Annotated in this window: 111 protein-coding genes, 1 tRNA gene and 1 pseudogene (1 of these 113 running past the window's edge); 61 read left to right on the forward strand and 52 right to left on the reverse strand. The window is 32.1% G+C overall.

The features are described from left to right. From DM444_RS23985 to DM444_RS04025, 5 genes are all read right to left on the reverse strand, one after another. Nucleotides 1-3,538, reverse strand: a 3,538-nt coding sequence (locus DM444_RS23985; RefSeq protein WP_111284230.1) for a PorP/SprF family type IX secretion system membrane protein, incomplete at its 3' end; no start/stop codon positions are given. 1 nt (nucleotide 3,539) lies between these two features. Beyond that, on the reverse strand, nucleotides 3,540-4,973 hold the full coding sequence (gene sprC / locus DM444_RS04010) for a gliding motility protein SprC (RefSeq protein WP_111284232.1): 1,434 nt from the start codon (nucleotides 4,971-4,973) through the stop codon (nucleotides 3,540-3,542). After that, nucleotides 4,970-5,377: a hypothetical protein gene (locus DM444_RS04015; protein ID WP_239455579.1), complete on the reverse strand. Its 408-nt coding sequence runs from the start codon at nucleotides 5,375-5,377 to the stop codon at nucleotides 4,970-4,972. The genes sprC and DM444_RS04015 overlap by 4 nt, the downstream gene beginning before the upstream one ends. Before the next feature lie 104 nt (nucleotides 5,378-5,481). Further along, entirely contained in the window at nucleotides 5,482-6,774 is a 1,293-nt protein-coding gene (locus DM444_RS04020; protein ID WP_111284236.1) for a hypothetical protein, read from the reverse strand. A gap of 188 nt (nucleotides 6,775-6,962) precedes the next feature. Continuing rightward, nucleotides 6,963-7,415: a hypothetical protein gene (locus DM444_RS04025; protein WP_111284238.1), complete on the reverse strand. Its 453-nt coding sequence runs from the start codon at nucleotides 7,413-7,415 to the stop codon at nucleotides 6,963-6,965. A gap of 435 nt (nucleotides 7,416-7,850) precedes the next feature. Between DM444_RS04025 and DM444_RS04030 the strand changes: the two genes are divergently transcribed. From DM444_RS04030 to recA, 4 genes are all read left to right on the forward strand, one after another. Further along, a complete protein-coding gene (locus tag DM444_RS04030; RefSeq protein ID WP_111284239.1) occupies nucleotides 7,851-8,999 on the forward strand; it encodes a DNA polymerase III subunit in 1,149 nt (382 codons plus the stop codon). Nucleotides 9,000-9,005: 6 nt separating this feature from the next. Further along, nucleotides 9,006-9,389: a DoxX family protein gene (locus tag DM444_RS04035; protein ID WP_111284241.1), complete on the forward strand. Its 384-nt coding sequence runs from the start codon at nucleotides 9,006-9,008 to the stop codon at nucleotides 9,387-9,389. 33 nt (nucleotides 9,390-9,422) lie between these two features. After that, entirely contained in the window at nucleotides 9,423-9,932 is a 510-nt protein-coding gene (locus tag DM444_RS04040; RefSeq protein WP_111284243.1) for an acyl-CoA thioesterase, read from the forward strand. Between the two features lie 143 nt (nucleotides 9,933-10,075). Continuing rightward, nucleotides 10,076-11,083, forward strand: coding sequence for a recombinase RecA (gene recA / locus DM444_RS04045; protein WP_111284245.1), 1,008 nt, complete (start codon nucleotides 10,076-10,078; stop codon nucleotides 11,081-11,083). Between the two features lie 576 nt (nucleotides 11,084-11,659). Here recA and DM444_RS04050 read toward each other — a convergent pair. Further along, a complete protein-coding gene (locus DM444_RS04050) occupies nucleotides 11,660-12,400 on the reverse strand; it encodes a lysophospholipid acyltransferase family protein (protein ID WP_111284247.1) in 741 nt (246 codons plus the stop codon). Nucleotides 12,401-12,653: 253 nt separating this feature from the next. On the opposite strand from DM444_RS04050, the gene DM444_RS04055 reads away from it, so the two are divergent. Continuing rightward, on the forward strand, nucleotides 12,654-13,031 hold the full coding sequence (locus DM444_RS04055; RefSeq protein ID WP_111284249.1) for a GxxExxY protein: 378 nt from the start codon (nucleotides 12,654-12,656) through the stop codon (nucleotides 13,029-13,031). Between the two features lie 123 nt (nucleotides 13,032-13,154). Continuing rightward, nucleotides 13,155-14,129 (forward strand): tryptophan--tRNA ligase, encoded by a 975-nt coding sequence (trpS, locus tag DM444_RS04060; protein WP_111284251.1) that lies wholly within the window; start codon nucleotides 13,155-13,157, stop codon nucleotides 14,127-14,129. A gap of 253 nt (nucleotides 14,130-14,382) precedes the next feature. Here the strand turns inward: trpS and dprA are convergent, their stop codons facing one another. Beyond that, nucleotides 14,383-15,483 carry a DNA-processing protein DprA gene (dprA, locus tag DM444_RS04065; protein ID WP_111284253.1) on the reverse strand — a complete coding sequence of 367 codons (1,101 nt, stop codon included), beginning with the start codon at nucleotides 15,481-15,483 and terminating at the stop codon, nucleotides 14,383-14,385. A gap of 237 nt (nucleotides 15,484-15,720) precedes the next feature. Here dprA and DM444_RS04070 point away from each other — a divergent pair, with 237 nt between their 5' ends. Both DM444_RS04070 and DM444_RS04075 read left to right on the forward strand, forming a co-directional pair. Beyond that, the gene (locus DM444_RS04070) at nucleotides 15,721-16,692 is read left to right on the forward strand and encodes an HU domain-containing protein (RefSeq protein ID WP_111284255.1); all 972 of its coding nucleotides are present in this window, start codon (nucleotides 15,721-15,723) and stop codon (nucleotides 16,690-16,692) included. 122 nt (nucleotides 16,693-16,814) lie between these two features. After that, nucleotides 16,815-17,252: a hypothetical protein gene (locus DM444_RS04075; protein WP_111284257.1), complete on the forward strand. Its 438-nt coding sequence runs from the start codon at nucleotides 16,815-16,817 to the stop codon at nucleotides 17,250-17,252. 264 nt (nucleotides 17,253-17,516) lie between these two features. On the opposite strand, the gene DM444_RS04080 is transcribed toward DM444_RS04075, so the two are convergent. The 5 genes from DM444_RS04080 to mnmG form a co-directional block, all read right to left on the reverse strand. Continuing rightward, nucleotides 17,517-18,278, reverse strand: a complete 762-nt coding sequence (locus DM444_RS04080; RefSeq protein ID WP_111284259.1) for a hypothetical protein — start codon at nucleotides 18,276-18,278, stop codon at nucleotides 17,517-17,519. 78 nt (nucleotides 18,279-18,356) lie between these two features. Then, entirely contained in the window at nucleotides 18,357-20,636 is a 2,280-nt protein-coding gene (locus DM444_RS04085; protein WP_111284261.1) for a helix-turn-helix domain-containing protein, read from the reverse strand. A gap of 101 nt (nucleotides 20,637-20,737) precedes the next feature. Next, the gene (locus DM444_RS04090; protein ID WP_095930173.1) at nucleotides 20,738-21,322 is read right to left on the reverse strand and encodes an OmpH family outer membrane protein; all 585 of its coding nucleotides are present in this window, start codon (nucleotides 21,320-21,322) and stop codon (nucleotides 20,738-20,740) included. A gap of 236 nt (nucleotides 21,323-21,558) precedes the next feature. Further along, nucleotides 21,559-22,407 (reverse strand): class I SAM-dependent methyltransferase, encoded by an 849-nt coding sequence (locus tag DM444_RS04095; protein WP_111284263.1) that lies wholly within the window; start codon nucleotides 22,405-22,407, stop codon nucleotides 21,559-21,561. A gap of 359 nt (nucleotides 22,408-22,766) precedes the next feature. Further along, a complete protein-coding gene (gene mnmG / locus DM444_RS04100; RefSeq protein ID WP_111284265.1) occupies nucleotides 22,767-24,638 on the reverse strand; it encodes a tRNA uridine-5-carboxymethylaminomethyl(34) synthesis enzyme MnmG in 1,872 nt (623 codons plus the stop codon). Between the two features lie 177 nt (nucleotides 24,639-24,815). Here mnmG and DM444_RS04105 point away from each other — a divergent pair, with 177 nt between their 5' ends. After that, nucleotides 24,816-25,331 carry a hypothetical protein gene (locus tag DM444_RS04105; RefSeq protein WP_162614913.1) on the forward strand — a complete coding sequence of 172 codons (516 nt, stop codon included), beginning with the start codon at nucleotides 24,816-24,818 and terminating at the stop codon, nucleotides 25,329-25,331. 221 nt (nucleotides 25,332-25,552) lie between these two features. Here DM444_RS04105 and ybeY read toward each other — a convergent pair whose 3' ends face one another. After that, nucleotides 25,553-25,972, reverse strand: coding sequence for an rRNA maturation RNase YbeY (gene ybeY / locus DM444_RS04110; RefSeq protein ID WP_111284269.1), 420 nt, complete (start codon nucleotides 25,970-25,972; stop codon nucleotides 25,553-25,555). Beyond that, a complete protein-coding gene (locus DM444_RS04115) occupies nucleotides 25,969-29,370 on the reverse strand; it encodes a DUF4175 family protein (protein ID WP_111284271.1) in 3,402 nt (1,133 codons plus the stop codon). Before DM444_RS04115 ends, ybeY begins: the two co-directional genes overlap by 4 nt. 163 nt (nucleotides 29,371-29,533) lie before the next feature. On the opposite strand from DM444_RS04115, the gene gltX reads away from it, so the two are divergent. Together gltX and DM444_RS04125 are read left to right on the forward strand one after the other, a co-directional pair. Next, nucleotides 29,534-31,039, forward strand: coding sequence for a glutamate--tRNA ligase (gltX, locus tag DM444_RS04120; RefSeq protein ID WP_111284273.1), 1,506 nt, complete (start codon nucleotides 29,534-29,536; stop codon nucleotides 31,037-31,039). Nucleotides 31,040-31,295: 256 nt separating this feature from the next. Further along, a complete protein-coding gene (locus DM444_RS04125; protein ID WP_111284275.1) occupies nucleotides 31,296-32,279 on the forward strand; it encodes an SPFH domain-containing protein in 984 nt (327 codons plus the stop codon). A 21-nt stretch (nucleotides 32,280-32,300) separates the two neighbouring features. On the opposite strand, the gene DM444_RS04130 is transcribed toward DM444_RS04125, so the two are convergent. The 5 genes from DM444_RS04130 to DM444_RS04150 form a co-directional block, all read right to left on the reverse strand. Further along, nucleotides 32,301-32,555, reverse strand: coding sequence for a DUF6327 family protein (locus tag DM444_RS04130; RefSeq protein ID WP_111284277.1), 255 nt, complete (start codon nucleotides 32,553-32,555; stop codon nucleotides 32,301-32,303). Nucleotides 32,556-32,557: 2 nt separating this feature from the next. Continuing rightward, nucleotides 32,558-32,908 (reverse strand): competence protein, encoded by a 351-nt coding sequence (locus DM444_RS04135; protein WP_111284279.1) that lies wholly within the window; start codon nucleotides 32,906-32,908, stop codon nucleotides 32,558-32,560. A 73-nt stretch (nucleotides 32,909-32,981) separates the two neighbouring features. Next, nucleotides 32,982-33,308: a YtxH domain-containing protein gene (locus DM444_RS04140; protein WP_111284281.1), complete on the reverse strand. Its 327-nt coding sequence runs from the start codon at nucleotides 33,306-33,308 to the stop codon at nucleotides 32,982-32,984. A 93-nt stretch (nucleotides 33,309-33,401) separates the two neighbouring features. Further along, complete coding sequence (locus DM444_RS04145) at nucleotides 33,402-33,878, reverse strand: hypothetical protein (RefSeq protein ID WP_111284283.1); 477 nt, start codon at nucleotides 33,876-33,878, stop codon at nucleotides 33,402-33,404. A gap of 1,326 nt (nucleotides 33,879-35,204) precedes the next feature. Then, nucleotides 35,205-37,322 (reverse strand): glutamine--tRNA ligase/YqeY domain fusion protein, encoded by a 2,118-nt coding sequence (locus DM444_RS04150; RefSeq protein WP_111284285.1) that lies wholly within the window; start codon nucleotides 37,320-37,322, stop codon nucleotides 35,205-35,207. Between the two features lie 142 nt (nucleotides 37,323-37,464). Between DM444_RS04150 and DM444_RS04155 the strand changes: the two genes are divergently transcribed. The 4 genes from DM444_RS04155 (at nucleotide 37,465) to DM444_RS23575 (ending at nucleotide 38,509) form a co-directional block, all read left to right on the forward strand. Then, entirely contained in the window at nucleotides 37,465-37,686 is a 222-nt protein-coding gene (locus DM444_RS04155; RefSeq protein WP_109191193.1) for a hypothetical protein, read from the forward strand. Continuing rightward, complete coding sequence (locus DM444_RS04160; RefSeq protein WP_111284287.1) at nucleotides 37,686-37,982, forward strand: hypothetical protein; 297 nt, start codon at nucleotides 37,686-37,688, stop codon at nucleotides 37,980-37,982. Before DM444_RS04155 ends, DM444_RS04160 begins: the two co-directional genes overlap by 1 nt. Nucleotides 37,983-37,984: 2 nt before the next feature. Next, a complete protein-coding gene (gene folB, locus DM444_RS04165) occupies nucleotides 37,985-38,344 on the forward strand; it encodes a dihydroneopterin aldolase (RefSeq protein ID WP_095930566.1) in 360 nt (119 codons plus the stop codon). A 94-nt stretch (nucleotides 38,345-38,438) separates the two neighbouring features. Next, nucleotides 38,439-38,509 (forward strand) — tRNA-Cys (locus tag DM444_RS23575). A 295-nt stretch (nucleotides 38,510-38,804) separates the two neighbouring features. Here DM444_RS23575 and DM444_RS04170 read toward each other — a convergent pair. Genes DM444_RS04170 through rnr form a run of 3 tightly spaced genes read right to left on the reverse strand, consistent with a single transcriptional unit; the run spans nucleotide 38,805 to nucleotide 42,370 of the window. Continuing rightward, the gene (locus tag DM444_RS04170; protein ID WP_111284514.1) at nucleotides 38,805-39,485 is read right to left on the reverse strand and encodes a LysE family translocator; all 681 of its coding nucleotides are present in this window, start codon (nucleotides 39,483-39,485) and stop codon (nucleotides 38,805-38,807) included. A 13-nt stretch (nucleotides 39,486-39,498) separates the two neighbouring features. Next, entirely contained in the window at nucleotides 39,499-40,167 is a 669-nt protein-coding gene (locus DM444_RS04175) for a head GIN domain-containing protein (protein WP_111284289.1), read from the reverse strand. Between the two features lie 22 nt (nucleotides 40,168-40,189). Beyond that, entirely contained in the window at nucleotides 40,190-42,370 is a 2,181-nt protein-coding gene (rnr, locus tag DM444_RS04180) for a ribonuclease R (RefSeq protein WP_111284291.1), read from the reverse strand. Between the two features lie 110 nt (nucleotides 42,371-42,480). Here rnr and DM444_RS04185 point away from each other — a divergent pair, with 110 nt between their 5' ends. Then, complete coding sequence (locus DM444_RS04185; protein ID WP_111284293.1) at nucleotides 42,481-42,714, forward strand: putative signal transducing protein; 234 nt, start codon at nucleotides 42,481-42,483, stop codon at nucleotides 42,712-42,714. 801 nt (nucleotides 42,715-43,515) lie between these two features. Beyond that, nucleotides 43,516-43,947 carry a ribose 5-phosphate isomerase B gene (rpiB, locus tag DM444_RS04190; RefSeq protein WP_111284295.1) on the forward strand — a complete coding sequence of 144 codons (432 nt, stop codon included), beginning with the start codon at nucleotides 43,516-43,518 and terminating at the stop codon, nucleotides 43,945-43,947. A 153-nt stretch (nucleotides 43,948-44,100) separates the two neighbouring features. On the opposite strand, the gene DM444_RS04195 is transcribed toward rpiB, so the two are convergent. Further along, nucleotides 44,101-44,370 (reverse strand): DUF1294 domain-containing protein, encoded by a 270-nt coding sequence (locus DM444_RS04195; protein ID WP_111284296.1) that lies wholly within the window; start codon nucleotides 44,368-44,370, stop codon nucleotides 44,101-44,103. A 117-nt stretch (nucleotides 44,371-44,487) separates the two neighbouring features. Here DM444_RS04195 and DM444_RS04200 point away from each other — a divergent pair, with 117 nt between their 5' ends. Next, on the forward strand, nucleotides 44,488-46,611 hold the full coding sequence (locus DM444_RS04200) for a Tex family protein (protein ID WP_111284297.1): 2,124 nt from the start codon (nucleotides 44,488-44,490) through the stop codon (nucleotides 46,609-46,611). Between the two features lie 79 nt (nucleotides 46,612-46,690). On the opposite strand, the gene DM444_RS24080 is transcribed toward DM444_RS04200, so the two are convergent. From DM444_RS24080 to DM444_RS04210, 3 genes and pseudogenes are all read right to left on the reverse strand, one after another. Further along, a complete protein-coding gene (locus DM444_RS24080) occupies nucleotides 46,691-46,927 on the reverse strand; it encodes a T9SS type A sorting domain-containing protein (protein ID WP_394364515.1) in 237 nt (78 codons plus the stop codon). Nucleotides 46,928-47,008: 81 nt separating this feature from the next. Beyond that, nucleotides 47,009-48,019 (reverse strand): annotated as a pseudogene (locus DM444_RS04205) (glycosyl hydrolase family 8); the annotation flags it as partial. Between the two features lie 173 nt (nucleotides 48,020-48,192). Then, on the reverse strand, nucleotides 48,193-48,372 hold the full coding sequence (locus tag DM444_RS04210) for a Sec-independent protein translocase subunit TatA/TatB (RefSeq protein ID WP_111284299.1): 180 nt from the start codon (nucleotides 48,370-48,372) through the stop codon (nucleotides 48,193-48,195). A 212-nt stretch (nucleotides 48,373-48,584) separates the two neighbouring features. On the opposite strand from DM444_RS04210, the gene DM444_RS04215 reads away from it, so the two are divergent. The 14 genes from DM444_RS04215 to DM444_RS04280 all read left to right on the forward strand — a co-directional run bounded on the left by DM444_RS04215 (nucleotide 48,585) and on the right by DM444_RS04280 (nucleotide 63,569). After that, the gene (locus DM444_RS04215) at nucleotides 48,585-49,091 is read left to right on the forward strand and encodes a peptidase (protein ID WP_111284301.1); all 507 of its coding nucleotides are present in this window, start codon (nucleotides 48,585-48,587) and stop codon (nucleotides 49,089-49,091) included. 11 nt (nucleotides 49,092-49,102) lie between these two features. After that, nucleotides 49,103-50,590: a GH3 auxin-responsive promoter family protein gene (locus DM444_RS04220; RefSeq protein ID WP_111284303.1), complete on the forward strand. Its 1,488-nt coding sequence runs from the start codon at nucleotides 49,103-49,105 to the stop codon at nucleotides 50,588-50,590. A 67-nt stretch (nucleotides 50,591-50,657) separates the two neighbouring features. Continuing rightward, nucleotides 50,658-51,257 carry a transposase gene (locus DM444_RS04225; RefSeq protein ID WP_111284516.1) on the forward strand — a complete coding sequence of 200 codons (600 nt, stop codon included), beginning with the start codon at nucleotides 50,658-50,660 and terminating at the stop codon, nucleotides 51,255-51,257. Nucleotides 51,258-51,385: 128 nt separating this feature from the next. Beyond that, a complete protein-coding gene (locus tag DM444_RS04230) occupies nucleotides 51,386-53,065 on the forward strand; it encodes a DUF6909 family protein (RefSeq protein WP_111284305.1) in 1,680 nt (559 codons plus the stop codon). A gap of 8 nt (nucleotides 53,066-53,073) precedes the next feature. Continuing rightward, nucleotides 53,074-54,057: a hypothetical protein gene (locus tag DM444_RS04235; protein WP_111284307.1), complete on the forward strand. Its 984-nt coding sequence runs from the start codon at nucleotides 53,074-53,076 to the stop codon at nucleotides 54,055-54,057. 87 nt (nucleotides 54,058-54,144) lie between these two features. Then, nucleotides 54,145-54,654: a hypothetical protein gene (locus DM444_RS04240; RefSeq protein ID WP_111284309.1), complete on the forward strand. Its 510-nt coding sequence runs from the start codon at nucleotides 54,145-54,147 to the stop codon at nucleotides 54,652-54,654. A 68-nt stretch (nucleotides 54,655-54,722) separates the two neighbouring features. Next, the gene (locus DM444_RS04245; RefSeq protein WP_162614914.1) at nucleotides 54,723-55,958 is read left to right on the forward strand and encodes an oligosaccharide flippase family protein; all 1,236 of its coding nucleotides are present in this window, start codon (nucleotides 54,723-54,725) and stop codon (nucleotides 55,956-55,958) included. After that, on the forward strand, nucleotides 55,955-56,944 hold the full coding sequence (locus tag DM444_RS04250) for a glycosyltransferase family 2 protein (RefSeq protein WP_111284313.1): 990 nt from the start codon (nucleotides 55,955-55,957) through the stop codon (nucleotides 56,942-56,944). Before DM444_RS04245 ends, DM444_RS04250 begins: the two co-directional genes overlap by 4 nt. A 122-nt stretch (nucleotides 56,945-57,066) precedes the next feature. After that, complete coding sequence (locus DM444_RS04255) at nucleotides 57,067-58,266, forward strand: oligosaccharide repeat unit polymerase (protein WP_162614915.1); 1,200 nt, start codon at nucleotides 57,067-57,069, stop codon at nucleotides 58,264-58,266. Beyond that, the gene (locus DM444_RS04260) at nucleotides 58,244-59,377 is read left to right on the forward strand and encodes a glycosyltransferase (protein ID WP_111284317.1); all 1,134 of its coding nucleotides are present in this window, start codon (nucleotides 58,244-58,246) and stop codon (nucleotides 59,375-59,377) included. The genes DM444_RS04255 and DM444_RS04260 overlap by 23 nt, the downstream gene beginning before the upstream one ends. Further along, nucleotides 59,374-60,618, forward strand: coding sequence for an O-antigen ligase family protein (locus tag DM444_RS04265; protein WP_111284319.1), 1,245 nt, complete (start codon nucleotides 59,374-59,376; stop codon nucleotides 60,616-60,618). The genes DM444_RS04260 and DM444_RS04265 overlap by 4 nt, the downstream gene beginning before the upstream one ends. Beyond that, nucleotides 60,599-61,723 carry a glycosyltransferase gene (locus DM444_RS04270; protein ID WP_111284321.1) on the forward strand — a complete coding sequence of 375 codons (1,125 nt, stop codon included), beginning with the start codon at nucleotides 60,599-60,601 and terminating at the stop codon, nucleotides 61,721-61,723. Before DM444_RS04265 ends, DM444_RS04270 begins: the two co-directional genes overlap by 20 nt. A 64-nt stretch (nucleotides 61,724-61,787) precedes the next feature. Further along, nucleotides 61,788-62,771, forward strand: coding sequence for a UDP-glucuronic acid decarboxylase family protein (locus tag DM444_RS04275; protein WP_111284323.1), 984 nt, complete (start codon nucleotides 61,788-61,790; stop codon nucleotides 62,769-62,771). Nucleotides 62,772-62,801: 30 nt separating this feature from the next. After that, complete coding sequence (locus tag DM444_RS04280; protein WP_111284325.1) at nucleotides 62,802-63,569, forward strand: glycosyltransferase family 2 protein; 768 nt, start codon at nucleotides 62,802-62,804, stop codon at nucleotides 63,567-63,569. A 35-nt stretch (nucleotides 63,570-63,604) separates the two neighbouring features. On the opposite strand, the gene DM444_RS04285 is transcribed toward DM444_RS04280, so the two are convergent. Together DM444_RS04285 and DM444_RS04290 are read right to left on the reverse strand one after the other, a co-directional pair. Next, complete coding sequence (locus tag DM444_RS04285) at nucleotides 63,605-64,135, reverse strand: ORF6N domain-containing protein (RefSeq protein WP_111284327.1); 531 nt, start codon at nucleotides 64,133-64,135, stop codon at nucleotides 63,605-63,607. 42 nt (nucleotides 64,136-64,177) lie between these two features. Further along, nucleotides 64,178-65,488, reverse strand: a complete 1,311-nt coding sequence (locus DM444_RS04290; protein ID WP_111284329.1) for a phenylacetate--CoA ligase family protein — start codon at nucleotides 65,486-65,488, stop codon at nucleotides 64,178-64,180. Nucleotides 65,489-65,621: 133 nt separating this feature from the next. On the opposite strand from DM444_RS04290, the gene purD reads away from it, so the two are divergent. Further along, nucleotides 65,622-66,896, forward strand: coding sequence for a phosphoribosylamine--glycine ligase (purD, locus tag DM444_RS04295; RefSeq protein ID WP_111284331.1), 1,275 nt, complete (start codon nucleotides 65,622-65,624; stop codon nucleotides 66,894-66,896). 41 nt (nucleotides 66,897-66,937) lie between these two features. Here the strand turns inward: purD and DM444_RS04300 are convergent, their stop codons facing one another. After that, the gene (locus DM444_RS04300; RefSeq protein ID WP_029271378.1) at nucleotides 66,938-67,168 is read right to left on the reverse strand and encodes a DUF6341 family protein; all 231 of its coding nucleotides are present in this window, start codon (nucleotides 67,166-67,168) and stop codon (nucleotides 66,938-66,940) included. A gap of 141 nt (nucleotides 67,169-67,309) precedes the next feature. Between DM444_RS04300 and DM444_RS04305 the strand changes: the two genes are divergently transcribed. Further along, nucleotides 67,310-68,239 (forward strand): DUF6427 family protein, encoded by a 930-nt coding sequence (locus DM444_RS04305; RefSeq protein WP_111284333.1) that lies wholly within the window; start codon nucleotides 67,310-67,312, stop codon nucleotides 68,237-68,239. Here DM444_RS04305 and upp read toward each other — a convergent pair. Continuing rightward, a complete protein-coding gene (gene upp, locus DM444_RS04310; protein ID WP_111284335.1) occupies nucleotides 68,234-68,887 on the reverse strand; it encodes a uracil phosphoribosyltransferase in 654 nt (217 codons plus the stop codon). The two genes, DM444_RS04305 and upp, sit on opposite strands and share 6 nt — an antisense overlap. 110 nt (nucleotides 68,888-68,997) lie before the next feature. On the opposite strand from upp, the gene DM444_RS04315 reads away from it, so the two are divergent. Continuing rightward, nucleotides 68,998-69,603 (forward strand): DUF4254 domain-containing protein, encoded by a 606-nt coding sequence (locus DM444_RS04315; protein WP_111284337.1) that lies wholly within the window; start codon nucleotides 68,998-69,000, stop codon nucleotides 69,601-69,603. 44 nt (nucleotides 69,604-69,647) lie between these two features. Then, nucleotides 69,648-70,658 carry a glycosyltransferase family 9 protein gene (locus DM444_RS04320; protein ID WP_111284339.1) on the forward strand — a complete coding sequence of 337 codons (1,011 nt, stop codon included), beginning with the start codon at nucleotides 69,648-69,650 and terminating at the stop codon, nucleotides 70,656-70,658. Nucleotides 70,659-70,859: 201 nt separating this feature from the next. On the opposite strand, the gene DM444_RS04325 is transcribed toward DM444_RS04320, so the two are convergent. The 3 genes from DM444_RS04325 to DM444_RS04335 form a co-directional block, all read right to left on the reverse strand. Continuing rightward, complete coding sequence (locus tag DM444_RS04325; RefSeq protein ID WP_239455581.1) at nucleotides 70,860-71,204, reverse strand: hypothetical protein; 345 nt, start codon at nucleotides 71,202-71,204, stop codon at nucleotides 70,860-70,862. Nucleotides 71,205-71,433: 229 nt separating this feature from the next. Then, nucleotides 71,434-71,808 (reverse strand): hypothetical protein, encoded by a 375-nt coding sequence (locus DM444_RS04330; protein ID WP_239455582.1) that lies wholly within the window; start codon nucleotides 71,806-71,808, stop codon nucleotides 71,434-71,436. A gap of 109 nt (nucleotides 71,809-71,917) precedes the next feature. Beyond that, nucleotides 71,918-72,970, reverse strand: coding sequence for a 2Fe-2S iron-sulfur cluster-binding protein (locus DM444_RS04335; protein WP_111284343.1), 1,053 nt, complete (start codon nucleotides 72,968-72,970; stop codon nucleotides 71,918-71,920). 128 nt (nucleotides 72,971-73,098) lie between these two features. Between DM444_RS04335 and DM444_RS04340 the strand changes: the two genes are divergently transcribed. The 19 genes from DM444_RS04340 to DM444_RS04430 all read left to right on the forward strand — a co-directional run bounded on the left by DM444_RS04340 (nucleotide 73,099) and on the right by DM444_RS04430 (nucleotide 91,959). Continuing rightward, entirely contained in the window at nucleotides 73,099-74,559 is a 1,461-nt protein-coding gene (locus DM444_RS04340) for a DUF5687 family protein (protein ID WP_111284345.1), read from the forward strand. A 61-nt stretch (nucleotides 74,560-74,620) separates the two neighbouring features. Further along, nucleotides 74,621-75,316, forward strand: coding sequence for an ABC transporter ATP-binding protein (locus DM444_RS04345; RefSeq protein WP_111284347.1), 696 nt, complete (start codon nucleotides 74,621-74,623; stop codon nucleotides 75,314-75,316). 138 nt (nucleotides 75,317-75,454) lie between these two features. Next, on the forward strand, nucleotides 75,455-78,016 hold the full coding sequence (gene porW, locus DM444_RS04350; protein ID WP_455423260.1) for a type IX secretion system periplasmic lipoprotein PorW/SprE: 2,562 nt from the start codon (nucleotides 75,455-75,457) through the stop codon (nucleotides 78,014-78,016). Between the two features lie 5 nt (nucleotides 78,017-78,021). After that, nucleotides 78,022-78,420, forward strand: coding sequence for a bactofilin family protein (locus DM444_RS04355; protein WP_111284351.1), 399 nt, complete (start codon nucleotides 78,022-78,024; stop codon nucleotides 78,418-78,420). Beyond that, nucleotides 78,401-78,628, forward strand: coding sequence for an AtpZ/AtpI family protein (locus tag DM444_RS04360; RefSeq protein WP_111284353.1), 228 nt, complete (start codon nucleotides 78,401-78,403; stop codon nucleotides 78,626-78,628). The genes DM444_RS04355 and DM444_RS04360 overlap by 20 nt, the downstream gene beginning before the upstream one ends. Before the next feature lie 58 nt (nucleotides 78,629-78,686). Beyond that, nucleotides 78,687-79,079, forward strand: a complete 393-nt coding sequence (locus DM444_RS04365; protein ID WP_111284355.1) for a hypothetical protein — start codon at nucleotides 78,687-78,689, stop codon at nucleotides 79,077-79,079. 118 nt (nucleotides 79,080-79,197) lie between these two features. Next, nucleotides 79,198-80,373 carry a F0F1 ATP synthase subunit A gene (atpB, locus tag DM444_RS04370; protein ID WP_111284357.1) on the forward strand — a complete coding sequence of 392 codons (1,176 nt, stop codon included), beginning with the start codon at nucleotides 79,198-79,200 and terminating at the stop codon, nucleotides 80,371-80,373. 35 nt (nucleotides 80,374-80,408) lie between these two features. After that, nucleotides 80,409-80,606 carry an ATP synthase F0 subunit C gene (gene atpE / locus DM444_RS04375; protein WP_008465835.1) on the forward strand — a complete coding sequence of 66 codons (198 nt, stop codon included), beginning with the start codon at nucleotides 80,409-80,411 and terminating at the stop codon, nucleotides 80,604-80,606. Nucleotides 80,607-80,695: 89 nt separating this feature from the next. Continuing rightward, nucleotides 80,696-81,196, forward strand: a complete 501-nt coding sequence (locus DM444_RS04380) for a F0F1 ATP synthase subunit B (RefSeq protein WP_111284369.1) — start codon at nucleotides 80,696-80,698, stop codon at nucleotides 81,194-81,196. Nucleotides 81,197-81,200: 4 nt separating this feature from the next. Further along, a complete protein-coding gene (gene atpH / locus DM444_RS04385; protein ID WP_111284372.1) occupies nucleotides 81,201-81,734 on the forward strand; it encodes an ATP synthase F1 subunit delta in 534 nt (177 codons plus the stop codon). 37 nt (nucleotides 81,735-81,771) lie between these two features. Next, nucleotides 81,772-83,349, forward strand: a complete 1,578-nt coding sequence (gene atpA, locus DM444_RS04390) for a F0F1 ATP synthase subunit alpha (RefSeq protein ID WP_111284374.1) — start codon at nucleotides 81,772-81,774, stop codon at nucleotides 83,347-83,349. An 89-nt stretch (nucleotides 83,350-83,438) separates the two neighbouring features. Further along, nucleotides 83,439-84,299, forward strand: a complete 861-nt coding sequence (gene atpG, locus DM444_RS04395) for an ATP synthase F1 subunit gamma (protein ID WP_111284376.1) — start codon at nucleotides 83,439-83,441, stop codon at nucleotides 84,297-84,299. Between the two features lie 573 nt (nucleotides 84,300-84,872). Then, nucleotides 84,873-85,319 carry a GNAT family N-acetyltransferase gene (locus tag DM444_RS04400; protein ID WP_111284378.1) on the forward strand — a complete coding sequence of 149 codons (447 nt, stop codon included), beginning with the start codon at nucleotides 84,873-84,875 and terminating at the stop codon, nucleotides 85,317-85,319. Nucleotides 85,320-85,414: 95 nt separating this feature from the next. Further along, nucleotides 85,415-86,875, forward strand: coding sequence for a lipopolysaccharide biosynthesis protein (locus DM444_RS04405; RefSeq protein WP_111284380.1), 1,461 nt, complete (start codon nucleotides 85,415-85,417; stop codon nucleotides 86,873-86,875). Between the two features lie 28 nt (nucleotides 86,876-86,903). Beyond that, a complete protein-coding gene (gene dut / locus DM444_RS04410; RefSeq protein WP_111284382.1) occupies nucleotides 86,904-87,338 on the forward strand; it encodes a dUTP diphosphatase in 435 nt (144 codons plus the stop codon). Between the two features lie 84 nt (nucleotides 87,339-87,422). Beyond that, entirely contained in the window at nucleotides 87,423-88,439 is a 1,017-nt protein-coding gene (locus DM444_RS04415; RefSeq protein ID WP_111284384.1) for a sugar phosphate nucleotidyltransferase, read from the forward strand. Between the two features lie 48 nt (nucleotides 88,440-88,487). Further along, on the forward strand, nucleotides 88,488-89,840 hold the full coding sequence (locus DM444_RS04420; RefSeq protein ID WP_111284386.1) for a tetratricopeptide repeat protein: 1,353 nt from the start codon (nucleotides 88,488-88,490) through the stop codon (nucleotides 89,838-89,840). 13 nt (nucleotides 89,841-89,853) lie between these two features. Further along, nucleotides 89,854-90,633 (forward strand): DUF4292 domain-containing protein, encoded by a 780-nt coding sequence (locus tag DM444_RS04425; RefSeq protein WP_111284520.1) that lies wholly within the window; start codon nucleotides 89,854-89,856, stop codon nucleotides 90,631-90,633. 24 nt (nucleotides 90,634-90,657) lie between these two features. Then, a complete protein-coding gene (locus DM444_RS04430) occupies nucleotides 90,658-91,959 on the forward strand; it encodes a murein hydrolase activator EnvC family protein (RefSeq protein WP_111284388.1) in 1,302 nt (433 codons plus the stop codon). Between the two features lie 44 nt (nucleotides 91,960-92,003). On the opposite strand, the gene DM444_RS04435 is transcribed toward DM444_RS04430, so the two are convergent. Further along, on the reverse strand, nucleotides 92,004-92,423 hold the full coding sequence (locus DM444_RS04435) for a CBS domain-containing protein (RefSeq protein ID WP_111284391.1): 420 nt from the start codon (nucleotides 92,421-92,423) through the stop codon (nucleotides 92,004-92,006). A 228-nt stretch (nucleotides 92,424-92,651) separates the two neighbouring features. Here DM444_RS04435 and rbfA point away from each other — a divergent pair, with 228 nt between their 5' ends. The 5 genes from rbfA to DM444_RS04460 all read left to right on the forward strand — a co-directional run bounded on the left by rbfA (nucleotide 92,652) and on the right by DM444_RS04460 (nucleotide 96,507). Beyond that, nucleotides 92,652-93,044: a 30S ribosome-binding factor RbfA gene (rbfA, locus tag DM444_RS04440; RefSeq protein ID WP_111284393.1), complete on the forward strand. Its 393-nt coding sequence runs from the start codon at nucleotides 92,652-92,654 to the stop codon at nucleotides 93,042-93,044. A 1-nt stretch (nucleotide 93,045) separates the two neighbouring features. Then, complete coding sequence (locus tag DM444_RS04445; RefSeq protein WP_111284395.1) at nucleotides 93,046-94,245, forward strand: ABC transporter permease; 1,200 nt, start codon at nucleotides 93,046-93,048, stop codon at nucleotides 94,243-94,245. A 171-nt stretch (nucleotides 94,246-94,416) separates the two neighbouring features. Beyond that, complete coding sequence (locus tag DM444_RS04450) at nucleotides 94,417-95,844, forward strand: MATE family efflux transporter (RefSeq protein WP_111284397.1); 1,428 nt, start codon at nucleotides 94,417-94,419, stop codon at nucleotides 95,842-95,844. A gap of 123 nt (nucleotides 95,845-95,967) precedes the next feature. Beyond that, a complete protein-coding gene (locus DM444_RS04455) occupies nucleotides 95,968-96,225 on the forward strand; it encodes a type II toxin-antitoxin system Phd/YefM family antitoxin (RefSeq protein ID WP_162614916.1) in 258 nt (85 codons plus the stop codon). A 6-nt stretch (nucleotides 96,226-96,231) separates the two neighbouring features. Then, complete coding sequence (locus tag DM444_RS04460; protein WP_109191262.1) at nucleotides 96,232-96,507, forward strand: Txe/YoeB family addiction module toxin; 276 nt, start codon at nucleotides 96,232-96,234, stop codon at nucleotides 96,505-96,507. Nucleotides 96,508-96,568: 61 nt separating this feature from the next. Here the strand turns inward: DM444_RS04460 and dusB are convergent, their stop codons facing one another. The 17 genes from dusB to DM444_RS04545 all read right to left on the reverse strand — a co-directional run bounded on the left by dusB (nucleotide 96,569) and on the right by DM444_RS04545 (nucleotide 114,606). Continuing rightward, nucleotides 96,569-97,561, reverse strand: coding sequence for a tRNA dihydrouridine synthase DusB (gene dusB, locus DM444_RS04465; RefSeq protein WP_111284401.1), 993 nt, complete (start codon nucleotides 97,559-97,561; stop codon nucleotides 96,569-96,571). Nucleotides 97,562-97,703: 142 nt separating this feature from the next. Further along, the gene (locus DM444_RS04470; RefSeq protein WP_111284403.1) at nucleotides 97,704-98,990 is read right to left on the reverse strand and encodes a phenylacetate--CoA ligase family protein; all 1,287 of its coding nucleotides are present in this window, start codon (nucleotides 98,988-98,990) and stop codon (nucleotides 97,704-97,706) included. Continuing rightward, on the reverse strand, nucleotides 98,987-100,651 hold the full coding sequence (locus DM444_RS04475; RefSeq protein WP_111284405.1) for a C45 family autoproteolytic acyltransferase/hydolase: 1,665 nt from the start codon (nucleotides 100,649-100,651) through the stop codon (nucleotides 98,987-98,989). Before DM444_RS04475 ends, DM444_RS04470 begins: the two co-directional genes overlap by 4 nt. A gap of 7 nt (nucleotides 100,652-100,658) precedes the next feature. Further along, nucleotides 100,659-102,176, reverse strand: coding sequence for a phytoene desaturase family protein (locus DM444_RS04480; protein ID WP_111284407.1), 1,518 nt, complete (start codon nucleotides 102,174-102,176; stop codon nucleotides 100,659-100,661). Next, nucleotides 102,173-105,850 carry a 1-acyl-sn-glycerol-3-phosphate acyltransferase gene (locus DM444_RS04485; RefSeq protein ID WP_111284409.1) on the reverse strand — a complete coding sequence of 1,226 codons (3,678 nt, stop codon included), beginning with the start codon at nucleotides 105,848-105,850 and terminating at the stop codon, nucleotides 102,173-102,175. Before DM444_RS04485 ends, DM444_RS04480 begins: the two co-directional genes overlap by 4 nt. 179 nt (nucleotides 105,851-106,029) lie before the next feature. Then, complete coding sequence (locus DM444_RS04490) at nucleotides 106,030-107,205, reverse strand: DUF2062 domain-containing protein (RefSeq protein WP_111284411.1); 1,176 nt, start codon at nucleotides 107,203-107,205, stop codon at nucleotides 106,030-106,032. 16 nt (nucleotides 107,206-107,221) lie between these two features. Beyond that, on the reverse strand, nucleotides 107,222-107,707 hold the full coding sequence (locus DM444_RS04495) for a hypothetical protein (protein ID WP_111284413.1): 486 nt from the start codon (nucleotides 107,705-107,707) through the stop codon (nucleotides 107,222-107,224). A 2-nt stretch (nucleotides 107,708-107,709) separates the two neighbouring features. After that, nucleotides 107,710-108,081, reverse strand: coding sequence for a 3-hydroxyacyl-ACP dehydratase (locus DM444_RS04500; RefSeq protein ID WP_111284415.1), 372 nt, complete (start codon nucleotides 108,079-108,081; stop codon nucleotides 107,710-107,712). A 5-nt stretch (nucleotides 108,082-108,086) separates the two neighbouring features. Beyond that, complete coding sequence (locus DM444_RS04505) at nucleotides 108,087-108,698, reverse strand: outer membrane beta-barrel protein (RefSeq protein ID WP_111284417.1); 612 nt, start codon at nucleotides 108,696-108,698, stop codon at nucleotides 108,087-108,089. 6 nt (nucleotides 108,699-108,704) lie between these two features. Then, nucleotides 108,705-109,295 (reverse strand): porin family protein, encoded by a 591-nt coding sequence (locus DM444_RS04510; protein WP_111284419.1) that lies wholly within the window; start codon nucleotides 109,293-109,295, stop codon nucleotides 108,705-108,707. Nucleotides 109,296-109,333: 38 nt separating this feature from the next. Next, complete coding sequence (locus tag DM444_RS04515; protein WP_111284421.1) at nucleotides 109,334-109,969, reverse strand: hypothetical protein; 636 nt, start codon at nucleotides 109,967-109,969, stop codon at nucleotides 109,334-109,336. Beyond that, nucleotides 109,935-110,567, reverse strand: a complete 633-nt coding sequence (locus tag DM444_RS04520) for an outer membrane lipoprotein carrier protein LolA (RefSeq protein ID WP_111284423.1) — start codon at nucleotides 110,565-110,567, stop codon at nucleotides 109,935-109,937. Before DM444_RS04520 ends, DM444_RS04515 begins: the two co-directional genes overlap by 35 nt. After that, the gene (locus tag DM444_RS04525) at nucleotides 110,557-111,333 is read right to left on the reverse strand and encodes a polysaccharide deacetylase family protein (protein WP_111284425.1); all 777 of its coding nucleotides are present in this window, start codon (nucleotides 111,331-111,333) and stop codon (nucleotides 110,557-110,559) included. Before DM444_RS04525 ends, DM444_RS04520 begins: the two co-directional genes overlap by 11 nt. Further along, entirely contained in the window at nucleotides 111,330-112,391 is a 1,062-nt protein-coding gene (locus DM444_RS04530) for a beta-ketoacyl synthase N-terminal-like domain-containing protein (protein ID WP_111284427.1), read from the reverse strand. Before DM444_RS04530 ends, DM444_RS04525 begins: the two co-directional genes overlap by 4 nt. Continuing rightward, complete coding sequence (locus tag DM444_RS04535) at nucleotides 112,391-113,590, reverse strand: beta-ketoacyl-[acyl-carrier-protein] synthase family protein (RefSeq protein ID WP_111284429.1); 1,200 nt, start codon at nucleotides 113,588-113,590, stop codon at nucleotides 112,391-112,393. Before DM444_RS04535 ends, DM444_RS04530 begins: the two co-directional genes overlap by 1 nt. 138 nt (nucleotides 113,591-113,728) lie before the next feature. Next, nucleotides 113,729-113,986: a phosphopantetheine-binding protein gene (locus DM444_RS04540; RefSeq protein WP_111284431.1), complete on the reverse strand. Its 258-nt coding sequence runs from the start codon at nucleotides 113,984-113,986 to the stop codon at nucleotides 113,729-113,731. Between the two features lie 2 nt (nucleotides 113,987-113,988). Further along, on the reverse strand, nucleotides 113,989-114,606 hold the full coding sequence (locus DM444_RS04545) for a beta-ketoacyl-[acyl-carrier-protein] synthase family protein (RefSeq protein WP_111284433.1): 618 nt from the start codon (nucleotides 114,604-114,606) through the stop codon (nucleotides 113,989-113,991). A gap of 24 nt (nucleotides 114,607-114,630) precedes the next feature. Here DM444_RS04545 and DM444_RS04550 point away from each other — a divergent pair, with 24 nt between their 5' ends. Next, nucleotides 114,631-114,816 carry a hypothetical protein gene (locus tag DM444_RS04550; RefSeq protein ID WP_111284435.1) on the forward strand — a complete coding sequence of 62 codons (186 nt, stop codon included), beginning with the start codon at nucleotides 114,631-114,633 and terminating at the stop codon, nucleotides 114,814-114,816. Here DM444_RS04550 and DM444_RS04555 read toward each other — a convergent pair. Beyond that, nucleotides 114,787-115,343, reverse strand: the 3' portion of a protein-coding gene (locus tag DM444_RS04555; RefSeq protein WP_111284437.1) for a Fic/DOC family protein. It continues 25 nt past the right edge of the window; only the last 557 of its 582 coding nucleotides appear in the window; the start codon falls outside the window, past its right edge; the stop codon is at nucleotides 114,787-114,789. The genes DM444_RS04550 and DM444_RS04555 overlap by 30 nt on opposite strands.

A 115,343-nucleotide genomic window follows, 5' to 3' on the forward strand; every position in this document is an offset into this window, starting at 1 on the left:
CTTCAGCAGCTTGTTTAGCTTGTAATGCTTGTGCATCTGCCTTAGCTTTTGCTTCTGCCGCTAATCTTACTTTTTCTGCTTCTGCATCAGCTTTTGCTTTTGCGTCGGCTGCTAATTTCGCTTGGCGCTCTTCTTCTTGTAATTTTTTAGCTTCTGCTTCCGCTTTAGCTTTTGCTGTAGCTTCAGCATCTGCTTTCACTTTTGCATCTGCCAATAATTTTGCTTGTAAAGCCTCCATATCAGCTTTTGCTTTCGCGTCTGCTGCAAGTTTTGCTTGTAACGCTTCTGCATCGGCTTTTGCTTTTGCATCCGCAGCTAATTTCGCTTGACGAGCCTCTTCTTCAACTCTAGCTTTTTCTTCAGCAGCTTGCTTAACTTGTAATGCTTCAGCGTCTGCTTTTGCCTTAGCGTCAGCCGCTAATTTCGCCTGACGAGCTTCTTCTGCAACTCTAGCTTTTTCTTCTGCAGCTTGCTTAGCTTGTAATGCCTCTGCATCCGCTTTTGCTTTTGCTTCAGATGCTAATCTTACTTTTTCTGCTTCCGCATCAGCTTTCGCTTTTGCATCTGCTGCCAATTTCGCCTGACGAGCTTCTTCTGCAACTCTAGCTTTTTCTTCAGCAGCTTGTTTAGCTTGTAATGCCTCAGCATCAGCTTTTGCTTTTGCTTCAGATGCTAATCTTGCTTTTTCTGCTTCAGCGTCGGCTTTCGCTTTTGCTTCTGCTGCAAGTTTCGCTTGACGAGCTTCTTCTGCAACTCTAGCTTTTTCTTCAGCAGCTTGCTTAGCTTGTAATGCCTCTGCATCGGCTTTTGCTTTTGCTTCAGATGCTAATCTTGCTTTTTCTGCTTCCGCATCAGCTTTCGCTTTTGCATCTGCTGCAAGTTTCGCTTGGCGAGCATCTTCTGCTTCTTGTAATTTTTTAGCTTCTGCTTCCGCTTTTGCTTTAGCAGTAGCTTCAGCATCGGCTTTTACTCTTGCATCAGCAATTAATTTAGCTTGCAAAGCTTCCATATCTGCTTTTGCTTTTGCATCTGCAGCCAATCTTGCTTGTTCTGCTTCAGCATCCGCTTTTGCTTTTGCTTCTGATGCTAATCTTACTTTTTCTGCTTCAGCGTCCGCTTTTGCTTTTGCATCAGCATCTAATTTTGCTTTCGCCGCAGCTTCAGCATCTGTTTTTGCTTTTGCTTCAGCAACAAGTTTCGCCTGTAATGCCTCTGCATCAGCTTTAGCTTTTGCTTCAGCAGCTAACTGTGCTTGACGAACTTCTTCATCAGCTTTTGCTTTCGCTTCTTCAGCTTGTTTTATTTTCAATGCTTCTGCGTCAGCTTTCGCTTTTGCTTCAGCAGCTATAAGTGCTTGTCTTGCTTCTGCATCAGCTTTTGCTTTTGCATCTGCAGCTAATTTTTCTTTAAGCGCAGCTTCTTCTGCAACTTTTGCTTTTTGATCTGCTGTCAGTTTAGCTCTATTTGCAGCATCAATAGATGTTTTTGTCTTAGCTTCTGCAGCGGCTTTTGCTTTTGCTTCAGCAGCTAATCTTGCTTGTAAAGCATCTGAATCTGCTTTCGCTTTTGCATCAGCAGCTAAGATTGATTGCATATCTGCAGCCTCTGCTTTCGCTTTTGCATCTGCTTTACGTTTTTCTTCTGCAGCTTCTACTTTTGCTTTATTATCAGCTATTAATTTTAATCTGCGTTCTTCAGCATCAGCTTTTGCTTTTTCTGCCGCCGCCAATCTTGCTTGTCTTGCAGCTTCTGCATCGGCTTTTGCTTTTTCAGCTGCCGCCAATCTCATTTTTGCTGCTGCTTCAGAATTTGCTCTTGCTTTTTCTACTGCTAGTTGTGCAGCTGTTTTTTGCTGTGTTGGTGCTGCTGCATTCGCTGCGGCCGCTTTAGCTTTTGCAGCCTCTGCATCTGCTTTTGCTTTATCTGCCGAAGCTAATTTAGCTTGTAATGCTTCTGCGTCTGCCTTAGCTTTAGCATCAGCAGCTAATTTCAATTTCATTGCTTCAGCATCAGCATGAGCTTTGTCTGCAGCTAACTCTTCTTGTGTTTTTTGTACTGTTGCTCCAGATTTATTTGCTGCTGCTTGCGCTCTCGCAGCCGCTGCCGCATCAACTCGTGCTTTATTATCTGCAGCTAATTTCAATCTGCGTTCTTCCGCATCAGCTCTCGCTTTATCAGCAGCCAATTGCGCTTGTGTTTTTTTAGTTTCCGCTACCGCTTTATTTGCTGCTGCACTCTGTGCTCTAGCGGCTGCTGCTGCATCGGCTTTTGCTTTTGCATCTGCGGCAAGTTTTATTTTTATAGCTTCAGCATCAGCCTTCGCTTTATTATCTGCTTCTAATTTAGCTTTCGCTTTTGCTTCTGCGTCTGCCTTCGCTTTGTTATCTGCTTCCAGTTTAGCTTTCGCTTTTGCTTCGGCGTCTGCCTTAACTTTTTCAGCTGCCACTAATCTTGCTTGTTTTGCTTCGGCATCGGCTTGTGCTTTTGCTTCGGCTGCCAGTCTGTTCTTTTCAGCGATTTCAGCTCTGTTAACCTGAGTTGCCTCCGATTTTGGTTTGGCTGGAACTGATTTTGGCTTAGCTGGATCGATTATCGAACCTTCATCGTCATCTCCGTAATAGTAATTTCTATTTTTGAATTTGTAGGCAATGGCAAATTCATGTGAACCGCCTAGATTAGAGAAATTGCCCATTCCTCTTTCGTAATTATATTCAATAGCAATACTTGGAGAAAGATTAACCCCAAGTCCCGCTGAAACTCCGTATAAAGTGTTATAACCAACTTGTGCCCAAACTCCTTGCTGAAGTGCTAGCATTCCAAGTCCTGAAATAACTGTTTTGTCTTTTTTAATCTCTGTTCTAACGATTCCAGAAAATTTACTTCTGTCAAAAAAACCGTAGCTATCAATATATCCAGTGTACATTGCGTGCAATTGAATTGCTCTTTCTGGATCATCTTTTACCACTCCTGATCCGAAATTGTAAAGTACTAAGTTGTTAATCGATAATCCGAAATCAAGGAAATCTGTCCCGTAGTTAATACCTGGATTAACTGTAAGTAATGTACTTGAAGGATAATCTCCTGTTAGGATATCTGAATCTTCAGAGATAATTTTTCCTTTATTTAAACCACTTTGATAAACGCCAACGTTTAAACCAAAAGTTAAATTACTGTCATCTTGGATAACGATGTTATGAGCGAAATTGGCCACTCCGCCAAAAACAGTCATTAATCCATAATTTTGTTGAAACAAACCAAATGCAAAAGCTTCATTCTCTCTAAAACGTCCAGAATAATTTGCTAAATAGGTTTGTGGAGCATTTTCAAACTGAACCCATTGTCTTTTGTTATAAAAACTAACATAGGGGTTTGATTCTCTAACAAAACTGAAAGTTGGGTTAATTAAATATCTATTAAACTTTAACGAATTTCTTATTGGTAATGAAAACGAAACAACTCCATCCTCAGCTGTATTTTGAGAATAGAGTAAACTTGAAAAACCGTAAAATAAAGTGATGAATAGTAAAAGTTTCTTCATATTATTTTATCACAGTTATTGATCCTTTTTTCTCACCTGTATCCGATTGAATGACATAGTAATAAACTGGATTTACATTTTTAAAATCTATATTGTTTTGAGGCCAATCGCCTTGATAATTTACTACATCTAAAACCTTATCACCGTTTGAGCTAATGATAATTACTTTTGTAGTTGCATTTTTATATTCGTCAGGAATATTCCAATATGGATTCATCCCGCTTAATTTAATAATGTTTGGAATAACTCCAGAAGGAGTAGAATCACCATTAATTCTAAATGAAAACTCTTTACTAGCTATACAGCCAGATACTTGAGAAATTATTACTTTATAGTTCCCTTTTACAGAAATAACATAAGAATTTGCTGTTTGACCAGAAATCAAATTGTTATTCAAATACCACTCATACGTAGCGCCAGTAGCATCTGTTGTAACAGTAACCGTAATAGTCTCGCCTTCGTTCAATTTATATCCATCTTGAGCATCTATTGTTGCCTCAAAACTGTTGCTTTGAAGATCGATACTTCCTATGGCTTTACATCCTCCAAAATCTACTTCTACAGAATAAACTCCAGATTCATTAGTAGAATAAGTACGGGTTGTAGCGCCAGTAATTATTACACCATCTTTTTTCCAAACATAACTATTTCCTGAAGTTGCAGTTAAAACTGTTCCCGTTCCGCTTGCGCAAAATGGATTTCCTAAACTTGAGTCTATTGTTACCGCAGACCCACTGCTTGAAGAAGTAACGTTAACACGATTTGAACTAAAGTTCACATCAGAACATTGTCCATAATCGATTTCTGCATAATACTTTCCTGTACTATTTACCACTAACTCTTTAGAGCTTTGTCCTGCAATTAGAACATCATCTTTGTACCATTTATATTTAATGTTTGCGATTGATGCTGGAGAAGGATCTTCAGTACTAATACTAAGTGTTAAACTGCCGCCAGAACAAAGCATAGCAACATCACTTTTGTTATTAATAAAAAACGAACCTTCAAATTGTTTAAAATAAGCAGGAAAAGAAGTGTTTCCTAAAGAGTTTTTAAATCTAGTACTCGTAACTCCAGTAGAACTTTTAACTCTTAAACTATAAATATCTGAACCAACTAAATCTGTTGGAACCGCATATTTAATTGTTTGTTGGGTTGCAGAAACGTCTATTGTTTGAAGTAACGTTGTAGAAACAGGAGAAGTAAAATTTCCCGCAGCATCTGAAAGCTCAACTACGAACGTCGTACCTGCGGGAAAATCTATATAACTAAAGGTTGCATAAAATTCATTGAACGAGTTACCAGCACAAAGTTTTTCTAGGCCATCAAATGTTTGAGGCACTATCGTTTGGGCATAGGTACTCGATTTAGCAAAGAATAAAATGCTAAATAAAAGTAATAATTTGGTAAAAGATAAAGTAATTTTTTGAATCATATAGTGCGTTTTCTTGCTAAATCTATACGCTCAAAAAACAAGATATCTATAAAAGTTTCAGAAAAATCATATTTGTAATTTTCAATTATGTCTTTTGCAAGAATTGAAGTTGCAGCAAATGATGAATTCTCTTCACAGTTAGATACAGCATTTGACTCAGCTGCTATAGTAAGGCTGTCCTTGGGGTTGGACATCCCTACTATAAACTGATTTAAATTACTTGTCTGGCCATTGTTTTCAACAACAGCACTATTATTATTTTGGTTAATGTTAGCCAAAGTTAAACCACACTCAGAAACAGCAGCCTTAGTAGGATTTTCTGCTGTGTCCTGTGCATATAGAGTTAACGATACAGGCGAAACCAAAAATATTATATATAAAAAATATTTTTTCGTAGATACCATTATGTCTTGATCTTTATTTGGGGTCCTTTATAGACGATACATAAATTGTGTCTGGGGACTTTATTAATAAAATTTACGCCGTGGAAAATAAAAATCGAAACTATTTATCTATTACCGCTAGAAGCCGTGATTTTTCCTAATTGTAATCTAAAATCTGGTTTTTTTGGATTGAAGATATCAATGAATGTTTCTTTGTTATCACTTTGTGAGTACACGTTAAAGAAAACACTGTTTCCATACCAGCTTTCTAAATCTTCATTGTTAGAATTGTATTCAGTAAAGATGTTTCCTTTACATAAGTTGAAATACATTTCCTCAAATTTGATTTTTTTAAGGTTGGCATCATTGATTTCAGTTTTGCTGTCTAATAATACTGCAGGGTTGAATCCAGAGATCACACTTCTTTTCATTTCAAGAGAAGCATTTTCAGCTACATAAACAGCCTCTTTTACTAATCCTGCTTGAATGTCAGCATTGATGTTCTCGCTGTCATTAACCATTGTAATATTACTTGCAACAACTAAAGTTTGTTTTTTAGTGAAATCTGTTTCACTTTTCTTGTCAAAAGATCTAACCTCCATACAACGAGATCCGTCTTTAGTACTTGAGAAATAAGAAGATCTAACTGCTAAAGAGTTAAAGAAACGACATTGAACTCCTTGATTAAATTTAAAGTCGTCGTTAACTGATTTATAAGAAACGAATTTTGTAGCATTGATGTCACCACCTAAGATTCCGAAAGAATCTCCGCCAGCGTAGCTAACCATAATGTTCTCTAAAACTGTTTTGTTTCCAATACCTGCAAGAGTTAAACCATTGAAAGTATCTGCTCCTTTTACTTTTTTACCAGCAAACTCGATTCTAACGAATCTTAAGATTCCAGAGTTTGAAGCTACGTTGTCTCCACCGTAAGTAGTCATAGTTGGATCAAGATCTAGGTTATAAGAACCTACATTTCCGAATTTGTTAATTGGTGCATCTCCAAGAAGTACGATTCCACCCCAATCTCCAGCTTTTTTCATGCTTCGGTTTGAAGTAAATACAATTGGATCTGTTTCTAAACCATCAGCGATTAATTGTGCACCTTTAGTGATTACTAATGCTCCTTTAGTTTCGAAGTCTCCAATAATTACTGTTCCAGGCTCGATAGTTAAAACAGCATTGTTTGTAACATAAACGTTTCCTTGTAAAACGTAAATATTTCTTTTAAGCAATTTAGTATTAACAGAAATGTTTCCTGCCAAAATTTGGTTTGCTTCTCCATAGTCAACTTTGTTAGGCTTAAACTCAGTCCAGTTGTTTAACCAATTGGTGTAGCCCATAATTCCTTTCTCTTGTTGAGCACTCATACTCGTAACTGTCAAAAGAACGCAGATTAATTGAGTAATTTTTTTCATGATAAGGGGGTATTACTGTTAATAATAAATTTGGGTATGCGTAAACGAAAAAACTCCTCTCGAATTTTCCGAAATTTTCAGAACCTTCGAGAATGAGTTATTTTTTTATTTTGTTTTTTAAAAAACTACGCAAACCTTATCTGCTTGCGCGAACCCTTTAAAAAATATTTTAAAAAATTTGAGCTTTATTACATTTCGTTCAAATCGTTGAACTCGTGTAATGATTTCAATGTACTTTCGTAGAACAAAATTGCAGCGATTAGATTTCCTTTATCAGAATAAGGCATCATCTTTCTCTGAAACTCTACTGTCGTATCTAAGAATGTTGTTGTACCGATTGCTTGAGCATCTAAAACTTTTTTGTGTTCACTATCGTCTGGAATACCTAAGTCTGCCATAGTAACACCTGGTTTAGTAACCAAAGCGATGTAAGGGAGAGTTTTTACCAAAACTTTAATACGCTCAATGTATAATTCCAAAAGTTCTCCTTTTTGCATACCACTCAATTCTTTTTGATCATGGTATTTTCGGATAAGCGCAGTTGTACTAATAATACTTCTTGGTGCGTTTTTAGCTTGTGCTGAAGCAGCCGCTGTAGTTAAGATAAAAAAAGCACTAAATAGAATAATTTTCCCTTTCATAGATTCTTATTTTATAATTGGTTGTTGATAAAAACAAAAATATAGAAATTAAGTTAAATTACAACTTCAATGACTTTTTTTTTCAAAAAAAAATCTTAAAAAAACCTTAAAAACCAGCGTTATGTCGAGAAAATGTGCGTTTTAACGTGCTTTTTGTTAAAAATGTTAACGTCGCAAACGTAGGATATTCGCTATAAAAACAAAAAAAATCTAACTTTAAATAATAAAAAAAAACTTACGTTTGCCGATTTTCGAAAAAAAATATTAACAAAAACATCTTGATATTTACTCACTTGAAGATATTTATTAACAAAATTCTGTCGAAAATCATCTTAAAAAATTTCAGAAATCAGTTTCTAAATTTCAAAAATATACTGGCGAAATAATCTTAACTGGAAAATTTTTGACTATACCATTTTCTTCTATCTTTGTTCCATGCAATTTTCTCAAATTTTAGGTCAAGATTACATCAAAAGCCACTTGATAAAAAGTGCTGCTTCTGGTAGAATTCCTCACGCACAATTGTTCGTCGGTCCAGAAGGAAGCGGCACATTAATAACCGCCATTGCCTATGCCCAATATATTTTATGCAGCAATACTGGCGACGAAAATTCAAACGGAAATGATTCTTGCAATCTAAAGTTTGATAACATCTCACATCCCGATCTGCATTTTATTTATCCAACTGTTACAACCGAAGATGTTAAAACAAAACCCAAAAGTCTAGATTTTATTCAGGACTGGCGCAGTTTTATTCTGGAAATGCCTTACGGAGGGTTATTCGATTGGTACAAAATTCTCGGTGTCCAAAACAAACAAGGAGAAATTCGGGTTGAAGATGCGCAGGAAGTCTTAAAATCGCTTGCGCTAAAATCTTACGAAGGTGGTTACAAAATTATGATTATCTGGATGGCCGATAAAATGAATATCGCAGCATCCAATAAACTTTTGAAACTTTTAGAAGAACCTTCAGAAAAAACCGTGTTTATTCTGATTTCCGAAAATGAAGAAGATATTATTCAAACCATACGTTCGCGATGTCAGGTAATTCACTTTAACGGACTTCCAGAAAAAGTGATCGCTGAAGCATTAGTTGCCAAAGAAAATATCGATTTGAATTTAGCCAAAAAGATAGCACATCAAGCGCAAGGAAATTTTAATAAAGCATTGCATTTGTTAAAAGAAGACGATGATGAATTTCCTTTTGAACAATGGTTTGTCAATTGGGTTCGCGCCGCTTTTAGAGCAAAAGGAAACGCCGCTGCCATTCAAGATTTAATTTCCTGGAGCGAGCAGATTGCTGCGCTGGGACGCGAAAGCCAGAAAAAATTTATTCAGTATTGTATCGAAATGTTCCGCCAAGCTCTAATGCTAAATTATCAAGCACCGAGTTTAGTTTACATCGAACCAAAAGTGGATAAATTCAAACTGGAAAATTTTGCTCCGTTTGTAAATGGAAATAACATTCACGATATATTCAAAGAACTTTCAGATGCTATGTATCACATTGAAAGAAATGGAAATGCGAAAATAATCCTAACCGATTTATCGATCAAGTTGACTCGTTTAATTCATAAAAAATAATTCATAATGAACAATGTTGCCTCAATTTTACTTTTAGCTTTTTTAGCATTAACTTTTTTACAATCAGGTTACGAAAAAATTTTTTATTGGAAAGATAATGTCGCTTGGCTTAAAGAACATTTTGCCAAAACACCATTAAAAAATCAGGTTCCGCTTGCGCTTTTACACTTACTCATTTTGGAACTGATTTCAGGAATTTTATGCGTTGTAGGAGGTATTCAGTTATTTACAAACAACGGAAGAGAATTTGGTTTTTACGGAGCAATATTTTCATGTATCTCTTTGTTAATGATGCTTTTCGGACAAAGACTTGCAAAAGATTACGATGGTGCGAGAACCATTGTTATATATTTTATACCAGCTGTAATGGCTGTTTATTGGTTGAATTAACCAATACAATTTTTAAATTTTTAGATAAAAAAAATGAATCCAAAACATCCTTCAGAATCCTTAACTATTTTAACTGATTTAGTTTTACCGAGCGAAACAAATCCTTTAAACAATCTTTTTGGCGGTGAGTTATTAGCCAGAATGGATCGCGCGGCAAGTATTGCAGCCCGCAGACATTCGCGCCGAATTGTAGTAACGGCTTCTGTAAATCACGTTGCTTTTAACAGAGCAATTTCGCTTGGAAGCGTTGTAACCGTAGAGGCAAAAGTTTCAAGATCTTTCAAAAGTTCTATGGAAGTTTTTATTGACGTTTGGGTCGAAGACCGCGAATCTGGAAACAGAACCAAAGCTAATGAAGCAATTTATACTTTCGTTGCTGTCGATGACACCGGAAGACCCGTTGAAGTTCCGGCAATTGTACCAGAAACAGAACTAGAAATCCAGCGATTTGATGCTGCTCTTCGTCGTAAACAATTGAGTTTACTGCTAGCTGGTAAAATAAAACCTTCTGATGCAACAGAATTAAAGGCATTATTTTTATAGATCAAATTTGTGACAATTTGGAACAATCAAACTTCAGAAAAAGAAGTAATTTTACAAATTGAAAATATAGACTATTAAAATATAGAAGAATTTTCTTATTTTTATCCAGAAAGACAAAATAATAATTTAGATATTAGAAAAAAATGAGTTCAGACAAAGAAGCCAAATTAAAAGCGCTACAACTAACGCTTGATAAACTTGACAAAACCTACGGAAAAGGAACCGTAATGAAAATGGGCGATAGAGCCATTGTAGAAGTAGAAACGATTTCTTCTGGCTCACTAGGTGTTGACTTAGCTCTTGGGGTAAATGGATATCCAAAAGGAAGAATTATTGAAATATATGGTCCAGAATCTTCTGGAAAAACTACCTTGACACTTCACGCCATTGCTGAAGCGCAAAAAGCTGGTGGTATAGCTGCTTTTATCGATGCGGAGCACGCATTTGATAGAAACTATGCTGAGAAATTAAATGTTGATATCGAAAACTTAATTATCTCTCAGCCAGACAACGGAGAACAAGCTTTAGAAATTGCCGAAAACTTAATTCGTTCTGGAGCTATAGACATCGTTGTAATTGACTCTGTTGCCGCTTTAACTCCAAAAAGTGAGATTGAAGGTGAAATGGGAGATTCTAAAATGGGTCTTCACGCACGTTTAATGTCTCAAGCTTTGAGAAAACTTACTGGAACTATCAGCAAGACAAATTGTACGGTTTTCTTTATCAATCAGCTTCGTGAAAAAATTGGTGTTATGTTCGGAAATCCAGAAACAACAACTGGAGGTAACGCACTTAAATTTTACGCTTCTGTACGTTTAGATATTCGTCGTTCGGCTCAAATTAAAGATGGTGAGAACGTAATCGGTAACAGAACTAAAGTAAAAATTGTTAAAAACAAAGTTGCACCGCCATTTAAAACTGCAGAATTCGACATTATGTACGGAGAAGGAGTTTCTAAAACAGGTGAAATTTTAGATTTAGCTGTTGAATTTGACATCGTTAAAAAGGCAGGATCTTGGTTTAGCTACGGCGATACAAAACTAGGTCAAGGTCGTGACGCTGTTAAAGCTTTAATTAAAGATAATCCAGAACTAGCTGAAGAACTGGAAATTAAAATTAAAGAACACATGAAAGAATTAGCGAATGCTTAATAAATAAGTCAAAAAAGGACTATTAAAAAGCCGAGTGATTTTTATAATCCTCGGCTTTTTTTGTTTCAAAAAATAAAAATGAAATTTTCACGCAACCTTTTCTAAAAATTTTCATCTATTAAAAAAAGCGGTTCTATAATTGATACATGCCAATATCAATTTGCAGGTTTTTTTAGAATTTACATTGGTTGGTTATTTAAACATTAGAAATCCGCTAGATTATCTATCTAGCGGGTTTTTTATCAAATTTTCCATTTTTTTCGATTTTTTTCATTTTTTGACGCAACCTTTTTTACTTTTCTTCATCCATAATATTATGACGTTAACTTGAGTTATTACCTAAACTCTTTATTATCAACCATTAATATTTTTAACCATGAAAGAAAAAATAGAATTGTTGTACAATAAAAACCGAAGAAAAACCAAATTAAGATTTAAAAAAGTATTGCGTTTTATTTCAGAAAAGATAATTCACAGATAATATTTTGAATAAAAATAGGGGGTTTTTAATTCAAAGAAAAGCCGGTAGATTTAATAAATCTACCGGCTTTTGTATTTTACATAATGTTTTACTGTTTAATTTTGAAAATCAATTAAACCCTTGTAAATTATATCTCTAACTTGATCTCTTAATTCTTTTCTATGGTCAATAGTCAAGCCTTTTGTTTCTATAAAAGGCAAAATTCTAGCACGCATTTTTCCAGGACTTCCACTCATGAACGTGTACGAAAAACGTTCTTTGTTATCAGGAAAAACAATCGGTACAATCGGAATCTGATGATCTATTGCTAATCTAAAAGCGCCATCTTTAAATTCGTCAAGCAAAATGCTTTCGTCATCTGGAACCCCGCCTTCAGGAAAAATGCAAATACTTAAACCTTGATTTAAACGACTTTGAGCTCTTTTAAAAACTTCATTTTTACTTCTTGATGAACTTCTGTCAACCAAGATGCAAGTTCTTTTATAAAAAAATCCAAATAACGGAATCTTCACTAACTCTTTCTTTCCAACAAATACAAAAGGGTTTTTAATTAAAGCCAACATAAGCATAATATCGGTCATTGAGGTATGATTAGCCACAATCATGTAACTTTTGCCTTTAATGAGCTTCTGTTCGCGTTTTACGGTATAATAAAAGCCCATTCCGAAAAGGATAAATTTAGCCCAAATGCGAGCCATTTTAAAAAAATAGGGATAACCTTTCTCTGAGAGAATAGAAATCAATAAAAATGGCAGCATAATAATTATCGGAATCGCCATCAAGACGTAAAACCAAACGCGCCAAAGAATCCAAAAAGCAATTTTAAATATTTTCATAGTTTCAAAAGTAAGAAAACAGAAGTGAATTTTCTATATAGAATTTATTCTCCTCGCTGCTTTTATTTGTAGCGCAGAGATAGCTAAGTTTTTCCACGGAGTAAAGAAGTTTAATTAATTCTTCGAAATTTGCTAAAGCAAAAGTTCTCAAAGACTCACACTTCTTTTTTAGTTTTGTCCAAAATTTTAAAAATCTATTGAACCAAATTTTATATTTTTATACGAAATTCTGCGTTAAATTTAAAAATAAAAAATGACTGAAAATGAAATTTCGACAATTGTTATTGGCTTAGCAATCGAAATACATAGAAAACTTGGACCTGGCCTGCTAGAAAACGTTTATCAAGAATGTCTATTTCATAAACTCAAACAAAAAGGGCTCACTGTAGAAAAAGAAAAACCAATGCCATTAGTGTTCGAAGAAATAAAACTTGATTGCGGATATCGAATAGATTTGTTAGTAGAAAACAAATTCATTATCGAAATTAAAGCCGTTGAAGCTTTAACAACAAATCATCTAGCACAAACATTGACATACCTCAAACTCGGTAACTATAAACTAGGTTTGCTAATTAACTTTAATGAAGCTCTCTTGAAAAACGGGATTAGAAGAGTCATAAATAATATCTGAAAAAGTAGAAAAGTACAGTGAACTTCAAAAAACTCAAAAAATCTTCTTAAACTCTGCGAAAAACTCTGTGAACTCTGCGTTAAAAAAACGAACTTTGCAGATCAAGAATAAGAAAAATCTAGAATGGCAAAAATACTTACTGGTGTTCAAAGTACAGGAACGCCTCATTTAGGAAATTTATTAGGAGCAATTATTCCGGCGATCGAATTATCTAATGATCCAGCAAACGAATCTTATTTATTTATTGCTGACTTACATTCGATCACTCAGATTAAAGACGGAAAAACTTTAAGAGAAAACACTTATAGCACAGCCGCAGCTTGGCTTGCGTGTGGTTTAAATCCTGAAAAAGTTACTTTTTACAGACAGTCTGATGTGGTACAAACTACAGAATTGACTTGGTATTTGAGCTGTTTTTTTCCATTTCAAAGATTGACTTTAGCACATTCTTTCAAAGATAAAGCAGATCGTCTAGACGACGTAAATGCTGGACTTTTCACATATCCAATGCTTATGGCTGCGGACATTTTGCTATATGATGCAGAATTTGTTCCTGTTGGAAAAGATCAATTGCAGCATTTAGAAATCACTCGTGACGTTGCAGCTCGTTTTAACCATCAAATGGGAGAAACGTTTGTTCTACCAGAAGCTAAAATTGAGGAAAATATCATGTTGATTCCTGGAACAAATGGAGGAAAAATGAGTAAATCTGCCAATAATATCATCAACATTTTCTTGGACGATAAAACTTTAAGAAAACAAGTAATGAGTATTGAAACAGATAGTACGCCGCTTGAAGCTCCTAAAAATCCAGATACTTGTAATGCATTTGCCATATATTCTTTGCTAGCAAACGAAGAACAGACTGCGCAAATGAGAGCTAATTATTTAGGCGGAAATTATGGTTATGGCCACGCAAAACAAGCTTTGTTTGAATTGATTACAGAGAAATTTAAAACGGAAAGAGAGAAATATAACTATTACATCAACAACCTTGAAGAAGTCGATGCTCTACTGAAAAAAGGCGCTACAAAAGCTTCTGTTATTGCTGATGGTGTACTTTCAAAAGTTAGAGAGGTTTTAGGATTTTCGAAATAATTTTAAATACAATATTTAAAAAAACGCTGATCATTTGTAAAATTGGTCAGCGTTTTTCTTTTACAATTATTTTTTGTAACTTCAAGTATATTAATCTTTTAAACATAAAAAACATGGACAAGTATATTGAAGATTATAATATTCCACCATACGTATTTCAAATTCTAAACATAGTTTTCGGACTCTTGCTGATTTATATTTTATACCGATTATACAAGCATTTTACGCGAAAATAAATATCAGATTTTCTGCGTTAAATTGACTCGAAAAGTTTTCCTGGAAGTGGTCTAATTACACCTTTCAGTTCCATATTTATCAAAAAACCAGAAAGTTTGAAAATTGGAATTTCACATTCAATAGCAATGAGATCAAGCAATTCTTTTCCATTCTTTTGTAGAAAATCATAGATCCTTTGTTCATCAGAATCTAACTCCACAAAAAGCTGTTTCTGAACATTTTTTGGCTTTTCTTTAATATCCCAATTCAACATATAAACCAGATCAGCAGCACTTGTTAACACATTTGCTTTCTGGGTTTTAATCAAATTATTACAGCCCTGACTGTACTTATCTGTCACTCTTCCTGGCACGGCAAAAACATCACGATTGTATTCGTTGGCCATATTTGCTGTAATTAGCGAACCGCCTTTATCGGCAGATTCAATCACAATCGTAGCTTCAGTCATTCCTGCAACAATTCGATTTCGGCGTACAAACTTCTCTTTATCTGGATTCGAATCACTCCAAAACTCCGTTATAAATCCGCCGTTTTCTTCCATTTTTGCCATGTGCTTTTTGTGAGTACGCGGATAAATCTGATTTAATCCATGAGCCAAAACACCTACAGTCTGCAAGTTATGATCCATTGCGGCTTGATGCGCAACGATATCAACTCCATACGCAAATCCGCTGACGATTACGGGATCTAGTGGCGCAAGATCTTCAATCAGTTTTCTACAGAAATCAGTTCCATAAGAAGTAATCTGACGCGTACCAACAATACTTATCATTTTCTTTTTTTTGAAATCCAGATTTCCAGCAGTAAAAATCAAAATTGGAGCATCAAAACAATGTTTGAGACGTTCTGGATAACTTTCGTCCTGAAAAAAAGATACTTGGATATTGTTATTTTTTATAAATGAAAGCTCTTTATCAGCTTTTTCAAAAACAGCTTTGTCTTTCAAATTTTTAAGTAAAACAGACCCTATTCCATCAACAGCTGCCAATTGCGTATTTTTAGCTTTAAAAATCTCCGATGCAGATCCAAAGGAATGGAGTAATTTTTTACCAAGAATATCTCCCACTCCATCAACTTTTAGCAAGGCAAGTAAACTAAACAAATCCTGATCGTTCATATCTTTTAAACATTATGTAAAATAGAAAAAATATTTTTACTTTTTCGAAGCGCAAATATCAATAAAACAAAGTAAATTCTTAATAAATTTTAAGAATAAAATTGTTATACATCAATAAGCTCAGTAAAATCAATTCGTAATTTATTGAAAACGAATTGTCTAAAAATAATTCTCGATTGTTAATAAAAATTGTGAATAAAATTTTGATAACTATAGCCGTTGTCTAACTTTGTTATCATGAAAATCGAAGAATATATCTCACAGTTATTGTACCGTTATCAGTGTGTAACGGTTCCAGGATTTGGTGCATTTTTGACCGAAACTCATTCAGCACAGTTGAATGAAAGCACTAATTCGTTTTTTCCGCCAAAAAAAACCATTTCTTTCAACAGCCGTATCAAAAATAACGACGGATTGTTGGCAAATCATATTGCACAGGCAGAAAAAACATCTTATGGTTTTGCTGTAAGTGCAATTGCATTTGAGGTTTTGAACTGGAAAAAAACATTGGAAGAAGAAGGTGTAATTCTCTTAAAGAACATTGGAGAATTGCGTTTAAACTCTGAAAGCAATATTATTTTCAAACCAAACGATCAGACAAATTATCTGTCAACTTCTTTTGGATTAAGTCCTTTTGTTTCGCCGATTGTAAAAAAAGAAGCTTTCGAGAAAAAAATCGAAAAAATCGCAGCAAAAGAAAAAGATGCTGTTTTGTTATATGAAAATGAAGAAGAAACCAAATCTTCAAATCCATTCTTGCGCTATGCCGCAATTTTAGTTTTAGGTCTTGGAATTACAGGAAGCATTGGTTATCCTTTATACCAAAATCAAATTGATAATCAAACACTTGTTGTAGAACAGGCCGTTCAGAAAAAAGTACAAAACAAAATCCAAGAAGCAACTTTCTTTATCAAAAGTCCACTTCCAGCTGTAACACTTTCTGTCGATTCTGCTAAAGTCGAAACAGCTGAAGTAACAATGCCGTATCACATTATGGCGGGTGCTTTTAGAAGTGAACAAAATGCAAGAAAAGCGTATGATCAACTTATCAAAGATGGTTTCAAAGCTAGAATGCTAAAAGAAAACAAACATGGCTTATTCCCTGTTTTATACGGAAGTTACCCTACAATGCAAGAAGCAGAAAAAGCTCAAAAAGAAATACAAAAAGGCGAAAATCCTGATGCTTGGATTCTGGTTGAAAATCTATAAAATTAAAAATCCTGTTCTTATCGAACGGGATTTTTTTTGTCCTATTCTGTTATTTTAAAAAATTTTAATGGCACTCTTTGATGATTTCTTCAAATATATTAGCCTCAAAAATTTAAAACATTATGGACAAACTTTTTAGAACATTAGCGTTCCTGCTATTACTAAGTTCTCAATCTTTTTTTGCTCAGCAAACTACAAACACAATGCAAGAATTGGAGCGACAACAAGCTGAACTTCAAATGCAAAAAAATTTGAAAGAAAATTATAAAATGTTGGATGACAAGATTTATCAGCTGAAAAAAGAACAAAAAGATCTCGAAATTAAAAAGAAGAACCTATCTAAATCTGATAGCAATTTGAAATCGACAAAAGAGAAAATTGAAAAGCTAGAACTTGCCAATCAGAAAATTGAAAACAAAATAACGACAACTTCGATTTCTGAAGAAGAAATTCAGAAACAGAGAATTAAAACCAAAGAAAATGAGGTTAATATTCAAAAGTTAAAACTAACTCAAATTACACAGGAAAAAGAGCTAGAAAAAGCAATGTCGAGTATTTAAAAATCGCTTTTCTAAAAAAATAGCTTTCATTTTGTAAGCTTCGGAGAAGCGAAATATTTATAGAAAAAATAAATATCTACGATATAAAGCTCCAACGGAGCGACATGTTTTTACAATTAATACGTGTCGCTCCGCTGGAGCTTTTTTAATTTATTTTTATTGGAATTCTATAAATATTTAACCCCTCTGGGGTTCAGCGCATATTTCTATGTAGATATTACATCTTGTAAAAAAATATCTTTTTAAAAATCTTCTTTCCAATGTTTATCGTGAAACAATTTTTGCATTTTGAGATAGAATCTCTTTACCCGATTGGTAAACTGTTAACATTGCAGGCGGCGAATTTTTTTCGCCCAAAACAATGATATAGCATTCATATTTGAAATCACCTTTTTTAAATTCGTAGTAATGATTCCCGCCAGTTCCATCGGCAACAAAAACTCCATTTTCGATTACAAGATCTGGGGTATCAGTCATTTTCTTTTTGATTGACCAAGAAACATAACGATAATTATCATTTCCTAAATCATCAATTCTAATTCTGAATTTTGAAGTTTCTAAAATAGCTATTGGTTCCTTGAAATTTGAGACTGAAGAATTTACCTTTTTTTTCTGCTCAGCAATCTTGTCGTTTTTCAATTTTAGTTCTGCATCCGATTGGTGATTGATGCTTATAATTTTTCCATCGGTATCTATCCATAAATCCCCTTGATTCAGCATTATTCCACGCCAGCCAACTTCTGACCAATCTTTCGCAGGATCAGATTTTGTTATTTTTTCAATCAAACCTTTATCAAAAATTTGATCATATCTTTTTACAAAATCTGCTTTATCTTTCACTGAAGGAATTGGATATTCCCGTTTGAACGGAAATTTTATTCGCTTTGCAATTGCTTCTTTATCGCCGTTTTTCACTTCCAAAATAAATTTCGAAATGAATTTTTGATATTCTGGTTTCAAATCCTGAGCAATCAAAAACGAAGAATTAAACAACAGAATTGTTAGCAATATTTTAAATGTTTTCATGTCAAAAATAATTTAATGCGTTAGAAATTAGATTTTTGAAAAACAGAAAACAGTGTTTCACGTAGGACGTTCAAAAAATCAATTTATGCTCGCTTTGAACATTTTTAGTTCATCCCAGGTGAATTCGTCGCCGTGTTTTTCTTTTAAACCGCTCAAAGATTCTTCTTGATAAAATTGAAAAGCTTCACGCAAGGCCAAAATTTTATCATAAGGCAAAACATCGATGATTTCAATTTTCTTCGACTGAATAAGTTTTATCAAATGTCCTTCGATCGTTTGAACATTCAATTTACGCATTCTCGCAATATCTTCAACCGAATTTTTATCCATCCACAAATCATACGTTTCTTCGACTGTCGTTTTTTTAGCCGTTTTAAGCTCACTTTTCTCCGTCTTAGTTGATTTGTATCGAACAACGGGTTCTTCTGTCCTAAAAATGTCCGTATTTGTCGTTTTCAGCTCTTCTCGAATCCTTTCTGCTTTGTTCGTTTTGTAATTTTTAATATTTGGCGACGTTAGTTTTTCTTTACTGATTTCTTCGCCGGCCACAACCACTTCGATCAATAACTTGGCTTTCATCAATCTCAAAACCGCCTTGGTCTGAAGATCTTCCAAAAAGTTAAGCTCTTCGTAGAACTCTTTTACTTTTTTAAATTTTTGAATTTCAGCCATTTTGTAAATCAGATCATCCACCAATTTGTCCATTGGCTTGAAAAAATAATCGTAGGCCGCATCTACCCTTTCTTTCACAAAAAACAAATCGACCGTTTCTTTGATGAAAATTTTATTGAGTTGCGAAATGAATTTCTGCGAAGGATCTAAAAGCTGTTCCATGATTTCCATTCGCTTATGCGCCCAAACCGAATGTTTCGTTTTCTCCGAACCAGCCGCATTTTCGTTATAACTGAAACGATGATTTCGCCATTCTTGCGCCAATTCTCCCCAATTAAAACTGTTTATCAAATAGTTGTGAATAAAATTTTTGGTTTCGAAGTGAAGCGCTTTCTCCAAAGTTTCTTCCGTTGCCCTATTCAAAGCGTAATCCATCACATCTTGGTCGTTCGAAATGCCATTCATCTGCATCGGAGAAAGCAAAATAAGCCCGTCTAACGAACGCAAACGCGAAAGTGCTACATAGGCTTGCCCCGGAAGAAAAACTTGCGATACATCGAGCGCTGCTTTGTCAAAAGTTAAACCTTGGCTTTTGTGCACTGTAATCGCCCACGCCAGCTTGATTGGATAATGTGCAAAAGTTCCCAAAACTTCTTCTTCGATATCTTTGGTTTGTTCGTTGACTTTGTAACGGATATTTTTCCATTCGTACTTTTCCACTTCGAGTGTCATGTTCTCTTCTGGAAAGTGAACAAAGATTTCTTCATCAGAAAGTGATTTGATCACTCCCATTTTTCCGTTGAAATATCTCTTTTCAAAAGACAAGTCATTTTTGACGAACATGATTTGTGCGCCGACTTTCAATTTCAATTCTTCTTCGACAGGAAATATCTTTTCTGGAAAATCTCCCACAACAAATGGCGTGTAGATATATTCTTTTCCATCTAAATCATTGATAGACTGCGAGTTGATAGAATCTGCTTTAGCATTATGCGTTGTCAACGTGATATAACCTTTGTTCTCTTTGAAGTCAAAATCAGGCTTAACATACTGATTTAGAATGGCTATGTCTTCTGGAGTGATTTGGTTATTTCTCAAATTGTTCAAAACCGAGATAAAAGCATCGTCGGTCTGGCGATAGATTTTTGACAATTCGATATAAATTGGCGGATACGTTTGCAGCACATGAGAATGGAAAAAGAACTTCCCACGGTAATAGTTTTTCAGCGTTCGCCATTCTTCATCGCGAATCACTGGCGGCAATTGTAACAAATCTCCAATAAACAAAACTTGAACTCCACCAAACGGATGAGTGTTTCTTCGAACGGTCTGCATCATGAAATCTACCGCGTCCAACAAATCGGCGCGCATCATACTCACTTCATCAATCACAAGAAGCTCCATGTTTTTAATTACATTTCGCTTAACATTATTCATTTTGAAATGGCGACGAAGTGATTCTTTGTTTTCAAACTTTACCGTTTCTGTAAATTGCGCGCTCACATCATACGATGGAATAAATGCAGAAAACGGAAGTTGAAACATGGAATGAATGGTTACGCCACCAGCATTCAAAGCGGCGATTCCGGTTGGTGCAACAACAACAGTATTTTTGTGAGTTGTCGCGATGATTTCTCGCAAAAGCGTAGTTTTTCCCGTACCTGCTTTTCCCGTAAGGAAAATAGATTTTTGAGTCTGATTGATGAATTGTAAAGTGTAAGCTGCCGCTTCTGAAACGTTCTGCATTGGGCTTGTATTAGAAAATAAAATTACCGCATTTTTATAAAAAGAAAAAACCTAAATCTTAGTGGATTTAGGTTTTCAGTAATTTAGTTAGTTTGGTAGTTTTATTTTTTTGCTTCGCCTTCTTTTGTTTCAGCTGCTGGTTTTGCATCTGTTTTTGGCTCTGCTTTGTATTTATCATTTAAAGCTTTGATAATTTCCTTTGTGATATCGTATTTCTCTTCAGCATACAAAATTGTTGCAGCATCTCCAGTTCCGTAGATGTAAGAGTAACCGTTTTTCTTTCCGTAATCTTTAATGAATTTTTTAACTCCACTAACAAGAGAATCCATTTCAACACCACTTTCTTGTTGCAATTGTTGTGCTAATGCTTGTTGAGCATAACCTAATTGCTGCTCTCTCTTTTGCAATTCAGCTCCTCTTTGCTGTGCCCAAGCTTGACCGTTTGCTTGTGCCTGGCTTTGAAAATTAGCCGCGTCTTGTTTAAAACGTGAAATCTCAGCTTGTAATTGTCTACCTTTTTCTTCCGCTTGAGCTTTGTACTTTGCCTCTAGATCTTTTGCTTCAGTGTATTCTTTCATCAAAACCGAAGTATCCACGTAAGCTGTTTTTACTTCCTTTACCTCTGCTGTTTTATTACAAGAAACTGCGAAAACTGAAAGTGCGATAATAACTAATGCTTTTTTCATTTTTTTTAAATTCTATTTTTTTAAGTATTAGAGACAAAAATATAAAAAAATCAATAGCATCAGCATAAAGTTTAAAAAATGCGTAAATTTTATGATATTGTTTTTATTTATAGAAAAAATAATAACAATAATCCAACGCTATTACTAAAATAAGGCTCATTTTTGCGCTTTTTTCAAAACTAAAAAAGCCATTTCATCTCAAGAAGACAAAATGGCTTTTTAGGCATGTTTTTATACTATTTGTTTTTTAAAACATAAATATGCGATGAATACTCTTTTGAGCTTTTCGCTTTCCAATTTGATTTCAAACCAATGAAAAAAGCTTTAATATAATTCATCTTTCCTGTTTTGTATTTTTCGGACAAAAGGCTCACATAAAACGAATCGAATTTCATTGGAAGGATTTTTTCCAATTTCATATCAACTCTTTCAAAAAGCACTTGAATTGATTTTTTCGAAAAATGCCAAAAGTGAATTGGCACATCGTAAGCTGCCCAAAAAGTTTGATAATGATTTGCGTCAAACGATTTGTAGTTTGGAACCGCAATAATTAATGTTCCAGTTGGTTTTAATAAACGCTTCAATTCTTGGATCTGAAGTTCTAAATCTGGAACGTGTTCTAAAACGTGCCACATAGTAATTACATCCAGAGAATGATTTTCTAAAGTGCTAATTTCTTCTACAAATGAAATTCCCTTTTCTTTTGCAATGTTTTTAGCACGATCGCTCGGCTCTACTCCAATTGTTTCCCAACCGTCATTTTTTGCTGTCAAGAGAAAATCTCCAGTTCCAGCTCCAATATCTAAAAGTTTTCCTTTTTGTGGTTGTTGGTTATTAATTAAATTCAATTTATTCTTAAGCGCAATATTTTTTACAAAGTGATATGCTTTTTCAAATAACGAACGTTTGTTGTCGGTATGCGAAATATAATCTTCGCTTTCGTAATATCTACCCAAATTTTGAAGTTCGGGCTGTGGAGAAGTAATTAGCATATCTAATTCTTCATCGTAATACAAATCAAAAATTTCTTTTGAAACAGAATGGTCTTTTACCGTAAGAAAGTGTTTTTTATTTAAAACGTTCATTTTTTAAATTTATAGATATTGGGTTTAATTTATAGCAAATCCTAAAAACGAAATTATATCGCTTTTAGGATTTTTTTGTCTTTTTTATTTTTAATTCTTTTTTAGATTTTCTTTTCACTTTTTACAATTCAATATACCTGCAAAGGTACTTTTAATGAAATATTACTTTACGAAAATCTTCAAAAGGTTTCACGTGGAACAGCTACAATTTTAGATTTCTTACTTTAGATTTTAGATTTATAATGAATTCTGAAAATTAAAAACGAAAAATAGTTTCACGTGGAACATTTAATAGTTTTCAGTCGCGGTTTTCAGTCGCAGTAAAAACTGGAAACTAAAAACTGTGACTGCGAACTTCTTTATCTTCCCATATAAATCAAAAGCACAGAAATATCACTTGGTGATACTCCGCTGATTCTTGAAGCTTGAGAAATAGTTACCGGACGAATCTTGCTTAATTTCTGTTTTGCTTCAATAGACATTGATTTGATTTTATTATAATCGAAATTCTCTGGAATTTTTACTTCTTCCAAACGATTTAGCTTATCTGCATTATTTCTTTCTTTTTCGATATAACCAGAATATTTAACTTGAATTACTGCCTGTTCTACAATTTCTTCATCCAACTCATTTTCTTCAATATAAGCTGAAACCTTTTCAAATTTCAACATATCTTCTAATTCAATTTGTGGACGAGAGAAAATCTTAAACATTTTATCTCCTTGCGAAATTGGTGCTGATTCTTTCGCTTCCAAAATCGGATTTGTTTCAGCAATCGTAACACTTGTTTCTTTAAAGAACTGAACCATCTTTTCAGATTCATTTAATTTCTTTTCCATTCTTCGTAAACGATCTTCAGAAGCTAAACCAATTTCGTATGACATTGGAGTCAATCTGAAATCGGCATTATCTTGACGCAACAAAGTTCTATACTCTGCTCTTGATGTAAACATACGATATGGTTCTTCTGTTCCTTTCGTAATCAAGTCATCAATTAAAACTCCGATATACGCTTCATCACGTTTTAAAATCAACGGATCTTTTTCATGCACTTTCAAGTGTGCATTTATTCCAGCCATCAAACCTTGAGAAGCTGCTTCTTCATATCCTGTCGTTCCATTAATCTGTCCAGCGAAATATAATCCTTCAACTAACTTCGTTTCTAAAGTATGTTTCAATTGTGTCGGCGGAAAGAAATCATATTCGATAGCATAACCAGGTCTGAAGAATTTTACATTTTCAAAACCTGCAACAGAACGAAGCGCTTTAAATTGAATATCTTCTGGGAGTGAAGTTGAAAATCCGTTTACATAAACTTCGCAAGTATTCCATCCTTCTGGCTCAACAAATAATTGGTGACGTTCTTTATCTGCGAAACGATTTATTTTATCTTCAATCGAAGGACAATATCTTGGTCCTAAACTTTTGATTCTTCCGTTGAACATTGGAGAACGATCAAAACCTTCTCTCAAAATATCATGAACATTCAACGAAGTGTATGTCATATAACAAGAACGCTGATGCGTTAATGGAGCGGTCACATCTGAATAAGAAAACTTGGCTGGCTTCGCATCTCCTTTTTCTTCATTCATTTTAGAATAATCTAAAGAACGCCCATCTACTCGTGGTGGCGTTCCTGTTTTCATTCTTCCAGCTTCAAAACCTGCTTTAATCAAATCTTCGGTAATTCCGGTTGCAGCACTTTCTCCTGCTCTACCTCCTCCGAATTGTTTTTCTCCGATATGAATCAAACCATTCAAAAAAGTACCATTTGTCAAAACCACAGATTTGGAACGAATCTCCACACCAAGTGAAGTTCTAATTCCTTTTATCTTTCCATCTTCAATAATTAACCCTTTTACCATTTCTTGATAAAAATCAAGATTTGGAGTCGCCTCCAACATCATTCTCCATTCTTCTGCAAAACGCATTCTATCACTTTGAACTCTTGGCGACCACATTGCAGGTCCTTTTGATTTGTTCAACATCTTAAACTGAATTGCAGTCTTATCAGAAACAATTCCTGAATACCCACCAAGCGCATCAATTTCTCGAACAATCTGTCCTTTTGCAATTCCTCCCATCGCAGGATTACAAGACATCTGTGCTATGTTTTGCAAACTCATTGTAACCAATAAAGTTTTTGATCCCAAATTTGCAGCCGCAGCCGCAGCTTCAGAACCAGCATGGCCTGCACCAACCACAATAACATCGTATTCTTCTAAAAACATTTTGTTTTATTATTCTCCAAAAACCGCTAACGCGGTTTTTAGAATTACATTTATTTTTTCCTTGTTCCACGTGGAACTTTATATTTTGTTTCAAGTTTTGAAGTTTCAGGTTTCAAGTTCAAACTGGAACGTGTCAACCGGAATTCTCAAATTCTGGAATCAATAAAAATGTTTCACGTGAAACATTTTATTTCCTTCAAATCAGAACTTTCAAATCAGAACTTTCAAATCAGAACTTTCAAATCAGAACTTTCAAAGCAGAACTTTCAAATCAGAACTTTCAAAGCAGAACTTCCAAAGCAGAACTTTCAAAGCAGAACTTTCACATCAGAACTTTCAAATCAGAACTTTCAAATAGAACTTTCAAATCAGAACTTTCAAAACAGAACTTTCAAATCAGAACTCTCAAATCAGAACTCTCAAATCAGAACTCTCAAATCAGAACTCTCAAATCAGAACTCTCAAAACAGAACTCTCAAAACAGAACTCTCAAAACAGAACTCTCAAAACAGAACTCTCAAAACAGAACTTTCAAATCAGAACTTTCAAATCAGAACTTTCAAATCAGAACTTTCAAATCAGAAATCCGAAATAGAATCTTTATATCAAATGTTTCACGTGAAACATTTTCAGGCTTCCATTCTAAACTTCCATTCTAAACTTCCATTCCAAACTTCCAAAGAATATTTTTAAACCATGTTCCACGTGAAACATCTTTTTTCTCTTTAAAATTCAAACTTAAAAATCGTTCCACGTGGAACGATTTAATCTTTTATCCGAATTATTCGCTTCAACGTTCCACGTGGAACGTTATAAAATTCTTTTATTCTACTTAAATATGTTTCACGTGGAACGTTTAAAAATCAAAAAAACAAAATGTTTCACGTGGAACATATATTTTAAAAGAGATATAATTACTGTTCCACGTGAAACATCTTCATCTTCTCTTCTTCCTTTCCTCTCATTAATTGAGCATCTTCATCTGTCTTATCCTTGTATCCACAATAATGAAGTATACCATGAGACAGTACTCTTTTTAGTTCTTCAGCAAATGAAACATTGAAGTCTTTTGCATTGTCTGCAACTCGTTCTATAGATACAAAAATATCTCCATTTAACTCGTTACCAACTGTATAATCAAAACTAATTATATCTGTAAGTGTGTCGTGATCTAGATATTCAACGTTGATCTTATGAAGATATTCATCGTCACAAAATATATAATTGATCTCTCCTTCAATCTTGTTCTCAGAAACAATTACTGCACTTAACCAGTCGCTAAAAGCCTGCTCGTCTCCTAAAGTAAAATCAGTTTCGTAATTAAAATTTATCATTTTGTATTAAAGTATTCTTGAACTTTTTGATTAAAATTCGAGCGCAAAGGTAGTGATTGTCTGTTTAATATCTCAACGCTGTTTAAATATTCCAATAATGAACTTGGTAAAGCATTCGAACGATTTGTAAATTCAGCCTTATTTGTTTCAGATTGTCTTTGTGTATCTTGCCCTTGTTGCTGAACTGCATTGTTTAATTTCCATAATTCTTGTTGGATGTTTAGTATACGTTGCAAGTTCTCATTCTTAAAACCTTTATTTAAAATTTGTTTTTCAGATTGCTTCATTTGATCTATCACAGATTTACCTTGAGAGTCTAAACCTTTCTTTGCTAATTCTTTTTGTAATGCTTCTCTAAGTTTAACTTGCACTTTATAAATTTCCATAATAGCTTCTGCATCTCCTTCACCATCTTCTCCTTCATTACCATTCTTCTCTCCTTTTCCATTCTTTCCATCTTTACCAGAAGAACCTTTATCACCACTTTTATTTCCTTGGCCTTCCTTACCTTGACCATCTTTACCCTGCCCGCTTTGTCCTTGTCCAGACTTTCCATCTTTACCTTCACCAGGTTTATCTCCCTGTTGTTGTCCTGACTTCATTCCTTCTTTCATCTTATCGGCTAGACCTTTTTGTTTCTGAATAATATCTGGCAATTGCATTCCAGGTCCGTCACCAGGTTTTGGTTTTCCAGCTCCTGGTTTAGGCATAGACATCTGCATATTGTTCAATAGATCGCTCAAGAAATCCGCTAACTTATTAGCAGATGAAACAGCATATTGTTGGTGTGAAACTCCTCTAGGAATTTGAACATCAGTTAAAGTTTCAATCGCTTTATCCATGTTGTATTGTACATTTCCAATTTCTTTAGTTACGTCTTCTGCTACCTTTGGGTTACGTAATGAAAGTGCAAACAAACTATCATCAACATGTCTAAACTGTTGTTTTAAATTCTGCTGAATCTTGATGTTCTTTGTAAATGTAGATGAACCTAATTTCATTGCCTTGAACTGTTTCATCACATCTTCTTGTGATAAAGAATAAGCTAAAAGATTGTCTAGAATCTGACGAAGCATTGCTACATCTTCTTCTAATTGTTCTTGTTCTCCACCTTCCATTTCGCTCTGCATTTCCTGAGCCATAGACTTCATTTTCTTTGCAGCACTTTTCTGTTTTGGCTTAGCACCAGAAGTATTCTTTTTGCTTAATTCTTCAGAAGCTTTATTAAGATCATTGTCTACATCTTTCTCTTTAGAAGCATCAGATGGAATGTCTAAAGGTTTCTTTAAAGTCTTATTTTCTTCTTTCAAATCTTTTAAATCTTCTTGAATTTTTTCAAAAGATTTATTGATTTCATCTTGCTTCTCTTTCGTATTTTCTTTCTCTTTATTAGATAACTGTTCCTGTTGTTCTGAGAGTTTATTTAGTTTCTCAGCAACTTGTTCTGCTTTTTTAGAAACATAAAAACGCTTGGTCAACTCAACCAATTGCTCTAAATTACGAGATTGGTTTTTACTGATTTGTTTGAACTTTTCCATTTTATCAAACAGTTCTTCACTGTTTAATTTATCATTCAAGTTCTTTAATTCGTCTAATAATTTCTGATTCTTTTCTAAATCTTTCTGTGCATTATCCAAACGCTTCTGTAAATCTTCAGCAGTTTTATCCTTCTTATCATCTTTGAATTTATCTAAATTCTGATTCATTTTCTCAGAAAACTGTTTCATCATTTCGTCTTGTTGTTTCTGACGTTTGATAAAATCATTGATCTTCTGCTGATCTTTAAACTCTAAATTATCTTTTTCTTTTCCGGTATTTTGAAGCTTATCCATTTCTGAAATTTGCTTCGTTTGGTTCTTCAAAGATTTAGATAAACTATTGATATTATTATTCTGCTGTTGTAATTCCTGATCCTGAATTTCATCTGTTGTAGCTACACGATCTGAAAACGTAGAAGACTTTGTAGACTTAAATCCGTGTGGAGCATCGTTATCAAAAACTTCAAAATAGTATTCGTAAGACACGCCTTCTTCAACTGGAAGATTACTTGGAAAATTAAAAACAAACTGATCGAATACTCCAGACTTCACAGGAATATTTCCACGCTTTGCAGATTGTGGTTTGTTACGTTCGTAGTATACAATTTGTAGCTTTGCTAGTCCGTAATCATCACTCAATCTTCCTAAAATATAGTTCTTATCTAACTTCAAACTGTCTGGCGCAGGCCCCACATTAATGGTTGGATACTGATCTTTGATTACAGACAGCTGATAGTCTAATTTCTCGTAGTATTTAACCTTATCATTAGACGTAAGAATTTGATATTCTGTATTTTGACTTATATTTTTAGCCAATTTAAACTCATTTTCTACCTTATTAAACTTGAAAACTTCATTATCTTTTTTCCATGCTACTTCTTGTGTAGATTTAGTATTAATTTTCCAAGTTACAGTTGTTCCTTCTGGTACAATTGCGTTTCCAGTTCCTTGAATTGTCTCTGATTTTTTCTTTAGATAAGAAGGAAAATTCAAGACCATTTCGAAGTTTGCAATTGATGGAACTGTGATTACTTTCAATTCGTATTCCTCAGAAATAACCGAATTTCCTTCAAAAGAAAATTGAATATTTTCTGCTGGTTTCTCTACTTTAAATTCAAACTTTCCAGGTTGAGAAGACTCCATAAAATAGCTTTCGTCACCAATATGAATCATCACATTTTCTGGAACTACATTCCCAACAGATTCCATTTTGATCACAAAATCTTTATTTTGTTCTGCCTGTAAATTCGAATTCAATACCACAAATTTGAAAGGAGCTGGCGGTAAAAATGCAGAATTGAAATGCACTACTCTATTCAAACTTTGAGAAATTACATTACTATTTCCAGAAATATAAAACACTGCAAAAAGTAAAATTGGTACTAAAGCTAATGGCAAATATTTTTTGTTAGCTTTAAAATTGATTGCATTTCCAAATGGAATTGGCTGAAGCGAATTTGCTTTTTGCTCGATTGAAGCTAAAACTAATTCAGAACTTTCAGCATTATTTTCAGAAGACAATTGTAAAAAGTTCGTCAGCTTATCACTCACTTCTGTGAAATGATTTCCTATAATTTTTGAAGCTTGAGTATAATCTATTCCCTTTTGAAGTTTGAATAACTTGAACAATGGGAAAAGAATTAAACGGATTAAAAGAAAAACTTCAACTCCAACAAATAACCAAAATAGAAAAGTTCTTCCAAGAGGTTTCAACCAAAGAAAGTATTCTATAAAAAGCGTAAATAGAAAATACAGCAACCCAAAACCTGTAAAAAGTAATATCCCTTTTATCAATTCATTGGTATAATATTTCTTAATGAAAGCCTCTAACTTTTGATATATGGCAGATGATGTTTTCAAAATAAATCTGTTTTAATTATAACCTATAAAAGTAGTAATTATAATAATACCTTTTTAAGATTCTAAGTTACTAAGACGCTAAGGTTCTAAGATTGAAAATCTGAAATCAACATTCTGAAATCTAAAATCATAAAACGTATCTTTGCAACAAAATTTTAAACAAATGTCAAAGCAAGTTCGTGTGCGTTTTGCACCAAGTCCGACTGGACCATTACATATCGGCGGAGTTCGTACTGCCCTATTTAATTATTTATTTGCAAAGAAACATAACGGTGTTTTTTATCTGAGAATTGAAGATACAGATCAGACTCGTTTTGTTCCTGGTGCAGAGGCTTACATTATGGAAGCTCTTGAATGGTTAGGAATTGCTCCTGAAGAAACGGTTGGAAAAAATGAAAAGTTTGGTCCATACAGACAAAGCGAACGTAAAGATTTATACCAACAATATGCTGATCAGTTGATAAATTCTGGTTGGGCTTATTATGCTTTTGATACTCCAGAATCTTTAACTTCATTAAGAAATGAGCATGAAGCTGAAGGAAAAACATTTATTTACAATCACCACAATCGTGAAAAATTAGATACTTCTCTAGTTATTTCTGCAGAAGAAACTGCTAAGAGAATTGCAAATGGAGAGCATTATGTAATCCGTTTTAAAACTCCAGTTGATGAAATTTTACATTTGAAAGATATCATTCGTGGAGATGTGAAGTTTGAAACTAATCTTTTGGATGATAAAGTTTTATTCAAAAGTGACGGAATGCCAACATACCATTTAGCAAATATTGTCGATGATCATTTGATGGAAACGTCACATGTAATTCGTGGTGAAGAATGGCTGCCATCTATGCCACTTCACGTTTTATTATACAAAGCATTTGGTTGGGAAGCTCCAGAATTTGCACATTTACCTTTGATTTTGAAACCAATTGGAAATGGTAAATTATCAAAAAGAGATGGAGACAAAATGGGATTTCCAGTATTTCCATTAGAATGGAAAACTGAAGAAGGCATTTCATCTGGTTACAGAGAAAAAGGATTTTTCCCAGAAGCAGTTGTAAACTTCCTTGCTCTTTTAGGATGGAACGATGGAACTGACAAAGAATTATTTTCGTTAGAAGAATTAGCTGAATCTTTTGACTTGAACAGAGTTCATAAAGCTGGAGCTAAATTTGATCCAGAGAAAAACAAATGGTTCAACCACCAATATTTAGTAAAACAAAATGATGCTGATTTGGCAAAAAGCTTCACTCCTATTTTAGAAGAAAAAGGCTTCTCAACTCCGCTCGAAGTGACAACTCGAATTGTATCACTTATCAAAGAAAGAGCAAACTTTGTTTCTGATTTTTGGGATTTAACAGATTTCTTTTTCCAGGCTCCAACATCATACGATGAAAAAGCAAGTAAAAATTGGAAAGAAGAAACTCCAACTTTAATGCAGGAATTGATTTCAGTTTTAGAAAATATTGAAGATTTTACTTCAGCAAATATTGAAACAATTGTAAAAGATTGGTTAACTAAAAACGAAATCGGAATGGGTAAAGTAATGCAACCTTTCCGTCTAAGTTTGGTTGGAGCTCTTAAAGGTCCTCACCTATTTGACATTGTTGAAATCATTGGAAAAGAAGAAACTATTTCTAGAATTCAGAAAGCAATTTCAAGTTTATAAAAAAAATTACCATTAAGATATTAAGTTAATTAAGCTTTTCTTGATGGTAAAATAGTAAAAGATTTTAGTTCATAAAACTCAGCTTTATTCTCTTGACAAAGCTTGATCTTAATTTTCTTAATGCCTTAATGTTTAAAAAAATAGAAACGCTAAGAAACATCTCAAAAATGTTCTTAGCGTTTTTTTAATGTTTGATAATTTTATTTTAGAAGAATTTTCGTAATTTACCAGAATCATAAATATAAATTAAAAAACCATGAGTACAGCATTAATTATCATTTTAGTATTGGCATTCTTCATTTTTATGTCGTCTTTCTTTACTGTGAAACAGCAATCTTCTGTAATTATTGAACGTTTTGGAAAATTCCAAAGTGTTAGAAATTCAGGATTGCAACTTAAAATTCCAATGGTTGATAGATTGGCCGGAAGAGTAAATCTTAAAATTCAACAGTTAGATGTTATCATCGAAACTAAAACTAGAGACAACGTTTTCATCAAAATGAAAGTTTCAGTTCAGTTTAAAGTGATTCAAGATAAAGTTTACGAAGCATTTTATAAATTAGAATATCCACACGATCAGATTACTTCTTATGTTTTTGACGTGGTTCGTGCCGAAGTTCCAAAATTAAAATTGGATGATGTTTTTGAAAGAAAAGATGATATTGCAGTTGCAGTAAAACGTGAATTGAACGAAGCAATGTCTACTTACGGATATGATATCATTAATACTTTGGTTACAGATATTGATCCAGACATCCAGGTAAAAAATGCAATGAACAGAATCAACGCTGCTGATAGAGAAAAAACTGCAGCTGAATTTGAAGCTGAAAGTTCAAGAATTAGAATTGTTGCAAAAGCAAAAGCTGAAGCAGAAAGTAAACGTTTACAAGGACAAGGTATTGCAGATCAGCGTCGTGAAATTGCAAGAGGTCTTGTAGAAAGTGTTGAAGTTTTGAACAAAGTTGGAATTAATTCTCAAGAAGCTTCTGCCCTAATTGTAGTAACTCAACATTATGATACGTTACAATCTATTGGATCTGATACAAATTCTAACTTGATTCTTCTTCCAAATTCTCCTCAAGCTGGAAGTGATATGTTGAATAATATGGTTGCTTCATTTTCAGCTTCAAACCAAGTTGGCGAAATGATGAAAAAGAATACCAAAAAGATTGAAAAACAAAAACCAACTCAACATCAATCTGGTTACGAAGACGACATTCAACCAGATGTTCAGCAATAAATTGAAAAATAAAAAAGAGGCTTAATCGCCTCTTTTTTTATTCATAAACCAACCAATCACATAAGGTAAAATTGATTGAATAATTTTTAGATAAGAATTTGAAAAGTATTCAGTGTAAGATGAAACAAAACCATTTACAATATTTTGCGGTGTGATACTTTCCTTAGTTTTCTGAAAACTTAAAACCAATTTCTGATAATTGATTTCTTTCTCCAATTTCAAAATTTCTAGATCTCTTTCAATCTCAGCATACGAAGAGTATTTTTTTCTTTCCATAATTAATCATTAAAAAAGATTTCAGAAAATTTCTCCAAAATTGGTCCTTCCACCATTTTGTCTTTTATGAAGAAAAGTAAAATAGTTATAACTAAATAGATTCCTCCTACTGTCAAAAATCCGAGAGCATTACTTTCAAACAAAGAACCAAAAGCATACGCTGCGGCAAAAGATCCAAAAATCATAACCATACTGAAACATAACAAAATCAAAGTAAACTTAAAGATCAAAGTTGTCGATTTCATTGCAACCTTAAAGCCCCAAAGTTTATAATAAGCTAAATGACTTTCAATATATTCTTTAGCCTGATCTTGAACTTTTTCAGTGTTTTCTTTTAATTCTTCAAAAGCCATAATTATAATTTTAAATAAAAAAAGCACAAAACTTCCTTATAAAAATAGGCAAGTAATGTGCTTTATAAAAATATTATTTCTGAAGTTTAGCGTTCTGTGCTTTTAACTCAGCTAATTTAGTTTCCAAAAAAGTAATTACTTCTTCTGTTTTATGACTAACATTTGAAAGTAAATCATTTAATGTTCCGTCAAGATTTTGAGTTGCACTTGTAAATCTTTCACGTAAGACTTCAGAACTAGCATCAAAAGAATCTTTAATATTATGTTTAGCATCATCTAAACCTTCTTTGATTTTTGCTCGAGTTTTAGATCCTTTATCTGGAGCAAATAAAATTCCGATAGCCGCTCCTGCAGCTGCTGCAGCCAAAATTGCTGCGGCTGTATTTAAGTTCTTAGACATGATATTACAATTTTAAATTATTACTTAAAGATACTCTTTTTTGAACTTATAATTTTCTGATTAATTGTAATTTACAAAAAATTAACAATCTAATTAATACACATAAGTTGTAGCTTCATATTTACCATCTTTTTCAGTTATGCTTACAAATGGAGAACCATTTGAAGCCGACTTACTTTTAATTCTCATGGCAGTTTGGTTTTGATTTGCAATAGGCGGTTCACCTTTTGTCTTGGTCGAGACTCCAGTAAAAGTTCCAGTCTGCTTCAGTCCTACTGTCTTTTCTTGTGGTAAAACTGTAACCATTTTGTAATCATCTTTTGAATCTACAATTATTCTATCAGAAATTTTTTGAGTTTGTTTTGTTTGTTTATTTGTGATAGATGAAACGGCATGTTTACTAATTTTAATTTCTTCAGAACTTCCGTTTACTGAATAATAAATTAAACCATTTTCATTTTTAATAAAATTTACATCAAGTTGTTCTCCATTATGTTTTGTAATTTGATGTGTTTGTGAAATTGCAACATTTGCAAATAATAACGCTAGCGTAAAATATAAAATTTTCATGATAATTAGATTTAAATTAAAAATTGTCAGACTTGAAATTTAAAAACTAAACTTTCACACAAATTCAACATTATGGAATTTTGTACATTACAATACAAATTGAAAAATATCTTTTACGCGAAATATTATCAAAATTACATCATAATAAAAATGAGAACATAAAATTGTCTTTTTGGGAAATCAGTTTTGATAATCTACTGTCATAAAAATTACGAGTTTTTAAAAACAATAAATCTCAGCTTAGATTCTTTACGGCAAATTTTAATTTTTTACAAAAATCATCTCTGACTTTTGATATTGAGTTAAAAATAGCAGTTTTATAAACAATTGTGTGTTAACAAGCAGTTAAACTGACTAAAATAACATCAAAAACTAAAATAAAAGCCATAAATAAATAATAATTCAAAAAATGAGTTATCTATCAATTAAGTTTAAAAAACGTCTTAAAATCGATTTATGGAGGTTGATTTTAATCTATAAAAACTATTACTTTTAATTTTTAAATCAATTTTATAAATAATAATAATAAATACAGTATTATTAAAAAAATAATAGTTAAAACTTATAATTATAAAATTGAAATTCAAAACTTAAAAAATAAGAAAAAACTTTAATTTTATTCTTGAGAAGAAAATTGAAATTTAAAACATCTAAATTTTCAAAAAAAGAGTTTTGTTAAATGAAATAAAAATGTGTCTTCAGGATTTAGCTAGTTTTTACTTTCATCTTCAAATATTTTTTGAAATTTATTATCATATATAAAATAAATTAAAAATTACATTATAATAGATTTAATAAATAATAAACAAAAATAATTAAATTTTAAAATTAAAATAGTTAAAATCTATTTTTATAAGTTTTAAAGTAAAAATGAAAATTAAAAAACTAAAAATTTAAAATAAGAAGTTATAATGAATGAAAATTTAAAAAACATCTTCTTTACTCAACCATTTTTTATTTTAGCTTAAAGATAATTTATGAAGGTCATTTTTAATCTATAAAATAAATTAAAAATATAAAAATAATAGATTTTATTAATAATAAATATAAGTAATAATAAATATAAAATTATATCAATATAATTTATTAATAAAAATTTTATGGCAAAATTTGGAGATAAAAGAGGGTAAAATTAAAATAAAGGCTTCTAATAATCTTAAATCTAAAAAATGAATTCCTTATCCAACAAAATTTTATTTTCTATTAAAATCAATTTATGAAAGCCACTTTTAATCTATAAAAATTATAAATTTTATAATTTCAATAGTAAATCTATATAATAAAAAAAAGCGCTTATAAAAGCGCTTTTCATAAATTTAGCTGATATTACTTCTTCACCATTTCAGAAAGAATTTCAATTTCTCTTTCAGAAGCATTTTTTGGTGGATTTGAATATAATTTCAAAATTTCATCATCAAATTGATTTTTGAAACTTTCACTTTCAATATCTCTTATATTCAAAAGTGCTTTTGATCTTACATAAGTCGATTCACTTTTTAATGACATTGAATATAATTTCTTAATATCTTCTTCCTCAAAATCAGTTGATTTCCAATTTGAATATTTCAAAATAAATTGAGAAAATAACAATGAAGCCTTATTATTGTTGATATTCTTCTTTAATGAATGTTGTAAAAGTGAAAAACTAGAAACATTTTTGATGTTCTCCCCTATTGCACTTTCAATTGCAATTCGTTCTGGTTTAGTTTCAACTTTAAAATATTTGTTGATTTCTTTTAAAGAATTATTGATGCTGTTTTCTTCTTTTTTACCCTTTTCTTCCCAGGCATCTTTCAATCCAACAGTTTTGTTAAATACTAATTTTGAAGCAGTTGAGTCTTTATCAACAGTAAAATAACCTAAACGTTGAAACTGAAATTTATCTTCATTTTGAACTGTTGATAAACTTGGTTCAACAAATCCGGTTACAATTTCTAATGAATTTGGATTGACAAAATCTAAGAAATTTTTGTCTTTATAACTGTCTGGAGCTTCATCTGTAAACAAACGATCGTACAAACGAACTTCTGCTTCCAATGCATGTTTGATAGAAACCCAATGTAATGTTCCAGATACTTTTCTTTGGCTTGCTTCTGTTCCGCTTCCGCTTAAAGAATCAGTATCATATGTTACATGAATTTCTGTAATATTTCCTTCGGAATCTTTTACAACTGATTCTCCTTTAATGATATAAGCATTCTTAAGACGAACTTCTTTTCCTAAAGTCAAACGGAAATATTTAGCTGGAGCTTCTTCTAAAAAATCCTCTCTTTCAATGTATAATTCACGAGAAAAAGGCACTTTTCTGAAACCTGCATTTTCATCTTCTTGATTATTTTCAGCTTCCAACCACTCCTCTTTTTCTTCTGGATAATTTGTAATTACCAATTTTACAGGATCTAAAACAGCCATTACGCGAGGTGCAATTTTGTTCAAATCTTCACGAATACAAAATTCTAAAACCGATACATTAATCAAATTATCACGTTTTGCAATACCAATTGTATTAGCAAAATTACGTAAAGAAGCAGCTGTATAACCACGTCTTCTTAATCCAGAAATGGTTGACATTCTTGGATCATCCCAACCGTTAACATGCTTTTCCTTAACTAGTTGCTGTAATTTTCTTTTACTAACAACAGTATGCGATAAGTTACGTCTTGCGAATTCTCTTTGCTTTGGACGCAGTTTATTATCATCAAAAATCTGATCTAAAAACCAATCATATAATTCACGGTGAGGCAAGAATTCTAATGTACAAAATGAGTGAGAAATCTGCTCTAAATAATCACTTTGTCCGTGTGCCCAATCGTACATTGGATATATTTTCCAGGCATCTCCAGTTCTATGGTGTTCTTTATGTAAAATTCGGTACATAATTGGATCACGCATTAACATGTTTGTTGATTTCATGTCAATTTTAGCACGAAGAATATGTGTACCAGCCTCAAATTCACCATTTTTCATTCTTTCGAATAAATCTAAATTTTCTTCAACAGAACGATTTCTAAATGGAGAATCGGTTCCAGTTGTAGATGGAGTTCCTTTTTGAATCGCCATATCTTCAGAAGATTGGCTATCAACATACGCTTTATCTTTTTTAATTAATAAAACTGCCCAATCGTATAATTGTTGGAAATAATCTGATGCATAACATTCTTCTGCCCAAGTATATCCTAACCATTCTACATCTTTTTTAATAGCATCAACAAATTCCTGTTCTTCTTTTTCAGGGTTTGTATCATCAAAACGTAAATTCACAGGAGATTGATAATCAATTCCTAAACCAAAATTTAAAGCAATAGAACTTGCGTGCCCTATGTGTAAATAACCATTAGGTTCTGGTGGAAAACGAAAGCGAAGTTTAGTATTTGAAAGACCTGATTTTACGTCTTCCTCTATGATTTGTTCAATAAAATTGAGTGATTTCTCTTCTGATGCCATTATTTTATAGTAATTTTAGCAAAGATAAAAAAAAGGTTTCAGGTTTCAGGTTTAAAGTTATTTAAGTGGCGCAAAACATGAAACGTTAAACTTAAAATCTTCAATTAGTTTATTTAGTATTTTTGTATAAATATTCAGAATTATGAGACAATTAACCGTTACAATTCCAGACGATTTTTACGAAACATTTATTAGTTTTTTCAAACATGTTCCAGACGTTTCTATAGATGAAAATGTTGAGAATGAAATTCCATTATGGCAACAAGAAATGGTTTTGGATCGTATAAAAAATGCTAAACCAGAGGATTTTATTAGTTGGGAAGAGTCTAAAAAAAGACTCAATGCTAAATGGAATAAGAAGTAATGTTCGAAATAAATATTCTCTTAAGAGCTGAATTAGAAGTAGATGAAATTGCTGAATATTATGAATCTCTTTCTAATGGTTTAGGAACAAAATTTTTTAATGAATATCAAAAGTATGTAGATACTTTAAATACATTTCCATTTTTTGAAGAAAAGTATAATATAGTTAGAACCTTACCTTTGAAAAAATTCCCATACACTATTCATTTTACAGTTGATGAAATTAACAAAATAGTTACAGTATACGCTGTAACATCCAATTATCAAAATCCAAACACTACAAGAATAAAACTATAAAAATGGGAGTTATTAAACTTAAAAACATTCGCACTTTTTCTTATCACGGATGTTTAATTGAAGAAGGAAAAATTGGATCTGATTATACTGTTGATCTAAAAATTAAAACCAATTTACAGAAATCAGCAGAAACAGATCATCTTTTAGACACTGTTGACTATGTTCATTTGAACAAAATTGTAGCAGAAGAAATGGCAATTCGTTCGCATTTATTAGAACATGTTGCTAAAAGAATCAATATTCGCGTACTTGCAGAGATAGAAACAGTAGAAAAAACAACAGTTTGGGTTTCTAAAATTAATCCGCCTATTGGTGGTGATGTTGAGTCAGTTACTATAAAAATGACGGAAATTAGAAAGTAATCATTGCAATTAAATCTGTATTTTTTTAAAATAGTTCATTCGAAACTTTTGAAATTTAAAGATTTTAGTTACTTTTGCCAACCGTTCAAGTAATGGCGTCGTGGCCGAGCGGCTAGGCTGGGCTCTGCAAAAGCTCCTACTCCGGTTCGAATCCGGACGATGCCTCAAAAAGAGATACAGAAATGTGTCTCTTTTTTTTATGCCTAAACTTTCCACAATCTTGTCATTTCGACGAAGGAGAAATCTCCACGAGAAGCTCTACAAAGATTGGATAATTGTTGCGGAGTTACTTGTGGAGATTTCTCCTTCGTCGAAATGACAAACTAGACTTAAAAACTTTTCTAATAATCAACTTTGTCAAAGTTTTAATGAGATTGCTTCGTTCCTCGCAATGACTTATAAACACAAAAAAACCTCTGAAATTCAGAGGTTTAATTTTATATTTTTGAGTTATTAACAACTACTTATTTTCTATTTTTTCAAAAGCATTTTTAACCATTTCTTTTTCTTTTGGAAACCAGCCTTGGATCATTAATACAAATCCAAAAACCATTAAAACAATACTAATACCCTTTTTAATTTTAAGAATATTAGTTGGTGTCATTTTAGATTTTAATTGTTTGGCTAACAAAATTTTAATGCAGTCAACTAATAAATAAGTTATAATCACTGCAGCAAAAAAAGTGAACATTCTTGAATTCTGCATTTCTAATTTTGGTCCAACCGAAATAATAACAGCAAGCCAGAAACCAAGTACACCAATGTTGATAACGTTTAGTAAAAAACCTTTTGCAAATAAACTTCCGTAGTTTCTTTTTAAGATATCACGATCAATTTCTTCGTCATTAATTTTTTCCTCTTTTTTCAATTTTACAAATGAAATAATGCCGTACGATAGCATAATTATTCCCCCAAAAATAAAGAGTGCAGGTTTATCTTTTAAACTGGAAATCAATCTATAACTTCCTAAATATGCTATAGCAATAAAAAAAATATCGCCTAATACTACTCCAAAATCAAAAGCAATTGCAGCTCTAAATCCTTTTGTAATACTGGTTTCTAATAGAACAAAAAATACTGGACCTACCATAAAGCTAAGAACAAGTCCCCATGGCAGTCCAGCCAGAATATCATTTATCATCAAATATCTTGTGTTATTTTACTTCTTCGATTTTACCTCCAAAAACTGTTTTCTGATTAATTTGTTTCGGTTTCCCATAAATATAAATAGAGCCTCCTGCGCTCACTTTTGCATCGACAAGGGTTGAAGCATTAACATCAGCTTTTCCTCCCGCAGAAACGCTTACAGTAGTCTGAGATGTATTTAATTTACTTGCCAACAAATAACCGCCAGCTCCTAAACTTGCAACCTGATTTTCTGCTTTTCCAGTCAAAGTAATCGAACCTCCTGAAACAGAGCTTACTTTAAGTTTATCAACATTTAAATCAACATTAATAATTCCACCTTCTTGTGCACTTACTTTAAATGAAGTTGCTTTGATAGCTTCATTGCTTGTTACAGTTGCTCCTTCATTAACATCAATCAGTTCTATATGTTTGTAATACAAAGTGATATCAAGATCATTTCCTGAAAGAAGTTTTGGAAAAGGCATTCTTAGTTTCAAGATACCATTTTTATTAACAGCTTCTACTTCTGCTTCTCTTGCGCCTTTTATAACAATTTTATTTTCAGATCCTTGAATTAATTTTACACTTAATTTATCAAATACTTTAACGGTATCAAAATCTCCTAACTCTTTGGTAACCTGACCAAAAGACATTTGTACAAATAAAATTGCTACTCCAATAATTAGCTTTCTCATACTTTTATTTTTAAATTAATACTTATTGTGCTCTTCTTAAAAAATGAAAATCAAGTTGTTTTTTAACTAAATCTGCATTTTTTACTTTAACATAAATTTCGTCTCCTAACTGCAATAAATTATTTGAATTAGCTCCAACCAAAGCATATTGCCTTTCGTCAAAAGTATAGTAATCCTCTTTTATTTCTCTGATTCTTACCATTCCTTCGCATTTGTTAGAAACGATTTCAACATAAATTCCCCATTCTGTAACACCAGAAATAACACCAAGGAATTCTTCGTCCTGATGATCCTGCATGTATTTAACCTGCATGTACTTAATACTGTCACGCTCAGCATTTGTTGCTAAGTTTTCCATGTTTGAACAATGCAGACATTTGGTTTCGTAAGTTTCTTCATCTACAGAAGCTCCTCCGTCTAAATAATACTGTAGCAATCTGTGTACCATAACGTCTGGATAACGACGAATTGGCGATGTAAAATGGCTGTAATAATCAAAAGCTAAACCATAATGACCAATATTATCAGTCGAATATTTGGCTTTGCTCATACTTCTAATAGCAAGAGTATCAATAAGATTTTGTTCTTTCTTACCGTTTACTTCTTCCATTAAAGCATTTATTGATTTGGCTATATCACCTTTTGTTCTAAAATCAATCTTATAACCAAATTTAGCAATTACGGTTTGCATTGCAATTAACTTATCTTCATTTGGTTCGTCGTGAATACGGTAAACAAATGTTTTCTTTTGTTTTCCAATGTATTCTGCTACTTTTCTGTTAGCCAAAAGCATAAATTCTTCAATCAAATGATTGGCATCTTTTGATATTTTAAAATATACTCCTTCTGGTTCTCCTTCTTCGTTAAGATTAAATTTCACTTCAACTTTATCAAAAGAAATAGCACCTTGCTGCATTCTTTTCTTTCTTAAAATCTTAGCTAATTCATCTAGTTTCAAAGTAGCTTCTCTAATTTCATCTGAAACCACATACGATTCTTCAGTAATAGAAACATCAACCGGAATGGTATTATCTTTTGTTTCAATGATATATTGTGCTTCTTCATAAGCAAAACGCTGATCTGAATAAATTACTGTTCTTCCAAACCATTGGTTAATAACTTGCGCAGTTGGAGAAACTTCAAATATAGCAGAGAAAGTATATTTCTCCTCATTTGGACGTAACGAACAAGCAAAGTTAGACAAAACTTCAGGAAGCATTGGTACTACTCTATCTACCAAATAAACCGAAGTAGCACGCTGATAAGCTTCATCATCTAGGATTGTTCCTTCTTCCAAATAGTATGAAACATCGGCAATGTGAATACCAATTTCAAAGTTTCCATTCTCTAATTTTTTGAATGACAAGGCATCATCAAAATCTTTTGCATCTTTTGGATCAATCGTAAATGTAAGCGTATCGCGCATATCACGACGTTTTGCAATCTCAGATTCCTGAATCGAAGTATCCAGTTTTTGTGCAAAAACTTCAACTTCAACAGGGAAATCTGCAGGCAATCCATATTCTGCTAGAATAGCATGAATTTCAGTATTATGTTCACCAGGTTTTCCTAAAACTCTAATTACAGATCCAAACGGACTATCGGCTCTTTTTGGCCAATCTTCAATCTTAACTAAAACAACATCACCGTTTTCTGCTTCACCAATTTTATCTTTAGGGATAAAAATATCGGTATACATTTTAGGATTTGCAGTAGAAACAAAAGCAAAATTTGGCTGCATATCAATTACACCAACAAACTCTGTTTTATCTCTTTCTATAACTTCAATTACTTCACCTTCAGGTCTTTTTCCTTTTCTTCTGTTATAAACATAAACTTTTACTTTGTCTTTGTCTAATGCACGATTCAAATTATTGGTCGGAATAAAAACATCTTCTTCAAACTCATCACAAATAAAATATGCCGTTTTCCTGCTCGTCATATCTATTGTTCCTTCGTAGTAATCCTGACTAACTGCTTTAATTAAGTACTTTCCAGGTTCTGTTTCTATAATTTTCTTCTGAGCTGCAAGAATCTTTAAATCTTTTATAATCTGATTTCTGCTTTTTGTATCGTCTAATTCTAGCTTTGCTCCTATTTGTTTGTAATTGAAAGGTTTATTAGCATTTTGCGATAAAATCTTAAGTATTTTTCCAGAGAAATCTTTCTCCTTTTTTATCGGCTTTCTAATTTTCTTACTCATATATCTTTTCTTATAAGGTTTAAAATTACAAATAAGAAATCAGATAATACTTTTTAACAAATAGAATTATTAAAAATATAACTTTTCGTACATTTACAAAAAGACCTAAAATGGAAAGCTTCAAAACGATTGCCGTATTCAATTATCTGCACGAAACCGTGGTTCTCAAACACTTACTAGAACAAGAAGGAATCCCTTATTTTTTCGAAAACGAAATGACGCTCTCCGTCGTTCCATTATACTCAGCAGCACTGGGCGGAATCAAACTCAAAGTTCATCCAAACGATTTCGAACAAGTTCAAGAAATACTGGACAATCTCAACAATCCTCTCAAAATAGTCTGAAACAAAATTCAAACGAACTAAAAACAGAGTCAAATTCAATTCAAAAAAATTTTTTTTTCCTTTTCAACTTTTTTAGTTTTCAACATATATTAAATACAACAAAAAAGATTTTTAAAAATTTAAAAAAATTTGATGGTTATTATAGTGTGTTAATATGTCGAATAATTTTTTTTTTGAAGTCATTGAAATCTCGTTTTACTTATTTATTCTGAGTTATCAACATATTTATTTTTAGTTAAATGATTAATTTATAAGACTTTTTGTATTTTAATTAACAACGGTTGACAACCAAATTTGAATTGATTTTGTAGATAAGTTGATATGTTGATTTCTGTTGAAAATGGTGTTTTTGGTATTGATAACTTTTCTAAAAATTCACGAAACTTTTCTTGCATATTTAAATCCAGTTTTGGATTAGGTATTTTTTTGAAACAACCAAAAAAAACTTCTAATTTTCTTTTCGAACTTATTAACATTTTCTGTTAACTTAAAGTTAATTGAATATCAAGCAATTACAAACTCCTATTAACACCTCAAAATTTTAACAAATATTTTGTTTATTCTTTATTGATTATGAGATAGTTATAGAGTTATCAAAATTGTTAATAACCTATAAGGTTTTGACAGTAAGATAGTTGTGATTCTTGTTTTTTGAAATGAATTTGAAGAATCTACGCAAACTTATATTAGAATGTTTATATAGTATTGAAAAAGAAAATAATTTGTGAAAATTGGTGTAATTCGTGGCGAACATTTATTTATTGAGTAAATTTGCATCACACAACTTAATAGTATAGAAAAATGAAAATTTCGATAGGAAACGATCACGCAGGTCCAGAATATAAAAAAGCAATTGTTGAATGGCTTACAGCAAAAGGATATGAGGTAACTAACTATGGTACAGATACTGATGCTTCTGTAGATTATCCAGATTTTGGACATCCAGTTGCAAATGATGTATCTGAAGGAAAAGCTGATTTTGGAATCGTTATCTGCGGAAGCGGAAATGGAATTGCAATGACTGTTAATAAACATCCTAAAGTAAGAGCTGGTTTATGCTGGACTAAAGAAATTGCTTATTTAACTCGTTTACATAACGATGCAAACATTGTAAGTATTCCAGCGAGATTTACATCGATTCATCAAGCGGTTGAAATTGTTGAAACTTTCTTGAATACAGCTTTTGAAGGTGGAAGACACCAAAATAGAGTGAATAAAATTGCTTGTTCGTAAAAAGTCAAAAAAAAATTCGGTGCTTCGCACCTATTTAATAAACACACCGGGCGGATTTTTTAATTTGCCCTTTTTTTTGTTTAATGATTTGAAATTCAGTTATTTAAATTACCTTAAAAACATCATTTTTTGAGTTATCAACAATGTTAATATCTACTTTTTGTAGTTTAAAAAGGCGATTATAAGTGCAGCTTGAATTACTAAAATCAGAACGAACTTTACAATAAAAGAAGTTTTACTCGTTTTATGTCTAAATAACAACATTGCTGTTAATAACCCTAGAGAACCACCTATTAAAGCCATTAAAAACAAGGTATTTTCGGGAATTCGTCTTTTATTTTTTCGAGCTTGGAATTTGTCATATCCAGCAAAAATAAAAACGAGAACATTTATAAATAAAAAATATAGTAATAAAACTTCCATTGTCTTAAAATTAAAAACAAAGATATTATTTTAGCCAAATGTTTGATTAATTTGCAAGACAGTTTTAACAAGTAAATTATATCAACTTATAATTAAGAATTTATTTCATTAAAAAGTATGACTAATATTCAATTCATTGCCAAGTCTGTGCAGGCGCCCGCAGTCAGTATTCAAAACACAGTAAAATTATTAGAGGAAGACTGTACGATTCCGTTTATTTCGCGTTACCGAAAAGATGCAACCGGAAACCTTGATGAAACTGTTATTGAGCTGATTGCTAAATTGCAGAAAGAATACGATACACTTATAAAACGTAAAGAAGCAGTTTTAAAATTGATCGAAGAGCAAAAAGCACTTACGCCAGAATTGAAGAAAAAGATCGAAGATAGTTTTGATTTGCAGGAAATTGAAGATTTTTACCTTCCTTATAAAAAGAAGAAAAAAACAAAGGCCGATGTGGCGCGCGAATTCGGTTTAGAACCTTTAGCAAAACTGATTATATCTGAAAGTGATGCTGATATTGATTTTATTTCGACACAATATATCAATGAAAATGTTATCAATGAAGAAGCAGCTATTCAAGGCGCAAGAGATATTGTAGCGGAATGGATCAACGAAAATATTTATGTTCGTAAACAGCTTCGTAGATTGTTTCAGCGAAAAGCGACTATTGCTACAAAAGTGGTTAAAAAGAAAGCAGAGGAAGAAGGAGCAAAAAAATTCGAGCAGTATTTTGATTGGGAAGAACCATTGACAAAAGCACCAGCTCACCGTTTACTGGCAATGCTACGTGCAGAAAATGAAGGTTTTATCAAAATGAAAATTGATGTTGATATTGACGATGCATACGATGTTATTGACGAAATCATCATTAAAAAACAAAATAATACAACAGCGCATTTACAGCTGGCGATTGAAGATAGTTATAAACGTTTATTGAATCCAGCAATTGGAAACGAAACGTTACAAGAAGCAAAAGCAAAAGCCGATGCCAATTCTATTCAGGTTTTTGCAAACAATTTAGGTCAGTTATTATTAGCTCCGCCGTTGGGAGAAAAACGTATTTTGGCAATCGACCCAGGATTTAGAAGTGGCTGTAAAGTCGTTTGTCTAGACGAAAAAGGTGATTTATTATACAACGAAACGATTTATCCGCACGCGCCTCAAAATGAGGAATCGATGGCAATCAAGAAAATCCGTTCGATGGTAAATGCGTATCAAATCGATGCAATTTCTATTGGAAACGGAACGGCTTCTCGTGAAACTGAATTTTTCATCAAAAAAATTGCGTTTGACAAACCTGTGCAGGTTTTTATTGTTTCAGAAGCTGGAGCTTCAGTATATTCAGCTTCAAAAATTGCGAGAGAAGAATTTCCAAATTACGATGTAACGGTTCGTGGATCGGTTTCTATTGGAAGACGACTTTCAGATCCGCTAGCCGAATTGGTAAAAATTGATCCTAAAGCAATTGGTGTTGGACAATATCAGCACGATGTTGACCAAACTAAATTAAAAGAAGAATTAGATAATACGGTTATTCGTTGCGTAAACTCGGTTGGAATTAACATCAACACGGCAAGTAAACACTTATTAAGTTATGTGAGTGGAATCGGGGAGAAGCTGGCGGAAAACATTGTACAATATCGTTCTGAAAACGGACCTTTTGAAGACAGAAAACAGTTGAAAAAAGTGCCACGTCTAGGAGATAAAGCGTATCAGCAGGGAGCAGCATTTATCAGAATTACAAATGCTAAAAATCCGTTGGATAATTCGGCGGTGCATCCAGAGGCTTATCCGGTTGTTGAAAAAATGGCGAAGGATTTGAATATTTCTTTGAATGACTTAATTGCGAATAAAGAGAAAACAGCGCTTATTAAGCCAGAAAAGTATGTAACACCTGAAATTGGTTTACTGACGCTGAAAGATATTATAAAAGAGCTTGAAAAGCCTGGATTGGATCCAAGAAAGTCGGCTAAGGTTTTTGAATTTGACGCAAACGTAAAATCGATTAAAGATGTAAAAACGGGAATGATTCTTCCAGGAATTGTTAATAACATCACCAACTTTGGCTGTTTTGTTGACATCGGAATTAAAGAAAGTGGTTTAGTGCATATTTCTCAATTAAAATCGGGTTATGTAAGCGATGTTAACGAAGTAGTGAAACTGCACCAGCATGTTGATGTAAAAGTGACTGAGGTTGATGAAGATAGAAAGAGAATTCAGTTGACTATGATTTTATAAAATTTCAAAACATTTGGAATCTTAAAAATAAAAAAACTCCCAAATTACAATTCGTAATTTGGGAGTTTTTGATTTAGAATTATTTCAAAATCACTTTTTTGGTGACACTTTTAAAATCTTCATTGGATATTTTTACAAAATAAACGCCTTTTGATTGATTGGCTAAGTTTATTTCTGTCAAATCTGAAATTGATTTTTGTTGATGAATAATACTTCCAGAAGGAGAAATTATTGAGATAATACACTGCTGAGGTGCCTTAATAGTGATTCGATCAGCACTCGGATTGGGGTAAAGCGTGACTGTAGATTTTTCAATATCGAAAGTATCATTAGATAATGTGGCGTTTAGCGGTAAATAGAAATTACCAGTTAATAAAAAGGAGTATAATGTTTTAAGGGTCTGATTAAAATAACTGTTTGGTTCGTTGAGGTTATTAAGATCGGTATAAGAATCATCTAAATGCGCTTGATTTTCGCCAGCCATTGCAGCGCAGGCAAATGCACCTACAAAAGTAGCATTATGCCATTGCCCGCTTACAGTTCCGTTTTGGTTATAGCCATCTTTGATGTTTGCCGAACCGCCAAGATTGACACGAACAAAATCAGATGATTTTTTCAAGTATGTTTTGGCATCTGGAGTTCCGTACCAAACATAGTCAACTGCAATTCTCCAAGGAGTTCTTGCGGCATCATAAGAATAGGTTTTTCCAGCTTGGTTAAATCCATAATTTACAGCAATGGGAGCATAAGCTCCAGAAGCTTCACACCAGTCAGAAACTAAACCGCCTACGGCATTATTTTGTGTCAAATTATTATTGATAACGGTATAAGCTTTAGAGGCAACTTGATTCCAAAATGCAGTATCGTTAGTGAAAACACCAAAAGCTCTGAAATAAGCAGGAGAGAAGTACGATATATTGGTGATTTGGCTTCCGCCGAATTGATCGCCAGGTTTTAAAACAAAAGTATTGGCTTCAACTTCATGATTTTTAATTGCTGTAATAAGAGTTGTTGCATCACTTTTGTAATTGATGTTTCCGGTGCTTGCCCATTGATAATCGGCAACAATTAAAGCAAATGCTGCATCCAGTTCTGCATCTGTAGCTCCATTATTTTCTTTTGCTCCGGAACAACCGTTTATTTTCCAATTCATAACACCATTTCCATTCACATTGTCTTTGTAGTAAAGCCAAAATCCATCAAAGAGCGTTTTATCGGCCATGTAAGCAGAAAGTAGCATTCCGTATGCGATACCTTCGGAAACGGTTTCACTGGTATTGTCAAATTTTACTCTGTACCGACCATTATTACAGTCTTCGACAAAATTGTTTTTCCAGGTATTGTAATTGTTTTGTGCATCCAGACTGTTTTTGGGGACAGCCATCAGTCCGTTTCCGTGCACCTTATTGGCGGGAAAAGGCTGAGTTTACGACTGACTTTCTGCTGTGAGCAGAAAAGCCATCACTAAAAGTAAGTTTTTCATATCTAAAAATTTGGGACTCTAAAAGTAGGAAATTTGAGATATAAAAAAAATCCCAAACTACATTTGTAATTTGGGATTTAATAAGTTTTTCGAATTTCTTATTTTGTTTCTTCCTCTTGTTTTTTAGGAGCAGCAGGTTGATCGTCTTTAGCAGCGTTTTTAAATTCTTTAATACCACTTCCTAAACCTTTCATTAATTCTGGAATTTTTTTACCTCCAAAAAGTAAAATCACAATACCTACTATTACAAGGATTTCTGTAAGACCTAATCTTCCCATGACTGTATATTTAATGCCGAAGCAAATTGTTTATCTTAATTATACCGCAAAGGTATATAGAAATATACGAAATAGAAGTATTTTTAGTTTAAAATATTTGTTCCAGACCACGTTAAATATTTTATAAAATCGTAAATTATAGCTCTTCATGAAATTTTTCGAACAAAATTCATGATGATTAATTACTATATTTGCTAGCATAAAGAAGCATAATGACTAATAAAAAGAAAAAGAATTTTAGGAAAAAACTGTTTATTAAAAACCGATTGGTAATTTTAAATGAAGACACTTTTGAAGAGATATTTTCTTTTAGGCTTACTTTAATGAATGTCTTTGTAACGTTTACTTTAGGAGGAATATTTCTAATTTTGGTTACTACTTTCATTATTGCATTTACTCCGCTTCGCGAATTTATTCCTGGATATTCTTCTACAGAATTGAAACGAAATGCCACAAAACTGGCAATTAAATCAGATTCTTTAGAAACGGCTTTGAGACAAAATGAAGCTTATATAAAAGGAATTCAGAAAGTTTTAAAGGGAGAATTAGAATATTCAAAATTCAATAAAGATTCAATAAAAGCGGAATCAGTTGAAGATGCTTCAGATTTAAATATTAAAGCCTCAGATGCTGAAATAAAATTAAGAGAAGATGTTGCTCAAACTGAAAAGGAGCTGAAGGCAAAATCTCAAGACAAAAAGAAAAGTGACAAAAAATAATACCACTGAAAATGTCAATTAAGTCAATTGCGGCGAAAATTTTTGCCCGAAAAATATACAAACAAACGCTTAGATGGGCCGAAAAACCAGTTGAAACCCAGCAAAAGGTTTTTAAAAGTTTAATCGAAAATGCTCAAAATACCGAATTTGGAAAAGACCATCATTTCGATCAAATAAAGACTTTTGAAGATTTTCAGAGACTTGTTCCTATAAGAGATTATGAAGATTTAAAATCTTATGTAGAAAAGGTCGTAAAAGGCGAATCAGATATTTTATGGAAGGGAAAGCCATTATATTTTGCTAAAACTTCGGGAACAACGTCTGGAGCAAAATTTATTCCGCTGACCAAAGAATCGATGCCTTATCATATAGAAGCAGCACGAAATGCGATCCTACATTATATTAATGAAACTGGAAATGCAGATTTTGTTGACGGAAAAATGATCTTTTTGCAGGGAAGTCCCATTTTAACCGAGAAATATGGAATTAAATTTGGCAGACTTTCGGGAATTGTAGCGCATTTTGTTCCGAAATATTTACAGAAAAACAGAATGCCATCTTGGGAAACCAATTGTATTGACGATTGGGAAACTAAAGTAGATGCAATAGTAGAGGAGACAATAAAAGAAGATATGTCTGTTATTTCTGGAATTCCGTCTTGGGTTCAAATGTATTTTGAACGTTTAGAAAAGAAAAGCGGAGGAAAAAAGATTGGCGAGATATTCAAAAACTTTAATTTGTTCATTTACGGAGGTGTTAATTACGAACCTTATCGCGCCAAATTTGAAAACATGATTGGCCGAAAAGTGGACAGTATAGAATTGTTTCCAGCTTCTGAAGGATTTTTTGCGTATCAAGATTCGCAGAAAGAAAAAGGAATGCTTTTGTTATTAAATTCTGGAATTTTCTACGAGTTTATAAAAGCAGATGAATTTTTTAGCGAAAACCCAAAAGCGCTAACAATTGGTGAAGTTGAGGTTGGAGTAAACTACGTTTTAATTATTTCGACCAATGCAGGACTTTGGCGTTATAATATTGGCGACACGATTCAGTTTACCTCTTTGGCTCCGCATCGTGTTATAGTTTCGGGTCGTATTAAACATTATATTTCAGCTTTTGGAGAACACGTTATTGCTAATGAAGTTGAAAATGCGATGAAAGAAGCGGTAAATTCTACTAATATTGTGATCAACGAATTTACAGTGGCACCGCAAATAAATCCTTCAAATGGACTTCCGTATCACGAATGGCTGATCGAATTTGAAAAAGAGCCTGAAAACATGGAAGTTTTTGCTGAAACGATTGACAATTCAATGCGAAAGCAAAATATTTATTACGACGATTTAATTACCGGAAATGTTTTAAGAAAAGTAGTTGTCACGAAAGTTTCTAAAAATGGATTCCAAGATTACATGAAATCACAAGGAAAATTGGGCGGGCAGAATAAAATTCCTAGATTATCAAACAATAGAGATATTGCGGATAATCTTACAAAATAAAAATACTATTTCCTAGATTAATCAGTTATTTATCCAATGAATTTAGATGGATAAGTAAATGAAAATTATGAGTCAAGGAAAATTTCAAAATAAATATCGTATTCCTTCAATAAGAGCCCAATGGTGGGATTATGGTTGGAATGGAGCGTATTTTATAACAATTTGTACACAGGATAGAAAACATTATTTTGGAGAAATTCAAAATAATAAAATGATTTTATCAGGAGTTGGCATTATTGCCGATTTATTGTGGCATCAAATTCCGATACACAATAAAAATGTTGAATTGGGTGATTTTGTGGTGATGCCAAATCATATTCATGGAATTTTGATTATTGACAAACAATTGGATAATGTAAATGTTGATAATACAAACAACGTAGAGACAGGGCATGCCCTGCCTCTACCACCGATCGTCGAATTCAATAAACCAGGTTCACAACGTTTTCAAAACATTGGAAAAAATACCATTTCGTCAATTGTTGGATCATATAAATCTGCCGTAACAAAACACGCCAATAGATTGGGATATCCACATCAATGGCAAAAATTATTTTATGATAATATCATTAGAGACAATAATCAATATCAAAGAATTTCTGATTACATTGTTTCAAATCCAGAAAATTGGGCAAAGGATAAATTTAAAACAGATGGTAAATCCTAATTTGAAATAAACGTTATAATTAAATGACATTTTTAGTTTTCAATTGAAATAATATTAATATTTCCTACTTTCGTTTATCGAAATACTTGAATTATCTTCTCAAAAAGATGATTCTAAAATAAAAAAGCATGAAAGAAACCAAACATATATCAAGATCTAGAGCGCAGGAATCATCTGCGGCGATAGAAAAAATGTACATTACAATGCGCCATTTATTCAACCGTGGTTTTTACAAACCAATGGGAGTTTCTGGCGACAGTTTACGCGAATCATTACTGGCTTTACGTCCTGAAATCTACGGGAATATTGCTGAAGAAAAAGTAGAGTTAAACGGACTTTTATACGTTATTGAGCGTCTTCCAATAGGAATTGAACAATGCCGTTTTATCAATTTAACTTCAGACGAAGGATATTCTAAATCGCATTTCCAACCAATTGTTCCTCCAAAAAGAAGAAGAAACTGCTATAGAATTGACGAAGAACAAATGAATGTCGAAATCACGCGCGGACGTTCGGACATTTATGATATTCTAACGCATTTGACTTTTATTTTCATTGAATCTCATAAAATTAAAAACAGAGTTTTAATTGATGATGGAGGAGAGGTTTCTCGTGATTGGCAGAAATTGGAACAAGCTGTAATGCAAACCAAAAAGCTGACACAGATTGAAAAAGAAAAAGCAATTTCGCACGTTGCAAATATTTTAGCTAGAACTTTTGAAGAAGTTTTAGATATTTACGATGCTTTTGGCTCAGAAACTGCGCCAGATCGTTTCTTGCATGTTATTTATTGGTTAGGAAAATTAGCAATTGAAGAAATTGTTGAAAACAATAAACGTACAATTACTTTTAGTCCAGTTTTACGTGAGCGCCTTGGACATCATATTCACGGAGAAATTTGGGCAACTAACATAAAAGAAGTTCTTAAAGCAAACGATTTGTTGAAAAGACCAATTCACATAATCAGTGCCAATATGCACAGTGTGATGAATTCAATTTTTGCAACGCCTTTGCTGAAAACTAAATTTAAAGGAAAAACAGATTTCTTTATTTATGAAGAATTAAGCAGTTCTGGTTCAAAGGAAATTAGATCTCAAGTTGAAGATTTGGCTTTAAAAAACGGAATGATTTCGTTGCTAGATTGTTCAGGAACAAATATCGATGTTCAGATTTTTGATACAGCTAAAATTGACTGGTCAAAAACAGCCTTTTCTCACGCTAATGTAGGTGAAGATAAACCTGTTATTATCGTAATGGATTATGCTTTTGGTGAACAGGCGTATGAAACAATCGATGAACTTTTAAAACCTTATAAAAAGGAAACTTTACTAAATGTAAAATCGGTTTCGATTATGGGTAAAGCTGGAATTTTGGAAGGCGGAAAAGGAGATATCATGATTCCGACAGCACATATAAATGAAGGAACAGCCGATAATTATTTTTTCGAAAATGAACTTACCGGCGCAATGTTCGAAGGAAATGAAATTGATATTTATGAAGGCGCGATGGTTACCGTTTTAGGAACTTCGTTGCAAAACAGAGATTTATTGAAGTTTTTCCACGAATCGACTTGGGGAGTAATTGGTCTTGAGATGGAAGGATCTTATTACCAAAAAGCAATTCAGTCGGCATCAAAAATTAGAAAAAGTGTACCGCATGATGTTAAAGTTCGTTATGCATACTATGCTTCAGACAATCCTTTGGAAACAGGAAGCACTTTGGCTTCTGGCGGATTGGGAACAACCGGAGTTAAACCAACTTATTTGATTACAATTAAAATTTTAGAGCAGATTTTCAATATAAAATAACACTTTAAATGAGTACAAAAGTACCTCAGAATACAGAAGATCAAGAGATTGATTTGGCTCAGATTTCAAAAAAAATCGGCAATTTTTTTGACCGAGTTAGTACTTCTATTTTTAAAAGTATTCAATTTTTTGTGAAGAATTGGGTTACTGTCCTTATTTTAATTGTTGTAGGTTTTGGGACAGGATTTTTATTAGAAAGCTATAAAAAAAGCTATCAGCATCAAATTATTGTGGCACCAAATTTTGGTAGTACAGATTATCTGTATTCTAAAATCGAGTTAATTGATGCTAAGATTAAGGAAGGAGATACTTTATTTTTAAAAAATATCGTAGGAATCCAAAATCCTGATAACTTGAAAAAGATCGAAATTGAACCAATTGCAGATGTGTACAATTTTATCAACAATAAACCAGAAAATTTTGAATTGATAAAATTAATGGCCGAAGATGGGGACATTAAAAAAGTGCTTCAAGAAAATATAACAAGTAAAAATTATACCTATCAGACTATCGTTTTAACCACAAAAAACAAAACATCTGAAGAAAAGCTGGTTAAACCATTTTTGAAATATTTTAATGCATCTGATTATTACAGTAAAATCCAAAAAGAGTCGTATGAAAATATTCAGCTAAAAATGAGAAAAAATGATACGATTATTAAACAAATTGATGGTCTTTTAGATAACTTTTCGAAATCAACAAATAGCGGTGCTAAAAATGATAAATTGGTGTATTACAATGAAAATACCCAATTAAATGATATTATTAAAACAAAAGAAACATTAATTAATGAGCAGGCAATCCATAAAATAGAATTGATTGCTTATGACAAAATAATTAAAGAGAGCAGTATTACAACTAATATAGAGTATGAAAAAATTACAGAGAAGTATTTGAAATTTATCTTGCCAGTTTTATTTGTTTTACTTTTTATATTCTATAGGTCTTTTATTAAATTTTATAGAAGGCAAAAGGATTTTCAAGGAGCTTAAAATTTTGAGGTTTGGGTTTTTTAAAAAATACCACGACCGTATAATATTCAATAGTAAAAAGGCATATTTTTGCGCAAAAAACTTTAAATGAAGATAAAATTTATAATTTCAGTTTTAATTTGTGGACTTCTTTTTAGTTCATGTAAAGAAGAAAAAGTAGTAAAAGAAAAGAAAAATTTTTCGGTTATTATTGAAGGTGTTTTTGAAAAGAATGACAAACTTCAAGTCTTTTATTTAATATCGGGCGATGTATGGAAAGATGATAATTCTGTTTCGATTCCGGTATATGCTTCTAAAGAAATGCAGAAGATTGTGGTAGATTTTCCTGAGAAAGTTGTTCCAGAAAACATAAGAGTTGATTTAGGTTTTAATCCAACGCAAACTAATGTTACAATAAAAAACATTTCAGTAAAATACAAGTTAAAGATTATCAATGGGGATTTAGAGAAATATACTAAATATTTTTATCCTAATGAATTTGTCACTTGGGATCCTAGCTATTTTGGATATAAACTGAATGTTATTAATGATAAGTATGATCCTTTTTTAATGGGTAATGATGAACTAGCCATTCAATTAGTAAAAATTACACAATAAATAAAGAAACTACTTCAAATTGAGAAGTAGTTTTTTTGTTTTTGGATACACTTCCTAAGCTAATGAATTTGAAAAAAATTGAATTTAAAGAGATCCAAAATTATATAATATTTGGATCAGGTCAGTTTGTTAATTTATTAGCTCCTTTACTTGTTGCTCCTTATGTAATATCTGTTTGTGGAATTGAACAATGGGGAAAAATAGGTGCGGCAACCTCTATTTTTATAATTCTGGAAATATTTATAGATTTCGGCTCTAAACTTTTAGGAGTTAAAGAAATAAGTTCAAATCTAGAAAACAAAAATCGAATCTCACAGTATCTTAATGTTACCTATGCGTTTCGTTTTATTGCGCTACTGTTTATTATAACTTGTCTTATTTTCATTTTAGTTTTTATTCCTAATTTAGATATCAATTTATACCTTTTTGGATCATTTCTGTTGATGTCACAATTTTTTAATCCGATTTGGTTTTATATTGGAATTGAAAATTTTAAACAAATTAATAGACTAATAATAGTTTCTAAAGCAATTTATATCCTTTTGGTTTATTTATTTGTTAAGCAAAAATCAGATTATGTATATGTGATTTTTTTCTTAGGAATAGGTAACACGCTAGTTTACTCCTATTATTACTTTCAGATATTTAAAGAATATAAAATGTCCCTATTATCAATTTCTAAAAAGACATTGATTGATAGTGTAAAAAGAGAATATCCTATCGTAGTTTCAAATTTATCAATAGCAGTTTACACAAATTTTCCTATTCTGATTATAAAATATATTTTGGGAGATTTTTACGCTGGAATTTATAAAATAGGCGATATGTTTTTAAGCGTATTAAGAAGTTATTTGACCGTATTTTTTAATGTGAGTTTTCCAAAATTTTGCAGCATTTACTTTAATAACAAAAAAGAAGCAGTCTCTTATTTAAAAAAAATGAACGGTGCTAATATCTTATTTTTAACTTTTGTGGTTATAGTTCTATATTTAGTTTCATTATTTTTTATAGATGAGTTTAATCTTGAGAAAAAATTAATGACTTCTCTTTTATTCTGTACACCTATTTTATTTGTCTCTTTGATAGTTGCGTTAAATATTCCATTTTATCAGATGTTGATATTAAAGAATAAACAAAGAAAAATTGCTCAGATATCATTTTTAGGAGCTCTCGTAATGTTTTTTGGATGTTATTTTTTGACAGAAAATTTTAGTCTTCAAGGAAGTATAATTTCTTTATATATAGTCGAAATATTTATAACAGTATCGATTATAATATCAAGTTTAGCACTTTTCAAAGAATGACTATAAAAACGAATTTAACAAATGATTTTAGTACTAAAGATTTGAATCCTAAGGTATATATCGTTATTCTAAATTATAGAAGAACTCCAGATACTATAGAATGTATAGAGAGTCTTTTAGAAATAAATTATTCTAATTATCAAGTTTTGGTAATTGATAATAGTGAAATCGAATCTCCATTTCAAAATTTGTTAGATTGGGCTTCTTTAAAAAAAATTGAATTTGATCAAACAGACGAAAAAAGACTAAATCTTATTGAAAATCAAAAACAAATTGTTTTCATAAAATCAGAAAAAAACAAAGGATTTGCATCAGGAAATAATATTGGTTTAAGAGCTATTTTGGATGCTCAAAAAGGTGATTCTTATATATGGCTGTTAAATAATGATACAATAGTTGATAAAGATTCTCTAAAAGAACAGATTCTTTATCTGATGCAGAATCAGCATTCAAAAATAGGTATATTAGGCAGTAAATTAATATACTATTTTAAGCGAGATAGTTTGCAAGCAGTTGGTGGTAGATTTAATAAAAAATTCTTTATTTCAGAACATATAGGAGAAGGAGAGTCTACAATAAAATCCAAATCAAAATTTGAAAAAATTGATTATGTAATTGGCGCTTCAATGTTTGTAACATATAAATTTTTGAAAGAAGTAGGAACTTTAAACGAAGACTTTTTTTTGTATTATGAAGAATTAGATTGGGCGTATCGTGCACAAGAAAAAGGCTGGTTTTTAGATTGGTGTCCAGATTCTCTAGTGTTTCATAAAGAAGGAGCTAGTATTGGTTCATCGTATGATTCTAAGAAAAAAAGTTTTTTCTCAGAAGTACAAATATTTAAGAGCAGAAAGATTTTTGTAAAAAAATATTATAGACTGAAATTAAGATTTTATATCTCCAGTTTATTATTGATATTGAATAGAGTTAGAAAAGGAAAATTTAAACTTGGTGTAGAATTGCTAAAGATTACATTTAACAAATGAAAATAAAGGTAAAAACATTATTATTTTTTATTGTGCTTTTATTGGCTTTGTATCAGGACTTTCCGTTGGTGAATTTCTTTGGAGAAATAGCGCGTTCGCCAATTATATTTCTAACAATTCCAATGTTAGCTTATATATTAATGCACCAAAAACTAATGCTTTCAAAATATACGAGATACTTCATTTATTATATACTTTATGTATTAATAATATCCTTAATATTTATTCCGATTGTATATTATAACAATGGCTCATTGCTAGCATTAGGAGAAAATATTATTGTCAAAATGATAAAATTGTTTGTATATCCGCTATGTATATTGGTTTTTTATCAGTTTGTTTATTTGTTATTTAGCCAAGGAAAAAACAGTTTTGATTACTTTTTTAATGCTCTTTTTTGTCTTCAAATAATAATAGCTGTTTATTTATTTTTTGAAGTTATTTTTTTGAAAAGAGAAACCATTTTAGCGTCTTTTTTACATTCAGATAATTTAAAATATTATAGAGTACGATTATTTACGTATGAAGAAAGCTGGATAGGAACAGTACTTACATTTTTTATTTTTATTCCAATTTTCCTAGTAAACTATTTAGAGAAATCGAAAAAACTAAAACAAAGAGTATATTTTATTTCAGCCTTTATATTTCTTTATTATACCCTTTTTAGCGAATCAAAAGGATACTTGTTATTGATAATTATTTCGGTTTTGCCAATGACAATAAAGTATATGTACAATCATAATAAACTGAAAAAAGCTTTTCTCATTGGCTCACCAATTTTAGTTTTACTGATCATTTTTGTATTGGTGATTTTACAAAAAAACATAGATGAACAATTTCATTCGAGTATTACCTTTGGAACAAGACTGACATCCTATCTTTCTTCAATCAAGATTTTTGTAATCCATCCTTTTGGAGTTGGTTGGAGTGGTTTTATTTATTATTTTCCGGAATCAATAAGAGATATAATAAATACTTCTTGGGTTAGCACATTGAATTTGCAAGAAATAAAAAGCTATTTAACAACTACAAAAGCATTGTCAACAAAGACCGAATTTTTTGATAATTTAATGTATGGAGGTATCGGTTTTTTAATTTTCTTTTACCAGTTTTTTATAAAGAGGTATTTCTTTTTTTCTAAATTCAGCAATCCAAATTTCTTTTTTGTAAAAGTTCCTCTTCTGTTTTGCATTTTAGCAGGAGTAATTTATATCACATTTTACATAAAATATGAAGTTTGGTTTTTGATGGCTTTTCTAGATGTATTACAAAGTCAGCTAAATAATAAAAAATTGAAAGATGAAGGTGATTATTATAGCTAGTTTTTTTCCTTATCCAGCCCATTTTGGTGGCGCTTTTGATGTTTTGGAGCGTATAAAAGGAATAAAATCATTAGGACATGACATTGATCTAATATGTACATGTAAAGAATCTCCGCTGAAAGAAGATATTGAGTACATGAAACAATTTGTAAATGAAATTATAATTGTGCCTCGAAAAAACAAGATATCAAATTTGTTACTAAAAAAACCGCTTCAGGTTGTTTCTAGAAAATCGCTTAAAGCAATACCTTTAAAAGGTATTTACGATTTTGCAATTTTAGAATCGGAGTCTGTTGGAATGATTTTAGAAAACGGAAGTTTCAAAGCAAATCATATCATTGTTAGGGTGCATAATAACGAATCAAATTATTTTTATCAACTGGCCAAAAGCTCAAAAAAATACATTGATAAAGTTTATTATTATTTTGAAGCATTTAAGTTTAAATCATATTCAGAAGCAGTTTTTAAAAGAGCAGATAAGCTTTGGTTTATTTCTAACAAAGAAATTAATGCTAATCCAATATTAAAAAACAAATCTATACACTTGCCTACAGCTATTAATGACGGTTTTGTAGAGCAAGAATTATCTAATAAAAATGTTCTTTTTATAGGAGCTTTATTCATGCCGAATAATTTAGAAGCAATAATTTGGTATTTACAGAATGTGCACATTTTATTGGGCAACGAAAAAAATTATAAACTGATAGTTGCTGGAAGTACGGGAGATTTTGAGCCTAAGAGATACCTAGATATTTTTAAGAATTATTCAAATGTTGAGGTTCGATTAAATCAGGAAGATTTGGCGGATTGCTATTCAGAGTCAACAATTTTTATTAATCCTATGCTGCATGGAGCAGGAGTAAAGTTAAAATCAATAAATGCTATTCGAAATGGCCTGCTTCTAATTTCTTCTGATGTTGGAGCTGAAGGAACTGGTTTGATTGAAAATGAAATGTATTTAAAAGCCAATTCTCCACAAGATTTTTTAAATGCAATTTTGAAAGCCTTTGACATGAAAATTGAGGAAAAACAAACAATGATAAAGAAAGCACAAGAATTTTTAAATACTAATAACTACTTGTCTATTCTAAAAAAGGAATTGAAAAAATGAAAAAGAATAAGATAGATTTTTATAACTATGCCACTATATTTTTGGCTTCTTTTCCTGTTCTTGGATTAAAGAAAAGTGTGCTTGCTATTATTTTATGGAGTATTCTTTCTTTGATAATTATGATTTCTGAGAGAAGTTATAAATTTCTTCAAAAAAGAGACAAAATTAATATATTGGTTCTTACGAGTTATTACCTGGTTTTTCTACTTAGTTTTTTCTTTATTGAAGATAAAAAGCTTGCGACTAGGTTTTTAGAAAAAAACATATCTTTTTTGATTTTTCCTTTATTTATGATTATCAATAGGAAATTTTTCTATGAAAGCACTTTAAAAAAATCAATAAACGTTTTTATAATTTCAAACATCATTTTGGCTTTATATATCTGGATTATAATTTTATCTAAAGGATATAATGAAGTAATGGAATCAGATACTTATTATAATCCAATTATAAGAAACTTTTTCAGTGATATTTCTAAAATTCATTTGCCTTATTTAGGAATGCTATTTGTTTTCTCAAGCTTGATGATTTTAAATGATATTTTTAATAATCAGATCAAGTTAAACTATATTACTATATGCAGATGTTTAGGAATCAGTATATTGATTTTTTCTGTTATTACTTTCGCAGCAAGACTTTCTCTTGTGTTATTTATTGTCGTTTCACTTTTTTTGGTTTTCAAAAAGACATCAAAAGTTTGGATTAAAATAGGATTTTTAGCAATTATAATATCATCTGTTTTGTTAGTATTTACGATTCCTTCTTCAAAAAAAAGAATAGATGAAATTCGTAATACAAAACTTGTACTGCCTAATAAAGATCAAAAATCAGAAGAAGTTAATTTTAGATATGGTATTTATCATTGCGTTAATTTGATTTTGAAAGAGAATTGGATATTAGGTGTTGGACCAGGAAATGTCCAAAAAAGATTAAACGATTGTTACTCAGGTTATACTTATAAAAACTATGACGATTATTCCAGCAAGGATTACAATTCGCACAATCAGTATCTAGATATTTGGCTTAAATATGGTATATTTGGCTTGGCTCTTTTTTTTGTTTTTTTACTTTGGGGAATCAAAAACATGAGTCTGTCTTATTGTATTTTTCTATTCTTGATTATGATGGCAATGGTAACTGAGAATATATTTGACCGACAAATTGGTGTTGTATTTTTTACTTTTTATAACACACTTTTTTTTATTAACAGAATAGACTATTTTGAAAAAAGCACTAGTTAGCGATTGGTATTATGTAAATGGAGGAGCTGAAAAAGTCATTCATTCTATAAACGCAATTTGGAATGATTTCGACCATTTTGCGCTTATTGATTTTTTGAATGATGAGGATCGTAAGTTTATTCTAAATGGTAAAAAAGCAAAAACTAGTTTTATTCAAAAACTACCAACTGTAAAAAAAAATCATCGCAAATTTTTGCAATTATTTCCAATTGCTATAGAACAATTTGATTTAAGCGATTATGATTTAATAATCAGTTCATCATCAGCAGTTGCAAAAGGAATTAAGGTTGAAAAAAAACAGTTACATATTTGTTATTGTCATTCTCCAATGCGTTATGCTTGGGATTTAAGAGAACAGTATTTAAAAGATGCTGGATTATCTAAAGGTTTAAAGGGACTTTACGCAAAATCGGTTTTGGATAAAATCCAGAAATGGGATCTTTCCAACTCTGAAAACGTTGATTATTTTATTGCTAATTCTAAACATATTGCGCAACGAATTAAAAAAACATACGATAAAGATTCGGTTGTAATTTACCCGCCAGTCGATGTTGATTTTTTTACTTTAGAAGAAGAAAAAGAAGAATATTATTTGACGGCTTCTCGATTAGTTCCATACAAAAAAACGCAATTAATTATAGAAGCTTTTAATGAAATGCCTCATCTAAAATTGATTGTCGCAGGTGAAGGGCCAGAACTAGAAAAATTGCAAAAAATTGCTAAAAGTAATATTGAATTCGTTGGCTTTGTGGAAAATAAAAAACTTCGAACCCTAATGCAGAAAGCAAAAGCGTTTGTTTTTGCTGCCGAAGAAGATTTTGGTATAATTCCTGTCGAAGCACAAGCTTGCGGAACTCCCGTTATTGCATTAAAAAAAGGTGGAACTCTTGAAACCGTTATCGAAAATCAAACAGGCATTTTCTTTGAAGAACAATCTTCTAAAAAAATAAAAGAAGCAGTAATTGAATTTGGAACGAAAAAATTTGATCCAAAAATAATCCGACAGCATGCTCTTATATTCTCTAAAGAACGATTTGAAAAAGAGATAAAAGAGTTTGTCGAAAGAAAATTTAAAGAACATCAACAATCAATGAAAGAAAGATAAATTGAGAATATAACTGAAAAATATTTTTCAAATCAACTACATTTGCGTTGGCTAAACAATTAACATGAAAAGAATACTTATTACTGGAGCGGCAGGTTTTTTAGGATCGCATTTATGTGACAGATTTATAAAAGAAGGTTATTTTGTAATTGGAATGGATAATCTAATCACAGGAGATCTTAAAAATATTGAGCATTTATTCAAACTGGAAAACTTTGAGTTTTATCACCATGATATTACCAAGTTTGTTCACGTTCCCGGTGATTTAGATTATATATTGCATTTTGCATCACCAGCAAGTCCAATCGATTATTTAAAAATTCCAATTCAGACTTTAAAAGTAGGATCTTTAGGAACGCATAATTTATTGGGATTAGCTCGAGTTAAAAAAGCTAGAATTTTGATTGCTTCGACTTCAGAAGTTTATGGAGATCCATTAGTTCATCCTCAGACTGAAGAATATTACGGAAACGTAAATACAATTGGTCCGCGTGGAGTTTATGATGAAGCAAAACGTTTTCAGGAATCTATCACAATGGCGTACCATACTTTTCACGGAGTAGAAACTAGAATTGTTCGTATTTTTAATACTTATGGTCCAAGAATGCGATTAAACGACGGACGTGTAATTCCAGCATTTATTGGTCAGGCATTACGTGGAGAAGATCTAACAATTTTTGGAGACGGAATGCAAACGCGTTCTTTCTGTTATGTTGACGACCAAGTTGAAGGTATTTTCAGATTACTGCATTCTGATTATGTGTATCCGGTTAACATTGGAAATCCAGACGAAATCACGATCAAAGATTTTGCAGAAGAAATTATAAAATTGACAGGAACAAACCAGAAAGTGGTTTATCATCCTTTGCCAATAAACGATCCTTTGCAGCGTCAGCCTGATACAACAAAAGCAAAAGAATTGTTAGGTTGGGAAGCAAAAGTGAGCCGTGCAGAAGGAATGAAAATTACTTATGATTATTTCAGATCGTTGTCTCCAGAGGAACTTTCGAAAGAAGAACACAAAGACTTTTCAAGCTATATTAAATAAAAATTCCACTTTTTAAGAAAACAAATTCTAATGAACGATTTAGTATCTATTTTAACACCAACATTTAATACTGAAAAGTTCATTAGATTAACAATAGAATCTGCTAAAAATCAAACCTATACAAATTGGGAAATGATTTTGATTGATGATGCTTCTACAGATAATACGGTTGCTATAATTGAGGAATTTGTTAAAAAAGACAGCCGAATAAAGCTTTTCAAATTACTAGAAAATCGCGGAAATGGTTTTGCCAGAAACGCCGCTTTAGAAAAAGCCACAGGAAAATATATCGCCTATTTAGACGCTGATGATTTATGGTTTCCTGAGAAATTAGAAAAGCAAATTCAATTTTTAAAAGCAAATAATTTGCACTTTACTTTTAGCTTTTACAATTCTATTGATGAGAACGGAAATGATTTGAATAGAAAAGTAGAATCACCAAATCCGTTGACTTATAAACAATTGTTTTTCTGCAATTATGTTGGCAATTTGACAGCCATTTATGACGCAGATTATTTTGGGAAAATCACTCTAGAGACGTCGCAAAAAAGACAAGATTGGAGAATATGGCTTACAATTTTAAAACAAATTAAAATAGCAAAACCAGTTCCAGAATCTTTAGCTTTTTACAGAATTAGAAAAGATTCTGTTTCCTCTTCAAAATTTAAATTGATCAAACATAATTTTGGTGTTTACAGGGAATTTCATGGGTATAATCTTGTTTTTTCTGTTTTATTGATGATAAGGTTTTTGTTTACTCAATTGATAATCAAACCAAAATATATAAAGAAGATTTAAAATCCTTCAAGGTCGCAATTTGCGACCTTAGATAATTATTTTTTATATCCAATTTTCACTCTTTCAGATTCATTTTCTTTCTTTTCAGTTAATTCATCTAAATAAGAAAATACCAATTCAATATTCTTATCATGATTCTCTAACTTCTTCTGAATCTGTAAAATATCAACTTTTATTTCTGTTGTATCGAGAAGCATTTGTCTCACTTTTGTGAAAATACGCATGATTTGAATATTGGTTTGAATGGCTTTGTCGCTTTTTAAGATACTTGAAAGCATTAAAATGCCATGTTCTGTAAAAACAAAAGGCAGATATTTTTGATATTTACCTCTTCCTTTCTCTAAGGTCACAATTTGTGACCTTAGAGAATCATATTCTATTTTAGTAAGTTCAAACATAAAATCTTCCGGAAATCGGGATAAATTTCTTTTAACAGATTGTTTTAGAACTTTAGTTTCTATTTCATAAAGCATCGCCAAATCACGATCAAGCATCACTTTTTGACCACGGATAAAATATATTTTATTAGAAATTGTTTCTTCAGAAAGTAAAGATTGATCTTCCATAAATTTTTAATTAAAAAAACAAATGTAAGATTTTATTTATATTTACAAATAAGATTTAAACTGCTTTAGTTTCCCGCGATTGGTTCTTGCTAAAACAGTTTTTCTGGTGAAAGTGAAGATTAGATTTGGCTCGAGATACAAATCAATTGCTTCTTTTATTTTTTGAATTTGTTCTGAAACTAATTCATTTTCAGAAATATATTCAATTTCAAAAGTATCTAATTTAGTTTGTTTGATAATGAATTCTTTTACGTTTCCATCATCTTCAATGATGCTTTTGGTTACATAATAAAATGTCAAACCTGGAGATTTTTTACCACTTGGCAAAACAGCAACATCATTGGTTCTTCCAATTAATTTTTTAAGAATTGGTTTTTGAGGTGTACTTTTTTCATCCAAAATTCCAATATCGCCAATTTCATATCGAATGAAAGGATTTGCTTTGTTGAACAAAGATGTAATCACAATTTTTCCTTCCGTTCCATGTGGAACAGGATTATTGTTTTCATCTAAAATTTCCACAAAAAGAGTTTCAGCATTTACCTGCCATTCGCCTTTAGGATTTTCAAAAGCAATTAAATCTAATTCAGAAGCACCATATTCATTGATAATCGGAATTCCGAATTGTTTTTCTAAAAGTTTTTTATCCGATTCAAAAAGCATTTCGGAAGTGACAAAACAAGCTTTTAAAGTTGGACAAATGTCTTTTAAAACAATATTTTTCTTTTCTAAATATTTGGCAAATAATACAATAGAACTGGTATAACCGTTAATATAATCGAATTTTTTGGTTCTGAATTTTTTTAGGAATTTCTCTAAAATAGCATCAGACAAATCAAAAACAGGAAAACGAAAACGTCCGCTCAAAAAATCCTTAAAGCGCTCTTTTTGATATCCAATAAAATCCATTGGAATTCCATAAAAACGTGCCTGATACGAATGGTTAAAATCAATGCCAAACCAGCCAAAACGCATAATGTTGGAAGCCCAAGTTAAAGCGTGCGAATACTTGTCTTTTGCAAAAACAAAAGGAGTTCCGCTGGATCCAGATGTTTTGTTGAGGTAAACCGTTTTTTTAGAATAACCTTTTGAAAGTCTTTCTTCCAGAGGTTTCTGCAAATTTTGCTTATTTAAAATTGGAAGTTCTTCCCAACTTTTAGCAGTTGAATTTCCAGCTAATTGGCTATAAAAAGGATTATTTTCCAAATGAAAATCGACAATTTCTTTTTTCTTCTTTTCAAGAAAAAGAACATATTCTTGTTCAGATAAATTGACAATTTTTTGCAATTCGGCTTTAGCTTCCTTTATCGGAAAACCATTTAAACGAAGCGTAATGTCAAATAGAGAAATCATTTGGGACTAATTTTTCGTCAAAAGTAATATTATCCAGTTACTAACATGGAAGAATGAGCAACTTTTTAAGATTAAATTATTTTTTAAGTTCAAAAGCAATTATTTTTGCACCACAACTAAAATACAACAACACATGACAATTTTATTATTGGGATCAGGCGGAAGAGAGCATGCATTTGCGTGGAAAATGGTTCAAAGTCCACTTTGCGAAAAACTTTTTGTAGTACCTGGAAATGCGGGAACTGCTGCAATTGCTGAAAACGTTGCAATTTCTGCAACCGATTTTGAAGCAGTAAAAGCATTAGTGCTAAAAGAAAATATAAGTTTAGTAGTCGTAGGACCTGAAGATCCTTTAGTAAAAGGTGTGTACGATTATTTTAAAAACGACGAAAGTTTAAAACATATTCCGGTTATTGGACCATCAAAAGTTGGAGCTCAATTAGAAGGAAGTAAAGAATTTGCAAAAGAATTCTTGATGAAACATAACATTCCCACTGCAGCTTACGACAGTTTTACTGCCGAAACAGTTGAAGAAGGATGTAAATTTCTGGAAACTTTACAGCCACCTTACGTTTTAAAAGCAGACGGATTGGCAGCTGGAAAAGGAGTTTTGATTATTCAAGATCTTGAAGAAGCAAAAACTGAATTAAGAAATATGTTGGTTCATGCCAAATTTGGAACAGCGAGTTCAAAAGTTGTTATTGAAGAATTTTTGGATGGAATCGAATTAAGCTGTTTTGTTTTAACGGATGGAAAAAACTATAAAATTCTTCCAACAGCAAAAGATTACAAACGAATTGGAGAAGGAGATACAGGTTTAAACACAGGTGGAATGGGAGCAGTTTCTCCAGTTCCTTACGTAGATTCAGTTTTAATGGAAAAAATTGAAACTCGTATTGTAAAACCAACAATCGAAGGTTTCCAAAAAGATGGAATTGAATATAAAGGATTTGTTTTCATTGGTTTGATCAATGTTAAAAATGAACCAATCGTTATTGAGTACAACGTAAGAATGGGAGATCCTGAAACTGAAGTTGTGGTTCCTAGATTGAAATCAGATTTAGTAGAATTGTTCTTGTCTGTTGCAGATCAGAAATTAGGAGATTTCAATTTAGAAATTGATCCAAGAAGCGCTACAACTGTTATGGTGGTTTCTGGTGGATATCCGGAAGATTTCGAAAAAGGAAAAGTAATTTCGGGATTAGAAAATGTTACAGATTCTATAGTTTTTCATGCAGGAACAAAATTAGATAACGGAAATGTCGTTACTAATGGAGGACGTGTAATTGCTGTAACTTCTTATGGAGATAATTTCCAAGAGGCCATAAAAAAATCTTACCAAAACATAGATAAACTAAGCTTTGATAAGATGTATTTTAGAAAAGATATCGGCTTTGATTTAATTTAAAAAATAAATTTGACCAACCCTTTTAATTAAGGGTTTGGTTTTTATTTTAAAAATGAATGAGCTGTTGTATCTTGGTTTTCTGTTCCAGCGTCATCAAAAATACGTAATTGTTTAATCCAATAAACGATTGCGCATGCACAGATGATCATGAAAATCCAGTTAATAGTGTTTGCACCAAACCATGTAATTAATTCCAAACGACGTAAAAAGTCAAGAGGAGCAAACAAAATGTTAACGAATAGGTATTGAATTCCTTCGAAAAAAGCTGTCATAATTTTAAAAATTATATGTTATTTATTGTTGTGTAATGCCTTGAAGATAAAATTCGGCGAACCAAATCTTTTTTCAACTTGTTAGGTTTTTCCTTTTAAACAAGTAGTATCTTTACAATCACAAAAGTATAAAATATCCTTATGATAACAAGTGTTTTTAAAAAATCTACGCCATTAAATTATTCGTTGGTTGTAATTTTGATACTGGTTTTCTTTTTTATGTTCCAAATTAAAGACCCAGCTTGGGTTAGTTCCTATTTTTTGGCGTTCCAAAAAGTGAGCTTATTATGCTTTATTTTGGCTTCTTTTTTTATGATTAATTTTATTGTAAAAAAGAACGGACTCAGTAAAGACAATGGTTACGCGATACTTTTCTACTTATTATTTGTTTTATTTTTCCCAACGATATTTAACAACACAAATGTTATTTATGCCAATTTCTTTATTTTATTGGCTCTTCGAAGATTAATTTCGCTACAATCTCTTAAATCATCGAAAGAAAAAATATTTGATGCATCATTTTGGATTTTTGTAGCTTCTTTATTTCAATTTTGGAGCGTGCTGTTCTTAATATTGGTTTTTATATCCATTATTTTTCACGTTTCGAGAGATTATAGAAACTGGGTTTTGCCATTTATTGCACTTTTAGCAGTGGCAATTTTGTTTTATATGACATCTCTAATTTTAAAAATTGATGCCATAGCTTTTTTTCAGGAAAGAGCTGTAGTCGATTTTAAAATAGATTACTTTAAGAACAATTATGAAAATGCAGCGCTTTCAATATACACCGCTGTAGCTTTGTTTTTTGTTACTTCAATGTTAATGACATTATCAAACAGACCACAAATAGTACATTCTTCATACAAGAAAATTGTGGCCTGCTTTTTTATTGCAGCTTTTGTTTACATCGTTTCGCCAGATAAAAGCAACGATTTGTTATTGTTCAGTATTGCGCCTTTAACAGTTATGGCAACAAGCCATGTTGAATATATGCAGCAAAAACTAAACAACGAAATTGTTTATTATACCTTGATAGTCTGTAGTTTAATTCTGTTTTTCTCTCAGTTATAATTTACTTCCGTAAGCAAGATCACCAGCGTCACCAAGTCCTGGAACAATGTAGTTTTTCTCATTTAGTTTTTCATCTAAAGACGCAACCCATAAGTGACAGTTTTCAGGAAGATTTTTTTCTAGATGAGCAATGCCTTCAGGAGCAGCAATAACGACTACAATATGAAATTCTGTGGGAGAAGCATTCTCAATTAATCTTTTATGAACAGCTACAATAGATTGTCCGGTAGCTAGCATTGGATCTAGGAGTAGAACGGTTTTATTATTTAAGTTTGAAATTGCCTGATATTCAACTAAGATTTCAAACTCATCATCATTATTAGGATGATGTCTGCAGGCAGAAACAAAACTGTTTTCGGCATGATCGAAATAATTTAAAAATCCGTTATGAAGTGGCAATCCAGCTCTTAGAATTGGACATAAAACCAAATCGGTTTCGATTTCTGTTGTTTTTTTGATTCCAAGCGGTGTCTGGATTTCAACTTCTTTATAAGGCAAAATTTTACTTAATTCATAAGCCATAATTTCGCCAATGCGTTCAATATTTCTACGAAAACGCATACTGTCGTTTTGAACATTTACATTTCGGATTTGACCCAAAAAATGATTTAATACACTGTTGTTCTCGGATATATAGTGGATTTTCATAAGATTTTTTTAGAAGATCAATTGTATTTTAAGAATAATTGAAAAATTAATGTTTTTTTTCAAACTATAAAAGTATAAAAAGTATCTTTGTTTCATAAAAAATAAAAAACATGTTTTCAAAATTAGCTTATTCTGTTTTCGAGCAGAGCATCAAAGATTATCATCAGTTTGATAATGTAGATCAGCCGATTAATAATCCTTATCCAAAAGATAAGTTCGAGCATTTGTTATATCTAAAAAATTGGATTGACACCGTTCAATGGCATTTTGAAGATATTATTCGTGATCCGCAGATTGATCCAGTAGCGGCATTGACTTTAAAAAGAAGAATTGACGCATCAAATCAGGAACGTACTGATATGGTGGAATATATTGATAGTTACTTTTTACAAAAATATAGCAGTGTAAAAGTAAAAGATGGAGCAAAAATTAATTCTGAAAGTCCAGCTTGGGCTTTTGACAGATTGTCAATTTTGGCTTTAAAAATTTATCACATGCATGAAGAAGCTACTCGTGCAGAGGCTTCTCAAGAGCACAGAGATAAATGTCAGGAAAAATTAAATATACTTTTAGAGCAAAGAACAGATTTATCTACAGCAATTGAAGAATTATTGACAGATATTGAAAATGGTGATAAATTCATGAAAGTGTACAAACAAATGAAAATGTACAACGACGATGAATTGAATCCTGTTTTATATCAAAATAAAAAATAAATAATTTGGCAGACTTGTCTAGCAAAATTAAGCATATAGCCGTCATGAGACTATCCGCAATGGGAGATGTCGCCATGACGGTTCCTGTTTTACGAGCTTTTGTAAAACAATATCCAACGGTAAAATTGACCGTTATTTCTCGTCCATTTTTTAAACCTTTCTTTGAAGGAATTCCGAATTTGGAATTTTTTGCTTTTGATGAAAAAGAAAGGCATAAAGGATTTCTTGGACTTTTACGTTTATTTCAAGATGTAAAAAAACTGAAAATAGATGCCTTTGCAGATCTTCATAACGTTTTGAGATCTAAGGTTGTGAGTTTACTTTTCGCTTTAAGCGGAAAAAAAAGAGCAACAGTTGATAAAGGAAGAGAAGGAAAAAAAGAACTAACCCGTGCTGAAAATAAGATTTTCAAACAATTGCCAACAATGTTTGAAAGACACGCAAAAGTATTTGAAGAACTTGGTTTTCCTGTAGATTTATCTCATCCTGAATTTCCTAAAAAAGCGATTTTAAGTGCAGAAATTACCGATTTAATTGGAGAGAATTATCAAAAATTAATTGGAATTGCGCCTTTTGCCCAATACGATTCAAAAGTTTATCCTTTAGATTTAATGAAAGATGTGATTGAAAAATTGGCCGAAAATAAAGATCAAACTATTTTGCTTTTTGGTGGCGGAAAGAAAGAAATTGATATTTTAAATTCGCTTTCAGAACCTTTTAAAAATGTAATAAATGTTGCTGGAAAAATTAAATTTCAGCAAGAATTAAAATTGATAAGCAATCTAGACGTAATGCTTTCTATGGATTCTGGAAATGCTCATATTGCAGCAATGTTGGGAGTAAAAGTTGTTACGCTTTGGGGCGCAACCCATCCATACGCTGGATTTTTGCCATTCAATCAAAGTTTAGAAAACGCACTGACTTCAGACCGAAATCAATATCCAAAATTACCAACTTCGGTTTATGGAAATAAAATGGTTGAAGGTTATGAAGATGCGATGAAAACGATTTTACCACAACAGGTTGTTGAAAAAGTTGTAGAGCAGCTTTCATAAAAGATTAAAAAATAGCGTTTTTTTGTTATAAGCTTCGGAGAAGCGAAATATTTATACAAAAGAATCACGTCTACAATATTAAAGCTCCAGCGGAGCGACATTTTTTATTATAATGTCGCTCCGCTGGAGCTTTTTTCTTTTGTTTTATTGTGATCCGATAAATATTTTACCCCGCTGGGGTATTTGCTGATCAAACAATATTTAAGCAATATTTTTGTTTAGATCATATCTTTCATTAGAATCGAGGAAAGAATATCCGATAGTTTTTTTTCTTTTTTTGTTTACTATAATGCTGACAAAGTTGTTTTTGTCTTCGGTTGACAATAGAATGTGTTCAAATTTATCAGATGAATCTCTGTAAATTTTATAAATTAAGTCATGATCTTTTATTTTCTTAGATAAAACTTTAGCCGATTTAAGTTTGCTTACATAAGGCCAGATATTAAAAATATTCGAATCGGTCTTTTTAACTTCTACCATTTTTTCGGTCAACGTTGAATTGTATTTTTCTCTTTCAAGCATCTTTGGACCTTTTTTGTTTTTCATTTTTATAATAACTGCCAGAACGCATAGCGAAGCAGTTACAAATAGCATAATAAATAGATATAAATGAAAGTGTTGAACGTGAGCTGTCATGATATTTAATGTTTAAATGTTTGACAAATTTGATTTAGCTCTACAAATTCTCAAAAGGCGAGATTGATATTGCCATAATTATACCCCTAATTTAATGAAAATTTGGCAAAATTTTAATAAAATTTTGTTTTTATTTCAATTAGAGCCAAATCTTCTCATCGCGACAACGACGGTAGATATAACTTTTTAGATTTGCAATGGTTTCCTGGTAATTTGGCGCGTCATAACCGTAGCGTTCATGCTCCATTTGTTCTCTTTCAATGGCATCACATCCTTTTATAACTTCTTTGATCATGTCGAGCAAAGCAAGTTCTTTATTGTCGGTTTTTTGAAATTTAAATTCAACAATTTCATCCTGAAGTTCTTCACAGTAATCAATCAGCTTCATAACTTCAGGTTCATCCAGAAGATATTCTTTGTTTCTAAAAATTTCTCGTACAGATTTCATATTCAATTCAATTTCAATTTTTAAATGCCATCCCGAGGCCTCGGGACCAAGCCAGATCTTTGTCAAAGTTTTAAACTTTGACAAAGATTAGAAATAACGCAATTAAACAAAAAAAAATCCAAATCCCAATTGTAAAATTGGAATTTGGATTTTTATATTTTGGAATTTTCAAATACTATACGTCGTCGTAATCAACATAAATAGTTTCTGAAGTTGGATGTGCTTGGCAAGTTAAAATTAAACCTTCGGCAATTTCGCTGTCTGTTAAAATAGAATTTTTCGTCATTTCTGCACTTCCTTTTGTCACACGCCCTAAACAGCTACTACAGATTCCGCCTTGACAAGAATATGGTGCGTCAACACCTTGTTTTAGTGCTGCGTCAAGAATAGTTTGTTTTTTAGACATTTCAAAAGTAGTCTCTTCATCATCTACTAAAACAGTAATTTTTGTATGTCCCTCTTGAGAACCTTGAATTGCATGCTCTTCAGAAGAAGACGTAAATAGCTCAAATTTAATAGCAGACTCTTTTACATTTTTCTCTTTCAAAACATTTGAAACAGTATTGATCATGTCTTCTGGTCCACAAAGGAAAAACTTATCAAATTGAAGCTCTTTGTGTTTGTTGTTTAAAACAAAATTCACAGAAGATTTTTCAATTCTTCCAAATAAAGCATTTTCAGCTTTTGCCTGACTGTAAACGTAATGCACAAAAAATCTTCCTACATATTGTAGTTGTAAATCGTGAAGTTCTTGAAAAAAGATTGTTTCTTCAGGAGTTTTATTTCCGTAAACTAATACAAATGAACTTTTTGGCTCATTTTTTAAAACCGATTTTATGATTGAAAGAACAGGAGTAATTCCGCTTCCTGCAACAAAAGCTGCATAGTTTTTTTGTCTTTCAGCGTCTGGCTCAAAAGTAAACTTTCCTTCTGGCTGCCCAACTTCTAGAACATCACCTGCTTTTAAAGTTGTGTTGGCAAACTGAGAAAAAAGACCATTTTTTACTGCTTTTACAGCAATTCGTAATTCGCCGCTGTCTGGTGCAGAGCAAATAGAATAAGCACGTCTAATTTCTTGATTATCAAGAGTTAGTTTTAAATTTATATATTGACCTGCAATAAATTTATAGTCAGGTTTTAGTTCTTCGGGAACATTAAAAAGTACAGAAACAGCATTTGCAGTTTCACGTTTAACCTCTTTAATTATTAGTTTTAAGAATGAAGGCATGATAGAATTTTTATGCAAAAGTAGCAAACCACTATTAAAAGATTGCCACTAAATTATTTTTTTTAACTTTTTTTGTAACGTTTTCCTACATTTGATCTCTTACTACAAAAATACTAAAACCAAAAACAATGATTAAGAAGTTTCTTTACCTCGAATGGAAGGCTTTCAGCAGATCGGCATCTTTCGGTAAAAACCTGGCAATGAAAATTTTAATAGGTTTTTTAATGATCTATTTTTCCCTAATTTTTATTGGTATGGGAGTTGGAGCATTTTATGTCCTTAAGGAGATGAAATTGGAACCATTAGTAACTGTCAACAAATTTCTGATTTATTATTTCCTTTTAGATTTAATAATTCGATTGTTGCTACAATCAATTCCTGTTTTAAATATTAAACCATTATTGGTTCTTCCTTTTAAGAAGCCAACAATTGTGCATTTTTCTTTAGGCAAAACGGCTTTGTCTTTTTTTAACTGGGTGCATGCTTTATTTTTTATTCCATTTTCGGTTGTACTAATTTTAAATGGTTACGATGTTGTCGAAATTATTTTTTGGCATTTAGGAATAATGGCTATGATATACATCAATAATTTCCTGAATATTATTTTGAGCAATATTGACAAATTGTTTGCTGTATTTGTGGTATTGATTGTCGTTTTTGGAGGCGCGCAATATTATAAGTTATTTGATATCACGACATTTACAACGCCATTTTTTCAGAGCTTTTATGATATCGATGGAATATTTTTAATTCCAATTTTAGTATTAATTGGGCTTTATGCTTTTACTTTCAAATACTTTGAAAAGAATTTATACTTAGATGCAGGTCTTTCTGTAAAACATGATGTTGCGTCAACAGAGAATTTAACTTGGCTGAACCAATTTGGAACTTTGGGAACATTCCTTAAAAATGATATTAAACTTATCAAAAGAAATAAAAGGTCTAAGACAACTATTGTAATGAGTGTGATCTTTTTATTTTATGGATTGATTTTTTTCGCCAACCCGCATCAACCCGCGGCAATGCACATTTTTGCTGGAATATTTGTCTCGGGAGGATTTCTTTTTGTTTTTGGACAATTTGTACCAAGCTGGGATAGTTCATATTATCAATTAATGATGACACAGAATATTCCGTATCGAGGTTACATTACTGCGAAATGGTGGCTTATTGTAATTGTTACTTTTATTTCTACCATTTTGGCATCATTTTACCTTTTTTATGGATGGGAAGTTTATTTAACGATTGTAGTTGGAGCGATTTATAATATTGGAGTCAATTCTCATTTAGTTCTTTTAGGCGGAGCTTTTACAAAAACTCCAATTGATTTGAGTAACGCCGGCGGAGCTTTTGGAGATAAAAAAGCTTTTAACGTTAATTCAATGCTTTTGTCTTTACCAAAAATATTTCTGCCTTTATTATTGTATTGGCTTGGATTACATTTTGCAGATAAAACTGTGGCGTTAAGCTTAGTAGCTGGAGCTGGAATTTTAGGTTTTATCTTCAAAGAAAAAGTATTTTCTCTAATCGAAAAAAGATACAAGATTGAGAAATACAGTACGATTAGCGCATACAAACAAAAGAATTAATTAGAAAATGAGTCAATTAGATAATTAATCTAAAATCAACAATCTAAAATTTACAATTACCATGATACAAGTAAGTCAACTTTCAAAAACATATAACGGAACAACTGTATTAAATATCAGCAATCTTGAAATTCCAAAAGGGCAAAGTTTCGGATTGGTTGGAAATAACGGAGCAGGAAAAACAACTTTTTTCAGTTTGCTTTTAGATCTTATCCAACCTTCAACAGGATATATAAAAAGCCATGATATTCAGGTAAATACAAGTGAAAACTGGAAATCTTTTACAGGATCATTTTTAGATGAAAATTTCCTTATCGGATATTTAACTCCTGAAGAATATTTTTATTTTATTGGTGATTTGCGTAATCAGAATAAAGCAGATATCGATGCGTTATTGGCGAAATATGAGGAGTTTTTTAACGGAGAAATTTTAAAGAACAAAAAATACCTTCGTGACTTGTCAAAAGGAAACCAGAAAAAAGTGGGAATCATAGCAACACTTATTGGAAATCCTGAAGTTGTAATTTTAGATGAACCTTTTGCAAATCTAGATCCAACAACGGTTAGCCGATTGAAAAAAATCATTAAAGAATTGGCAGATGATCCAAATGTAACGGTTTTAGTTTCAAGCCACGATTTGCAGCATACAGTAGAGGTTTGTGACCGAATAGTTGCTCTTAATAAAGGTGAGGTTGTGAAAGATATTCAAACTTCAAAAGAAACCTTACAAGAACTCGAATTGTTTTTTGCAGTATAAATTTCAATATTTAAAAAAGAAGCGTATTTTTACAAGTCAATATACTAAAAACAATTTTTAGTAGTTATCTGATTTAAACTCTTTCTATTGAAAAAGAATACTCTTAAATATAGTTTTATTCTCATTTTTTTATTCTTTTTGATAGCTTGTTCTACCAAAAAAAATACATTTTTGTCTAGAACTTCTCACTCTGTTGGTACTAAATATAATATTTTGTACAATGGAGGGATTAGTTTAGATAAAGGTTTGCTTTCTATTCAGTCTAATAATGAAGATAATTTTTGGAAATTACTGCCAATAGAAAAAATGCAGTTTGACGAAAATTTTTCTGAAGGAGAAAAAGCTAAAAACCCTGATTTTGAAAGAGCTGAGACAAAAGCGACCAAAGCGATTCAGAAGCACTCGATGAATATTGGGGGTAGAGAAAAAAACACTCAGATAGATGAAGCTTACTTAATGTTGGGAAAAGCGAGATATTATGATCAGCGTTTTATCCCAGCAATTGAGGCGTTCAATTATATTTTATACAAATATCCAGAAAGTAATAATATTTACATTGCAAAAATCTGGCGCGAAAAAACCAATATGCGCTTAGGTAATGATGCCATCGCATTAAAAAACATCAAACTTTTACTTAGAAATACAGATTTAGACAAACAAACTTACGCCGATGCAAATGCTCTTCTTGCAGAAGCTTTTCTGAATTTGGAAGAAAAAGACAGTGCTGTTTCTAGACTTAGAATTGCAGAGCAGTTTACTAGAAAAAATGAAGAGCGCGCTAGATACCGTTTTATTCTTGGCCAAATGTATCAGGCTGAAGAAAAACGAGATAGCGCAATCTATTTTTATGATGCTGTAATTGATTTAAATAGAAAAGCAGATCGTAAATATATGATGCACGCTTACGCGAAAAAAGCACAAATGTTTGATTATGGAAAAGATAACGATACCATCTTTTTAAAAACATTCAATAAGCTGGTTACAGATCGTGAAAACCGTCCTTATTATGATTTTCTTTTTTATGAAATGGGAGTTTACTATGACAAAAAGAAAGATCAAGAAAATGCTTTAGTATTTTACAATAAATCTTTAGGAAGAAAATCCAAAGATCCATATTTAATGGCATCGGCATACCGTAACATTGGAAATATGTATTTCAAAAATACAGATTATACAATGGCCGCGAAGTATTATGATAGTACTTTGACAAAATTAGATCCAAAAACTAGAGAGTATGCGTTTATAGAAAAAAACAGAAAAAATCTAGATAACGTAATTAAATACGAAGCGGTTGCAAAACGTAATGATAGTATTATTACAGTTTACAATATGCCACCGACTGAAAAGAAATCTTTCTTCGAAAATTACATTGCTGAGCTTAAAAAGAAAGACGAAGAAAAAAAACTGTTTGAGGAAAAAGAAAAAGAACGATTAGCAAACATCGATCGAAATTCACAAGCACAAGGACCTGTAAATGGAGCTGTTAATCCACAATCTTTAGGTAAACCTGCAGAATCTGATGGAATCGGAATGCCTCCAGGAAGTAATAATGACAATGCAAGTACTTTTTATTTCTACAATCCAACAACGGTTGCCTACGGAAAACTGCAGTTTAAAAAAATGTGGGGTAGTAGATCTCTAGGAGGAAATTGGAGATTAGGAGGAACAAAATCTGCTAGCGATGCAATTAATGATAGCATAAATACAAAAGAAGTTGCTAATGTATTGAAAGATACCATTGTACCAGAAAAATATACTGTAGCTTATTATGTTAAACAGCTTCCAACTTCAGAAGCTGCGATGGATAGTATTGGTAAAGAACGCAATTTTGCATATTACCAATTAGGACTTATATATAAGGAGAAGTTTAAGGAATATAATTTAGCTAGTGATAAGCTCGAACAATTACTGCATAATAATCCTGAAGAAAAACTGATTTTGCCATCAATGTATAATTTGTATAAAATTTATCAAATTACAAATCCAGAAAAAGCGGAAGCAATAAAAGCTGAAATTTCGACAAAATATCCAACTTCGAGATATGCTCAGATTTTAAATAATAAATCGGACGATCCGAATTCTAATCCTGACGTAGAATACAAAAAGTGGTTTAAACTCTTTGAAGAAGAACACTTTGATGAAGTCTTAGCCAATATTGATAATTTAATTAATCAATATTCTGGCGAAGATATTGTTTCTAAATATGAATTATTAAAAGCCAATACTTTAGGAAAAGTAAATGGTTTGGAGGCTTATAAAAAAGGTCTTGAAAATGTAGCAGACAATTACCCGAACAGTGAAGAAGGTAAAAATGCTAGAGAAATTCTCGAAAAACAAGTTCCGGTTTTAGAGAGACTTAATTTTACAACTGTCGACAACAAAAATTGGAAAATACTATATCGTGTTGCTAATACCGATACTAAAACGGTTAAAAGAATTGAAGAAGCAATTAGAGTATTTTTGTTAGTTGAAAATTACGAAAGATTGACAACATCTTTGGATAAATACAATAAAACAGAAAGTTTTGTAGTTATTCATGGTTTAAAATCTGAAGCTTATGCGAATGATATTGCTGGAGTTTTCAGAGATGATAAAAAATATAAAATTCCAGATCAGGCAATAATTATATCAGCTGATAATTATAAAATTGTTCAGATTAAAAAGAATTTAGAAGCATACTTGACCCCAAAAACCCCTTAACCGCCATGTTTGAAAAAGTAAAAAAAAACGGAACTGAACAATTAGGAAAAACGAATAGAATTGTAGAAGGAACATCAATAGTAGGAGACATCGTCTCTAAAGCCGATTTTAGATTAGACGGCGAATTAATTGGAAATTTTACTTCGCAAGGCAAAATTGTTATTGGGGCCAAAGGAGTTATTAAAGGAGAAATTATTTGTAATAATGCTGACATAGAAGGAGAATTTCACGGAAAAATAAAAGTTCTTGAAACCCTTAATATTAAATCGACTGCTCAAATTCACGGAGAAGTTGCTGTAGGGCAACTCTCTATAGAACCAGGCGCAGACTTCACAGCAACTTGCACGATGCTTGCACATTCAAATCAGGTAATAATGTTAGAAGATGGAAAAGGAGCCGAATAATAATAGGAGAAACAAATGGCTTGCATTTATTAATATCCCCTTTCAAATGGGGGTTATTATTTTCTTATTCTCTTATTTCGGAACCTGGCTAGACGAAAACCATCCAAGCCCTAAAGTATATTATAATACCATTTTTGTATTAATTGGTGTCGGTATTGCATTATATAATGTAATCCGACAGGTTAATGAGATCAATAAAACAAAGTAGTTTGTAAATAAAAACCGCTTGAGATAAAAATTGCATCTTTGCATCAAAATTATTTCAAATGCTTTTAAAAAATTACAAATCCGTTTTTTATTTATTTTGTCTATCTTTAACAGCCTACATTTCACATAAAGCAATTTTTTTCGTTGGCGGAATCAATAGTCAAAGTTTTCATTATAGCTTAGAATTATTGTATTTATCATTCTTCGGAATTTCGGCTTTATTATACCTTATATTATTATTGATGAAAAAGAAGAATTTTGAAATTGTCGGGATGACATTTTTATTTGGAACTTTTGCACAAATGTTATTAGCCTATTTAGTTTTGCAGCCAATTTTAAAAATCAAAACAGGAGAGAGCGATGTTGAAAAAATGAGTTTTTTTTTAACATTTGTGCTGTTTTTGTTATTTCAGACGCTTTTAACTGTCCGATTATTAAATGAAAAGCCATAAAATAACAATTCTTTAAAACAAGGTTTAAAAATAATTTTTCATATCCTTTTGAATATTAATAAAAAATGTACCTTTGCACCAAATTTTAGAAACGTAAAAAAATAAGATTTTCCACGATATGGTGATTTCAAACAAACCACTCAGCTTTATTCTTGCTGCTTTTGTAGCTGCTTTACCGATTATGGGTTTCGCAAATCCAGAAAATGACTCGACGCATGTTCAAACTGAAACAGCTCACGAAGAGAAAGTAGTTTCACACAATGCTCACGAAGAGGGAGAGCATGTTGCTCTTGATCCAAAGGCTAAAGTAGATGCTTTTATTGATCACCACTTACAAGATTCTCATGACTTTGTTTTCTTTTCAGATGAAAAAGAAAATAAGCACTACGGTTTTCCATTACCAGTTATTTTAATTGATGGAGGTTTAAAAGTTTTCTCTTCTTCAAAATTACACCACGGAGAAGAAGTTGCAGAAGTTGACGGTAGCTACTACAAATTAGTTCACGGTAAAATTTACAAAACAGATGCAGCCGGAACAATCAACTTTGATGAGCACGGTCATCCATCAAACGAAAAACCATTAGATTTTTCGATTACTAAAAATGTTGTTTCAATGCTTTTCGTATCAGTATTATTATTCTTTATGTTTACTGGTTTAGCAAGATCATATAAAAAAGGACCAATCCCAACTGGATTTGGTAGAGTTTTAGAGCCACTAGTAATTTTCATTAGAGATGAAATTGCAGTTCCAAATATTGGAGAGAAAAAATACCGTAAATATATGGGTTACCTATTAACTGTATTTTTCTTTGTTTGGGTTTTAAACTTATTAGGAATGACTCCGCTAGGAATCAACGTAACAGGAAACATTGCTATTACAGTTTGTTTAGCAGCCTTTACATTTATCATTACTCAATTTAGTGCAAACAAAGATTATTGGGGACACATCTTCTGGATGCCAGGAGTACCAGTTCCAATGAAAATTATCTTAGCTCCAATTGAGATTTTAGGAACATTAACAAAACCATTCGCATTATTAATCCGTTTGTATGCAAACATTACTGCAGGTCACGTAGTAATTATGAGTTTGATTGCAATGATTTTTGTTGGAAAAAATTTAGCAGCAGATTTACCAATATCATTAGGTTTAACATTATTTATCTCTGTTATTGAAATCTTAGTTGCATTTTTACAAGCGTTTATTTTCACAATGTTATCATCATTGTTTATTGGTATGGCTGTTCAAGATCATGATCATGCTCACCACCACGAAGACGAAACTGCGATTATTTAATTTTTAGAAGTTTAATTTTATATATATAAATAGTTATGGGAACAATTCCAACTTTAGTAGGTGCTGGTTTAGTAGTAATCGGTGCAGGTTTAGGTTTAGGTAAAATCGGTGGATCTGCTATGGACGCTATTGCTCGTCAGCCAGAAGCTGCTGGTAAAATTCAAACTGCGATGATTATTATCGCGGCTTTATTAGAAGGTTTAGCATTCGCTGCTTTAATCTTAGGAAAATAATAAAGAGAGAAATAACAGCATCTTTAACGGTTGGTTAAAGATGTTGTTACTTTTAAAAAAGAAATTAAATATTTTAATATAGTTATAAAATGGATAAGTTAATTAACGATTTTTCATTCGGGTTATTCTTCTGGCAAGCTTTAATCTTGGTAATACTAATTTTGCTTTTAGTGAAATTTGCTTGGAAACCAATTATGGAATCTATTACTGCAAGAGAAGAAGGTATTAAAAATGCATTACTTTCAGCTGAAAATGCTAAGAGAGAAATGGAAAATTTACAAGCTGACAATCAAAGAATTTTGAATGAAGCTCGTGCTGAACGTGACGCGATGTTGAAAGAAGCTCGCGAAATGAAAGAGAAAATGATTGCTGATTCTAAAATCGAAGCACAAGAAGCAGGTCAAAAAATGATCGAGCAAGCTAAAGCTGCTATCGAAAGCGAAAAAAATGCTGCAATGGCAGAATTGAAATCTCAAGTTTCAACTCTTTCATTGAGTATTGCTGAAAAATTATTGAAAGAAGAATTATCTAACAAAGAATCTCAAACTAAATTAGTTGAGAAAATGTTAGGTGACGTAAAGTTAAACTAAGATTATGGCAAGTACAAGAGCAGCAATTCGTTATGCAAAAGCAATTCTAGACTTAGCAAACTCTAAAGGTGTTGCCGAAGCTGTCAATAACGATATGAAGTCAATTGTTTCTGCAATTGAGGCAAATGAAGAATTGAGAACATTTATTCTAAACCCAACTACAAAAGCTGAAGTTAAGGAAAGTGCTCTTTTAGAAGTTTTTTCAAATGCAAATGGAGTGACTAAAGGATTATTCCATTTATTATTCGAAAATAAAAGATTTGAAATTCTAGATGCAATTGCATTAGGATACAATAAATTATTTGATGAAGATCAAGGTGTTGAAGTAGCAAAAGTTACTACAGCAATTCCGATGGATGCTGCTTTAGAAGCTAAAGTTTTAGCAAAAGTTGCAACTTTATCAGATAAAAAAATTACAATTGAAAATATAGTAGATCCTTCAATCATTGGTGGATTTATTTTGAGAATAGGAGATAATCAGTACAACGCTTCAGTTGCAAACAGATTACAAGTATTAAAAAGAGAGTTAAGTAATTAGTTTTATAACACAAAAAGTGTCTAAATTATAAATTAAGATGGCGGAAATCAAACCTGCTGAAATTTCAGCGATATTAAGAAAGCAAGTAGAAGGTTTTGAATCTGGCGCTACGCTAGAGGAAGTAGGATCTGTACTTCAAGTTGGAGACGGTATTGCTCGTGTTTACGGGCTATCTAATGTACAATATGGAGAGTTAGTGGAATTTGATAACGGTATGGAAGGTATCGTATTGAATCTTGACGAGGATAATGTGGGTGTTGTATTATTAGGACCTTCAACAGGTATTAAAGAAGGATCTACAGCAAAAAGAACTCAACGTATTGCTTCTCTTAAAGTTGGTGAGCAAATGGTAGGACGTGTTGTTAATACTCTTGGTTTTCCAATTGATGGAAAAGGACCAATCGGTGGAGATTTATACGAAATGCCTTTAGAAAGAAAAGCACCTGGTGTTATCTTCCGTCAACCAGTAACTGAGCCATTACAAACTGGTGTAAAAGCTGTTGATGCTATGATCCCAGTTGGTCGTGGACAACGTGAGCTTGTTATTGGTGACCGTCAAACAGGTAAATCAACTGTTTGTATCGATACAATCTTAAATCAAAAAGAATTTTACGATGCAGGAAAACCTGTATTCTGTATATATGTTGCAATTGGACAAAAAGCTTCAACTGTAGCAGGAATCGCTAAAATGTTAGAAGAAAAAGGAGCAATGGCTTATACAGTTATCGTTGCTGCAAATGCTTCTGACCCAGCTCCAATGCAAGTTTATGCTCCATTCGCTGGTGCTGCAATTGGAGAGTACTTTAGAGATTCTGGTCGTCCAGCTCTTATCGTTTATGACGATTTATCTAAACAAGCTGTTGCTTACCGTGAGGTTTCTCTTTTATTAAGAAGACCACCGGGACGTGAGGCTTACCCTGGAGACGTTTTCTACTTACACTCTCGTTTATTAGAGCGTGCTTGTAAAGTAATTGCTGATGATGGTATCGCTAAAAACATGAACGATTTACCAGATTCTATCAAATCTATCGTAAAAGGTGGTGGTTCATTAACTGCTTTACCAATTATTGAAACTCAAGCTGGTGACGTTTCTGCATATATCCCAACAAACGTAATCTCTATTACAGATGGTCAGATTTTCCTTGATGGAGATTTGTTCAACTCTGGGGTTCGTCCTGCAATTAACGTAGGTATTTCTGTATCTCGTGTTGGAGGTAATGCTCAAATTAAATCTATGAAGAAAGTTTCTGGAACTTTAAAATTAGATCAAGCTCAATTCCGTGAATTAGAAGCTTTCGCTAAATTTGGTTCTGACTTAGATTCTGTTACTTTAAACGTAATTGAAAAAGGTAAAAGAAACGTTGAGATCTTAAAACAAGGTTTAAATGATCCTTATACAGTTGAAAACCAAGTAGCTATTATCTACGCTGGTTCTAAAAACTTATTAAGAAACGTTCCTGTAAATAAAGTAAAAGAATTTGAAGCTGATTTCTTAGCTTACTTAAACAGTAAACATAAAGATACGCTTAATGCTTTAAAAGCTGGTAAATTTGATGACAGCATCACTGATGTTATCGAAAAAGCAGCAAAAGAAGTTTCAGCAAAATATAACTAATTAGATAATTCGTTAATTAGATAATTAGAAAATGAAAAAACATTCTTCTAATTATCTAATTTTCAATTGTCACATTTTCTAAATAATAGATGGCAAATTTAAAGGAAATCCGTAATAGAATTACTTCCGTTTCATCGACGATGCAGATTACATCGGCTATGAAAATGGTTTCTGCTGCAAAGCTGAAGAAAGCACAAGATGCAATCACTGCAATGCGTCCTTATGCCGAGAAATTAACGGAGTTATTGCAAGATCTTTCTGCTACACTTGAAGGTGAAGTAGGAGGAGATTACACTACACAACGTGAAGTAAAAAAAGTATTGCTAGTTGCGATAACTTCTAACAGAGGTTTATGTGGTGCTTTCAATTCAAATATTATTAAAGAGATTAAAAATCGTACTGATTTTTATGCTGGAAAACAAGTTGATGTTTTTGCAATTGGTAAAAAAGGAAACGATTCTTTAAGCAAAACTCATAACGTTCACGGTCACCATAATGCAATTTTCGATAACTTAACTTTTGAAAATGTTGCTGGAATTGCAAATAATTTGACTGAGAAATTTTTATCTGGAGAATACGACAGAATTGAGTTAGTTTACAATCAGTTTAAAAATGCTGCGACTCAAATTGTTCAAACTGAGCAGTTTTTACCGTTAGCACCTATCAATACTGATGCAGCGGCTTCTACTGGAGATTATATTTTTGAACCATCAAAAGAAGAAATCGTTTTGACTTTAATTCCTAAGTCTTTAAAAACGCAATTGTATAAAGGAATCCGTGATTCATTTGCTTCTGAGCATGGAGCACGTATGACTGCAATGCATAAAGCAACAGATAATGCAACTGAATTAAGAAACCAACTGAAATTAACTTACAACAAAGCCCGTCAGGCTGCGATTACAAGTGAAATTTTGGAAATTGTTGGTGGAGCAGAAGCTTTAAACGGATAATTTATTCCGTAATATATAAAAAGAAAAGCCAGCATTTGCTGGCTTTTCTTTTTATTGGAAGTTTTATTCTTTTTTAAAAATAATTTTTTATAAAATGGTGATTCTCAAATTATAGTTAAGTTGAGAATCACTACCATTTTATAAAAAATTGACAGATAACTCTGTGTGCTTTGTCTTTCATGGGAACAAACTAGCTTTATTAATCCCAATGCTCTGTTTTTTAAGGGTTACATTTCAGCAGAATCAATCCCTGTGCTTTGTCTTTTATGGGAACAAACAAGCTTTATTAGTCCCAGTGCTCTGTTTTTATTAGGGTTACACACAGCTGAATCAATCCCTTATGCTTTGTCTTTTGTGGGAACAAACAAGCTTTATTAGTCCCAGTGCTTCCTTTTTTATAAGGGTTGTATCTAGCTTTCTCAATCCCTGTGAAACAAATTTATGCAGAACTCTTAAAAAAATGTTACATAATTTTCTGTCATATTTTATATATTTCACATGTTGTTGTGTGTTAATTATGTAACTGTTAACTAAATTGTTAAGTAATTTTGATTATAATAAATAGCAAAATTTATGAATCTATATATAAAAGAACTATCTATAATTTCTGAAATGTTAGCTGAAATTGAAACGATAAAATTTCTTTATCCTAAATTGAGTTTAGAAAAATATGAATCTTATCTTTTAGAAATGATACCGCATAACTACACTCAAATTGCAGTTTTTGAAAATGATTTTTGTGTAGGATTAACGGGCTGTTGGTCGGCTACAAAATTGTGGACAGGAAAATATCTTGAGATTGATAATTTTGTTGTAAATCCTGATTATCGATCAAGAGGCATTGGAAAAATGCTTACCGATTATGTAGAGAAAAAAGCTAATGAATTAAACTGTAGCAGTATCGTTCTTGATGCTTTTACAGGAAATTTTGCTGCTCACCGATTTTATTACAACCAAGGATATGCACCAAGAGGATTTCATTTTGTCAAAATTTTAGATGAAAAGAAAATGACGGTTTAAAAACAAACATAAGTTTTCTTTATTGCATCAACAAAAGCACCATTAAACAAAAGAAATGGTTATTTTTGTCTTACAAACATTATTAGAATTATATTTTGGGATTATATAAAAATCTATTCAAGCAAACGGCAATTTACGGACTGGCGACAGTTTTACCGAGAATGCTAAGTTTTTTATTAGTGAGATTATATACAGGAATTTTACCTACTGCCGAGTATGGTGAAGTGTCGATCGTATTGTCTTGGATGGTTTTCTTTAACGTAGTTCTTTCCTACGGAATGGAAACCGCATTTTTTAGATTTTACAGTGCAGAAGAAGATAAGAAAAATGTAATTGCAACCTCTACGATTTCAATATTTTGGACTTCAATTCTATTTCTTTTTGCAGGTTTAATTTTTAGAAATACATTGGCAAGTTTAGCAGAAGTCGATGTACAATATATTACTTATTCGGTATGGATTTTAGTTTTAGATGCATTGGTTTTAATACCGTTTTCTAAACTTAGAGCTAATCAAAGACCTATTGTTTATGCAGCAATTAAAATTGGAAACGTTGTTATAAACTTATTACTGAATATATTTTTCTTGATGTATCTTCCAAAATTAGCTGCGTCAAACCCAAATTCTGTTTGGGATAATTTATATGTAGAGAATTTCCAAATCGCTTATATTTTCATTGCTAATCTTTTGGCAAGTTTAGCAACGTTCATTGTGCTTTCTCCAAATTATCTTTCGCTTGGACGAAAATTCGATCCAATTCTTTGGAAAAAAATGATGAAATACGGGCTTCCTATTTTGGTTGCCGGTTTGGCTTTTGCCGTAAATGAGCATTTCGATAAAATTCTTTTAGGATATTTACTCCCTGAAAATTTAGCAAAATCTGAAGTTGGAGCATATTCTGCTTGTTACAAATTAGGATTGTTTATGGTTCTTTTTGCAACAGCTTTCAGATTAGGAATCGAGCCTTTCTTTTTTAGTCATGCAAAAAATGAAAATGCTCCGCAAACTTACGCCGTTATTACTAAATATTTTGTGATTCTTGGATCACTGATTTTATTAGGCGTTATCGTTTTTGCAGATTTTTTAAAATATTTATTATTAGATAACAAATCGTATTGGGAAGCCATGAAAGTTGTGCCATTAATTATTCTGGCAAATTTCTTTTTAGGAATTTACAACAACTTGTCGGTTTGGTATAAACTTACGGACAAGACAAAAATTGGTGCTTACATTTCTATTGTAGGTGCTATTGTTACTTTAATTTTAAATTATCTTTTAATTCCGAAGTACAGTTACTATGGTTCTGCGATTGCAACTATTTCGGCTTACGGAAGCATGATGCTTATTTCGTATATTCTAGGAAATAAGTATTATCCAATTCCTTATGATATGAACAAAATTGGTGCTTATTTAGGAGTTTCAATATTATTTTCCATTATCTCATTTTATGGATTTAGAGAAAAATATTATGTTGGAATTCCACTTCTTTTAGTGTTTATGTATATGGTTTACCATTTTGAAAAAGATACTATTAAAGGAATAATGAAGAGAAAATAAGACGCTTTAAAAAATTTTATATTTAAAAATGAAAATTCAAATTATCAATAAATCACAACACGATTTACCAAATTACGAAACTATTGCATCTGCAGGAATGGATTTGCGTGCCAATATTACGGAACCAATTACGTTAAAACCTTTAGAAAGAACTATTGTAAAAACAGGACTTTTTATCGAATTACCAATAGGTTATGAAGCGCAAGTAAGGCCAAGAAGCGGTCTGGCTGCAAAAAAAGGTGTGACTGTTTTGAATTCACCAGGAACTGTTGATGCAGATTATAGAGGAGAAATAGGAGTAATTTTAGTAAATTTATCTAATGATGATTTTGTAATTGAAAACGGAGAGAGAATTGCACAGCTGATTATTGCAAAACATGAAAGAGCAGAATGGATTGAAGTTGAAACACTTTCTGAAACATCAAGAGGTGAAGGAGGCTTTGGAAGTACTGGAGTGAAATAAATTTCTGCAAAAGAAATACTGAAAAAAGAAAGACCAAACCCAATGAAGATTTTTTAAAATCTTCCCATAAAATCAAATAAAGAAATGAAGATAATTGTGCCAATGGCAGGCCGTGGATCGAGATTGAGGCCTCATACATTAACAGTTCCAAAACCATTAATTCCAGTTGCAGGAAAATCGATTGTACATCGTTTAGTTGAAGATATTGCCAAAATATTAAAAGAACCAATTGAAGAAGTTGCTTTTATCTTAGGAGATGAAGCTTTCTTTGGAGATGATGTTGTAGCAAGTTTAGAAGATTTAGCAAAAGGATTAGGAGCAAAAGCTTCAATCTACCGTCAGGATCAACCGTTAGGAACTGGACACGCTATTATGTGTGCGAAGGAATCTCTTTCAGGACCAGCTGTAATCGCTTATGCAGATACTTTAATTAGAGCAGATTTCGAATTAGATCCAGAAGCTGATGCTGTGATTTGGGTAAAACAAGTAGATCAGCCAGAAGCTTTTGGTGTGGTAAAATTGAACCAGAATAATGAAATTATAGAGTTGGTTGAAAAACCAAAAGAGTTTGTAAGCGACTTAGCAGTTATCGGAATTTATTATTTTAAAGAAGTTGGAATTCTAAGAAATGAACTTCAAAATGTTTTGGATAATAATATTCAGAATGGTGGCGAATACCAGATTAATGATGGTATCAAAGCAATGATGGCAAACGGAAAAGTTTTCAAAACAGGAAGCGTTGACGAATGGATGGACTGTGGTAACAAAGATGTTACTGTTGAAACCAATACAAGAATGTTAGGCTTTTTACACAATGACGGCGAGCACTTAGTAGATTATGGTGTAACTTTAGAAAATTCAACAATTATTCCTCCGTGCTACATTGGACAAAATGTTGTTTTGAAAAACACTACAATCGGACCAAATGTTTCTCTTGGAAATGGTTGTCATGTAACAGACAGTACAATCAAAAACAGTTTGATTCAAACGTATTCTCAAATTAAAAATGCTAGTCTTGATAATGCAATGATCGGAAATCATGTAAGTTATGATGGTAAATTTACAAGCATTAGTATTGGGGATTATGCTGTTTTAGAATAAAATAAAAATTAAGAAAGTTTCGTTTTGTTTTAAATGTAATTTTTAGAAATGATCAGAAAAAGAGTTTTTACAGTTTTATTTTTTGCTTTGTTTAGCACTTCATTTTCGGTTTTTGCACAAACAGAACCCGAAGATATTGCTATGGCAACAGATGAATATCAAGACTCATTTTATGAATCGTTAAAACAAAAAGGAATTGAAAATTATGATAAAGCTATTGTGTCATTGGAGAAGTGTATCAAGCTAAAACCCAATGACGCAGTTGCTTATTTCGAATTAGGGAAAAATTATCTGTCGCTTAAACAATACCAAAATGCACAAGATGCTTTTGAAAAAGCGACACAGCTTGATCCTAAAAACAAATGGTTTTGGCTTGGAATTTATGATGTAAGTTACGAGACAAAAAACTATCCGCTGGCAATTGAAATTATTCAGAAAATAATTGTTTTTGACGAAGAGTACAAAGACGATTTGATTTCGTTATACATGATTACCAATCAGTATGATAAAGCGCTGATTGCGATAAATGAAATGAATGATAAGTTCGGAAAATCTTCTGATCGAGAAATTTATAAAGCGCAGATTTTATCGCAGGGAAAATATCAGAATGCTGAAATTGATAATCTAATTCAGCAGATTAAAAAAGATCCGAAAGAAGAATCCAATTATTTGAATCTTATTTTATTGTATTCAAAAAACAATGAAAATGAGAAATCGCTTGAAGTAGCAAAACAGTTGGCAAAAGAAATTCCGAATTCAGAATGGGGACAGGTGAGTTTGTTCAAAACTTATTTAGATGCCAATCAGGCAGATAAAGCTATAAAATCGATGAATGTGATTTTAGCAAGTTCAAAAATCGATTCAAAAATCAAACACAGAACTTTGAATGAATTTTTGATTTATGTAAATAAAAATCCACAATATTCTGCCGATTTGGAAAAAGCTATTTCTTATTTTGACAATGATAAAGATGTAGATGTTGCTAAAGAAATTGGAAAGTTTTATCACAGCAAAGGTCAGTTTGAAAATGCAATTAAATATTATGAAAAAGATTTAAAAGCAAATTCAGATACTGATCTTGAAACCAATATGTTACTGCTAGAAGCGTATGCGCAGGCAAAACAATTTGAACCCATGACAAAAAGAGCCATGATGCTGATTGAAGTTTATCCGAGTCAGGCTCAGTTTTATTACTTTGCAGGTTTAGGAAGTAATCAGCAAAAGCAATTTAAAAATGCAAAAACTGTCTTAGAAATGGGTCTTGATTATGTGGTGGATGACGTAAAATTAGAATCAAATTTTAATATTCAATTAGGAGAAGCTTACAATGGATTGGGAGATGCAAAGAAAAAAGAGGAATACTTTTTGAAGGCAAATGAAGTATTAAAAAAGAAAAAATAAAAGAAGAATGCAGATGAAAAAATATATATCAATACTAGTATTGTCTATTGCTGTAATTTCATGTAAGTCGAAAGCAGTAGCAGTACAAGGAAGTACAAGCCAGACAGTTGCACCAAAAGAAGACAAAAAAGTAATCGAAAAACATTATGATAACAAATTAGATTTTTCTACTTTATACATAAAAGCAAGTGCAAAATATGTTGATGAAAAACAAAGCCAAAATGTTACTGCTGAAATCAGAATTGAAAAAGATAAACAGATTTTAATTAGCGTTCGTTTCTTAGGAATTACAATGGCTAAAGCCTTAATAACACCTTCTGCAGTAAGTTATTATGAGAAAATAAACGGTAGTTATTATGAAGGAGATTTTACAAGTTTGAGCAAATGGTTAGGAACTGATTTAGATTATAGTAAAGTTCAGAATCTTTTGGTTGGAGAAGCTTTTGACGATTTAAGAAAAGGAAAATATACGCAGACAATTGTAGATAATCTTTTCAGACTGGATGAAGAAAAAGATGCTAATTTGAAGAAAACCTTCTTCTTAGATGGTGAAAAGTATTTAGTTCAGAAAGAAGAAATTTCACAGCCATCAGAAAACAGAACATTACAAATTGCATATTCTGACAGTAAAAATTTCGATCAGGGAACACTTCCAACAAGTATCGAAATTAATGCAGTACAGCCAAAAGGAAAAACAAATATAAATTTGAATTATAATAATATTTCATTTAATGAAGAACTTTCTTTTCCGTATAGTGTTCCAAGCGGTTATAAAAAAGTGACAATTAAGTAAATTTGCAAAAATAAAAATAGAAACATGCCAAAATTTCTCCTAAGTCTAGTTTTAATTTGTGCCACTACGTTTGTATGGGCGCAGGATTCTCAGCAAGAAAAACTGGAGCAACGTAAAGCTCAAATTCAGCAGGAAATCAGAGATAACGAAAAGATGCTTCAGTCTGTTCGAAAAAAAGAGAAATCTGCTGTGAATGAATATTTAATTCAGGCGAACAAAATAAAACTAAAAGAGAAATTAATTAATACTACGGCAAAACAAGAAAGATTGATTAGTAACGATATGTATATTAATCAAGTTCAGGTAAATAAACTTAAAAAAGAACTAAAAGTTTTAAAAGAAGATTATGCTGTGATGATTTTAAAATCATACAAAAGTCGTTCTGAACAGAGCCGTGCAATGTTCATTTTATCTTCTGAAAGTTTTTTACAAGCTTATAAAAGAGCACAATACTTAAAGCAATATACTGCTTTCAGAAAAAATCAAGGTCTTGAAATTCAGTCCAAAACGGCTCAGTTAGTTGATTTTAATGCTAAACTTGACGGACAAAGACAGGTAAAAAAGAAGATAATTGCTGAAAATCAGAAAGAGAAAGTTTCTCTTGAAGCAGAGAAAAAAGAACAGCAGAAATTAGTTAATTCGCTTAAAAAAGATAAAAATAAGATTGCGGCTGATATTAAATCAAAGCAAAAAGAGTCAAAAGCAATTGATGCAAAAATCAAAGACCTTATTCGAGAGCAAATTAGGAAAGCAAATGAAGAGAGAAGAAGAAAAGTAGAAGAAGAAAGACAAAGAATAATAGCTGAGAACAAGAAAAAAGGTGTTGAGACTAAGGATGCTGATTTGCCAAAACCGCCACCGCCTGCCTCTTCAGATAGAATTGAATTAACACCTGAAGGTAAAATTTTAGCTGCTGATTTTAAAGCGAACAGAGGAAAGTTGCCTTGGCCGGTTGAAAAAGGATTTATATCTCTTGGTTATGGAGATAACCCTCACCCGTTGCATCCATCAATTACAGTACACAATTCTGGAGTTGAGATTACTACAGAAGATGGTGCAACAGCTCGTGCGGTTTTTGAAGGAACTGTGTCAAAAGTTATTGCATTGTCGCCAGTAAACAGAGCAGTTTTTATTCAACATGGTGATTATTTTACTGTCTATCAAAATCTTAGTTCTGTATCGGTTGAACAAGGCGATAAAGTAAAAGTTAAACAAAGCCTTGGAAAAGTAAGAACAAGTGGAGATACAGGAAAAACAATTATTAAATTCCTTATACTTCAAAATACTTCATACAACAATCCAGAAGGATGGTTGCAAGGTAGATAAAAATTTAAGGGAGCATTTAGCTCCCTTTTTTATTCAATTATAATTTAATCGTATTGTTCTATTAAATATTTTATGACATCAGTAGTTGTTACAATTCCTTTGAGTTCACCTTTATCAACAACAGGTAGAGCATGAAAATCTTCTTTTGCAAAAATCTCTGCCAAATCTCTTATTATTGTATCAGATGATACTGTTTTAGGTTTCGAAGTCATAACCTGAGAAATAGTTAGCATTTCTAGTATCGCTTCATCGGCATTTTGCTGACCTTCAAATAAAGCTCCAAAAGTTAATCGGTTAATATCTGTTCGGCTAATTATTCCAATTACTTCTTTACCTTTTACAATCGGAATGTGACGGATTGTATTTGCTTTTAATTTTTCGACTACTGTTTTAAGATCATCTTTTTCGTTTGCAGTCACTACTGTTTTTGTCATAATATGACTGATTGGTTCTCTTTTTTTCATAATATTTTGGCTTTTATTTTATATTAAAGATGTAAAATATTTCAGACAATAAATATGATTTTTATCATCTTTAAATAGTGAAATAGAGAGAATTAAAAAGGAAGAATTGGCTTTATTTAGCAAAAGAAATAAAGTTATTTTGGAGAAAACGATATCAGAATATAAAAATCACTCCATTGTTCATTTGAAATTGTAGAGAGTAAAATTTAAAAGTAGTATTTTTGCAGTATGGAAACAAATAGACAGAAAAAAATAGGCGGTGTTCTTCAGAAAGATCTGGTTGATATCTTGCAAGGTGAAGTGAGAAAAAACGGAATTACTAATTTGGTAATTTCTGTATCCAAAGTAAGTGTAACTACAGATTTATCTGTGGCAACAGTATATTTAAGCATTTTTCCGCAAGTAAAAGCCAAAGAAACTTTAGAGGCAATAAAAACCAATACAACTTTAATCAAACATGATTTGTCACAGCGTGTGCGTTTGCAATTGCGTCGTGTTCCGAATTTGGTATTCTTTATAGACGACTCTCTAGATTACATCGAGAAAATCGACAATGCGCTTGCAGATAAAGAAAACCCAATAGAAAATCGTGATCTTTTAGAAAAAAGAAGAAAGTCATAATTTGAATTTTCCTTTATACATAGCCAAACGTTATATTTTTAGCGGCAGTAAAAACAATGCTATAAATATCATTAATCGTATTGCCAGCATGGGAATCATTGTTGGTACGATGGCTTTGTTCGTAGTTTTATCTGTTTTCAGCGGACTTAAAGTTTTTAGTCTTTCGTTTACAAATGAAATTGATCCTGATTTAAAATTGGTAAGTACGTATGGAAAGTCTTTTGTACTTACACCAGATCAGGAAAATCAGATTAAGAAAATTAATGGCGTTGCTTCTTATACCAAAATAATAGAAGAGCGTGTACTGTTTTTATTTAAAGACAAACAGCAAGTTACTTATTTAAAAGGCGTTGACAGCTTATATCCAGTTGTTAATGATATCAAGAAAAAGCTATTTAATGGACAATGGCTAAAACCAGATAGTTTTCAGGTTGTCATTGGTTATGGTTTATCTCAAAATTTCTCTATGGGAATTCTTGATTTTGAAAACCCACTTCAGATTTTTGCCCCAAAACCAGGAAAAGGAGCAATCGATAATCCAGAAGAAGCTTTCAATAAAACAGATGTTTTACCTGTTGGAATTTATTCAATTAGCGAAGATTTGGATTCAAAATATGTATTTGCAGATTTAGGATTAGTACAGGAATTATTAATGTACAAACCAAATCAGATTTCTGGAATTGAATTTAAATTAAAAGAAAATGCTGATGAAGCTTCAGTAACCGCGCAGCTTAATTCTATTTTTAAAAATAAAATCACTTTAAAAAATAGAGCGCAGTTAAATGAGTCTTTGTATAAAATGCTTAATACAGAAAATATTGCGGTTTACTTGATTTTTACTTTAGTGATTATCGTGGCACTTTTTAATTTGATCGGAGCCTTAATTATGATGATTTTAGAAAAGAAAGGAAATCTTAAAACTCTTTTCAATTTAGGAACAGATATCAGTCATCTTCGAAAAATATTCCTGCTTCAGGGAACATTATTAAGTGTTTTTGGTGGTTTGATAGGACTTGTTTTAGGAGTCATTCTCGTTATTCTTCAACAGCAGTTTGAACTTATAATGATCACGCCAACTCTGGCTTATCCAGTAGTTTTTACTGTAGAAAATGTTCTAATTGTAATGGCAACTATTATTTCTCTAGGTTTTGTTGCTTCACTAATTGCAAGCGGCCGCGTTAGTAAAAAACTACTTGATTAAAAACTACTTAAGAAATATTAATTATATTTACCGCCTTAAAAAACTACAGCATATGATTGTTTCTGCCTAATCCTAATTTTATTTTTTAGAATAATTAGGATACTTACGTTTACTTTTTTAGTTCAGATTTAAATGCATCTGAACCAATTTTATCATTTATCCTAAAATATCATGACAGAAACAACTATAAAGAAAAGCTTCTTTTCTAAATTTTTTACCACTTTAAAACAAGCCTTAAAAGGCGACGAATCTTTTGATTATACTTCTGGAAGTATCAAAAAAGCCGTAATTCTATTGGCCATTCCGATGGTTTTAGAAATGATGATGGAATCGGTTTTTGCTCTGGTTGATTTATATTTCGTTGGGCATTTGGAACATAGCAGTTTTGCCATTCAGACTGTTGGTTTAACCGAATCGGTATTGACTGTAATTTATTCTCTAGCAATCGGAATGAGTATGGCAGCAACAGCAGTCGTAGCAAGACGAATTGGAGAAAAAGATCCTATCGCTGCAGCGAAAGCTGGAATGCAAGCGATTATTGTAGCATTTGTAATTAATAGTTTGATGAGTATTTTCGGAATTATTTATGCAAAAGATATTCTACTGTTTATGGGAGCATCTGCTGAAGCTGCCGAGCATGGTTTCCGATTTACGCAAATTATGATTGGTTCAAGTTTATGTATTATGCTTTTGTTTTTAATAAACGGAATATTTCGTGGAGCGGGAAATGCAGCAATTGCCATGAAAAGTCTTTGGATTGCGAACATTTGCAATATCATTTTATGCCCTATTTTAATTAATGGTTTTGGACCAATTCCAGCTTTTGGATTAGTTGGCGCGGCGCTGGCAACGACTATTGGAAGAAGTATTGGAGTTTTATATCAAGTGTATCATTTGTTTTTTGGAAACGGGATTTTAAAAATTAAGATTCCATATTTTGCTCCAGATTTTACACAAATAAAAGCATTAGTAAAAATTGCGGCTCCAGGAATTTTACAATTCGTAATTGCATCTTGCAGCTGGATTTTCTTAGCACAATTAGTGGCAACAACTGGAGGGGACCATGGTTCTGCGGGTTATCAGACAGCTTTAAGAATTATGATGTTTTTCATACTTCCAGCTTGGGGTTTGAGTAATGCAGCTGCGACTTTGGTTGGACAAAATTTAGGAGCTAAACAAATCGAACGTGCCGAAAAATCGGTTTATACGACTGCAAGATATAATGTAATTTTCATGGCTTCGATTATGATTATTACTTTGGCTTTTGGACAATATATTATTTCGTTTTTCACGAATGACGATCAAGTAAAAACCATTGCAATTGAAGCATTACAAATCATGAGCATCGGTTTTATTTTCTACGGAATAGGAATGGTTTTGATTAATACTTTCAATGGAGCAGGAGATACCTGGACACCAACCGGAATTAACTTCTTCGGATTTTGGCTGTTTCAAATTCCATTAGCTTTTGTTCTTGCAAAACATTTTAATATGGGACCAACTGGAGTTTTTATTGCGATTCCTGTTGCTGAAACTGCTATAACTTTGGCAGGAATCTTTTTTTATAAAAGAGGTAAGTGGAAACGAGTTCAAGTATAAGAAACAAAACGGTCTTCATAATTGGAGGCCGTTTTTTTTGAATTAAAAGTTAAATATTTTACATAGTAAGTTTATAAATGTAAAATATTGTACCTTTGGATGTACGTTTTAAAGTACGAAATTATGAAAGCAATTACAATATCAACATTAAGAAAGAATATAAAAAATTATTTTGATGAAGTTTCAGAATCATCAGAAGTAATAGTTGTTCCGAGAAATTCGGAAGAAGATGCGGTTGTAATAATTTCTATGAAAGAGTACAATTCAATATTAGAAACACAACATTTGTTATCTACTAAAGCAAATAGAAAAAGACTTTCAGAATCTATAGAACAAATGGAAAAAGGAAAACTTGTAGACTTTAACCCAGATGAACTTTAGATTATTATGGACATTTGTTTTACTAAAAATGGTTGGGAAGAATTTGAATATTGGTTAGAAAACGATACAGATACCGCAATAAAAATAAAAGAATTAATAAAATCTATTCGCGAAAATCCTTTTAAAGGAATTGGAAAACCGGAGCCTTTAAGACATGACTTAAAAAGTTTTTGGTCTCGCCGAATTACAGGAGAACATAGGCTGGTTTATAAAGTTTCAGGAACGAAAAGTGTTGATCAAAAATGTGTGATTTTACAATGTCGATTCCATTATGATGATTAAAAAGAAAGACCTTCAAATTTTGAAGGTCTTTCTTTTTATAGTTCTTTGACAAAGATTAATTTTAAACAAATTCATAACCTGCATAAACCTCCTCAATCTCTTTCATAATAACGAATAAATCTTCAGGTGCATCAGTTGTAACTAATTTTTGTTTGAATTCTTTAAACGAATGAATTCCTTTGAAATAGTTCGTGTAATGACGACGCATTTCTACAATTCCTAAACGCTCGCCTTTCCATTCCATAGACCATTTTAAATGATTTCTAGCAGCTTCAACACGATCAATAACCGTTGGAGCAGGCAAGTGCTCACCAGTTTTGAAATAGTGCTTGATTTCGTTAAAAATCCACGGATAACCAATTGCAGCACGGCCAATCATGATACCGTCAATTCCGTATTCGTTTTTATAATGTAATGCTTTTTCTGGACTGTCGATATCTCCGTTTCCGAAAATTGGCATTGTGATTCTTGGGTTGTTCTTTACACGAGCAATGTGTGACCAGTCAGAATGACCTTTGTACATTTGCGCACGAGTTCTAGCGTGGATTGTTAAAGCTTGAACTCCAATATCCTGAAGTCTTTCAGCAACTTCATCAATATTAATTGAGTTTTCGTCCCAGCCTAAACGTGTTTTTACCGTAACAGGCAAATCAGTTCCTTTGATAACGGCTTGCGTCAAACGCACCATCAAATCAACATCTTTTAAAACTCCAGCACCAGCACCTTTACAAACTACTTTTTTTACCGGACATCCAAAATTAATATCCACTAAATCAGGTTTTACAGTAGAAACAATTTTAGAAGACATTTCCATTGCTTCTTCATCACCACCAAAAATTTGAATTCCAACAGGGCGTTCGTAATCAAAAATATCCAGCTTCATGCGGCTTTTTATAGCGTCACGAATTAATCCTTCCGATGAAATAAATTCAGAATACATCATGTCAGCGCCATGCGTTTTGCATAATCTGCGAAACGGCGGATCGCTAACATCTTCCATCGGTGCTAGTAATAAAGGAAATTCAGGTAATTCTATGTTGCCAATCTTGACCATCTTCGTAATTTTTTGCAAAATTACAACATTTAGTTCAATTTGTACCAAATTGAGGTTCAAAGGTTCAAAGTGACAAAGTTGTATAGGTTTTATATTCAGATATTAAATCTTTGTAACTCTGAGCCTTTGTAACTTTGTACCTTTAACGATAATCAAAAAATCGAATTGGTTTTCGACTCATTGGATTAAAAACTATAGGATTTAAAATCTCTTTTGGAACAAATTCTATTTTTGGAGTTACTCTCAATTTGGCTCTAAAGTGATCTTTTATCTCCTGTAAAAATTCTGGAGATTGATTTTTTACCGCAATTTTAATCAGGATTTCATCTGTACCTAAATCGTTAGTAGAAATTTCAATCAAATGATTTTCGATATTATCAAAACTGCTCAAAACATCGTTCATCGCTGGCGGATACAATGTTGTTCCTTTATATTTGATCATTTGTTTTTTGCGCCCAACAACTGGCCCGACGCGTAAAGTATTTCTGCCACAAGCGCAAGGTTCGTCATGAAACTGAACCATATCTCCAGTTTTAAAACGCAATAAAGGCATCGCTTCAATTCCTAAAGTGGTAAAAGTAAGTTCGCCCGTTTCTCCATTTTTTACAGGCTGATTATTTTCGTCTAAAACTTCAACAATAATCAATTCTGGATGATGATGTCCGCCTTTTCCATGTTCACATTCTGTAAAAGCAGTACTCATTTCGGTAGAAGCATAAGTCGAAAACAACTTAATATTCCATTTATCTGTGATTTTTTTCGATAGAATATTCATTGAAAAATCCTGTTCTCTCAAAGATTCTCCAATGCAGATTGCACCTTTTATGCTCGAATTATTATAATCGATACCGTGCATTTCTGCGTATTCAATTAATTTCAAAAGGAAAGAAGGAACGGTAATTAAATAAGTCGGATTATATTTTAAAATAGAATCCCATTGCATTTCTGGGATTCCTGCACCAACACGAATAACGCCCACTTTCAATTTTCGAAGACCAAGAAAATAAGCTAAACCAGCCATAAATTTTCGGTCAATTGTTGTCATCAATTGTACTACATCTCCTTCTGCAATTCCGGCGCAGGCAAATGAAATTGCTTCATTGTAAGCCAATCGGTCTAAGTCAGAATCGGTTAAACCAAAAGTTACAGGATCTCCTAAAGTTCCTGAAGTAGAAGCGTAATCAATAATTTTATGTTGCGGAACGCATAAGAAATCATCGTTGTATTGCTGCAAATCTTCTTTAGTAGTAACAGGTAAATGCTGTAAATCTTCCAGAGTTTTAACTTTGGAAATATCAATATTTTGTCCAGCAAAAAGTCTTTTGTAAAAAGGAGAATTTTCGCTGATGTATGCTAAAAGTTCGGCTAATTTTTTTTCTTGAAAAATTTTAATTTCTTCTAAAGAATCTTTTTCTATTGCTGGAATCATTGTAATTTTCTTTTGACTTTTTTTAAATATTTTTCAATCTTTTCTTTATCAGGAACTGTAGTGATTTCGTGACTTAAAGCTTTTTCGAAATTAAGTTTAGCCTGAAGAAATTCCTTTTTTTGGTAAAAGTACAATCCTGTCTTATAATATACAACCCAATAATTAGGGTTTAATGCTTGATAATTCTGAAGAAACTCTGGAGAGATCGTTTCTTTTTTTTCCAGAAGCGAATCTATTTTATGATTTTCGATTTTAAATTTTTTAAAATTCTGAAATGCAGTTGTTTCCAGAAAAGGATCTTTAGCAATATTCAAATCTTCTTTCTGAAACGATTTGGCTACATTTCGGTTTTCACCAAAAATCGAATTTAAATCGTAACAAATAAATTCGCCCAATTGAAATGGATTTGCCGAAACCCAAACTAATTTTTCTTTTGGTTTAAAGATAATTCCGTGATGTGCCAGTAATTGATTAAGTGCTTTTTCGTTACCAAGACCTAAAGAAATATTTTTCAAGCCTTCTTTATTTCGAAGAATTTCTGAAGCAATTTCAGGATTGACTTTTGAATTTTCGGACAGCAATTCTTGCATTCTTTCATAACGATATTGAGAATGACTATTGGCAATTTGTTCCAAATTCCGTTTGTCATTTTGAAAAACTTCGCCTTGAAAATGGTTCGAACAGATCAATTGAGCATTATTTGGAACATCATAAACGTCCATTTTATTTGGCGAAACTTCAATCAGAATCGCTTTGTTATCATTGGCGCTTCCAACCATAATTGATTCAGAAACAAATACTTTTCGTTTTTTTGCGATAGCAATTGCTTCGTCCAGATTTTTGGCGTGCTGCAAAATTTCGCGAGTTAAAATCGAAATCGGAGTTTTTGCGCTAAACGGAATTTTAGATTTTGAAGCATTTATAGTAATGGTCAAACCTTCTAGATTCATTCCAGAAACGGCTCCAATCATTCCTGGCCAAGTGACCATCATAAACGGAAATCCTTCTTTTGGTTTGATAAAAGCGACTATTTTATTTTCCGCGAAAGCGTCGCTTACATAAAAATCGAAATTTCGTGCCAGAATCAAATTTCCATCTTCCGATTTTTCGTTCCAAGCCGCAAAGGAAGAACAGCCAACTAAAGCTAAATCTTGAAGCGCGTGCCCAATATCATGCGCAGCGTGCAGGTATAAACTGCGCTGAAATTGCGGTGCGATATTATCAAATTCGTTCGAAGTGTATTGAGAAACGCCGTAAATTTCGGTTTGGTATTCATCAGGAACATTTAGATATAGTTTCCGATTGTACCATTTTAGAAAATTTCGAAGTAATCTTTGTTGGAATTTTGAAGGAATCAAATCGGTTATTTTCGAAAAAAAAATACGTTGCTGTTTATGTAAAAGTGAATCCGTTAACGCACCAGTTGAAAGTCCAATTTCGAGAGGATCGCCTTCAACATATAATTCCCAAAGACCTTGTTTGTTTTTTAAAAGGGAGTTTTTTCCAGAAATAAAAATACTATCAGATAATTTGGTGACAACAGGTTTTGCATCATTTAAACCAGTAAGATCTGGGGTGTGTTTTTTTGATTTTGAAGTACCGCACGAAGTCAGCAAGATTAAAAAACCGATGAGGGAAATATAAAGAGTTCGGTTTTTCATAAGGAGACTATTCAGATGCTTTTTTAATTTTTTCCAGCAGATATTCTTTTCCTACAATTTCAGAGCAAGTTATGACCGCTCCAACCGTAACTCCCAAGACACCATGCATATTAATACTTTGGCCTGTAAGATAAAGATTTTCTACCTTAGTTTTAGTAGGAATCATGGTTTTCATCGGATTATTTGAATCTTTAACATATCCGTACATATTTCCGCCGTCTCCGCCAATGTAATCGCGATACGAAAGTGGAGTAGAAGTGTGCACTGATTTGATGCAATCTTTTATTCCTGGAAATTTTTTTTCGATTTCTTCTAAAAATTGGGCTGCTTTTTTAGTTTTGAATTCCTCATAACTTTCGCCTCTTTCATTTTCTTCAAAAGTGGTGTTAAAAGTGTTTTCCCAAGTTTTAACATCATCATATTTCATGTACGTTAAAAACGTCATTCCATCTGCCCATTCTTCGTCTTTTTTTGACGGATTCATAGAAGCCATAAAAGTTTTTGGCCACGAATTTTTGTCGTATTCATAAGCGGTCCAAACATCATTGGCACTTTTGAAATGATAATAATTGTGGTTGATGTATTTGAAAGTTTTTGGTTTGAAAACGATATACAAACTGAAAGCAGAAAGTACGCTTTCAAGATTTTGAATTCTATTGAAAAATGGTTTTCTAAAGTTTTCTTGACCCGCCATTTTCAAAGTCGTTTTAGGTTCGATGTTCGAAATAAAATACGTACCAGAAACTTCGGTTCCGTCTTTCATTTGTACTGAATTTACCTTTTGGTTTTCGACTTCAATTTTGGTGACTTCTTTATGTTTGAAAAACTCACCGCCATATTTTTTAAGCTGTTTAATCAATTGTTTGGTAATTTGGCTTCCGCCATTTACACAACGCCACGAACTTTCAATGTATGAATTAACAACAAGCGCATGAACGTAAAAAGGCGATTTATCTGGAATTCCAGCGTAGAGAAAATTAGATCCAGCCAAGACCGCTTTTAGTTTCTCATTTTTAGTAAAACAATCGATGGTTTCTTTCGCGTTAAGCGTTAAAATTTCATCGTCATATTTCCCCTCAGATTCTAGATTGTAAAGCGGAAATGTTTTGCAGACTGCTTTTATTTTCTGGCAATAATTTTCGAGATTTTCTTTTTCTTCGGGAAAGAAATGGGTTAGTTGTTTAATGAAATTTTCGAAACCCTGTGCATGCGGATATTCGGTTTTATCATCGTCAAAAGAAATAATGTCAAAACCATTTTCGTCCAATTTTTTCAGATTCAAATGATCCATTATTCCAATATATTTGAAATATTGATGAAGATTCTGGCCTTCGCCTAAACCTCCGATATAATGAATTCCAGTATCAAAAATAGTTTTATCTCTAACAAAAGTCTGAAGATTTCCGCCATATTGATTGTTCTTTTCGAGTACACAAACGCTGTAGCCTTCTTTTGCCAGAATAACAGCAGAAACCAATCCGCCTAAACCGCTGCCAATTATAACTACATCGTACTGTTTTTTCATTGTTTTTTCTTTAAAACGATTAAAGCATTTTCTTCAGAAACAATTTCAAAATCCTTTAACTGATTTTTTAAACGAGAACAATTCACTAAAATTATAGAAGAAACGGCAGAAATTACTTTTTCGATTTCCTCTTGATAACTTTCGTCAGAAATTAAAAGTATATCATAATGATTTTCAAGTGCCAATTCTAATTTTTCGAGATAAGTTATTTTTCTCTTTTTAACTAAATAATTTGTTTTGGCAACCAGTAATTTTTCTTCATCACTTATAAAAGAAAGTATTTTTCGCTGTGGTTCCTGCAAGGCAAGCAAAACATCCAGTTGTCCGTAATCGCTTCCTAAATGAAGGAGTTTTACCTTTTGCGGAATATGTTTGTTTAAGTTGTAATACGTTTCAAGATTCTGTTTTACATCTTTTTTTACGCTATTTCCAATTTCGATTTCTTTATAATCATAACTGTTAATTAGCATTGTTTTAAAATAATCAGGACCTTCAAGTTCTTGTCTTATTTTGCGATATTCCGCTTTAAAGAAAGAACTTATTTGTTTGGTTCTTTCTGTATAATTGGTTCCAAATGAAAGATTTTCTGGTGTGATTCTTTCTAAAATTGTAACCGTTAATTTTCCGTGATGAATTACAAAATCGCCTTTCGGAATTAATTCTGAAGCACCATGAATCACAACAGGAACAATGTCTATATTAAATTCTTCGGCGAGGAAAAAAGCACCTTTGTGAAATCTTTTTACAACATTACTTTCTGATCGTGTTCCTTCCGGAAAAACCATTAACGAATAACCTTCATTTACTTTTTTGCGTAAATGTTCAACTCCGCCTTCAAGGCCTTCAGAAACGGGATAAAAACCTGCTTTTCTCACAACACCGCCAAAAATAGGAGAGTTGTAAACCCAATCGCTCACCAAGAAAATGATTTTTGGACTTAGCATTCCGATAGATAAAATATCTAGAAACGAGGAATGATTGGCAATAATTACAGCTGGTTTCTCAAAAGTTTCATTGAAATTATTTACGACTTTTTTACGAATAAACGGATTTGAATACAATACCGATTTCATGAATTTTGAAATCACATATCGGAAAACTTTCATTTTTGATTTTTTGCTGAAAGGCAAAATCGGCATGATAGTAAAACTGAAAATCGACATTACGATTCCGCCCAAACCATAATAAGCAAACGAAATTACACCATGAACAAAAGTTCGCAATTGAAAAGGAGGATTTCCTTTTTTGGGACGATTCGATAAAAACAGTTTGAATAAAATCGGATAGAAAATAAAAGTAATAATCAGCGCCGCAAAAACTCCAATTAATGAAACCAATGAAATGGAAGTAAGTGCAGGATGTTTTGCAAAAATCATCGCGCCAATTCCTAAGATTGTCGTGATAACTGCCAGAATAATTGAGGTTCTGTAAATGGCAATTTCGTTAACACCATTGGTGTATTCTTTTTGCAATGCACTGGTCATGAAAATACTAAAATCGACTCCGTGACCAAAAATTAAGGTGCAGACAATCATGCTGAAAATATTCATTTGAATGCCAAAAATGCCCATAATTCCTGCGGTTACAATTCCCGTCAAAGCAATTGGAATACAGCTGATAATTACTAATTCGATTCTTCGGAAAAAGAAAAATAGAATTAAAATTACAGCAACAAAAGAATAATTTACTAACGAATTAAAATCGGTTTTTAAAGTGCTGAAAAACGTTTCGTTCATTTGCTGACGATCAATCGCAATTATATTTTCTTTTGCTGAAGCCGATTTTACAAAAGCATCACGCTGCTCGGGAGCAACTTTTACTAAAGTTGAAATCGTATAAAAACCATTTTTCTCTGTGATGAATTCTTGTAGTTGAAGTGCTTTAATTTTTAAAAATTCAGCTGCAGAAACTGGTTTGAAATCAGAATCTAAATGATCAAAAAATAAATTATAAGTTGAAGGTTTAAAACCAAGTTTAGCGCCTTCTGAAATTAATTCAGATTTTATAAATTGTTTTTTCTGCGAAGTCCAGAACGAATTCCATTTTTCAATTTTTTTGATTTGTTCTTTTTGCGAAAGTACAATTCCGCCAACTGAACTAAAGTTTAGAATTTTATCTTGTTGTTTTGCTGTAGATAAATCGGCAAAAAGTTTACTATTATGTTGTAAAGCTTCTTCCATCGTTTTTCCATAAGAAGCAACATAAATAGTTTTGGAAGTTAAACTTGTACTTTCTTCCAACTGTTTTTCGGCAGCTTTAATTTCTTTCGGAATAAAATTCAGCTGCGATAAATCGTTATTGAAACCCACATCATTATAAGTAAAACAGCAAATAATGGTAATGATAACGCAAAGCCCGATTAAAATTTTATTGTTGTGAAAAGAAAAATGAGCCATTTTATCGATCACATTCTTTTTATGATCTGCCGGATTTTCTTTTGGTTTATATAAATGAGGAATAATTAAAAGAGAGAAAATAGCTGAAGCCATAACGATAACAGCAGCGAAAATTCCGAGATCGTTTAAGGCATCCGATTTTACAAAAAGCAGACATAAAAACGCAACCGCAGTTGTAGAACTACTCATAATGACTGGCATTGTAATGTCTTTGTACAACGTTTTTACATCGCTATTATGTTTGTAATGCGTAAGAATATGAATAGAATAATCAATCGTGATTCCCAATAATATAGAACCAATTCCTAATGAAATTGCTGAGATTTGTTCTCTCACAAAGTATAAAAATGCAACTGCAAACAAACCGCCAAAAACGGTTGGCAGAAAAATAATCAGGGGAATTAATACTTTTCTATAAAATAAAATCAAAATGAGCATTAAAGTAAACATCGCAATTGATGTCGTCAAAATAATGTCGCCTTTAATCTGATTGGCATTGGCAACGGCAATTAAAGCAGAACCAAAATAACTGATAGACGTTTTTCCTTTAAATTGTGTATTTAGGTTTTCCTGAATTGACTTTAGTTTTTCAGCAAAAATGGTATTCTTTTCTGTTTCGCTCGAAGGAATATTTGAAGTGATAAAAAGCAGTAATTTCTTTTTATCCTTCGTCATTACAAAACCATTTTCGAGCGTAAAATCGTCGCCAATATTTAACTGCTGTAATTTTTTTAAAGCAATAAAAGAAATTCCAAAAGGATCTTGCAGAATAAAATCTTTGGTTATAAATCCAGAAGGAGAAATAATCGATTTGTAATTTCCCTGAACGGTTGCCGCAATACTGTCTTTTTGAAGTTTCTTTTCGATGTCAGCATAATCTTTATCATCTAAAAAAAGAGGCAAATTATTGTATACAAAATCAATAGTTTCCTGAATGTTTTCTTCGTCAATTTTCCCTTGAATTCCTGTTATATAAGGTTTGCAGGATTTAGAAACGCTGTCTGAAAATACGGTTGCCATTTCTTTCAAATCATCGGCAGAACCATTTTTATCCAAGCTGAAAATTACGGTTGTTTTATCGGCAAAGTTTAATTGTTTTAAGACTTTGGCGGTAACATCGGTTTTATCATTTGTCGGGATAAGCTTGGTTATGTCTTCTTCAAATTTTAGTCTTGAAGCAAAAAATCCAAAAACTAGAAGCATCAGAACAGCCAATAGAACCGAAAGAGATTTTCTTCGATTTACAAATAAATGAATGGCGTAGAAGTATTGATGCATGGTTTAGGTTTAAAATTTTTTCGCCACGAATTAAAAGATTAGCTTTAGTTTGTCACCCTGAGCGATCCCGAGGCTTCGGGAGAAGGGCGTTCCAATTGGAAGTGGGCTTCGACTTCGCTCAGCCTGACAAACTGGATATAAAAATCATTTTAATCCTTTTAATCTGTGGCAAACTTAACTTAAATATTCGGTTTGTTTTTAGAACTAAAAGCCGTTAAAAGCAGATAACTTATAAAGCCAACTGATAGTGCTGAAACGGATGCTAAAATAAGACTTCCTACGATATATTGCGTAGCATTTTTTTGAATATCGTCGAGCGTAATCGAACTGTCCAAAACCAATGGCGCATCGCTGGACACGAAAATACTCCCAACTTGCAGCGAAGCATAAATAATAAACGGAATAAACGGCGGGAAACTTACGTTTGAAGTAAGGTAAGCAATGACTTTGTTAAGCCTGAACAAAGCAGCAAAAGTAAAAAGCAATATGGTTTGAAATCCCCAAAAAGGAGAAAGTCCGATAAAAATACCTAAGGCGATTGCAGCCGATTTTTTAAAATTTGAATCGTTGCTTTCTAAAATATCTTCTAGAAAGAATTTTTTAAAACCTTTTTTTTTTGCTCTTCTAAAAAAATCTCTCGGCTTTATATAAAGCAAAGCATTAGTTACCAAAACCGTATTTAAAATACTAATTCGGGTAAAATCTTGAAACGGACGAAAATGTGAAACTCTTTCGGCTGGATCATATAAAACCTGAATCGGAATGTTTTTTACTACAATTCCTTTCCAAGCCGCGCGAACGATAACCTCAATTTCAAATTCAAACTTATTGGTATAAAAACGTTTTGGAAGTAATCGAAGCGGATATAATCTAAATCCAGATTGTGTGTCGTCTAGTTTAATTCCAGTTTCAAACTTGAACCAGAAATTAGAAAACTTATTTCCAAAACTGCTTTTCTTTGGAACATTTTCCTGTGTCATATTTCGGCTACCAATCAAAAGAGTGTTAGGCTCATTTTGAATTGCTTCTAAGAAAACAGGAATATCAGCTGCAAAATGCTGTCCGTCAGAATCGATTGTAATGGCATATTCAAAATCCAGTTCCAATGCTTTTCTAAATCCGTTTCTCAGCGCTCGTCCTTTTCCTAAATTTTGAGGGTGATGAATTTGAGTAAGATGCGAATACGATTTTAAAATTTCGCTCGTAGAATCAGTTGAACCGTCATTAACAATTATGACATTTGTGGTGAAATCTAAAATAGAATCCAATACTTTTTTCAGCGTTTTTTGATTATTGTACGTAGGTACAATAACGCAAAAGTTAGTTGAAGTAAGTAATTCTTGTTGTGATTTCATGAGGTGTTTTTTGAGCTTACTTCACGAATTGTTTCTCTTTTTCAGAGAAACTTTTAGATTGTAAAACAAAGTCTTTAAGATAATCTTTCAAAGCCGCACCTTGCGCAGCATAATACGTTGTTATGAATTTTTTATCTTCTTTAATGTTTTTCTTATAGCCTGTAATGCCCGGAACATCTTCCTGAACACTCAGTCTGATCATTCGCATTTCAATATTACTTGGATCACTTTTTATTGTTGCTTCAAGCAATTTTGCACCTTCTTTAAAACGATCCATTTTCTGGCTTAATTTTTTTTCAAATTTAGAATCCAATAAAATAGAAGCCGCTTTATAAGCCACTAAAATTTTATCATCATTATTTGAAACTCCAGAAAGTTTGGCTACAAACTCTTTGGCATTGCTTTCTGATTTTGCTACATCAGAATACATTTTGCGGATCGAAGCCAAATCTGGCGTGCCAGCAAAACTAACCCATAAAAGTAATGTCAGTAACAGTTTCATAATTATATTTTTTTGTACACTGTGCTCAATTTAAGAGCAGTAGTGTCGTTAAAGTAAGTCGTGTTTTTCACTTTTACCAAACCGTCTTCAGTTGTTGTAACATCCAATTCCAATCGCAGTTCCGGAGTAACTTCTGGATTAATCAGCGCCATGAATTTTACATTTGCCAAAGACTGAATCATCAGCGAACTTTTCGTAATTGATTCTGTCAGTTCTTTGATAATCTGAATCATACAAACGCCAGGCATAATTGGATTTCCAGGAAAATGTCCTTTAAAAACCTCATGTTTTTCGTTGACTAAAATTGTAATTGTATATTTCGAATCAGATATTTTTTCTTCTGATAGTATTTTATAAAAATCTTGTAAAATCATATTTTTTATTTTCCAAATGAATAGGAAACCCCTAACTGAAAATTAATATTTGTGTTATAATCGCCAAATAAATAATAGTTATTAGAATCATTTTGATAATAATCGCTGCTTAAAATATCAAGTAGTCCTTTTTTGAATCGTGCTTCAAATGTCAAACCTGAAGGCAGGGCATAAGCAACTCCTAAAACTAAACCAAGATCATTTTGTGCTTTTCTAACGGCGAGATTATCATTCAATAAAATATCTAATGTCGGTCCTGCTTGAAATTGAATTCCTACTGGTAAAGTAAACTTATTCATAACAGAAAGCGACAAATAATTTATATCAAGATCTAAATACTCGACTTTATTCGTCTGTGTATTTTCGTCATAATAATTTCGCGCAACATTATTAGAACCTTGCCTGCTGTAATTAATTTCTGGCTGAAGCGCGTAAACTTTCGTTATTTTAATTTCTGTAAAACCTCCGGCATAAAAATCGGTTTTATAATCGGCGTGCATTTCAGAAATGGTAGAAAAACTAAATCCAGCTCTAAAACCTGGCTTTGCAGTTACTTGGGCTTGTATGCTTAAAAACGTAAAAAAAACAGCAATAAAAAATAGAATTTTTCTACTCATACTTTTTTATTTTGTTTTGAATGTATAGCTAATACCAAGTTGGAAAACCTGATTTAAAATTACTTGATCATAATAATAACCATCGTCAATTCCATCATAGCCATAAATATCAATTAATCCTTGTTTAAGTCGAGCTTCAAAAGTTAAACCATTTGGCAAAGTATAACCAACACCTCCAACAAATGAAAGATCAAAATCTTCGGGTTTTGTATTTATATAATTATCACTAACTTTTAAATCTAAAGAAGGGCCAGCCAATAGATGAAAACCTCCACCGCCAAAGTTAAATTTTGCAACAGCTCCCAGTGTTATATAATTCAACTCATACTTTTCAGTATAATAACGGCCGTCTTCAAAATATCTTCCTTCATCACCTTGTCTTGAATAATTTATCTCTGGCTGAACCGAGAAAAATTTATTAAATTTAATATTTACCAATCCACCAATATAGAAATCAGTTTTAGAACTATTATCATCAATATTGGTTAATGTTGATATATTCAAACCGCCTCTAAGACCTGGACTAGCTTTTACTTGTGCATTACTTGATCCTATTCCGATCAATAAAACAAATGCAATTACAATATATTTTCTCATTTCAAATTGATTTAAAGTTTATGATTAGTTTAATTTTTTTATTCTGATTTCAGCTGTTGTAAATCGATTTTCAGCTTTATATTTTGATGAATTATTTGAATCTTCTCAGCAAAAATATTGTTTTCTGAACTGAAAAGCAGTGTAAATTTTTCTTTTGTTTTAGATGAATGAACGATCTTTTCTAATTTCTGATCTTTTTTGGAGATAAAAATATAATTATCGCGTTTGCCATCTGCCGATTTATATATGTCATCTGATTCGTTTTCAAATTGTTCCTGAATCTGATATTCTTTCTTTAAAAGCAATCTGAAATCCTCTTTTAAAGTATTGATTAATATTTTTCGATCTAATTCTGAAACAATAGAATTAACTTTAAAATCGGTTTCTGAGATTTCAAAATCCATTAATTTATTTCCAAATTCAGTTGTAAAAACGACTCTATGTGTGCTGTCGTTTATTTTCTTGGCAATGAAAATTCCAGACAATTCGTTTCCGTAAACACTGATATTAGTTTTATAAACATAATCGGTTTTTGAGTCTGAAAAATACGGAACGGTATAAGACGTTTTGTCTAATTTTTTAGGCGTATAATTTTTTGTGACCGAGCCACAAGAAATTAAAACAATTGCCAGAAAGCAATTAATTAGTAAAAACTGAATCGTCGATTTTTGCATTGATCACTTTATTTTTAAGTACAATTCGGGTATAATCTTCAGATGATTCTAATAATTTTACCTGAACAACTGTTGCTTCTTCTTTATCAAAAGTCAGTTCAATTTGTTTGATGTATTTTTTCAGCGTCGCATCTTTCGGAATAAATTTCGCCAGATTCTGACCTTTCAATTTAAAATACGAAATGGTAAATTCTTTATCATCAAACATATTTCCGCTCACACTTCCCACGATCAATTTATTAATTCGGGCAAAGATTTTACTGTTTCCAATATCAACAGCGCTTTTCTTTCCTTCATCGTTAATCAGGATTTTTCCGTTTTTGAAAGTGATGCTGTAATTGTATGGTTTTTTATATTGCCATTGAAGTAAAGAAGGTTCTTTAAAAACCATTTTTCCTGAAGTTTCAATGTCCTTCGATAAAAAATCTAAATGTTTGTACTGAACAAAATCGGTACTTAAGGTTTTGATTTTTTTCGCCACCACATTTACGTCTTGTTTAAAAGAAGCAATTTCGGCATCGGTCATTTTTTGTTCCTGCGCCGATAAATGGAAACCGCTGATAATTAAAAATAAGAAAAGATATATTTTAGTTTGCATAAGCTTTAAGATTCAAAAGTTCTTCGATCGAAATGACTTGATAATTATTTTGCTGTAAAAATTGCAAAAACTGTTCCAGTACCAAAACCGAATGTTTGCCTGTATCATGCAAAAGTACGATTCCACCGGGAGAAATATGCTTAATTAACCGATTGAAAATTAATTCTTGATTTGTGGTTCCTCCATCAAGAGAACGAATATTCCAGCCAATTGTTTTATGTCCGGTTACCTTTAAAGCTCTTCTTATCGAAGGAGTTGTGACTCCATAAGGCGGACGAAAGAAGTTTATTTTTTTGGAAGTGAATTTCTCCAGAAGCGCATCTGTTTTCTGAAGTTCCTCGGTTATTTTTTCAGCATTATAAAAATCAAAAAATTTAGAATGAGAATAGGAATGATTTCCAACCAAGTGCCCTTCATCAATCACTTTTTGAAGAATTTCAGGATGCGTTTCGATGTTTTTTCCAATACAGAAAAAGGTCGCTTTGGCATTGTATTTTTTCAGAAGTTCCAAAACTTCCAAAGTGTAAATACTTGGGCCGTCATCAAAAGTAAGCGCAATTTTTTTTTCTGTTTCTAACGGATTACTGCAAAACGCTTTTACATGATAATTGGAAGAAATTCGTGCAGAACCAAAAGCATTTATTCCAATCCAAAGTAGAATTATAACCACAAACCACAGAAAATGAATTGCGTTATACAGATTCAGAAGAAACAATAAAAGCAATAAAAAGATAAAAAACAGCGATATGTTTTTATGCGTTATCATTTTGACAGCAGCGTAAAACTATGGTTTTTTCCGTTTAATTGGTTGTATAGTAAAATCGTTTTGTAGCTTGATTTTTCGACAGCATTTACTTTTGTAATTTCAGGAATTTCCTGAGTTTTCAAAATTTTAGCAGCCATCCAAAAAGCAAAAGCCGAAGCTGTATCATATTCTCCGCTCAAATGTTTGTAGTATAAAACAGGAGTTTGAGCAAATGTATTTTCAGCAAGATTTCTATAATAATTCTCAAAATCGACATTTCCGTCAAAACCTAAAACAAGAGCATCAACATCTGAAATTTCTAAGTTATTTGATTTTAAGAACGAAATAATTGCTGCTTCAACTTCATTTTCTTCCAGAGTATTTACAATAGAAACATCTATAAGTTCGGCATAAGTGTTTTCTTTTCTTTCATTTTCTAAAACAAAAAAACTGGCACCTTCGCCATAAACCGCTCCGCTTGTTGAAGAATTTAAAACATCGTACGGAGCAGAATTGTCTGCTTTAATGCGACCGTTTAATTTAAAAAGCGAAGTAGTATAATCGCCATTTTCGTCAACACCGCCCACTAAAATTGAATTGGCTTCAGCTTCTTCAATCTGCATTTTAGCATCAATAAGAGCCGATTCAAAAGAAACAGCACCATTTACATACGTAAAATTATAACCTTTACATTGCTGTAAAAGTGCAATCTGCGCTCCAACCGTATTGTGTGTAGATTGAATAAAAGAAGTCGGAGTTAAAAACTCTTCGTTATTATCTAAAATACTTTTCAGGAATTTTTCAGAATCTTCAATACAGCCTAAACCCGTTCCTGTGATAATGGCATCGACTTTTTCAATATTGGCATCTTTCATGGCCAAAGCCGAAGCTACGATTCCGTTTTTTACACCTTTTGCCATTCTTCGGCTTGCAGCAGGCGAAATATATTCTTTGTATACTGGCGGAACAATTGCCAGTACATTTTCTTCATGATTTACAACAGCTTCTTCTAAAAAAACAGTATCAAATGTTTTTTGAGTCGAAATACAGCCTACTCCATTTATATATGTCTTCGTCATTAGCTTTTTGAAAATATAAGGGTTGAACAATTTCCTCCAAAACCAAAAGAGTTGGATAAAACGTGCTCGATATTTTTATTTTTTAAGGATGTCTGAGGTTTCAAATCGAATTCTTCCATCGGAACTTCAAAATTCAAATTGGGGTAAACCACATTATTCTGAATTGCCAAAACACTATAAACAGCTTCAATCGCAGCCGCAGCCGCTAATGTATGTCCCGTAAAAGGTTTTGTAGAACTGAAATCTGGAACTTTTTCATTTTCATAAATTCGAAGTAAAGCTCTTCCTTCAGATAAATCGTTATTTGGCGTTGCTGTTCCGTGCACGTTGATGTAATCAATTTCAGAAGGTTTTAAACCTGAAACTTCAAACGCTTTTTTCATGGCCAAATAAGCGCCGTCTCCGTTTTCTGAAGAAGCGGTTTGATGAAAAGCGTCGTTGGCATTTCCGTAACCAGAAACTCTTGCCAGCACTTTTTTGTTTTGCTTTTCTACAATTTCATCCGATTCTAAAACTAAAAATGCGGCAGCTTCTCCAAGATTTAATCCTTTTCTGGTATTGTCAAAAGGTTTGTTGTAATCGTCAGATAAAATCATCAAAGTCTTAAATCCGTTGATGGTGAATTTTGCCAAAGCATCGGCTCCGCCCACAATTACGCGATCCAGTTTCCCAGTTTTAATTAATCTCGCACCCAACATAATCGAATTGGCAGCAGACGAACAAGCAGTGCTTATAGTTGTTACCATTCCTTTTAAACCTAATTCTTCAGCAATTTTTTCGGCAACATCTCCGCCATCGTGGCAAGTAATGTACTTGGTCAATTCTGGTTTTTCGAAATAATCGTAATAATGTCTTTCCGTCATGTCCATTCCGCCTACACTTGTAGCCGAAATAAGTCCCGTTCTAAATTCATTTATATCGGTAATGCCAGCATTTTCAACAGCTTGTTTTGCTGCCAAAGTGCCAATCATTGCGGTTCTGGAAAAATTATTATCCTCATTTAATTTCAGTTCATCAACAAGATCTTCGTTGGTTTTTTTGATTTCGCCAACTTTGATAACATCTGCATGAACAGTCGAAATATTTTGAATACGAGAAACACCGATTTTGTTTTCAATCAAGGAAATATAATTTTCCTCAACCGAATTACCAATCGCAGAGATAATTCCCATTCCCGTTATTGCAACACCTCTTGCCATTTTAGATTTTAGATTTATGATTGTAGATTCTTAGAACTTTGTCAAAGTTTGAAACTTTGACAAAGTTGACGGATTTTTAAACATTTAAAATTTTAGATTCAGGATGGAATCTAAAATCTAAAGTCTAAAATCTGAAATCTATTTAGTTCTATTTGCGCTAATGTACGTCGCCATAGTTTCGATAGATTGGAAAATAGATTTTCCTTCTTTCGGATCTACTAATTTAATTCCGTAATCTTTATCTAAAATCACGATCAATTCAAGTGCATCAATCGAGTCTAAACCTAAACCGTCTCCAAACAAAGGATCGTTATCAGCAATGTCTTCAATTGTGATATCTTCAAGGTTTAAAGTTGTTATGATTTTATTTTTTAATTCTTCTTTTAATGCTTCCATGATTATTTATTGTATAATGTATTGATAGTCTCGTTTGTATATTTTGCATTTTCTTCTGTACTAATTGTACATAAAAAAGCTTTATAATTGTCGTTAAAATATTCTACCCAACCGCACAAAACCACATCTGCTTTATTCGTATTCAGAAGAATATTCGAATAATTGGACATAAATTCGGTGTTAAAGGCATCAAATATAAAGAAAGAATTTTCACTTTTCAGCTGATGACGGATACTTATTTCGCCCAAACAAATATTTGGCAGCGTATAAACAAAAACCGCTGGACTCGGAAAATAGTTTTCTTTGTCTGAAATAGATTCCTGATATTTTACATCGGTATCCAAACTCGACGATTTATTGGCCAAAACCAAAGCGATATTATTTTCTTGCTCTGTTGAGGTTATCGGACTCAAAAGCAATTCTGATCCTAAAAAAGCAAGTTTACTTAAAGCATCCATTTTGAAAAACTTTGGATATTGCATTTCAAAATTACGATACGCTTGTTTAGAAAAATCAGCAAAATCGGTTGGTTCAATTTTGAATACAGAATTTCCGTTCAAAACAATTTTGTTGTTTTGAATTGTGATATAGGATTGTATGTAGGTTTTGTTTTGAGTCATTTGTTTTTGTAACTTTGTCAAGTTATGAAATTCTACGAAAAATATCCGCAATTAAAAAACAAGAGCTTTTTATCAAAAGTTCTTGCTGATACTGTATTCTCTACAATGTCTTTAGAAGACCAACAAGTTTCTAAAAGCAAGGTTGTTAAAATTGTTGATGCCATTTTAAAGGAAAAAGAATTAAAAGGAAATCAATTCTTCACTAATTAGTTGATTTAATAATTTATAATCCCCATTGTCAGCAGCTTTCATTGCGCTAATATAAAATTTTCTGCTTTCACCTTCCCTGTGATATAATTCTAAAGGCTGGTATCCAAACTTTAACGCAATAAGATTCATTAAAATTCTTCCGGTTCTTCCATTTCCATTATTGAACGGATGAATTTTTATAAATTCATAATGTGCATAAACTAAGCACTCAATATGATCTTCTAAAGTTTTTGAAATGGAAATTTTAAAATTTAAATTGTCTAAAAATTGATACATTGCATGTAAAACAAAGGAGGGTTTAGGTGGGATTAATTGTCCCACCGAAACTTCAGTCGTTCTCCATTTTCCAGCCCAATCGTAAAGTTGTTCAAATGCAATTTTATGAATTTCCAAAACAAGTGATGTTGAAATCTCAACATCAGTTTCTAGTTCAAAAGTAAAAAGTTCCGCTTTCGCAATTCCAGACGCTTCAACTTCGTTGATTTGATTTTTGTCAGTCAAACCAAGTAAATTATCGTCAGGAAAAG

It is taken from the genome of Flavobacterium ginsenosidimutans (genome assembly GCF_003254625.1).
Taxonomy (GTDB): domain Bacteria; phylum Bacteroidota; class Bacteroidia; order Flavobacteriales; family Flavobacteriaceae; genus Flavobacterium; species Flavobacterium ginsenosidimutans.

What these genes read in the sequence shown, in the direction of transcription:
- DM444_RS04235 (WP_111284307.1), top strand. Translation starts at nt 53,074, where the DNA reads ATGAGTACAAAAGTACCTCAGAATACAGAAGATCAAGAGATTGATTTG.
- DM444_RS04540 (WP_111284431.1), bottom strand. Translation starts at nt 113,986, where the DNA reads ATGGAAGCATTAAAAGAAGAATTAAAAAATAAAATCATAACAACTTTA.
- DM444_RS04155 (WP_109191193.1), top strand. Translation starts at nt 37,465, where the DNA reads ATGAGACAATTAACCGTTACAATTCCAGACGATTTTTACGAAACATTT.
- atpA (WP_111284374.1), top strand. Translation starts at nt 81,772, where the DNA reads ATGGCGGAAATCAAACCTGCTGAAATTTCAGCGATATTAAGAAAGCAA.
- DM444_RS04500 (WP_111284415.1), bottom strand. Translation starts at nt 108,081, where the DNA reads ATGATTTTACAAGATTTTTATAAAATACTATCAGAAGAAAAAATATCT.
- DM444_RS04290 (WP_111284329.1), bottom strand. Translation starts at nt 65,488, where the DNA reads ATGATTTCTCTATTTGACATTACGCTTCGTTTAAATGGTTTTCCGATA.
- DM444_RS04525 (WP_111284425.1), bottom strand. Translation starts at nt 111,333, where the DNA reads ATGATAACGCATAAAAACATATCGCTGTTTTTTATCTTTTTATTGCTT.
- DM444_RS04325 (WP_239455581.1), bottom strand. Translation starts at nt 71,204, where the DNA reads ATGAAAAACAAAAAAGGTCCAAAGATGCTTGAAAGAGAAAAATACAAT.
- atpB (WP_111284357.1), top strand. Translation starts at nt 79,198, where the DNA reads ATGGTGATTTCAAACAAACCACTCAGCTTTATTCTTGCTGCTTTTGTA.
- DM444_RS04055 (WP_111284249.1), top strand. Translation starts at nt 12,654, where the DNA reads ATGACTGAAAATGAAATTTCGACAATTGTTATTGGCTTAGCAATCGAA.
- rbfA (WP_111284393.1), top strand. Translation starts at nt 92,652, where the DNA reads ATGGAAACAAATAGACAGAAAAAAATAGGCGGTGTTCTTCAGAAAGAT.
- DM444_RS04170 (WP_111284514.1), bottom strand. Translation starts at nt 39,485, where the DNA reads ATGATAAATGATATTCTGGCTGGACTGCCATGGGGACTTGTTCTTAGC.
- upp (WP_111284335.1), bottom strand. Translation starts at nt 68,887, where the DNA reads ATGAAAATCCACTATATATCCGAGAACAACAGTGTATTAAATCATTTT.
- DM444_RS04040 (WP_111284243.1), top strand. Translation starts at nt 9,423, where the DNA reads ATGAATCCAAAACATCCTTCAGAATCCTTAACTATTTTAACTGATTTA.
- DM444_RS04030 (WP_111284239.1), top strand. Translation starts at nt 7,851, where the DNA reads ATGCAATTTTCTCAAATTTTAGGTCAAGATTACATCAAAAGCCACTTG.
- DM444_RS04455 (WP_162614916.1), top strand. Translation starts at nt 95,968, where the DNA reads ATGAAAGCAATTACAATATCAACATTAAGAAAGAATATAAAAAATTAT.
- DM444_RS04095 (WP_111284263.1), bottom strand. Translation starts at nt 22,407, where the DNA reads ATGAACGTTTTAAATAAAAAACACTTTCTTACGGTAAAAGACCATTCT.
- DM444_RS04070 (WP_111284255.1), top strand. Translation starts at nt 15,721, where the DNA reads ATGAAAATCGAAGAATATATCTCACAGTTATTGTACCGTTATCAGTGT.
- DM444_RS04150 (WP_111284285.1), bottom strand. Translation starts at nt 37,322, where the DNA reads ATGGCATCAGAAGAGAAATCACTCAATTTTATTGAACAAATCATAGAG.
- sprC (WP_111284232.1), bottom strand. Translation starts at nt 4,973, where the DNA reads ATGATTCAAAAAATTACTTTATCTTTTACCAAATTATTACTTTTATTT.
- mnmG (WP_111284265.1), bottom strand. Translation starts at nt 24,638, where the DNA reads ATGTTTTTAGAAGAATACGATGTTATTGTGGTTGGTGCAGGCCATGCT.
- DM444_RS04360 (WP_111284353.1), top strand. Translation starts at nt 78,401, where the DNA reads ATGGAAAAGGAGCCGAATAATAATAGGAGAAACAAATGGCTTGCATTT.
- DM444_RS04145 (WP_111284283.1), bottom strand. Translation starts at nt 33,878, where the DNA reads ATGAAAATTTTATATTTTACGCTAGCGTTATTATTTGCAAATGTTGCA.
- DM444_RS04090 (WP_095930173.1), bottom strand. Translation starts at nt 21,322, where the DNA reads ATGAAAAAAGCATTAGTTATTATCGCACTTTCAGTTTTCGCAGTTTCT.
- DM444_RS04195 (WP_111284296.1), bottom strand. Translation starts at nt 44,370, where the DNA reads ATGGAAGTTTTATTACTATATTTTTTATTTATAAATGTTCTCGTTTTT.
- DM444_RS04300 (WP_029271378.1), bottom strand. Translation starts at nt 67,168, where the DNA reads ATGACAGCTTTTTTCGAAGGAATTCAATACCTATTCGTTAACATTTTG.
- DM444_RS04265 (WP_111284319.1), top strand. Translation starts at nt 59,374, where the DNA reads ATGAAAAAGAATAAGATAGATTTTTATAACTATGCCACTATATTTTTG.
- DM444_RS04450 (WP_111284397.1), top strand. Translation starts at nt 94,417, where the DNA reads ATGACAGAAACAACTATAAAGAAAAGCTTCTTTTCTAAATTTTTTACC.
- DM444_RS04515 (WP_111284421.1), bottom strand. Translation starts at nt 109,969, where the DNA reads ATGCAAAAATCGACGATTCAGTTTTTACTAATTAATTGCTTTCTGGCA.
- DM444_RS04480 (WP_111284407.1), bottom strand. Translation starts at nt 102,176, where the DNA reads ATGAAAAAACAGTACGATGTAGTTATAATTGGCAGCGGTTTAGGCGGA.
- rnr (WP_111284291.1), bottom strand. Translation starts at nt 42,370, where the DNA reads ATGAGTAAGAAAATTAGAAAGCCGATAAAAAAGGAGAAAGATTTCTCT.
- DM444_RS04425 (WP_111284520.1), top strand. Translation starts at nt 89,854, where the DNA reads ATGAAAAAATATATATCAATACTAGTATTGTCTATTGCTGTAATTTCA.
- DM444_RS04475 (WP_111284405.1), bottom strand. Translation starts at nt 100,651, where the DNA reads ATGAAAAACCGAACTCTTTATATTTCCCTCATCGGTTTTTTAATCTTG.
- purD (WP_111284331.1), top strand. Translation starts at nt 65,622, where the DNA reads ATGACAATTTTATTATTGGGATCAGGCGGAAGAGAGCATGCATTTGCG.
- DM444_RS04200 (WP_111284297.1), top strand. Translation starts at nt 44,488, where the DNA reads ATGACTAATATTCAATTCATTGCCAAGTCTGTGCAGGCGCCCGCAGTC.
- DM444_RS04460 (WP_109191262.1), top strand. Translation starts at nt 96,232, where the DNA reads ATGGACATTTGTTTTACTAAAAATGGTTGGGAAGAATTTGAATATTGG.
- DM444_RS04470 (WP_111284403.1), bottom strand. Translation starts at nt 98,990, where the DNA reads ATGATTCCAGCAATAGAAAAAGATTCTTTAGAAGAAATTAAAATTTTT.
- ybeY (WP_111284269.1), bottom strand. Translation starts at nt 25,972, where the DNA reads ATGATAAATTTTAATTACGAAACTGATTTTACTTTAGGAGACGAGCAG.
- DM444_RS04520 (WP_111284423.1), bottom strand. Translation starts at nt 110,567, where the DNA reads ATGCAAACTAAAATATATCTTTTCTTATTTTTAATTATCAGCGGTTTC.
- DM444_RS04275 (WP_111284323.1), top strand. Translation starts at nt 61,788, where the DNA reads ATGAAAAGAATACTTATTACTGGAGCGGCAGGTTTTTTAGGATCGCAT.
- DM444_RS04175 (WP_111284289.1), bottom strand. Translation starts at nt 40,167, where the DNA reads ATGAGAAAGCTAATTATTGGAGTAGCAATTTTATTTGTACAAATGTCT.
- DM444_RS04015 (WP_239455579.1), bottom strand. Translation starts at nt 5,377, where the DNA reads ATGGTATCTACGAAAAAATATTTTTTATATATAATATTTTTGGTTTCG.
- rpiB (WP_111284295.1), top strand. Translation starts at nt 43,516, where the DNA reads ATGAAAATTTCGATAGGAAACGATCACGCAGGTCCAGAATATAAAAAA.
- DM444_RS04535 (WP_111284429.1), bottom strand. Translation starts at nt 113,590, where the DNA reads ATGGCAAGAGGTGTTGCAATAACGGGAATGGGAATTATCTCTGCGATT.
- DM444_RS04240 (WP_111284309.1), top strand. Translation starts at nt 54,145, where the DNA reads ATGAAGATAAAATTTATAATTTCAGTTTTAATTTGTGGACTTCTTTTT.
- DM444_RS04335 (WP_111284343.1), bottom strand. Translation starts at nt 72,970, where the DNA reads ATGCCTTCATTCTTAAAACTAATAATTAAAGAGGTTAAACGTGAAACT.
- DM444_RS04285 (WP_111284327.1), bottom strand. Translation starts at nt 64,135, where the DNA reads ATGGAAGATCAATCTTTACTTTCTGAAGAAACAATTTCTAATAAAATA.
- folB (WP_095930566.1), top strand. Translation starts at nt 37,985, where the DNA reads ATGGGAGTTATTAAACTTAAAAACATTCGCACTTTTTCTTATCACGGA.
- gltX (WP_111284273.1), top strand. Translation starts at nt 29,534, where the DNA reads ATGTCAAAGCAAGTTCGTGTGCGTTTTGCACCAAGTCCGACTGGACCA.
- DM444_RS04215 (WP_111284301.1), top strand. Translation starts at nt 48,585, where the DNA reads ATGACTAATAAAAAGAAAAAGAATTTTAGGAAAAAACTGTTTATTAAA.
- DM444_RS04280 (WP_111284325.1), top strand. Translation starts at nt 62,802, where the DNA reads ATGAACGATTTAGTATCTATTTTAACACCAACATTTAATACTGAAAAG.
- DM444_RS04495 (WP_111284413.1), bottom strand. Translation starts at nt 107,707, where the DNA reads ATGAAACTGTTACTGACATTACTTTTATGGGTTAGTTTTGCTGGCACG.
- DM444_RS04220 (WP_111284303.1), top strand. Translation starts at nt 49,103, where the DNA reads ATGTCAATTAAGTCAATTGCGGCGAAAATTTTTGCCCGAAAAATATAC.
- DM444_RS04355 (WP_111284351.1), top strand. Translation starts at nt 78,022, where the DNA reads ATGTTTGAAAAAGTAAAAAAAAACGGAACTGAACAATTAGGAAAAACG.
- DM444_RS04435 (WP_111284391.1), bottom strand. Translation starts at nt 92,423, where the DNA reads ATGAAAAAAAGAGAACCAATCAGTCATATTATGACAAAAACAGTAGTG.
- DM444_RS04415 (WP_111284384.1), top strand. Translation starts at nt 87,423, where the DNA reads ATGAAGATAATTGTGCCAATGGCAGGCCGTGGATCGAGATTGAGGCCT.
- DM444_RS04225 (WP_111284516.1), top strand. Translation starts at nt 50,658, where the DNA reads ATGAGTCAAGGAAAATTTCAAAATAAATATCGTATTCCTTCAATAAGA.
- DM444_RS04305 (WP_111284333.1), top strand. Translation starts at nt 67,310, where the DNA reads ATGATAACAAGTGTTTTTAAAAAATCTACGCCATTAAATTATTCGTTG.
- trpS (WP_111284251.1), top strand. Translation starts at nt 13,155, where the DNA reads ATGGCAAAAATACTTACTGGTGTTCAAAGTACAGGAACGCCTCATTTA.
- atpE (WP_008465835.1), top strand. Translation starts at nt 80,409, where the DNA reads ATGGGAACAATTCCAACTTTAGTAGGTGCTGGTTTAGTAGTAATCGGT.
- DM444_RS04420 (WP_111284386.1), top strand. Translation starts at nt 88,488, where the DNA reads ATGATCAGAAAAAGAGTTTTTACAGTTTTATTTTTTGCTTTGTTTAGC.
- DM444_RS04135 (WP_111284279.1), bottom strand. Translation starts at nt 32,908, where the DNA reads ATGGCTTTTGAAGAATTAAAAGAAAACACTGAAAAAGTTCAAGATCAG.
- DM444_RS04210 (WP_111284299.1), bottom strand. Translation starts at nt 48,372, where the DNA reads ATGGGAAGATTAGGTCTTACAGAAATCCTTGTAATAGTAGGTATTGTG.
- DM444_RS04260 (WP_111284317.1), top strand. Translation starts at nt 58,244, where the DNA reads ATGAAGGTGATTATTATAGCTAGTTTTTTTCCTTATCCAGCCCATTTT.
- DM444_RS04510 (WP_111284419.1), bottom strand. Translation starts at nt 109,295, where the DNA reads ATGAGAAAATATATTGTAATTGCATTTGTTTTATTGATCGGAATAGGA.
- DM444_RS04320 (WP_111284339.1), top strand. Translation starts at nt 69,648, where the DNA reads ATGAGACTATCCGCAATGGGAGATGTCGCCATGACGGTTCCTGTTTTA.
- DM444_RS04550 (WP_111284435.1), top strand. Translation starts at nt 114,631, where the DNA reads ATGAAATTCTACGAAAAATATCCGCAATTAAAAAACAAGAGCTTTTTA.
- DM444_RS04545 (WP_111284433.1), bottom strand. Translation starts at nt 114,606, where the DNA reads ATGACTCAAAACAAAACCTACATACAATCCTATATCACAATTCAAAAC.
- DM444_RS04160 (WP_111284287.1), top strand. Translation starts at nt 37,686, where the DNA reads ATGTTCGAAATAAATATTCTCTTAAGAGCTGAATTAGAAGTAGATGAA.
- DM444_RS04035 (WP_111284241.1), top strand. Translation starts at nt 9,006, where the DNA reads ATGAACAATGTTGCCTCAATTTTACTTTTAGCTTTTTTAGCATTAACT.
- dprA (WP_111284253.1), bottom strand. Translation starts at nt 15,483, where the DNA reads ATGAACGATCAGGATTTGTTTAGTTTACTTGCCTTGCTAAAAGTTGAT.
- dusB (WP_111284401.1), bottom strand. Translation starts at nt 97,561, where the DNA reads ATGGTCAAGATTGGCAACATAGAATTACCTGAATTTCCTTTATTACTA.
- DM444_RS04075 (WP_111284257.1), top strand. Translation starts at nt 16,815, where the DNA reads ATGGACAAACTTTTTAGAACATTAGCGTTCCTGCTATTACTAAGTTCT.
- DM444_RS04490 (WP_111284411.1), bottom strand. Translation starts at nt 107,205, where the DNA reads ATGAAATCACAACAAGAATTACTTACTTCAACTAACTTTTGCGTTATT.
- DM444_RS04140 (WP_111284281.1), bottom strand. Translation starts at nt 33,308, where the DNA reads ATGTCTAAGAACTTAAATACAGCCGCAGCAATTTTGGCTGCAGCAGCT.
- DM444_RS04085 (WP_111284261.1), bottom strand. Translation starts at nt 20,636, where the DNA reads ATGCAGAACGTTTCAGAAGCGGCAGCTTACACTTTACAATTCATCAAT.
- DM444_RS04365 (WP_111284355.1), top strand. Translation starts at nt 78,687, where the DNA reads ATGCTTTTAAAAAATTACAAATCCGTTTTTTATTTATTTTGTCTATCT.
- DM444_RS04485 (WP_111284409.1), bottom strand. Translation starts at nt 105,850, where the DNA reads ATGCATCAATACTTCTACGCCATTCATTTATTTGTAAATCGAAGAAAA.
- DM444_RS04530 (WP_111284427.1), bottom strand. Translation starts at nt 112,391, where the DNA reads ATGACGAAGACATATATAAATGGAGTAGGCTGTATTTCGACTCAAAAA.
- DM444_RS04400 (WP_111284378.1), top strand. Translation starts at nt 84,873, where the DNA reads ATGAATCTATATATAAAAGAACTATCTATAATTTCTGAAATGTTAGCT.
- DM444_RS04255 (WP_162614915.1), top strand. Translation starts at nt 57,067, where the DNA reads ATGTTAGCTTATATATTAATGCACCAAAAACTAATGCTTTCAAAATAT.
- DM444_RS04345 (WP_111284347.1), top strand. Translation starts at nt 74,621, where the DNA reads ATGATACAAGTAAGTCAACTTTCAAAAACATATAACGGAACAACTGTA.
- DM444_RS04340 (WP_111284345.1), top strand. Translation starts at nt 73,099, where the DNA reads ATGATTAAGAAGTTTCTTTACCTCGAATGGAAGGCTTTCAGCAGATCG.
- DM444_RS04050 (WP_111284247.1), bottom strand. Translation starts at nt 12,400, where the DNA reads ATGAAAATATTTAAAATTGCTTTTTGGATTCTTTGGCGCGTTTGGTTT.
- DM444_RS04125 (WP_111284275.1), top strand. Translation starts at nt 31,296, where the DNA reads ATGAGTACAGCATTAATTATCATTTTAGTATTGGCATTCTTCATTTTT.
- DM444_RS04230 (WP_111284305.1), top strand. Translation starts at nt 51,386, where the DNA reads ATGAAAGAAACCAAACATATATCAAGATCTAGAGCGCAGGAATCATCT.
- DM444_RS04025 (WP_111284238.1), bottom strand. Translation starts at nt 7,415, where the DNA reads ATGAAAGGGAAAATTATTCTATTTAGTGCTTTTTTTATCTTAACTACA.
- DM444_RS04020 (WP_111284236.1), bottom strand. Translation starts at nt 6,774, where the DNA reads ATGAAAAAAATTACTCAATTAATCTGCGTTCTTTTGACAGTTACGAGT.
- dut (WP_111284382.1), top strand. Translation starts at nt 86,904, where the DNA reads ATGAAAATTCAAATTATCAATAAATCACAACACGATTTACCAAATTAC.
- DM444_RS04505 (WP_111284417.1), bottom strand. Translation starts at nt 108,698, where the DNA reads ATGAGTAGAAAAATTCTATTTTTTATTGCTGTTTTTTTTACGTTTTTA.
- DM444_RS04080 (WP_111284259.1), bottom strand. Translation starts at nt 18,278, where the DNA reads ATGAAAACATTTAAAATATTGCTAACAATTCTGTTGTTTAATTCTTCG.
- DM444_RS04185 (WP_111284293.1), top strand. Translation starts at nt 42,481, where the DNA reads ATGGAAAGCTTCAAAACGATTGCCGTATTCAATTATCTGCACGAAACC.
- recA (WP_111284245.1), top strand. Translation starts at nt 10,076, where the DNA reads ATGAGTTCAGACAAAGAAGCCAAATTAAAAGCGCTACAACTAACGCTT.
- DM444_RS04315 (WP_111284337.1), top strand. Translation starts at nt 68,998, where the DNA reads ATGTTTTCAAAATTAGCTTATTCTGTTTTCGAGCAGAGCATCAAAGAT.
- DM444_RS04380 (WP_111284369.1), top strand. Translation starts at nt 80,696, where the DNA reads ATGGATAAGTTAATTAACGATTTTTCATTCGGGTTATTCTTCTGGCAA.
- atpH (WP_111284372.1), top strand. Translation starts at nt 81,201, where the DNA reads ATGGCAAGTACAAGAGCAGCAATTCGTTATGCAAAAGCAATTCTAGAC.
- atpG (WP_111284376.1), top strand. Translation starts at nt 83,439, where the DNA reads ATGGCAAATTTAAAGGAAATCCGTAATAGAATTACTTCCGTTTCATCG.
- DM444_RS04430 (WP_111284388.1), top strand. Translation starts at nt 90,658, where the DNA reads ATGCCAAAATTTCTCCTAAGTCTAGTTTTAATTTGTGCCACTACGTTT.
- DM444_RS04250 (WP_111284313.1), top strand. Translation starts at nt 55,955, where the DNA reads ATGACTATAAAAACGAATTTAACAAATGATTTTAGTACTAAAGATTTG.
- DM444_RS04130 (WP_111284277.1), bottom strand. Translation starts at nt 32,555, where the DNA reads ATGGAAAGAAAAAAATACTCTTCGTATGCTGAGATTGAAAGAGATCTA.